Source organism: Haloarcula marina, from assembly GCF_024218775.1.
Classification (GTDB): Archaea; Halobacteriota; Halobacteria; order Halobacteriales; family Haloarculaceae; genus Haloarcula; species Haloarcula marina.
In genome coordinates this window covers 165515-277085 of record NZ_CP100404.1, presented here as the reverse complement: position 1 = coordinate 277085, position 111571 = coordinate 165515, and the positions used below count along the sequence as shown (strand labels likewise).

Sequence of the window (111571 nt, the reverse complement as noted above, 5' to 3'; positions counted from 1 at the left end):
CCGGGCGGGCGGCGCCTACTCGGCGTGGTCCGCGCCCGGCGCGTGGCGTTTGACCCGTTCGATGGCCGCAACCGCGCCGCTCCGCTTGGGGTAGCCCTCGCCGCTGTCGGCGATAATCTCACCGTTGCGATGGCGGAGGCGCCAGCGCCACTCCTCGCCGCGGTCCTCGTATATCTCGAAGGCCGCGCTGCCGATTGCCAGCAGGTCGGCCTCGGCCGCGTAGGACTGGACCCGTTCGACCGCGCGAACCGCCTTGTTGCGTTCGGTGTAACCCTCGCCGCTGTCGGCGATGATGTCGTCGCCGTCGAGCAACCGCCAGCGGAACTCACCGGCGTTGTCCTCGTACACCTCGAACGCCTCGCCCACCTCCGCGTTGGGGGCGACGAACTGGACCTGTTCGGCCGCTTTGCGGGCCGCCGCTCGGGTCGGATAGCCCTCGCCGCCGTCGCCCAGAATCTCGCCGTTCTTGTGGAGGAGTCGCCAGCGGTACTGTCCGGCCCTGTCGGCGTACACCTCGAACGCGACGGGGTCGACTTTGAGGTAGGCCGCACCGGGGACGTACGCCCGGACGCTCTTGAGCGCGCGCCGGACGTTCGACTTCGAGACGTACCCCTCGCCGCTGTCGGCGATAATATTCCCGTTGTCGTGGCGAAGTCGCCAGCGGAACTCGCCGCCCTTGTCCTCGAACAGTTCGAACGTCGCCTGACTCTCGGGGGCCGGGACTTCCGGCACGTCTTCGGCGGTGTCGTCTTCCGTCGCGTCCTCGAAGAACACGACGGCACCGCCAGCCGCGTTCGTCTGGACGCTCCGCAGTCCCTGCATCGCCTTCTGTCTGCTGGAGTACCCCTGCGCGCTGTCGGCGATGACGTTGCCGTTCCGGTGGCGGAGTCGCCAGCGGTACTTTCCCGCCTTGTCGGCGTACATCTCGAACGTCGCCTTGCTGTCCATCGCCGCGGCGATAGTCGCCTGTGCGACGGACAACTCCGCTTCCGTCGCGTCGAGGGCCGTCGAGAATGCTTCGCGGGCCGACTCGCTCGCCAGCAGTTCGTCGGTCACCGAGTCGCGTTCGGCGGCGGTCCGTTCGGTCTCCTCGTTGGCGCGTTCGGTCGCTTCCGCGGCGACCGCCGCCTCCTCGTGAACCCGGTCGTACTCCTCCTGCCGACCGGTCAGCAGCGGTGCGAACACCGCGCCGATGGCCGCCAGCGCGAGGCCGACGGCGTACAACGTGACTGCCGGGTTCCCCTCGGGGCCGTTCCACCCCGCCGGGTAGATGGTCGTGAACCAGATGGTGGCGACGAGACAGACCACCGCCCCGGCGTACGAGACGAACAGCGCCCGGCGGGCCAACGGCAAGCGGAGCGTCGGGCCGACGAACAGCGACGCGACGCCGAGTGCGCCGAGGACGTACCCGACCTCACGGAGTCCGGAGCGAGGCGCTGCGGCGTAGAACAGCGCCAGTCCCACCACCCCGAGAATCAGTCCCGCAACGAACAGCCAATAGCCGTACACTTCGTCGTCCGTCGTCGGCGCGCCGATGCGACCGCGATACCACCGTGTCAGAACACCATCCGATGCCATGGGAATTATTACACATATCCACGATATAAACTTTCACTCCGAGTGAATAGAGGTATCACGGCGCTTCGCTCACGCCGCTTCGAGTCACTTATCCCATTTGCGTGGCAACGTGAGTGGGAATGAGTAATCCGGAACTGGACGTCGTCGAGTTCCTGCTGACGACAGACATCTACACCGACCGGCGGGACCTCGACCCGGACGACCTGCCCCCGGCCTACCGGGCCGTCTTCTGGACCGACGGGGAAATCGAGCGGCCGCTGTCGGCGACGAACACGACCGCCAGCGAGGCGACCGGCGTCGAACGGCCGTGGGCCGCCGTCTCCGGCCTGATGTTCACCGACCGCGACGACTTCTCGGGGTCCATCTCCTTCACCGACCGAGACCTCGCCGAAGAGTGGTTCTTAGACCGCGTCGACGCCGACCGCATCGGGCGGAACCCGGTGTTGGCGGCGGCCTACGGCGAGGACTTCGGCGTCGACTACGAGACGGCCCACGCGACGAACCGCCCCGCCCGGGCCGACCGCGCGTTTATCGACGCGATGCTGGAGGAGGCGTTCGACACCGACGACGAGGACGACGAGGAGATGCTGGACCTCGTCGACGTTCGCGCCCCCGCCGAAGTCGAGACGACGCTCAACGACCTCGTGTTGACGCCCGACCAAGAGGGCGAGATTCAGAAAATCGTCAAGGCCATCGAGCACCGAGACTACCTCGCCCGCATCGGCCTGCGGGAAATCGGGAAACTCCTCTTCGTCGGGCCGCCGGGGACCGGCAAGACCAGCGTCGCGCGAGCGCTGGCCCACGACCTGGACCTCCCGTTCGTCGAGGTGAAACTCTCGATGATTACGAGCCAGTACCTCGGCGAGACGGCCAAGAACGTCGAGAAGGTGTTCGAGGTGGCGAAACGGCTCTCGCCGTGTATCCTCTTCATGGACGAGTTCGACTTCGTCGCCAAGACGCGGTCGTCGGACGAGCACGCGGCCATCAAGCGCGCGGTCAACACCCTGTTGAAGAGCATCGACGAAATCTCGCTGATTCAAGACGAGGTGTTGCTCATCGGCGCGACCAACCACCCCGACCAACTCGACTCGGCGGCGTGGCGGCGCTTCGACGAAATCGTCAACTTCCCCAAACCGGACCACGGCATGCGCGCGGACATCCTCCGCATCGTCACCCGGCAGATGGACATCGTCGACTTCGACCCCGGCACGCTGGCGGACATGACGGAGGGCCTGACCGGCAGCGACCTCCGCCTCGTCCTTCGCGAGGCCGTCCTCGAAGCCCTCACCGAGGAGCGGACGACGCTCACCCAGCAAGACCTGGAGGACGCCATCAAGGACTTCGAGGAGCGGGACAACCTGAAGAACATGGACATGATGGACGGCGACCACGACACCCTCGTCGCCGGTGGCGACTTCTCGGGCGACAGCGAGGGCGAGGCCGCCAGCGACGGCGGTCACGCCCACGACCACGACCACGACGACTGAGTTTCGGCGTCTGTCGTGAACCCATTTTCTGGGCGACACTTATGCGTGCCGACGGCATGTCACCCGTATGGGAGACGACGTGTTCACCGAACCGGACGAACCGACGGACGACTGGGTCGACGTGCGAATGACCGACCCCGACGCGGGCGAGTGGGACATCGACGTGGTGGTCGCGGAGGGACAGGTCGAGTTCGTCGACCTGCGCATCCAACCGGCGCTCCTCTCCGGTTTCATCGATTGTCTCGTCGACGACGTTGCCGAAGAACGGGCGAGAGAAATCGTCGCCGACGCCGCGAGTCGCGCGGGCGTCGAACCGAGCGACCTCGAAGCGGAAACCGGGGAGTGAGCACGGACGAAAGCGCGGGACTTACCCACGTGGCCGCCCGACCGGTACGCGATGGAAGTCACGCTGTTGGGGACGGGAGACACGACGGGCACGCCGACCGTCGGGTGTGATTGCGACACCTGTGAGCGCGCCCGCGACCCCGACGCGGACCTGCGCGGGCGACTGCGTGCCCGCGGCGTCGACCCCGACGACGGCGTCGAGCGCTCCCGGTTCTCGGTGTACGTCCGGAACAACGAGACGGGCGAGTCGCTACTGGTCGACGCCAGCCCCGACTTTCGCCACCAGTTTCTCACGCAGGACGTGCCCCTGCCCGACGCCGCCATCGTCACGCACGTCCACTTCGACCACTTGGACGGCCTCGGCAACGCCTATCGCCTGTTCGACGACCTGCCGGTGTACGCCGCCGACGAGACGGACCCCGTCACCGGCGAGAGCGTCGCCGAGGGGATACGGAGTCGCTACGACTACCTCGACACGGTATCGGTCCACGCGCAGACCCCCTACGAACCGTTCACCGTCGCCGGGTTCGAGGTGACGCTGGTCCCGGTCGAACACCCGCCGCTGCTGTGTTACGGCCTGCGCATCGAGGAACCCGAGAGCGGCGCGGTGCTGGCCATCTCTGGCGACACCTGCTACGAGATTCCCGGCCGCTCGAAGGCCGCGCTCTCGGACGCCGACCTCGCCCTCGTCGAGGGCATCGTCCACCACGAGGCCTGCGAGTACCATCCCGCCGGCGGGACCCACCGCGACGACGACGGGATTCCCCGCACGTTCGGGACGAAACACATGACGCTCGACGGCGCACGGGACTTCGCGGCCGACGTGGACGCCGCCGCCTATCGCATCGTCCACACGGCCCACTTCGTCCCGGCCGACCGAGCGTTCGCCGACGACATCGCCGTCGACGGCGAGCGGTTCTCGCTGTGACGCGACTCGGAACGTGAAACCGACCGCACACTTTTGAGGGAGGGAGTCACACACGGAGGCATGGAACCGCGCGGGATAGCTGAAATCGGCGGGTCTGCGCTCGTGAGCGCTGGCCTCGCCGTCGCCGGGTTGTGGCTGTTCGCGGGCTACGTCGACTGGGTGTTGGTCGTCGGCCTCGCGGCGTGTGTCGCCATCGCCACCGCGGCGAACTACCGCGCTCGGACGGGCCACGCCGAGAACGTCGCGGCGACGGCCCCCGAGACGCGCGTCGGTGACGAGCGGTAATCGCACTCGGTAAGTGGTGGCGGTCGAACGGCCATCCGTGGGCCGCACGTGGACGCTTCCGCTGGGAGGAGGACTGGTCGCCTTCGCCTTCTCGGTGAGCGGCGACTTCGTCGCCACGGGCGAGGTATCGTGGGCGCTGAACGCCGTCGTGGCCTTCGCCATCGCGCTGGCCGTCGACCATCAGTCGCGGGTCTGACTCACCCGAATCGGTCCAGTCCGGACTGTCGACGGCGACGACCCTCGGGGTCGGGGTCCCACGGCGTCCGGTCCGCCCGGAGTCCGTCGCCGTCGACGGCCGGCGCGTCCGCCGGGTCGTACCCCTCGCAGTCCGGGCCGCACTCGTCGCTCGCCCGGACGGGTCGGCCCTTCCACGCGCAGTTCGGGAGGCCGTCCGAATCGGGCCGACACCGCGCGCAGGCCGGGTACTCGAAACTCCGCCACCCCTTCGCGTAGGCGCGTTCCGCCAATCGCGTCCGAGCGGTGGCCTTCTCGGCGGCGCTGACGACGCGCACGTCGGTCCGGCCCGGCCGCTCCTCGATGAGTTCGACGCCGCTCTCGTCGCTCGGCAGGTCGGTCGCTTCCCGCACGATTTCACGCTCGCCGCTGTCGGGATGGAACCGCCAGACGCCCACTTCTTCCGGGATGCGGTTGAGGTGGGCGCGGGTGACGTAATCCGCCGTCGCCAGCACTACGCGGTCGGCGAGCGCCAGCGAAACGTCGGTGCGCAACTGCGTCTCCAAGGCGCCGGGCCGGTCGAGGTCCGGTTTGTTCTCGACGGCGGTGATACCGTCGACCCAGTCGGGATAGCGGGCAGTTTGGCGGACGTAGGTGCGCCCGCCCCGGCGTTCGCGCTCGAAGAACCCGCGTTCGACCGCCAGTTCGACGGCGCGTTCGGCCCGGTCGGGGTGGCAGTCGAAGGCGTCCTTCCAGTAGCGCGCCCGGCCCGGCCCAACGTCTGCTTCGACGGCGCTCGTCGGGATTCGCTGCGGCGTGATTGCCGCCCGGTCGGCGATTCGGTCGGTGGGGTCGACGACCACGGTGTCGAGCACTCGCCGCCCGTGAACGTGCCCGCCGAGTTGCCGACTGACGAGGCGGCCCTCGCGTTCGAGGGTCGCACACAGCGCCAGTTCGAAACCGAACTCTCGCACGGCCACAGACAGGAGCGGCGACGGCAAAAGCGTCGCGCTCGCCTCGAACGTTTATGTCGGCCGACTGTGAATTGGTTGACAGGTGTTCGCGAGTGCCACGCCACGACGGCCGACCGCACGGCCGGGAGGACGCCCCGTGAGCCACGCTGGCGAGCGCGCACCCGCCCCGACGCTGACACTGCTGGACGCGACGATGGTCGGTATCGGGGCGATGATCGGCGCGGGCATCTTCGTCCTGACGGGGTTGGCCGTCGAGACGGCGGGACCGGCCGCCATCCTCGTCTTCGCCTTGAACGGCGGCGTCACGACGTTCACGGCGCTGTCGTACGCGGAACTCGCGTCGTCGATACCGCGCAACGGCGGCGGCTACGCGTACGTCCGCGAGGTGTTCTCCGCACCGGTCGCGTTCGTCATGGGCTGGACGCGGTGGTTCACGTACATGATTGCGGGGGCGCTGTACGCACTTGGCTTCGCCTCGAACTTCATCGAGTTCGGCCACATCTTCGGCGTGGCTCTGCCCGGCGGCGTCCTGTTCTGGGCGGCGTCGGTGGTCCTCGTCTTCGTGACGCTGAACGCCGTCTCGACGGCCGCCAGCGGGAGCGCCGAGACGGTCATCACGCTGGTGAAAATCGTCATCCTGCTCGTGTTCGTCGCCTTCGGCCTGCAGTTCGTCGATTTGGGACGGTTCAGCCCCTTCTTCGAGCGCGGGAACCCGCTGACGATGCTCCCGGCGATGGGGCTGACGTTCATCGCGTTTCAGGGCTACGACCTCATCGCCACCGTCACCGAAGAAGTCGAGGACCCGGAACGCAACATCCCGCGTGCCATCCTGCTGTCGGTGGCGACCACCGTCGTCGTCTACCTGCTGGTGGTGTTCGTCGCGCTGGGAACCCTCGGTCCCGACGGCCTCGCGGGGGCGGGCGAGACGGCCATCGCGCAGGCCGCCGAGGGGTTCATGCCGGTGTTCCCGCTGGTGGGGACCGGCGCGGCGCTCATCGCGTTCGGCGCGGTCTTTTCGACCATCAGTGCGCTCAACGCCGTCATCATCGGGTCCAGTCGCGTCGCCTTCGCGATGGGGCGGGAGGCCCAACTGCCCGCGTCGCTGGGCCGTCTGCACCACCGGTTCGGGACGCCGTTCGTCGCCATCGTCGCCTCGGCCGCCGTGATGCTCGTCGCCGTCGCCGTCGTCCCCATCCGCGTCGTCGGGAACCTCGCCAGTCTCTTCTCGCTGCTCGGGTTCTCCATCGTGAACTTGAGCGTCATCCGTCTGCGCCGCCAGCAACCAGACCTGCGTCGGCCCTTCGAAGTCCCCTTCTACCCGGTGACGCCGATTCTCGGCATCGTGCTCAACCTCTTGCTGGGGGCGTTCATCGACCTGACGACGTGGGCGCTCGCCGTCGGCTGGCTGGTCGTCGGCGGCGCCATCTACGTCTTGCTGTCGCGCCGCCGGGGCGGCCCCGCGGGACCGACCGGCGCGCTGAAACCGGAAATTAGCGAGCCAGAAGTCACCGTACCCACCGAAGATTAGCCATGCCAGAATCACTCCGTGTCATCGTCGCCGGCGGCGGAACCGTCGGCCTCAGAACCGCAGAACTGCTCGACGAACGGGGCCACAACGTGGTCCTCATCGAGTCGGACCCCGACCAGAGCGAACGGGTCGCCGCCGAGTACGTCGCCAGCATCATCGAAGGCGACGCCGCCCGCCCCGCGGTGTTGCGACAGGCCCAACCGGACCGCTGTGACGCCATCGCGGCCCTGACCGACGACGAGGCGACCAACTTCGCCGTCTGCATGGCCGCCCAGCGGATGGCGGACATCCGCACCGTGATGCGCATCGCGGGCGACCCGGACGAACTCTACCCGGAGTACGTCGACGGCGTCGTCTCGGAAGCCACGCTCACCGCGCGCGTCGCGGTCAACGAAGTCGTCGGTGGCGGCGTTCGGAGCATCGAGGAAGTCGGCGGGAAAGTGGAACTGCTGGAGGTCGAAATCGCCGAGGACGCCCCCGCCGCCGGCAAGACGCTCGCAGAGGTCCGTCTCCCCCGTGGAAGCCTCATCGTCGTCGACGCCGCCGGTGAGCGAATCGGCGGCCCGGAGACGGAACTCACGCCCGGCAAGCGGTTCCTCGTAGCCGTCGAAGGGGCCGTCGCCGACGAGGTGATGAACCTCCTCCGCGGATAGAGGGGTCTTTTCAGGCGGTGAAGCCGCTCGGGACGGTTTATGTGAGCCCGACCTGTCGAAGCATGATATGGGAACGGTGACCGGGGAGGGGGATACAGGGACGGAGACGGACGCAGGAGTCGGCGAGACGCGGTACACCGTGCTGGTGGTCGACGACGACCGGATGGTGGCGGCACTGGTCACCGAGTTCCTCGAACACGTCGACGACGGCTTGGAGGTGAGTTACGTGACCACTCCGGCGGCGGCGCTCGACCGACTCGACGCCTCGGTCGACTGCGTCGTGACGGACTACAAGATGCCGGGGATGGACGGCGTCGCCCTCGTCGAACGGGCCGCGGCCGACGTGGGATTCGTCCTCTATACGGCCACCGAGGCGGCGGAAGTCGCGGCGGCGGCCCGCGAGCGCGGCGGCGCGTACATGCAAAAGCGGACCGACGCCGACCAGTACGCCGACCTGGCGGCGCTCGTCCGTGAACAGGCCGCGCGCTGAGGGCGGCGAGGGCGACCGGACCGACGTGCTGGCCGCGTTTCCGACGCTCGCCTCGGCCGTCGACACCTTCGTCCAAGCCGAAGCCGTCAGCGACCCCCACACTGAGTGGGACAATCACCCGTCCGCGACCGCAAACAGTAGGTTTATCAGTCGCACGTGGCGAAACCACACCAAGATTACTTTCGAAATGACATCGAACAAACAACCGGAGGTGAACATCGGACTCGTCGGCCACGTCGACCACGGGAAGACGACGTTGGTGCAGGCCCTGTCCGGCGAGTGGACCGACCAGCACTCCGAGGAGATGAAGCGCGGTATCTCTATCCGGCTCGGTTACGCCGACGCCACGTTCCGCCGCTGTCCCGAGGAGGACGAACCCGAGGCGTTCACCGTCGACGAACACTGCGAGGACCACGACGTGGACACCGACCTCCTCCGGACGGTGTCGTTCGTCGACGCCCCCGGCCACGAGACGCTGATGGCGACGATGCTCTCGGGCGCGGCCATCATGGACGGCGCGGTACTGGTCGTCTCGGCGACCGAACCCGTCCCGCAGGCCCAGACCGAGGAGCACCTCAGCGCGCTCGACATCATCGGCATCGACAACATCGTCATCGCCCAGAACAAGGTCGACCTCGTCGACGAGGAGCGGGCGAAACAGAACTACGAGCAGATTCAGGAGTTCGTCGAGGGGACGGTGGCCGAGGACGCCCCGGTCGTCCCCATCAGCGCCCAGCAGGAGGCCAACATCGACCTCCTCATCGACGCTATCGAACGCGAGATACCGACCCCCGAGCGCGACCCGGACGCCGACGCCCGCATGATGGTCGCGCGGTCGTTCGACATCAACCGCCCCGGCACGACCTGGGAGGACCTGCTCGGCGGCGTCCTCGGCGGGTCGCTCGTCGCCGGGAAACTCGAAGCCGACGACGAAATCGAACTCCGCCCCGGCCGCGAAGTGGACGAGGGCGGCAAGACCGAATGGCGGCCCGTCACCACCACCGTCCGCTCGCTGCAAGCGGGCGGCGAGTTCGTCGACGAGGTCACGCCCGGCGGCCTGCTCGGCGTCGGGACCGGACTCGACCCCGCCATCACCAAGGGCGACGCACTGGCCGGACAGGTCGCCGGCCCGCCCGGCAGTCTGCCGCCGACCCACGAGCAGTTCACGATGGACGTGGACCTGCTGGAGCGCATCGTCGGCGACGAGGGCGAGGAGGTCGAGGAGATTTCGACCGGCGAACCGCTGATGCTGACTATCGGCACGGCGACCACCGTCGGGTCGGTCACCAGCGCGCGCGACGGGGAGTGCGAACTCGCACTCAAGCGCCCCGTCTGTGCCGAGGCTGGCGCCAAAATCGCCATCAACCGCCGCGTCGGCGCGCGATGGCGACTCATCGGCGTCGGCACGCTGCGTGAATGATAGTCCTGGATACGAACGCGCTCATGATGCCGGTCGAATGTAACGTCCGCGTGTTCGAGGAATTAGAGCGGGTCCTCTCCCGGACCGAGGGCGACGTCACCGAGTACGTCACCCCCGTTGCGGTCCGTACGGAACTGGAGAAACTGGCCGACGGCGCTGGCGCGGAGGCGACGGCCGCCGCCGTGGGTCGGGACCTGCTCGACCGGTGTTCGGTCCGCGAGACCGACGCCGACTACGCCGACGACGCCGTCCTCGAACTCGCGACGCGGCCGGACGCGACACACGCCGTCACGAACGACAAGCCCCTGAAACGCCGCTTGCTCGACGCAGGCGTTCCAGTAATTAGTTTAAGGGGCCGGAACAAACTCGGTATCACTCAACCATAATATGTACAAACGGGTACGCCTACGCGATACGGTCGAAGTGCCGCCACGCCATCTGGCGGACGTTGGTCCGCAGATGGTCAAACTGCTCCTGCAGGAGAAACTCGAGGGTCGGATGGACGAGGACGTGGGGAGCGTCGTCTCCGTCATCGAGGTCCACGACATCGGCGACGGGGCCGTCCTGCCGAACAAACCCGGCGTCTACTACGAAGTCGAGTTCGACGCGCTGACCTTCGACCCGCAGATGCAGGAAGTCGTCGACGGGGAAGTCGTCGAAGTCGTCAACTTCGGGGCCTTCATCGGCATCGGCCCGGTCGACGGCCTGCTGCACGTCTCCCAGATTTCCGACGAGTATCTGGCCTACGACGAGGAGAACCAGCAACTCGCCTCCCGCGAGTCCAACCGCACGTTGGGCGTCGGCGACGCCGTCCGCGCCCGCATCGTCACCAAGAGCATCGACGAGCGCAACCCCCGGGACTCGAAAATCGGCCTCACCGCGAAGCAGGTCGGTCTGGGCAAGCACGGCTGGCTTCAAGAGGAACGCGAGAAGCGAGAGAGCACGGCGGAAGCCGGTGATACCTGATGGCCGACCGTCTCGTCTGTCGGGACTGCCACCGCGTGCAGGGGGCCGACATCGAGAGCCAGTGTGAGGCCTGCGGCGGCACCTCCCTCACCGAAGATTGGGCGGGCTACGTCGTCATCGCCCACCCCGAGAAGTCCGAAATCGCCCGGGAGATGGAAGTGACCGAACCCGGCCGCTACGCACTGAAAGTCCGATAACGCGTGTCCGACATCGTTCTCGAACTGCCTCCCGAACTGCGCGAGGAGTTGAAAGAGCCGATGGGCCGCGTCTACACCGACGCCGACGCCCTGCTGGCCGACGCCGAAGCCCCGCTAATCGCCGTCGGCGACATGGTCACCTACCACCTGTTACGGGCGGGTCGGGTCCCTGACCTCGCACTCGTCGACGAGCGAACGAAGCGGTCGGCCGTCGACGACGAGGTGCGGGCGGTCATCGACGACTCCGCGTTCGACCGGCGCGTGACCGTCGAGAACCCCGCCGCGACGCTCACCGGCGAGTTACTCGCCGCGATGGGCGACGGGCTACGCGGGGAAGGGACGACGCTCGTAGACGTGGACGGCGAAGAGGACTTGGCGGCGCTCCCGGCGGTCCTGCTGCTGTCCGACGGGGGAAGCGTCGTCTACGGTCAGCCGAACGAAGGGATGGTCCTCGTCGTCCCCGACGCGACGACTCGCGAGCGAGTGCGGTTGCTGGTAGAGCGGATGGACGGGGACACGGACGCGGCGCTCGACCTGTCGTAACTACTCGGGTCGCGGGACGCTGAGGTTCTGCATCGGTTCGCCACATCGCTCACACGTCACCGACGAGCGGTCGCTACAGAGCCGCGTCCCACAGCCCGGACACTCGAAGAGTCGTTCGTTCTCGTCACACGGGGCGGGGTCGGACCATCGTGGCATTGTTGTGTGTATATGACCAGTCCCCAGTATAAGCGTTGTTACCACGTAACAAAAGGTGGGCATTCGTCCAGCGGAAGTGGACGAACAGTCACTCCAAGACGTGGACGTGTCGGACCAGCGACCGGTGGACGCGGCGCTCGAACCACCCGACGACGGTCCAGCCAGCGTCGCGCGCGGCGTCGCGCCAGTCCCGGTCGGCGACCACGACACACCGGGGCGCAATGCGGCGCGCTTCGCCGAGCGCACCGGAAACGAGGGGGCGAAGTTCCCCCTCGATACGCGACTGACGGCCGTACGGGGCGTCGAAGACGACGGCGTCGGCGGCCCCGTCGCGCAGGGGCAGGCGGGCCGCGTCGGACCGAACGACGTCCCAGCGACCGGCCGCGGGGTACGCCGACCGGTCCGGGTGGCCCTCCGCCGAGAGGGCGTACGCGAGGTTGTCCCGCGTCCCGCGGACCATCTTCGTCTGGGCGTCGCCGCCGACGACGCGCGCGCCGACCAGACCCGCTTCCAACAGGATGCCGCCGGTCCCGCACATTGGGTCGACGACGGTCGCGCCGGGTCGCGCTCCGGCGATGTTGACGAGGGCACGGGCCTCCAGGGGGTCCATGCTTCCGGGCTGGAAGAACGGGCGGTCCGTCGGTTGCCGCTCGCCGAAGTCGCGGACGCTCGTGGTGTGTTCCCATCCGAGCGCACAGCAGGCATTCCCCGCGCCGCCCTCCTCGTCGCCCGCCGGGTCCGCGAAGTAGGCGTACAGCGTGTGGTCGGGGTCGTCGAGGTCGACGCCGAACCCGCGGTCCGTGAGGACGCCACCGAGCGTGCGTTCCGCCCGTTGGGTGTCGATGTGAGTGCTCGCTCGCACGTCGACGGCCCGCACGGCGACGGTTCCGGTCCGGTCGATGGACGCGGCCTCCAAGACGGTGCGAGCGCTCTCGACCGTCGGGTCACCCGTCCCGACCAGTTCGCAAGCCCGGTGGGTGAAGGCGAGATGTCGCGCGCGCGCCGTGACGCCGCGCGCTGTCGCCAGCCCCGGGGCCAGCGCCGACACGTCGCTCGCGGCGCTCTCTGCTTCGCAGGCCGCGAACGCGTCGTCTTGTCCACCCAATTCGAGGACGTACACGCCCAAGCGGTGCGTCCGAGCGGGTATGAGCGTGCCGGTCGGCGGTCGTTTCCGACCCGACTTATACGGAGATACCGTCAGAAAACCGACTGTTTCGGTGGTTGACGAGCCATGAAACGCCATGAACCTTTATAAGCCTTAAATACGTGATTTAAGTCGAGACATGGTTGACCCCAAGGAGACCATCAACATCGAAAACGTCGTCGCCTCGACCGGAATCGGCCAGGAGCTCGACCTTCAGAGCGTGGCGATGGACCTCGAGGGAGCCGACTACGACCCGGAGCAGTTCCCGGGTCTCGTCTACCGCACGCAGGATCCGAAGTCTGCGGCGCTCATCTTCCGTTCGGGCAAAATCGTCTGCACTGGCGCGAAATCGACCGACGACGTGCACCAGAGTCTGCGCATCGTCTTCGATAAGCTCCGCGAACTGAACATTCAGGTCGACGACAACCCCGAAATCGTCGTCCAGAACATCGTCACGAGCGCTGACCTCGGACGGAACCTCAACCTCAACGCCATCGCTATCGGTCTGGGGCTGGAGAACATCGAGTACGAACCCGAGCAGTTCCCGGGCCTCGTCTACCGCCTCGACGAACCCGACGTGGTGGCGCTTCTCTTCGGCTCCGGCAAACTCGTCATCACCGGCGGGAAGAAACCCGAAGACGCCGAGGAAGCCGTCGACAAAATCGTCTCGCGACTCGAAGAACTCGGTCTGCTGGACTGAGCCGCGGGCCGACGCTTTCCCCGAACACAATACACAAACGCCGTCACGTCGAACCGTGGGTATGCTCCAGGCCGGAACGCCGAGTCTGACCGGCGGCGGCGTCCTCGCCGTCGTCGTCACCCTGTTGCTCACGTGGCTGTTCTACGCCGTCACCCTCCATCTGGCGGCGACCTTCTTCATCGGCGACACGCCGAGCCAACTGGCCGCGAAGGCCGCTATCGTCCCCGCCGTCGTCTCGCTGTTGCTCCAGCAGTGGGGCGTCGAGTCGGGCCTCTTCTCTCCGAGTCTCGGCGTCCTCGTCGTCGTCCTCGCGACGCTCGTGGCCGACGGCATCGCCGTCAGTTCCGTGTATCGGCTCTCGACGAAATCGACCGTCCCGCTCGTCGCGTTGCACTTCGGCTTCGCGGCGGTCATGGGCTTCGCACTCAACAACATCTTCGGACTGATTTAGCATGCAAACGAACGACCGCGCCATCGTCACGTTCACCGGCCTCGCACACGGGTTGGTCCACACCTACGAACTCTCGATTCCCATCTTCGTCGTCGTCTGGCTCACCGAGTTCCCGGTGACGACGGCATTGCTGGGAACCGTCGTCGCCGTCGGTTACGCCTTGTTCGGCGCGGGGGCGCTCCCGGGCGGCGTGCTGGCGGACCGCTACGGGTCGAACCGACTCGTCACCGCCTGTCTCGTCGGCATGGGGGGCTCGTTCCTCCTCTTGAGCGTCGCGCCGGGCGTCCTGACCATCGCGCTCGCGTTGGGCCTGTGGGGGCTGGCGGCCAGCGTCTATCACCCCGCGGGACTCGCGCTCATCTCCACCGGCGTCGAGGAGCGCGGCACCGGCTTCGCCTACCACGGGATGGCGGGCAACGCCGGTATCGCCCTCGGACCGCTCCTGACCGCCCTCCTCCTGTTGGCGTTCGACTGGCGGGTCGTCGCGGCCCTGCTGGTCGTGCCCGCCGTCGTCGCCGTCGGCTACGCCCTCACCGCCGAGTTCGACGAGACGGCGGCGGTCAGCGCCGACGGTGGCGAGTCGAGTGACGTGGACGACGACACGGACGACGGCCAAGCGGCCTCGCTCGGGGAGTTCCTCGCGGACAGTCGCGCGCTCTTTACGACCGGATTCACGCTCGCGATGCTCGTCGTGATGATGAACGGCCTGTTCTACCGCGGGACGCTGACGTTCCTGCCGGACGTGCTCGGCGGCTTCCTCCCGCCGATAACGGAGTTCGTCCGACTGTTCGAACCGGGCAGTCCGCTGGCCGAGGAGTTCGACTTGGCCTTCTACCTCTACTCGGGCCTGCTGACCGTCGGCATCGCCGGGCAGTACGTCGGCGGGAAACTCACCGACCGCATCGAGACCACGGCGGGACTCAGCGCGATATTCGCCGGTCTCGCCGTCGTCGCCCTGCTGTTCGTCCCCGCCGCGCAGGCGGGTCTGTGGCCCCTCCTCGCGGTGAGCGTCGCGCTGGGCTTTCTCCTCTTTGCCCTCCAGCCGATGTATCAGGCGACCATCGCCGAGTACAGCCCACCCGGTGACCGGGGCCTGTCGTACGGTTACACCTACCTGAACAACTTCGGCGTCGGCGCGGCCGGGGCGGCCATCTCCGGCTATCTGCTCTCGGTCGTCGGCGTCCGCGGGACGTTCCTCGGCCTCGCCGTCTTCCCCGCGCTGGGCCTCCTGTTCGCGCTGACGCTGTGGCGACGCGGCTGAGGGCCAAACAGTTTTCCCGGCCAGCCACCGGTATCAGGCATGGACAGCCAGCCGAATCTGGACCGCTTTACCTCCCGCCGGTCGACGGCCTACGGCACTCGCGGCGTCGTCGCGACGAGCCAACCGCTGGCCGCGCAAGCGGGCGTCGACGTGCTCCGAGACGGTGGCAACGCCTTCGACGCGGCGGTGGCGACGGCGGCGACGCTGAACGTCGTCGAACCGATGAGCACCGGACTGGGCGGGGACGCCTTCGCGCTGTACCGCACCGCCGACGGCGACGTGGGCGCGATGCGGGCCTGCGGCGGCGCGCCCGAGGCCGCGACCCGCGAGGCCGTTCGTGAGCGCGCGGCCGAACGGGACGACTGTGCACCCGCGGACGCCGAGATGCCCGAGCGCGGCCCGCTTGCCGTGACCGTGCCCGGCGCACCGCGCGGGTGGGAGGCCACCGTCGAGCGGTTCGGTCGCCGCCCCCTCTCGACTGTGCTGGAGGACGCCATCCACTACGCCACCGAGGGCTTCCCGGTCAGCGAGGTCATCGCCTCGGCGTGGGAACTCTGCGAACCGGAACTGCGAAACGACGCCGCTCGCGAGCAGTACCTCCTCGACGGAGAGCGCGCCCCTGACGTGGGCGAGACCATGCGCCTGCCGGAACTGGGCGAGACGCTGGCGACGCTGGCCGACGAGGGTGCGGCCCCCTTCTACGAGGGCGCTATCGCCGAGGAAATCGTCGACACGGTGCAGTCTGCGGGCGGGTTCCTCGACCGGTCGGACCTCGCGGCCTTCGAGGTGGAGTACCCCGACCCCGTCTCGACCACCTACGGCGGCGCGACGGTGTACGAACTCCCGCCGAACAATCAGGGCCTCATCGCGCTGGAGGCGCTGAACGTCGCCGAGGCCGTCGGCGTCCCCGAAACCGAGAGCGAGGCCGAGCGGACCCATCTGCTGGCCGAAGCCACGAAACTCGCCTTTACCGACGGGCACCGCTACATCACCGACCCGGACTACGAGGAGATTCCGCCGCTCCAGTCGAAACAGTGGGCCGAACGGCGTGCGACCGAGGTCGGTCCGGAGGCCATCGACGACCCCGAGGTGGGGATGCTCGACTCGCCCGCCGAGGACGCCGACACCGTGCTCCTGACCGTCGCCGACGGCGAGGGCAACGTCGTCTCGTTCATCAACTCCCTGTTCATGGGCTTCGGTAGCGGACTGGTCGCCGGGTCGACGGGACTGACCCTCCAGAACCGCGGAGCCTCCTTCTCCCTCGATGCCGACCACCCCAACCGCCTCGAACCGGGCAAGCGGCCGTTCCACACGCTCATTCCCGGCCTCGTCCGCTTCGGCGCGGACGACTGGGCGGCCTTCGGCGTGATGGGCGGGTACATGCAACCGCAGGGCCACGTGCAGGTGCTCTCGAACCTGCTGGACCGCGGAATGCCGTTGCAGGCGGCGCTCGACGAACCGCGCTGGCGCTATCAGGAAGACGGCACGCTGGCGACGGAGGCCCGTTTCGACGCCGACGTGGTGTCGAAACTCGTCCGCCGCGGTCACGAGGTGACCGTCGACGTGCCCCTCCAGTTCGGCGGCGCGCAAATCGCCCGCTGGGACGACGGGACGCTGTCGGGCGCGACGGAACCGCGGAAAGACGGGACCGTCGACGTGTACTGACTCCCTGGCCTTGTTGGAACCTCTCGATGGGTGAGAGGACCAAGCAGTTCTGCTGCATACAGAGCGCGTTTTCAGCAGGGGAACTGTTCCGCGTGCGGGTCACCCTGAACCGCGAAGTCCAGGCATTCCTCGAAGCGATTGGAGACGTAGGCTCACGGCGAAGGCAGCAAACGCGACTATCGCGAGCGCGGCGAAATCACAGAGAAACCGGACACCAACCCGCGGTCAGTACCCAGTTCCGAGGTAGGTGTGAACGGCGTTTTCGTTTTCGAGTTCGTCTACGAGGGCCACGGCGAAGTCTTCCATCGAAATGTAGCTGTCTCCCTCGTCGTCGGTCACGAGTTCGCGGTCGGCAGTCCGGTACTTGCCGGTGCGCTCGCCCGGTTCGATCAGCGCGGCGGGCGCGAGATACGACCACGCCAAGTCGTCCGCCTCACTGAGGATATCGTATGCCTCGATGGCGGCCCGCGCGATAGCGTCCCACTCCTCGGGGAAGTCGTCTGTTTCGACGAGCATCGTCTCAGGACCGACTGTAAGCCCGCCAGCGCCACCAGTCCAGATTACTCTCTCGACATCTGCGCGGCGCAGTCCTTCGACCACGGCCCTTATCATGTCCAGGAGGACCTCGGGCGACTCGTCGTCACTTGGGCCGAGTGTCGATACCACGGCGTCGTGACCCGCCGCGAGCTTCGCAACATCGCTGGCTACGGTCGCGTCCCCGGCAACGGCGACGAACCCGTCGGCGTCGGTTCCTTCGACCGTCCCGCTCCGGGAGACGCCCGTGACTGTGTGGCCACGGTCAAGGAGTTCAGTGGCAGTTCGCTGTCCGATTCGTCCGCTCGCACCGAGTAGTAGTACGTTCATTATGATTGGTGAGTTCGATAATAGCAGTCGTACGACACTGACAACTGAGAGTTGCGATTGGCGGTCATATTTCCATACTTGGTCATAGTGCGTGACTCCTATATAGCTCAGCGAACGTTCATCTGACCAAGTCACACCGATGTCATCTGATGAGACGCTCGAAGCGAAATACAGAGGCTGTCCGGTGATCAAAACCCTCGAAGAAATCGGATCCCGTTGGCGGATGACCGTCATTCATGTCCTCCGGGAGGGTGAACTCCGCTTTAACGAACTCAAGCGAGCAACGGATGCGAACTCACAGACGTTGTCCCGCGTGCTCGATGAGTTAGAGGATAAAGAATACGTCGAGCGTCGAGTAGAAGAGGACAGTCCGGTCGCCGTGTATTACTCTCTGACACCAAAGGGGGAAGAACTCCTCGCAGCGTTCGATGAAATCTACGAATGGGGTGAGAAGTGGATTATCGATGGACGGTGATGCGTCAGTTAATCGCAGGGAGGGGCAGTCAATACGGACACTTACTGAGCGGTTGCTTCAGTGACTCCTTGCTGTTGGCATGTTGCTGACGACATCCACTGTATGCAGCACGCTCTTTGTCTCGACTGGTGAGAGAGTCACCAGACCCGACTCTATCACTCCACCAGGCGCTCGATTTCGGTCACCAGCACGTCGCTCGCGCCGACCTGCTTGAGGGCGTTGATGGTCTCGAACACCGCGGACTCCTCGACGACGGCGTGGACGGCCACGTCCTCGGACCCGGCGATGTCCATCACCGTCGGCCCGCCCATCCCCGGCAGGACCTCCTTCACGTCGTCGAGTGCGGCCTCGGGGGCGTTCATCATCAGGTAGCGTTTGTCCTCCGCGGAGAGCACGGACCCCAGCGCCATGTCCACCTGCTGAACCTTCTCGTCGTCGGCGGAGTCGTCGCGGGCGAACAGGCGGACGGAACTCTGGAGCACCTCGTCGACGATTTCGAGGCGGTTCATCCGCAGGGTCGTTCCCGTCGAGGTGATGTCGACGATACCGTCGGCGATGTCGACGTGGGGGGTCAGTTCCGTCGCGCCCGAGACCTCCGCGATGTCCACCTCGACGCCCGCGTCCTCGAAGAAGCGGCGGGTGATGTTCGGGAACTCCGTGGCGACGCGACCGCCCTCGAAGTCTTCGACCGACGTGACGCTGTCGTCGTCCTCCGGGGCGGCGAGGACGAGGCGACACGACCCGAACCCGAGGTCACGGAGTTCGACGAGGTCCGCGCCCGACTCGCGGACTTGGTCGAGGCCGGTGATACCGATGTCGGCGGCCCCGTCGTCGACGTACTCCGGGATGTCGGCGGCGCGGGCGTACAGGACGGTCACGTCGGGGTCGACCGTCTGGGCGTACAGTTGGCGGTCGGCCCCGTCGACCAGATGGAGGCCGGCACGTTCGAGCAGTTCGACGCTTGGGTCGTGCAGGCGGCCCTTGTTGGGGACGGCGATGCGCATATTCCAACTGGTACGCCGTCGGGGAACTGTCTTTCCCTCTCAGCCGTCGCGTTTCGGCAGCAGGAAGTAGACGACGGCGGCCGCCAGCGTCAGCGCCGCCAACAGGTAGAACGCCGTGTCGAACAGGCTCCGGTCCGCGAGCACTCCGACGACGGTCGAACCGAGCGACCCGATGGCGAAGAAGCAGGTCCGGAGCAGTCCCCACCCGGTACCCTCGACGGAATCCGGGAGCGTGTCGACGATGTAGGCGTTCGAGAGCGGCCCGGCGCTCATCCGGATTCCGACGAGCGCCGCACCCGCCGCCAAGGCGACTTCGCCCTCCAGTCGCGGAAGGAGTGCGAGGGGGACGGCGCTCACCAGTGCCACGGCGGTCAGCACCGACGGCGACCCGTAGCGGTCGGCGAGGCGACCGGTCACCGACTGGGAAACCGCGCCGCCGACGAACAGCACGGAGAGGAGGGCCCCGGCGGTGCTCTGGTCCAGCGTCTTCACGGTCACGAGATACGTCGTCAGGAACGCCGTCACCGCCTGAAACGCGAACAGCATCAGCGTCGCACCGACGACGGCGAGGAGCAGACCGCGGTGTCGGATGCCTGCGATGACGCTCCGTAGGTCGGTCAAGAGGTGGCGGCCGTCGGTCGCGGTCGGGCGGTCCGAAATCGAGAGCCACAGCGCGACGGCGACGACGAAAAAGAGGGGCGCGGCACCGGCAAGCGCGACGCGCCACCCGTAGCGGATGGTCACCGCGGCCGCGAGGAAAGGGAGCGCGGCGGCCCCGACGGAGCCAGCGGCCATCACCGCGCCGAAGGCCGTCCCCTCGCGGGCGTCGAAGGTCCGAGAGAGGACCGTCCCGCGGGTCGGGCCGTACAGCCCCGTCCCGAGGCCGAACGCGGCCGTCGCCAACAGGAACAGCGCGAAGGTGGGCGAGACGAAGTACGCCAGCAGGCCCGTGCCGGAGAGGGCGGCCCCCGCGACGAGGAGCGTCCGCTCGCCAACCCGGTCGATGAGCGCCCCCGTCGGGAACTGCATCACCGCGTACGTGAGCCACAGGACTGTCACGGCCAGTCCGGCCGCGGCGTTCGAGACGCCGAACTCGTCGCTGATGGTCGGTAAGATAGCGGGGATGACGAAGCGCATCCCGAGGACGAGGAACCATCCGGCCGCTACCGCGCCGAGCAACCGAGCGGGGTGACCGGTCCGCAGGTCGGCCACGGTTCGCCTGACGGAGTCGGTGACGGCCATCGAGGTATCGGACGAACGCACCGGGCGGCAAAGACGGTGACGAAAGGCGCGACGACGGACCCGGCCGAACTAAGAGCCGTGCCCCCAAACTCCGGGTCATGACCGAACTCCTCGTCAGCGGCGGGCGGGTCCTCCGCCCGGACCTGACGGTCGAACGCGCGGACGTACTGGTGGACGAAGACGGCGGTGAGATACTGGCCGTCGACGCGCCGGGCGAACTCGGCGGCGACGACGAACTCGACGCCAGCGGCGGCCTGGTGATGCCGGGCCTCGTGAACGCCCACACCCACGTCGCGATGACCCTTCTGCGGGGATACGCCGACGACAAACCGCTCGACGCGTGGTTACAGGAGGACATCTGGCCCGTCGAGGCCGAACTCACCGCCGAGGACGTGCGCGTCGGCGCGGAACTGGGCCTCGTCGAGATGTTGAAGTCGGGGACGACGGCGCTCTCGGACATGTACTTCCACGTCGACGAAATCGCGGCGGCCGTCGACGACGCCGGGATGCGCGCGGTGCTGGGTCACACCGCCGTCACCGTCGGGAAAGACGACGATGGCGCGCGAGCGGACGTGCAGGAGAGTCTCGACGTGGCGCTGGAACTGGACGGCGCGGCCGACGGCCGGGTCAGGACGACGTTCCAACCGCACAGCCTCACTACCGTCGGCGAGGCGTACCTCCGAGAGTTCGTCCCCGAAGCCGTCGCGGCGGGCCTGCCGATCCACCTCCACGCCAACGAGACGACCGACGAAGTCGACCCCATCGTCGACGAACACGGGGTCCGCCCCCTCGAATACGCTGACGATGTCGGTCTGCTCGGCGACGAGACGTTCCTCGCCCACTGCGTCCACGTCGACGAGTCCGAAATCGGCCTGCTGGCCGAAACGGGGACCGGCGCGGTCCACTGCCCGGCCTCGAACATGAAACTCGCCAGCGGGATGGCTCCCGTCCAGCGGCTGCTCGACGCGGGCGTCACCGTCGGCCTCGGGACGGACGGCGCGGCGTCGAACAACGACCTCGACATGTTCGACGAGATGCGCGACGCCGCGATGGTCGGGAAACTCGCCGCCGATGACGCCAGCGCCGTCGCCGCCGAAACCGTCGTCGAGATGGCGACGAAACACGGCGCGGACTTACTGGGCTTCGACGGCGGCCGTATCGAACCCGGCGCGAACGCCGACCTCGCGGTGGTCGACTTCGACGCGCCCCACCTCACCCCCGCTCACGACCCCGTCTCGCACCTGGCCTACGCCGTCCGCGGGAGCGACGTGCGCCACACCGTCTGTGACGGGGAGGTACTCATGCGTGACCGCGAGGTCACGGTGTTCGACGAGGCGGCGGTCAGAGAACGGGCCAGCGAGCACGCGACGGCGCTCGTCGAGCGGGCGACCGACTCGGAATAAACGCTCAGAACGGTTTTTAAACGTTTTAACTATCTCTAAGGGCATAATTCCACTCCCGGAGTGAGGGTGAACGAACTGAACGGCGAGCGGGGTTTAATCCCATCTCTGTGCTGGTTGGAAGTGAGATGCGCACCAAACTGTTCGCACTTACTGCCGCAGTCGGGATGGTACTGCTGGCCGTCGGGTCGGGGGCCGCGGCCGCCGCCGACACAGACAGCGGCCTGTCCGTGAGCGTGAGTCAAGCCGGGAATCAGGCCGGGAATCAGCCCGTGACGGTGACCGTGACCGACAACGGGACCGGCGTCGAGAACGCCAGCGTGGCCGTCGAACCGTTCGAAAACGAGAGCTACGACGGGGTCGGGAACTACAGCACCGGCGAGAACGGGACCGTCGAACTCCCCGCTCCCGAGGAGACGGTCAACGTGACCGTGACCGCGAGCGCCGACAACGAGACGGCGACGACCACCGCGGAACTGACCGCCGCTGAGGACGAAGAGGCCGAGAGCTTCGGTGCGGGCGTCTCGGCGTTCATCCAGTACCTGCTGGAGAACGGCGGCGTCAACATCGGTCCCGAGGTGACCGATTACGTCCACGAACACAACCCGGGTAACGCGCCCGACCACGCGGGCCAACCCGACGACGTCGGCCCCGAGAGTGTCGACGGCGACGACGAAGACGACAGCGAGCGCGGCCGTCCCGCCCACGCTGGCCCGCCCGCCGACAAAGGACCTGACGGCGACGACAAAGCCGACGAGACTGCGGACAGCGAAACCGAAGACGACGACAGCGAAGAAGCGGACAGCGAGGCCGAGACTGAAGACGACGAAGAAGAAGACGACGAAGCGGACGACGATGACGAGGAAGCAGACGACGATGACGACGGCGAGAGCGGCCCGCCGGACCACGCCAACGGCAACGCGAACGGCCGGTAACTGAACGGCTTCGGTAGCGTTTTAGGAACTCTGTGCTTTTTCTCGGGCATGACCACGCCCATTTCGGAGCGACTCGACGACGTAGAGTCGGCCCGCGAGTCGGGTCGGCGGAAGATGGACTGGGCAGCACAGCACATGCCCATCTGCGCCGCCCTGCGCGAAGACTTCGAGGCAGACCAGCCCTTCGCTGGGGAGCGCATCGGCATGGCGATGCACGTCGAAGCGAAGACGGCGATTCTCGCGGAACTGCTCGCCGAAGGCGGCGCGGAAGTCGCCATCACCGGCTGTAACCCGCTCAGCACGCACGACGACGTGAGCGCCGCACTCGACGCCGTCGACGGCGTCACCTCCTACGCCGAACGCGGCGTCGACGACGAGGAGTACTACGAGGCCATCGAGGCCGTCATCGCCCACGAACCGACGATTACGGTCGACGACGGGATGGACCTCGTCGCCGCCATCCACGAGGACTACCCCGAACTCATCGACAGCATCGTCGGCGGGGCGGAGGAGACGACGACCGGCGTCCACCGCCTGCGCGCGATGGACGAGGACGGCCAGTTGGAGTACCCCGTCTTCGCCGTCAACGACACGCCGATGAAGCGCCTGTTCGACAACGTCCACGGCACGGGCGAGTCCTCGCTGGCCTCCATCGCCATGACGACGAACCTCTCGTGGGCCGGGAAAACGGTCGTCGTCGCCGGGTACGGCCACTGCGGGAAAGGCGTCGCGAAGAAGGCCAGCGGCCAGAACGCCGACGTGGTCGTCACGGAAGTCGAACCCCGCCGGGCCTTAGAGGCCCACATGGAAGGCTACGACGTGCTTCCGATGGCCGAGGCGGCCGCGGAGGGCGACGTGTTCATCACGACCACCGGCAACCGCGACGTCATCGTCGAGGAGCACTTCGAGGCGATGCAGGACGGCGTCTTACTCGCCAACGCGGGCCACTTCGACGTGGAAGTCGACCTCGACGCGCTCTCGGACCTCGCCGTCGACACCTACGAGGCCCGCGACGGCGTCCAGGCCTACGAGATGGCCGACGGCCGACGGCTGAACGTCCTCGCGGAGGGCCGCCTCGTCAACCTCGCGACCCCCATCGCGCTCGGCCACCCGGTCGAGGTGATGGACCAGAGCTTCGGGATTCAGGCCGTCTGCGTCCGTGAGATGGTCGAGAACGGCGACGCCTACGACGCGGGCGTCCACGACGTGCCCGACCGACTGGACAAGGAAGTCGCGGAAATCAAGTTGGCCGCCGAGGGCGTCGAGTTCGACTCCCTGACCGACGAGCAGGCCGAGTACATGGACTCCTGGCAGCACGGGACGTAGGCCGGTTCGGTGCGAGCGTGGTGCGCGAGAACCGCCAACACTGCGAGCGCGGTGCGAAGTGACCCGCGAGCAGTAGCAAGAATCGAACTTCTCGGCTTTACGCTACGGCCGCGCTCTCGCTGTCGCCCACGTCCTCACCCGCTTCGTCGTCGATGACGTCGTCCAGCCACCGGCCCCGGAAGAAGAAGACCGCGGCGGCGACGGTGGCGGCGACGTTCGAGGCGGCGATGCCGTACCACGCACCGGGCGCGCCCATGCCCACGACGATGACGAGGACGGTGGCCGCGGCGGCCCGGAAGCCCCACATCGTCAATAGACCCAGCACCATCGAGAGGCGGGTCGACCCCGCGCCGTGGAACGCGCCGTTTATCATGTGGAAGACGGCCATCACGGCCCACGTCGGAGCGACGATGCGGAGGTAGTCCGCGCCGTGGTCGACGACGGCGGCGGCCCCCTCGCCGGTGATGAACACGCCGACGATGGCAGGTGCGAAGGAGACCGTGAGCGCGCTCACCACGAGGAACAGACCGACGAGGATGCCGCTGGCGAGGAACACCGTCCGGCGGGCGCGTGCTCGCTCGCCCGCGCCGAGGTTCTGTCCGACCACCGTCTCGACGGCCATGCCCATCCCGACCATCGGCAACCAGACGAGCGAGGCGAAGCGGCCGCCGATGCCGTAGGCGGCGACGGCGTCCGCGCCGACGATGGCGACCAGCGCGGTCATCACCGTCACGGACAGCGCCTGCGTGCTGGTCTCGACGCTGAGCGGCGCACCGATGCGGACGAGTTTCCGAATCGCAGCGAAGTCCGGACGGAGGTCCGACAGCGAGAGTTCGATGCCGACGTGGCCCGAAAAGAGGAGCCAGAGGCCGAGTACGGCCGCGAGGCCGCGCGAGAATATCGTCGCGATGGCCGCGCCCTCTACGCCCAGACCGGTAAAGCCAGTCGCCGCCAGTGCGCTCGCGGCGACGCCCTCCAGACCGACCCACGCGAACAGGGGGTTGTCCGCGAACCCGAGGATGAGTATCGGGTCCAAGACGACGTTGAGCGCGACGCTGCCGACCATCAGGTACATCGGCGTCTTCGTGTCACCCCACCCGCGCAGGAGCGCCTGAAAGACGAAGAAGCCGAGCATGAAGTAGATGCCGAGGAAGACGTACCGGGTGTACGTGACCGACATCTCGTGGATGGCCGTTCCCGGTTCGGTCCCGATTACCTGCAAGAGCGTCGGCGTCAGGACGTAGCCGACGGCGGCGAGCGCCACCGACAGGAACGTCACGAACACGAGCGTCTGCCCGGCGACGTGGCTCACCTCGTCGTCGTTCTCCGCGCCGGTGTTCTGTGAGATGAGTATCGTGCCAGCGCCGGTCATCCCGCCGCCGATGCCCAACAGCAGGAACACGATGGGCCACGAGAAGGAGAGGGCACTCACCGCCTCCTGTCCGAGGCGACCGACCCAGAACGTGTCGGCGATGTTGTACAGCGTCTGAAGCAGTTGCGTGGCGACTAACGGCGCGGCCAGCGTCAGGAGCGGCCACAGCAGACTCCCCTGCGTGAACCGCTCGGACTGCTCGCTCGTCGCGGTCACCGTCGACACCTCCGGAGAACGAAAGAGATGGAGACCGACATGATACTGACTGGTCGGTCAGTCAGTATAACGTTACCGTGAGTACGAGAATCTATCCCACGAACGGCATTAGTCGGCCGTTGCGGGCGTCTCGCTATCAGACTCCTCGGTGTCGTTCGCTCCCTCGTTGCTCCCCTCGTCGACGACGGACTCGTCCCAGTCGCCGACGAGGAACCACACCGCCACCAGTGCCGCGGCGGCGACGTGCGAGAACGCGATGCCCCACCAGACGCCCGCCGCTCCCATGCCGACGGCGGTGATGAGCACGAGCGTCGGCGGGATGCGGAAGAACCACTGCGAGGCGATGGAGAAACCGAGGGCCGTCCGCGTGCTCCCGGCCCCGCGGAACGCGGCGTTCAGCAGGTGAAAGAGGCCCATGAACACGTAGGTAGGGCCGATGATTCGGAAGTAGTCCGCGCCCATCGAGAGGACTTCCGGTGCCGTCCTGCTCACGTCGAAGAAGGCGGCGACGATGGCCGCCGCGAACGCGAAGGCCGCGGCGCTGGCGAGGAGGAAGACGCCGCCGCCCAGTCCCACCGCCATGAGGACCGCACGGCGCGCCCGCCCGGCCTCGTCGGCCCCGAGGTTCTGTCCGACGGCCGTCTCGACGCCCTGTGCGAGGCCCACCGCCGGGAGGTAGACGAGCGTGTTGATGCGGTTGCCGACGCCGTAGGCCGCGACGGCCTCCGTCCCGACCATCGCGACGAGGACGGTCATGCCGGTGTAGGCCAGCGAGTCGGCCGACCGTTCGAGGCCCGCGGGACCGCCCACGTCCAGAATCTTCCGGACCGTCTCCTCGTCCGGTCGGAGGTCCGAAAGGGAGACGGCGAGGCCGAGTCGGCCCGAGAAGAGGAGCCAAAAGCCCGCCAGCGCCGCGCCGCCGCGCGCGATGACGGTGGCGATGGCCGCCCCGGAGACGCCCATCCCCGCAAAGCCGGTGATGGCGTACAGCGTCGATTCCAGGCCGCCCAGGCCGACCAGCGAGAAGACGACGTTGTCCCGGAAGCCGAGGACGAAGAAGGGGTCTAGGACGGCGTTCGCGACGACGCTTCCGAGCATGAGGTACATCGGCGTCTTCGTGTCGCCCCACCCGCGCAGGATGGCCTGAAACGCGAACGCGCCGAACATGAACGTCGTCCCGGCGAAGACGATGCGGGTGTACTCGACGGCCATCGCGTGAATCGCCGTCCCCGGCGTCGTCCCGATGTACGGCAGGAGCGTCGGCGCGAGGCCGAATCCGACCAGCGAGAGCAGGCCCGAGACGACGGCGGTGACGGCGATGGTCTGGCCCGCCACCTCCCGCACCCGGTCGTCGTTGCCCGCGCCGCGGTGCTGGGAGACGAGGACCGTCCCGGCGACGGTGAGTCCGCTCCCCAGCGAGATAGTCAGGAAGATGAACGGCAGCGAGTAGGTCAGCGCCGCCACAGCGCCGTCGCCCAACTGCCCGACGACGAACGTATCGACGAGGTTGTACGCGACCTGTAACAACTGTGTGCCGACGAGCGGCAGTGAGAGGGCCAACAGCGGGCGCAGTAACGGCCCCTCGGTCAGGTCGACGGAGCGGTCGGTCGTACTCACGTACGTCGGGGGTCGAACTACGTGGATATAATTCGTCGTGGTTCGAGCGCGACCGTGACGGCAATTTTATTCGGCCACGCCCGCAACGCCAGTCCATGCAGTCGCTCCACGCACGCTATCCGTTCCTCGCCGCCGCCCGCGAGGCCGTCGAAGCCGCGGCGGTCGACCTCGGTGAAGTGGTCGCCACCGAGGAGGCGGTCACGGGGCGAGCGCTGGAGCGCGTCGAGTCGGCGATTACCGAGGGCACTGTCGGGGAACCGCACCGCCGCACCCGCGTCGAACTCCTGTCGTATCCCGTGGCCCGCGTCCTCGTCTCGCTCGTCGACGAACACGTCTGTACCCGAAAGTACGCCAGCGCGGAGGCCGCGACGGCCCGCGAGCGCTTCACCGCCGAGTTCGAGACGACGACGGAGTTCAAGTCGACCCAGAGCGAGCGTATCGAGTTGCGTGACCTCCTCGTGGAGTTCGACCTCGCGAGCGCGGTCCACGAGGCCGAGACGGGCTACTGGGTCGACGTGGGCGCGTATCTCGAACTGGCGGCCGACCAGCGCGGCGACCGGTGGCGACTCGTCAACCGACCGCTCGCCGACGGTCGGGTCCGCATCGCCACCGACGACCTCCACGTCCTCCTGAAGCAGGCGATTCGCCACCGCGTCGCGGAGGGACTCCCCTTCGACGTGCCCGACGTCATCGCCGACGAACTCGACGCGGAAGTCGAACAGTTACGCGAGGTGCTCGCCGACCTCGATTTGACGCGGGAGATAGACACCGTCGTCCCCGAGATGTTCCCGCCGTGTATGCAGTCCCTGCTCGACCAAGTCCAGAAGGGCGAGCACCTCGAACACCACTCGCGGTTCGCCATCGCGGCGTTCCTCACCAGCATCGGCATGACGACGGACGAAATCGTCGACCTCTTTCAGGTCAATCCCGGGTTCGGCGAGGAGGCGACCCGGTATCAGGTCGACCACATCCGCGGCGACACCAGTCCCACGGAGTACTCGACGCCCGCGTGTTCCACGATGATGTCCTACGGCGACTGCGTCAACAAGGACGACCTCTGTGAGCGCATTTCGCATCCGATGGGATACTACGAGCAGAAACTGGACGACGCCGAGGACGACGAACTGGTGGACTGGCGCGAGGAGAACGGCGGCGACGACGCGGGAGAAGAGGCCGACGCGTAGAACCGGGCCGTCAGAACTCTTGGCGTTCCATCCAGAGACCAGCGACGAGCATCACGACGATGAACAGCCCGATAGCGCCGATAATCGCGATACCGCCTTGTTCGGTGAGTCCGCCGTTGCTCGAATAGTTCGTCGAGACGAAGACGGCGGCGGCGACGAACGTCGCGAGTGCGATGGTCGAGACCACTATCTGCACGATGGCCTCCCGGTCCAATTCCATGTCCCGCGATATCGTTGGCCCGGCCAAAAGAGTGTCGAAGCGCCGTAGCCCCCCGCCGGAGCAGTTGGGTGAGCGAGAGGTTTAGGTTCGTCCGACACCTACGTTTCGACTGGACACATCGAGAAAAACAGCCGTGTCCGCCCGCTATGACACTCATCGACCCGGCCGCCGACTCGGAGCGAACTGCACTCGCACCGGACCCCAGTAGGCTCCCCTCCCGCGCCGCTCGCGCGTGGACCGAGCGCATGGCCGTCCGGCCGCGCGGGAACAGCACCTACGCCGTCACGTCCGAGAGCGGTCACACGTACCTCGTCGACCTCGCCGACCACAGCTGTAGCTGTCCGGACCACCAGATTCGCGGCGAACAGTGCAAACACCTCCGCCGCGTCGCCATCGAAATTACCACTCGCCGCGTGCCGCCGCCGGGCCACCAGCGCGCCCGCTGTGACGCCTGCGGCGAGGTGACGTTCGTCCCGACGGGCGCGGACCCGCCCCACCTCTGCGAGCGCTGTCGCCTCGCCCCCGGCGACGTGGTCCGCGACCGCGAGACCGGCAAGCGCCTCGTCGTCGCCGCCGTCACGAACAACCACGCCGACGAGTACGTCATCGCGGCCACCGGTCGGACCGTCGCCGACCACGAGACGAACGGCGGCTATCCGGCCGCCGACATCGTGGTCGAGGCGACGTACCTGACCGACGCGGCCCGGCGTCCGGACCCCAAGCGATACGCCTTCCCGCACTCGCGGCTGGCGAAGACCGACGAGCAACTGGTCGTCTGACCCCTACTCGAGCATCGCCGCGGCTTCCTCCTTCGAGAGGTCGCCGCGCTCGAACGCCGACAGCACGTCGAGCACCGACTGGTCCGGCCCGTCGTCGGCCACCTCGGCCAATGTCACCTTCTCCGAGTGGCCGACGAACTCCTCGAAGTCCGTCCCCTCGGCCAGCGCCGTCTCCTTTTTCACGCGGTAGTTGCCCCCGTCCGTGGTGTAGAGGTCGCCCGGATGGAAGAAGTACCAGTCTTCCCGGTCGAATCGGACGCCGACGCGGGGCTTCGCGCCAAAGTTCTGCGAGAAGAAGAGCAGCGCCTCGATTTCCTCGCCGTCCAGGTAGATGGGGTCGCCCGCGCTCGACTTCGCCTCGATGGCGTAGAACGTCTCGCCGTCGCCGGTCAACACGTCGGGCAGTTCGCGCTCCGTGGCGCTCCCGCTTGCGGGTGCGCGCATCACCGCAAAGCCCGCCGCGTCCAGAGCGTTGACGAGTTCCCGTTCGCGGCGGTCCCCCTTCGCGTTCGAGTTAGGCATTGCTCACCGTTTCGCCGTCGCGCCTAAAAACGTCTCGCGGTGACCCCGTGGGTTCGAGAGCCGTCACGCCGTTCGGGCGCTCGCTAGTCGCGCCCCTCGTCTGCCCGCGACTCCAACTCCCGGATAATCGCCTGCGTCTCGCCGCCGTCGCTTCGGACCGCCTTCGCGTAGCGGCGGTACTCCTCCGGCGACACCCGCACCGTCTTCGACTCGCCCTTGTGGGTCAGCTCCAGTCGGACCATCCCCTGCGGGTCGTTCCGGGCGCGGAAACTCGCCATCGCGGTGAAGACGAACCAGAAGGCCAGTCCCGCGCCGAGGAAGTACGCCGTCGTCGTCTCGAAGGCCAGCGTCTCCGCACCGGTGGTCCAGCGGGTCGGGTACGCGACCTGAAAGAGGGCGATACCGACGAGACAGAGGCCCGCGCCCGCGAGGACACCGACCTGCTCGCGCTTCGAGGACGGCAGGACGGCGACGACGGCCAAGAACATCGCCGGGATGCCGAGGCCGCCCAGCGTGCCCGCGAGTTTCTCTGCGGCCCGCAGGTCGTCCGCGCCGAGCAGTGTCGACAGCGGCGTGGTCGCGACCAAGATGGCGACGACGACAGCGAGCGCACCCAGTACGCCGAGGGTCACGCCAGCGTACACTCGGCGAGGGTCTTGTCCGTCCCACCGAGTACCCGAGTACGCGTCGCCCAGACTCTCCATGCTGTGGCGTTTGTCGTCCCCCCACAAAACGCTACGTCAGACGCTCGTCCGACCGTGAGGCGGCTACTCGCTCTGGATTCGCGGGGCCAGCATGTAGGTGACGCGACCCTCGCCTTCGGCGAAGTTGAAGTGCATCTTCACCGGGAACTCCTCGCCCAGTTCCATCTCGACCTCGGCGTCTTTCGGGATGGCCTTGTTCATGTTCTTCAGGTAGTCGAGCGAGAAGAGCGAGTGGGCGTTGCCCGCCGTGAGGTCGATGAGGTCGTCGCGGGTGAGTTCGAGGTGCACGTCGTCGGTGTCGCCCTCCGCGTCGACGTAGAACAGTTCGTCGCCCGCGTCGACGCCGAGTGCGATGTGGTCGCTGACCATGTCGGCGGCCTTCACCGCGCGGTCGATGTCTCGGCCCTCGATGACGATGTGGGCGGGCAGGTCGAGGTCCGGGAGGTCGGGTTCCTGCCGGATGGAGTCGGGGTCGATGAGCGCCAGCGTGTATTCGAGGCCGTCGATAGCGATGTGGAGCTTTCGCGTCTCCTCGTCGAGCTCGAGGTGGATCAACTGGCCCGAGTCGGCCATCCCGGCGATGTCTTCGAGGCGAGAGAGGTTGACCCCGATGAGGCCGCCGTCCGTCTCGTAGGACTCGAAGGCCGCCGCTTCGAGTCGCAGGTCGACCATCCCGACGTTGGCCGGGTCCACCGCCCGGATTTCGAGTCCGTCGTCTTCGAGGTGGATCTTACACTCGTCCACCAGCACGCTCACTGAATCGAGAGCCGATTGGAGCGTGTCCGCGCTCACGATGGCGTTGAACATCTTGAACCGGGCTACGACCCCATGCATTAAAAAGTCCCTCATTGATACCGCGTGCGCGTGCGGGAGAGGCCGTCGGGGCGTCCGCGATGGACGGCACGAAGAGTGAACGACACGCGTAAACGGCTCGGCGGGCTACGGTGAACAACGAATGAGTGGGAAAGACGACTACTACAACAGGGCCAAACAGGAGGGCTATCGCGCCCGGTCGGCCTACAAACTCCAGCAACTAGACGAGACAGCCGGACTGCTGGGCGAGGGTCGCACGGTCGTCGACCTCGGGGCGGCCCCCGGTGGCTGGCTCCAGGTGGCCGCCGAACGCGTCGGCGAACGGGGCACCGTCGTCGGCGTCGACCGGCAGCGAATCGACCCCTTAGACGACCCCGAACCCGCCGTCGAGTACGTCCGCGGGGACATGACCGACGAGAGCACGAAAGCCGAGATTCGCGACGTCGTCGGCGGCGCGAGCGACGAGCGCGGCGGTCCGGTCGACGTGGTCCTCTCGGACATGGCCCCGAACATGACCGGCGAGTACGACCTGGACCACGCCCGCTCGGTCCACCTCGTCCGACAGGCCTTCGAGGTGGCGACGGACCTGCTGGACACCGGCGGGGACTTCGCCGCGAAGGTGTTCGACGGGCAGGACCTGGCCGACCTGAAAGCCGACATCGAACCGGAGTTCCGGTACGTACGCGAGGTCCGTCCCGACGCCTCGCGGGATTCGTCCTCCGAACTGTATCTGGTCGCGAAACACCATCTCACCGCGCCCGTCCGCGAGGGCGACGTGGTCGCGGTGACCATCGACGACATCGGCGAGGAGGGCGACGGCATCGCCAAAGTGGAGGGCTTTACCCTGTTCGTCAGCGGCGTCGAAGAGGGCGAGACGCTCGACGTGCGCGTCGACGACGTGAAAGAGCGGTACGCGTTCGCCCAACCCGCGGAATAGGCGGCTTACTGAACGGCTGGCGCGGCCGCGTCGTCGTCCTCGCGGTTACTCGCGAACCGGACGACGGCGTAGACGAACGGTGTGTCGAGCAGGGCGATGAGGAGTTTCAGAACGTACTGACCGACGACGAGTGACAGCGCCGCCGACAGCCCGACGCCCTGAAAGGCGACGAACCCGATTCCGATGAAGATGAGCGTGTCGACGAGCTGACTCGTCGCCGTCGACCCGACGTTCCGAAGCCACAGCGCCTCGCCGTCGGTTCGGTCACGGAGTTCGTGGAAGATGAACACGTCCAGGTTCTGACTGACGACGTAGGCCGCGAGGCTGGCGACGACGATACCGGTACTCGCCGCCAGCACGTTCCGGAAGGCCGCCGGGTCGACTGGCTGTGCCTGGGCGGGCAGACCGGGCGCGAGAATCGTACTCCAGACCAGCGCCAACAGGACGAAGTTCATCGCGAACCCGACGTTGACGACGACGGTGGCCGCGCGTCGCCCGTACAGTTCGGCGTAACAGTCGGAGGCGAAGAACGTCAGGGCGTACGCCAGCGCCGCGCCCGGCAGGACCAGTGCCTCACCGACGACCGGCAGCGAGAACGGCAGGCCGAACGCCAGCAGTTTCGAGGCGGTGACCTGCGAGACGACCAGCGCCGTCACGAACAGCGCCACGAGGCCGACCTGGACGACGTCGTCGCTACTGCTCATCGTCGAGTCGCCCCTGCCGTTCGTCGATGTCGTCCAGTACGTCCAGCGTCTTCCGAATCGAGGCGCGGATGGCCTCGCTCCGGTTGACGAACTTCCCGTCCTCGCCGACGTGGTCGTCGAGGTCGTTGAGCAGTTCCGCCGGAACCTCGACGCTTATCTTGGGCATATCCCAGTAATACCGATAGAAGGCTTTAAATCGGTCGCCTCGCCGCCTCAGTCCGCCGGTTCCGTCCGGTCTTTCGGCGTCCGGCGGCCGCCCAGCGTGTACACCCAGAGGATGCCCAGTCCGAGCAAGTACGCCGCCGCCGTCGGGATGCCGACGATGAACATCGTGAAGATGCCGTTGGGCGAGAGGATGGCCGAGAGCGCGACGATGGCGATGACCACCTCGCGCCAGCGCTCGTACATCAGCGTGAAGGGGACGATACCGCCGCGGTGGAACAGGAACATCGTCACCGGAATCTCCGCCAAGAGGCCGATGCCGATGGTGAGGAAGAACACGAGCCACCCGAACTTGCTGATGCGGTAGGCGATGACCATGTTGGCCTGCAACTGGTCGTAGGCGATGGCCGAGATGGTCATCGGCGCGACGTAGAGGAAGCCCAGCAGGCTCCCGCCGATGAGCGCCGCGAACAGGGTCCCGCCCCACACGAGGAGGACGTTCCGGTCGCCGACGACGACGCCGCGTTCCCGCATCGCGGGCCACGCGAAGTACAGCAGGAGCGGGATGACGGAGATGAACCCGAGGATGGTCGAGAACTTCACGATGAAGACGAGGTGTTCGACCGGGTGCAGCGTGACGATGTTGACGCCCTCGGCCATCCCCTCGGGGAGGCGGCTGACGAAGATGCGCTGGATGCGGCCGATGCCGCCCTGGTAGAGGAACAGAAACGCCGCCGAGAGGACGACGCCGAAGACGCCCAGAATCCAGAACGCCTTGGACATGAGCGAACTGAGGATGAACTGGATGTCGTAGTAGTAGCCGCCGATGTCGTCCTCGGTGGTCTCCTCCTCGGTGAAGGCGCTGACCATGCCCGCCGTCGTCGAGGCGAGCACGTCGCCCTCTTCCTCGTCTTCGGCGACCTCGGTGCCGTCGCCGCCTTCCGCGTCCGTCTCGTCGTCGTCCTCGTGAGCCATGTCCCAGCGGTCCAGAATCATCTGGGCCTTCTCCTGGTCCTCCTCGGAGAGCGCGCGGTCGGCGTGGGCCAGCGCCTCCTCCTCGGTCATCTCCTCGAACACTTCCGGCGGACACACCTCGACGGCCGAGGCGCTTATCTCGTCGATGTCGATGGCCGTCGGGTCGCCGTGGCGGCGGCCCGGCGGCGCGGCGCTCTCGCCCAGCGCTTGCAGGACGTGGTAGTACAGCACCGCGCTCGCGCCGACGGCCCCGACGAAGACGCCGATGCCGACGGCCGTCGTCTCGACGGGGAGGCCGAACAGCGCCGGCGGCGCGATGTCGCCGGTCAGCCTGTCCGAGGGGAACCACGCCGCGAACGCTCGAACGTACTGGAACGCGGGCGTCGCCAGCAGGTAGTAGACGACGCCGCCCGAGAGCACGGCGGCCCCGAGAACGGTGTTCCAGTTCCGGCGCGCGACCAGTCGCGTGCTGACGAGGTCGTTCGAGCGCTTGATCGTGACCGCGAGTTTCGAGAGGGCGAGACTCAGCGCGTAGAGGCCACACAGCGGCGCGGCCCACATGATCTGGGTGAAGGGGTCCGGCGGCGAGAACAGCGCCCCGAACCCGAAGATTGCGACCACGGCGTAGCGCCACTTGTCGCGGAACGTCTCGTACGGGACGATGCCCGTATAGGAGAGCACCGTCATCAGCAGCGGCAACTGGGCGGCGAGGCCGAACGACGCCGCCAGCAAGAACACGAACTGCGCCCACTTGACGATGGAGTACTGGGGGACGAACCCCGCGGCGTCGGCGTTGCCAGCGAGGAAGTTGAACATCAGCGGGAAGAACAGTTCGTAGGCGTAGGCCACCCCGGCAGCGAACAGCGAGAGGCTGATGACGACGAACAGCGCGCCCTTCCAGAACGCTATCTTCTCGGCGGGCCACCAGCCACGCCGTCGCAGGCCGTCGCGGCCGAAGTAGATGAGCAGGGGCAGCGCCATCAGGATGCCGACCACCGCGCCTATCTTCACCTGCAGGAGGATGACGTCGAACGGGGTGACGGCGACGATGCTCGTCGCCTCTTGGGTCGTGAGGTCCATCTGGGAGTACAGCAGGTCCTGCCGGAGGCGGTCCCACGCCCCGTACTGCAGGCCCATGATGGTCCCGAGCATCCCGATGACGAAGACGATGAACACCTTCTGGAGGTGTTGCTGGGCGGTGCCGAGCATCGCACCGAGCGTCTCACGGCCGCTCTGGACCGTCTGGACGGTGTCTTCGTCGATTGCACTCGCCATCTTCCGTGAAGGTAGCCGATTCGGCGTTATCAATTTGTTCATCACGCAGGCGTCTGCGGGGCCGAGGGCGGCCGCTCGAAAAGAAAGTTTACAACTACCAACCGCCAAACCCGTCCCAGATGGTGGACGGCGACGGCGACGACGAGCGCCCACGACCCGAGGACCCGCTTCTCTCCTCGGACGCGCAGAGCGACAGCGCCGCCGACGCCGACGACGCTCGACACGACGGTCCCGACAAGGGACCGAACAGAGACAGTGCGTCCGCGGACGGCGACGAGGGCGACATCGACGCCGATGCCGACGCGGACGGCGCGGACGACGCCGATGCCGACGCGGACGGCGCGGACGACGCCGATGCCGATGCCGACGGCGCAGACGACGCGGACACCGAGACGACCTTCGAGGCCGACCCGATAGGCGACGAACCCGCTGGCGGGCACGAAGACCTGTCGTACAGCCTCCCGGGGTCGACCCGGCGGGGCCTGTTCGACCGCGACCCCGCGGACATCGTCGCGGCCACCCCGGCGGACGTTCCCACCGATTGGGGCGTCCCGGCGTCACCGACGCCGACCTCGCCGCCCAGCGGCGCGCCCGCGGCCGGAGGCGGGTACGACCCCGACGAGGATATGGGCGCGCCCGACGACCAGGAGATGCCGCTGGCCGACCACGTCGAGGAGATGGCCACGCGGTTGTTCATCGTCGTCGGTGTGATGGCCGCCGTCGCCGTCCTCACCCTGCCCGCATCGGACGAACTCATCAACTTCCTGTGGTACTCGTTCCTGGACGGCCCGGCGGAGGCCTGCGGCCAGTTCGCCACCGGTCTTCAAGAGGGCGGGCAGGCCGCCGGGCCCGCCGGTGCGGACTGCCCGCACGTCTACAGCCCGCTCGCGCTGATTCTCGCGCGGCTGAAAGTCGCCTCGTTAGTGGGCTTCATCGCCGCCCTGCCGGTGTTCGTCTACGAGACGTACCTGTTCATGCGACCGGGGCTGTACCCCCGCGAGCGGCGCTACTACCTCGCGGCCGTGCCGACGAGTCTGGTGCTCGCCGCCATCGGCGTCGGCTTCGCGTACTTCGCGGTGCTGCGGGCGATGTTCGACTACTTCATCACGTACTCCGACCGCGCCGCGGACCTCGCCTTCGGCCTCGGTGAGACGTTCAACCTCATCATCCTGATGCTGGGCTTCTTCGCGCTGGTCTTCCAGATTCCGCTGTTCGTCATGCTCGCCATCATGATGGGCGTGACGACCCGGCGGTGGCTGGTCGACCGCCGCCTGTACTTCTGGGGCGCGTTCGCGGCCATCGCGTTCGTCTTCAGTCCCGACCCGACGGGGATGGCCCCGCTGATGGTCGCCGTGACGATGATTGCCCTGTTCGAGGGGACCCTGCTCCTCCTGAAGTGGACCGGGAGCAGTTCGCCCATCCCGACCGCCGAGGACCTCGCGAACCGGCGCCCCTACGCCTACCTGCTCTTCGGCCTCGTGGGCTACGTCCTCAGCCCCGCGCCGGTGCCGACGGGCTACTACGGCCAGTTGCCCGCGAGCATAACCGAGACGCTCGCGCAGGTGGGACTCGCGCCACCGATTCTGGTCGGCGGCGGCCTCATCGTGCTGTTCGAACTGACCGCCTACCTCAACAAGAACTACTACGGGAGCGTCCGCCTGTGGCGCGGCCTCCGAAAGGCCCGACTGCCGGTCTGGACGGTTGCCATCGTCGTCGGCTACCTCTCCAGCCCCGACCCGACGCTGTTCCGCCTCGTCGACCAGTTCGGCCTCGAAGCGACGGCGGCCGTCGCCGTCGCCGCGGGACTGGTCGTCCTCTTCGAGGGGAGCCTGTTGGCCGCCAAACTCCGCGGCCGCGCTGCCGACGACGAACCGGCGGACCCGCCCGAGCAATGACCACCGTCCTCCTCGCCCGACACGGCGAGACGCCGTGGAACCGCGAGGGACGGATACAGGGCTGGGCCGCGACGGGCCTCACCGACCGCGGCCGCGAGCAAGCGCGGGCGCTCGGGGAATGGCTCTCTGCTGCGTACGACGTGGACCGCGTCGTCGCCTCGGACCTCTACCGGACCCGGGAGACGGCGGCCTATCTCCGCGAACGCGCGAGGGACCTCCCGGAACCGACGTTCGACCGCGGGTGGCGCGAGCGCGGGTTCGGCGTCTATCAGGGCTTTCTCGACGAGGAACTGTTCGCGCGTCACCCCGACCACGACCCGGCGACGAGCGTCTCGTCGCTGGACATCGACCCGGAGGGCGGCGAGAGCGTGACCGCGTTCTGTGAACGCGTCGAGTCGGCGTGGGCCGACCTCCGAGCGACCGTCGGGGCCGAGGAGACGGTGCTGGTGGTCACCCACGGCGGCCCCCTCAAGGCCCTTCGCTCGGTGCTGACCGACCGCGACCGCGCCGCGGCGCTGGCGAGCGGGTCGCCCCCGAACTGCGCGGTGACGGCGGTCAGACTGGGCGAAACGACGGAGCTACTCGAAGACGGCCACACGGCGTGGCGAGACGGCTGAGAACTACTTCGTGGGGTAATCGGCGTCGAAGACGTTCGCCACTACGTCCTCCTCGCTCTCCTCGTCACCCTCGGGACTGACGCTCCCGGTCTGGTAGCCGTGGAGGTCCAGCGTCACGTGGTCGAACCCGCAGTCCTCGACGTGGTCGCGGGCCGCGCGCACGAAGTCGGGGTCCAGGGCCGTCTCCAGTTCCGCCTCGCCGACTTCGATGCGTGCGAGGCCGTCGTGGTCCCGGACCCGGAACTGCTCGAAGCCCCACGTCCGCAGGAGGCGTTCGGCCTTCTCGACGCGGGAGAGGCGTTCCTCGGTCACTTCGAGTCCCGTCGGGATGCGCGAGGAGAGACAGGCCATCGAGGGCTTGTCGGCCACCGAGAGGTCGTACTCGCGGGCGATGTCGCGGACCTCCTCCTTCTCGATGTCCTGCTCCAGCAGGGGCGAGTACGCGTCCAGTTCGTCGACGGCGCGGAGGCCGGGCCGGTGGCCCTCGCCCACGTCGGAGGCGTTGGTGCCGTCACACACCACGTCGATGCCCAACTCGCGGGCGCGGTCGTACATCGCGCCGAGGCGCATCGACCGGCAGTGGTAACAGCGCATGTCGTCGTTCTGGACGAACTGCTGGCTGTCGAGTTCGGAGAACTCCACGATTTCGTGCCGGATGCCGATCTCCTCGGCGACGCGTGTCGCGTCTCGCAGTTCATCGGCGGGCAGTGTCTCGGACTTGGCGGTACAGGCGACGGCGTCGTCTCCGAGTGCGTCGTAGGCCAGCGCCGCGACGACGCTCGAATCGACGCCACCGGAGAACGCGACCACCACGCTGTCTCGCGACGCGAGGTCCTCCCGAGCGGCGGCCATCTTCTCCGCGACAGCAGACATGAACGGGACTTCTCGTTGGACGGCAAAAACGGCTTCGCGTCCGGTGCGTCAGTGTGTGAGTCCGTGACAGGGCGTGCGTACGCTTTTCATGCTGGCTCGGTAACCGCCGACGATGCCCTCCACTCGCCCCGCGGTAGCGACTGCTGTACTGGCGCTGGGAACGCTTCCCGGCGTCGCCGCCGCACAGTCCTCTTCGCCGCAGTTATCCCCGGGAGCACAGTTCATCGCCGCCTTCGGATTCAGTTTCGTCCTCGGTGTGCTCGTCCTCGCTATCGCCCCGCGGTGGGTCGAGAGCGTCGCCGACGAGGCGGCGACGGACCTTCCCGTCGCCGTCGCCCTCGGCACGTTCGGCTACGTACTCGTCCTCGTCGGCCTGTTTCTGGTGGGACTGACGCTTATCGGCCTCCTCATCACCATCCCGGGACTGCTCGTCCTAGCAGCCATCGCTATGGTGGGGACGCCAATCGGCGCGTACGTCCTCGGACGGGCGCTGACCGACGCCGGAAACGTCGAGAATCGGTGGCTCTCCCTGCTGGCGGGGACCGTCGTCCTCGGCGGCGTCAGCGCCGTCCCGATAGTCGGCGACCTGCTGAACCTGCTCGTCGCCAGCCCCGGCATCGGCGTCCTCTTAGCGCGGTCGAAGCGGGCTATCGCCGACGCGCTGTAGCGAGCGGTGGGTTCATGGCTCCGAGGGACCGACGTGGCCGTATGGATATGACACGTCGTCCCCGACGGCTTCGGACCGACGGGGTCAGACCGCTGGTTCGGGAGACGGACCTCTCGGCGTCGGACCTCATCGCCCCCGTCTTCGTCGACGCCACGACCGACGAGCGAGTGCCCATCGAGACGATGCCGGGTCACGAACGGGTCCCCGTCGAGGAGAGCGCCGCCCGCGTCGAGGAAATCCGCGAGACGGGCGTCGAGGCCGTGATGGTGTTCGGCATCCCCGAATCCAAGGACGAACGCGGCACCCGGGCGTGGGCCGACGACGGCGTCGTCCAAGAGGGGGTCCGGCGCATCACCGAGGAGACGGACGCCTACGTCATTACGGACGTCTGTCTCTGTGAGTACACCGACCACGGGCACTGTGGTCTCTTGGAGGCGACTGCCGAATCAGACCCCGACCTCACCGTCCGCAACGACGAGACGCTGGACTTGCTGGGGCAAATCGCCGTCAGTCACGCCCGCGCGGGCGCGGACATGGTCGCGCCCTCCGGCATGATGGACGGCATGGTCGGGGCAATCCGTGAGTCGCTGGACGACGACGGCCATACCGAAGTCCCCATCATGAGCTACGCCGCGAAGTTCGAGTCGGCCTTCTACGGCCCGTTCCGGGACGCCGCCGACGGCGCGCCCGCCTTCGGCGACCGACGGCACTACCAGATGGACCCCGCGAACGCGCGCGAAGCGCGCCGGGAAGTCGCCCTCGACGTGGAACAGGGCGCGGACGTGCTGATGGTCAAGCCCGCGCTCCCGTACCTCGACATCGTCCGGCGGGTCCGCGAGGACCACGACCACCCCGTCGCGGCGTACAACGTCTCCGGCGAGTACGCGATGCTCCACGCCGCCGCCGAGAAGGGGTGGCTGTCGCTGGAGGAAGTCGCCTACGAGTCGCTCCTGTCCATCAAGCGGGCCGGAGCGGACCTGATTCTCACCTACTTCGCCGAAGATATCGCGAATCGCCTCTGAGACGCTACCGACCGGGCGGCGAATGACACCGGTCGGAAACGTTAAAATCGCAGGTTTCAGCGCTCGGTAACCGGAGCGTGACGACGGTCCAGCCGTCGGTTCGGTCGTAGCGGAGGTCACCGCCCGCCGCCTCCGCGACCCAGCGGGCGAACCAGAGGCCGAGACCCGTTCCGTGCTGGAGCGTCGTGATGTCGGCGTCCTCGAAGATGGGTGCGCGTTCGATAGCCGGAATCCCGTCGCCGTCGTCGGCCACGCGAATGAGCGTGTCCTCCTCGCCAGCGTCGACCGTGAGTCGGACCGGCGTGCCGTCGGGCGTGTGTTCGACGGCGTTCTCCACGAGGTTCTCCAGCGCGCCCACGAGATTGAACCCGCCCGAGACGGGCGCTGTCTCCGGCACCATCGTCTGAAGCGGCGTCCGGTGGCGATAGTCGTCGGCGACCGAACAGGCGAGCGCCGCCGCGTCGACGGACCGTTCGGTGACCGTATCGAGAGCGGCCTCCACCTCCCGGGCCTGTTCGCTCACGTCGTCGAGGCGTTCGGCGGCGTCGAGTATCCGCACCGCCGCGGTCTGGAGTTCCGGTCTCGTCACGTTCTGCTGGAGGTACTCGGCCATGCCGAAGACGACCGAGAGGTCGTTACCGAGGTTGTGGCGCAGGACCCGGTGGAGGACGCGGAGCCGCCGCTGGCGGCGGCGGTCGTCGGTCACGTCGGTGTAGATGGCAAAGCCGTACCGGCGGCCCGCGTCCGTCTCGTAGGGGAGGCCGCGATACAGGAACTCGCGGCGGCCGTCGACGGTCTTTCGCGCCACGATAGCGTGGTTCACCTTCCCGGCGGCGGTCCGCTGGTCGTAGTCGGTGGCCTCGCTCACGCGCCCGTCAGGAACGATGTAGTCGTTGAGCGACTCGCCGACGATTTCGCCCTCGGCGTAGCCGAACGTCTCGATGAACGCGTCGTTGACCCGGCGCACGACGGGGACTTTGTTGACCATCTCGAAGGCCACGATGGCGTCGTGGCTCTGCGCGAACAGGTGATGGAACTCGTCTGTCGGGGCGGTCCGCTGACAGAGGGTGCCGACGACCCCGCCGTCGGTCGCGGTGAATTCGACGGTAGCCGGTGCGGCCGTCTCGGGGTCGAACGAGACGCGACAGCGCCGTGTCGCCCCGGCGTCGGCGTCGGCCACGGCCGCGAGTGTGGCCTGTACCGCCTCGCCGTCACCGACCACGAGGTCGGTCAGCGACCGGCCAGCGAGCGCCTCGCGCGTCGTCCCGAGGCGCGACGCGAACGCCTCGGTCACGAACGTGACCCGTCCCGACTCGTCGACCCCGAACATCAGCGGCCCCCGACGCGGACGAACGGCGGCCGCGGGGTCGTGGAGACGCGGCGGCGACTGCCGGTCGTCCCGATGGGAGACTGGCGGAGTTCGAGGTACTGTTGGCCGTCGGTCTGCCACGTCTCGATGGTCTGGTCGGCCGCGCCCGCGTAGAACGCCGCCAGCGTCTCGGGCACCGCCGTGTCGGAGATGACGTTGAGGACCGTATCGCGGGCGTCGAAGACGCCGTCGTCGTTCTCGTAGCGGGCCTCGCGGGCCGCCTGTTCGCCGACCGTCTCCATTTCGCCCTCGATGTTCCCGACGACGAGCAGGGGCGCGTCTCGCCGGGCGACGGTCGTCTCGTTGACGGCGCCCAGCGTCGTCCGCCCGAGGTCGAAGACGTTGTACTCGTCGCTCCACGTCCCGAACATGTCGAGGACGAACAGGCGGTCTTCTGCCAGTGCCTCGGTGAGCGACAGGTCGGTGGCTTCGAAGGCGGTCGACAGCGTCGACCGGTCGAGCGTCGGCGTCGCCGTCAGCGAGACGGCCCGACCCGCGGCGACGGTGGTCGCCGTCAACTGGGCGAGCAAGCCGTCGACCGACGCGCCCTCGCCGTACCGGATGACCGCCTGTCCGCCGACGACGAATCCGCCGCCACAGAGGTCGTTCAGCCCCGGCACACCGAGTTCGAGGGTCGGCGCGTCGGCCAGTTTCGCGCGGCGGTCGGCGTCGGCCGTCGAGAGCACGTCGTCGATTTCGCCGAGCATCGCCGTCTGTTCGTCCCGAGCGTGTCGAATCGAGGCGAGGTCGTCCTCGATGGCGTGCGCCCGCTCTGCGACCGTCTCACACCGGTGGGCGACGGCCTCGCTGGTACTGGCCTGTTCGTCGGTGGCCGTCGACACGGAGGCGATGCCGTCGGCCGTCTCTTGGACCGTGTCGGCCACGGCGTCGAGACTCGCCATGGCGTCGGCGACTTGGTCGGCCCCGGCGTCGATTTCCTCCGTCGCGTGTTCGAGTTCCCCGACGGTGTCGTCGGTGGCCTGCCGGACCGCGCCGAGAGCGTCGTCGATGTCGTCGGCCTGTTCTTGGGACTCCTCGGCGAGTTGCTTTATCTCGTCGGCGACGACGGCGAACCCACCGGCGTCGGTGTCGGCCCGCGCGGCCTCGATAGAGGCGTTCAGTGCCAGCATGTTCGTCTGGTCGGCGATGCGGTCGATACCCGCAAGCGCGTCGGCGATGCGGTCGATGCGGTCCCGCAGGGCGTCGACTTCCGCGGCGACTTCCTGGCTGACCGCGCGCACGTCGTCCATCGTCTCCAGCGCGTCCTGTGCGGCCGCGCGCCCGTCGCTCGCCTGTTCGGCCGCGCGGTCGCTCTGTTCACTGACCTCCGTAGCCGTCGCCGCTATCTCCTCGATGGTGGCCGAGAGGGCCGACACCTCGTCGACGACCCACGCGGCGTCGGCGGCCTGTTCGCTGGCCCGGTCGTCGATGGCGGCGAGTTCGCCGTCGACGGTTTCGGCGGCCGTCTGGACCACGTCGAGTGCGCCCTGTGCGTTGGCGACGGTTCGGTCGCCGCCCGCTGGCTCCGACTGTTGTCGTTGTTCTCGGTTCATGATTGTGTATTTTTATCGCTGTTTACTAACACAATGACGTATAAATATCCCAGAATAACCAACAGAATCGTCCGTATACGACTCATTTTCTATTTTATACAAAAATACAGGGTGTGTTAATACTGACGCCGTTGGCAACAACCGCCACCCGGGGCGCGCGCAAGCCGAAACGGCCCGAATCGGCCGTTCGGGCCGAAATTCCGGTTGACGTTCGTCCAAAATCCTAACGCACACATACATGCTTTCTGGACGGAGAACAACCTTATATCCATAATATCATACCCTAATTTGGACGTTCGTCTGCCTTACTCCCCCCAATATGAGATTTCATAAAGCAAATCCTTATGTACTGGTGTTGCCAGAGATTTCTCCGTGAACGGGTTGACGAACTTGGCACTCGCGCCGATAAAGTTGGACGTTCAACCGCGATAGAAACTCAACACAACACAAATCATGGTATTAGCACCACTCCAAGTTAGCGCGGACGCGCTCAACTACACCTGGGTACTGGTCGTATCGTTCCTCATCTTCTTCATGCACGCTGGCTTCGCGATGCTCGAAGCGGGGCAGGTGCGCTCGAAGAACGTCGCGAACCAACTGACGAAGAACCTCCTGACGTGGTCCGTCGGGGTGACCGTGTTCTTCCTCATCGGGGCGGGCGTCTCCTCGCTCGTCGGGGGTGGCGGCTTCTCGGCCGCCTTCATGACGAGCGGTACGGGCTGGATCGACTGGCTCTACGGGGCCGTCTTCGCGATGACCGCCGCGACCATCGTCTCCGGGGCGGTGGCCGGTCGCGCGAAACTCCGTGCGTACGTCATCTACACGTTCCTGCTGGCGGCCGTCATCTACCCGGTCGTCACCGGTATCACGTGGGCTGGCGCGTACATCAGCTTCGGCGGCGCCGGGTTCACTGACTTCGCTGGCGGCATGATCGTCCACGGCATGGGCGGCATCGCCGGTCTCACGGCTGCCTACGTCCTCGGCCCGCGCATGGGTCGGTACAACGAGGACGGCAGCGTCAACGTCATCCCCGGTCACTCGCTGACCTTCGCCGTGCTGGGGACGCTCATCCTCGCATTCGGCTGGTACGGCTTCAACGTCGGTACCTCCGCCATCATCGGCGAGGGCTTCCTCGGTGACCAACTCGGGCGCGTCGCCATGACGACGACCATCGCGATGGCCTGCGGTGCCATGGGCGCCGGTCTCGTCGCGTGGATGCGCACTGGCAAAGTCGACACGCTGTACGTCGCCAACGGCCTGCTCGCTGGCCTCGTCGGCATCACCGCCATCCCGCACACCACCTCGTGGTGGGGCGCGTTCGTGGTCGGCGGCCTCGCTGGCATCCAGCTCCCGCTCGTCTTCGGCTTCGTCGAGAAGACGCTGAAAATCGACGACGTCTGTGCGGTCTTCCCGGTTCACGGGAGCGCGGGCGTGCTGGGTACGCTCCTGTACCCCTTCGTCGCCGCACCCGGCGTCGTCGACTCCGTCGTTAACGCCTTCGTCGCACAGGTCATCGGTGTGGTCGCAATCGGCGCGTGGACCGTCATCGCGACCGCCGCGGTCTGGGGCGTGCTGAAAGCGATGGGACAGGCTCGGGTCACCCCCGAACACGAACAGGAAGGGCTGGACGTCAGCGAACACGGCGTCGAGACCTACCCCGAGTTCGGCGACAGCGTTGTCGCCGACGGTGGTATGACGAGCGAAAACATCCGTACTGACGGAGGTTCCAAAGATGACTGAAGACACTGACATCAAGATGGTCGTGGCAATGGTTCGCCCAGATAAACTCGGAGACGTGAAGCAGGCGCTGGCGGAAGTCGGCGCGCCCTCGCTGACAGTCACCAACGTCTCGGGCCGTGGCTCACAGCCCGCGAAGAAGGGCCAGTGGCGCGGTGAAGAGTACGTCGTCGACCTCCACCAGAAGGTCAAAGTCGAGACAGTCGTCGCGGACATCCCCGCCGACGACGTGGTCGAAGCCATCGCGGAAGGCGCCCACACCGGCGAGAAGGGCGACGGCAAGATATTCGTCCTGCCGGTCGATGACGCCTACCAGGTCCGCACCGGCAAGCGAGGACCAGAGGCCGTCTGAGCGGCCCGCCGATGGTCGACGAGATAGACAAGCAGGTCGTGAACGCGTTGCTCCGGGATGGCCGGGCGAGCGCCCGTGATATCGCCGCCGAAACCGGCGTCGCCGCGACGACGGTGTCCCGGCGGATGGACCAACTGGCCGAGGCCGGAATCATCCAGGAGTACACGCCCCGCATCGACTACGCGGAGTTGGGATACGACGTCACCGCCGTCTTCCAACTCTCGGTCGAGGGAGGCGGCCTCGTGGACGTGACCGAGCGTCTCAGCGACCAGCAGAACATGGTCGCCGTCTACGAGGTGACGGGGAGCCACGACATCATCGCCGTCGGAAAGTTCCGCGATACGAACGAGATGAACGCGCGTATCAAGGACATCCTGACCGACCCCGACGTTCGGACGGCGTCGACCTCCATCGTGTTGAACACCGTCCGGGAACACGAACAGTTCCCGGTCGGCGACGCGGAGGAGTAAGACGCCCCCGGAAGCCGGGGTATCATTTTCGCGCTACAGTTCACCGAGTAGTCGAACTGCCGTTTAGCGACGGCGTCGGCCGTCGCGGGCGTCGTCGGTACCATCGCGTGGGACCAGAGCATCGACACGCCGCTGTCGAACAGCCTCGTCGCGAGCTATCGCGCCCAGTACGGCGCGCTCCCCTCCGACCAAGCCCAACTGGCCTACGGGCAGACCCTCCAGTACGCCGCCGCCGTCGCGCGTGCGGGAACGTTCTACCCCCCGGACGTTCTCAAGCAGTTAGAGGGAGCGACCTACACGATGGGGGTGGGCAGCGAGACCATGCGCGAGAGCGACCATCAGTCCATCCGCCCGGTTCCCGTCGTCGAGGGGCTTCCGGCCGCCGAACAGACCGAGTCCCGGCGCTACGACTTCGTCGACATCACCCGCGACGTGGCCGACGACTGCACGGAGTACCCCGCGAACAACTGCTACGACCTCGGCCCGTACGTCCCCGAAAGCGAGGGCGAGTGAGCCGCGTTCGGGGCGGAGGGGGCCTGAAACGACTGCGGTGTGCGGTGGCGTTAAGCCCCTCGCACCGTTCGAACGGGTATGGGCCTGCAAGTCGACGTGCGGAAACTCGACCTCTTCAACCAGATGGCCAAAGAGGGGTCGGGGACCGTCGCGGACCACCTCGGGCAGTTGACCGGATTAGACGCCCGCGTCCACACCTCGCAAATCAACTTTCTCGACATCGACGACGTGAAGACACACATCGGCACCGACCGACAGGTCGGCATCTACGTCGAACTGACCGAACCGCCGTACGGCTACGTCCTGTTCATGCTCGACCCCGCCGACAGCAAACGGCTGGCGGGGGCGATGCTGGGCGGGATGGGCGACGGCGGTGACGGCGCGGGCTTTTCGGACATGGAGCGGTCGGCCATGCAGGAAATCGGGAACATCATGACCAGCGGGTTCATCGACGGGTGGGCGAACGTCCTCGATACGACCATCGACATGGGCACGCCGAACTTCGTCCTCGGCCCCGCGAGCGGCATCGTCGACAAGATGGGCGGGTGGCCCGACTCGGAACTCGTCTTCGTCATCGACTCGAAAATCGTCGTCGAGGACGACGACCTCGGAATGACCGTCTACACGTTCCCGGAACTGGAATCGCTGGTCGAACTCATCCAGCACATCGACCTCGAGACGGACGTGGCCGCGGACACGGAAGCGGGCGACGTGGTGTGAGCGCCGCCGCTGGGCGCGAAGAATCCGGAGAATGAGCCGACAGCACGGGTTGACACGAGCGTGTGCCGTCGGAGTGCCGACAGTTCGGCGTCGGCGGCCGCGTCAGCGGGCGAGGCCCGCGTTAGTCGATGAGTTCCGGTGCGACGTCGTAGGCCACCTCCTGCGGTCGGTCGGCCACCGATTCGGGCCGCGAGTCGGTCGGCGTCCGGGGTTCGTTCGTTTCGGGCATGGTCAGTCGTCCGCCGAGAGCGGTTCGCCGCTGGCGTCGGTCGGCGCGGGGCTCTCCCCGTCGTCGAAGGGGTACCACGACTGCTTGCCGTCGGTGAGACACGGGTCTTCGTACCCGACGACCTCCTCGGGTTCGGCCAGTTCCACGATGGTCTCGTGACCGGTGGCGTCGACCCACTCGCCGAAGGTCTGTCCCTCCTCGCGGAGGGCGGCGTAGGCCTCGACCATGTTGGCGATCATCCCCGGCACTTCGTCGGCGGGCACGCGCTGCCGGACCCATTCGATGAACGAGGGGTCTTCGCCCATGCCGCCGCCGACGCCCACGTCCATCGCCTCGACCATCTCGCCGTCTTTGCGGGCGCGCATGCCCTGTAAGCCGATGTCGGCGGTCATCGCCTGCCCGCAGTCGGCCGTACAGCCCGAAAAGTGCATCTTGATGCGGTCCACGTCGTCGGGCACGTCGACGTTGTCGCCCAGCCATCGGAGCAGTCGGGCCATCCGCGCTTTCGTCTCGGTGAGCGCGAGCGAACAGAACTCCGTCCCGGTGCAGGCCATCGCGCCCTGTACGAACGGGTTCGGGTCCGGCGAGAGTTTCGTCAGTAGCGGTTCCGCGAGCAGGTCGTCGAGTTTCTCGTCCGGAACGTCCATGATGAGCGGATTCTGTCGGCGCGTGAGTCGCACCTCGCCGGAGCCGTACTCGTCGGCGAGGTCCGCAAGTTCGATCGCTTCCTCGGCGACGATTCGCCCCACCGGAACCGACAGGCCGACGTAGTTCTGCCCGTCGCGTTGGTCGTAGACGCCGACGTGGTCGTGCGCGCCGCGGTCGGCGGGCTTACCCGCGTTGTAGGTGTACTCCCCGCGGAAGTCCGTCCCGGCGGTCTCGAACTCGAAATCCAGCCGTTCGTCCAGTTCCTCGCGGATGGCGTCGGTTCCGAGGTCGTCGACGAAGAAGCGCGCGCGGTTCTTCGAGCGGTTCTGCCGGTTCCCTTCCTCGTGGTAGAACTCGACGAACGCGCGGACCGTCTCGACGGCGTGTTCCGGCCGGACGAACAGGTCCAGCGGACGCGCCTCGCGCGGTTGGCGGCCACCGAGGCCGCCGCCGACGCGGACGTTGAACCCCTCGACATCCGTCCCGTCGATGAACTTGTGAGCGGGTTCGAGACCGATGTCGTTGATGGCGTCCTGCGCGCACCCCTGTCGGCACCCCGAGACCGAGATATTGAACTTCCGGGGCATGTTCGAGAGGTCGTTATCGCCGCGGATGGTCTCCTGAATCTCGTCCAGAATGGGACGGGACTCGACGTACTCCTCGGCCTTGCCCGCGACCGGACAGCCCGAGATGTTCCGCATCGTGTCGCCGCCCGCAGAGCGCGAGGAGACGCCGACGGCCTCCAGTTTCTCCCAGATTTCCGGGATATCTTCCAGTTTCAGCCAGTGGAGTTGGATGGACTGGCGGGTCGTGAAGTCGACCCAGCCGTTGCCGAACTCGGGATTCTCCGCCGGTCCTTTCGCGTAGTCGCGGGCCACCTCGCCGATGGCTCGGAGCTGTTCGGGTTCCAGAATCCCCCCGCAGTTGGTCAGGCGCATCATGAAATACGACTCCTGCCCGCCGCGGTGGTGGAACACGCCCCAGAACTTGAACCGCGAGAACCACGCGTCACGCTCGTCTTCGGGGATAGACTCCCAGCCCTCTTCGGCGAACTCCTCCAGTTTCTCTCGCACCTCGTCGCCGTACAGTTCCGCTTTGACGTCCTCTTTCTTGTGTGCCATAATCAGTTCCCTCGGCGTACGAAAGTTCGTTTAGTTTTCTCTTTCATATGTCGTCGAACGTCCGGTAATTCACGTATTTGCGTTGTATTTGGGACTCTAAAACCCTGACCCTTGACAAAATAGCCATAATGGCTGTTCGGGCGGACAGCTGTCAAGAACGGTCTCGCGGGCGAGGTCTGAACCGGGCGAGTTTGACGAACGTCATATTCACCCCGTTCGGGCGAACGAGCGTCCAGAACCGGCGGCGGCGCTGACCGAGCCACCGATATACGTCGAGAATAGAAAGAAGAGAGGGTGTATCGGCCGTTCAGGTCGAGCGCTCGCTCGCGGCCTGCAGCGCAGCGTGCGTGTCGAGGTCCTCGAACGCGCGCGCCGGAGCGGGGTCCGAGACGGTGACCGGCGAGAGCCGCTCGACGAAATCCGTCACGGCTCGCGAACCGAGGCCGAGCGTCGTGTCGCAGGCCTGAATGGCCGCTTCCGTATCGTAGACGGCCGAGAGCGGGCGTTCGCGGCCGCCGACGAACGGTACCGCGCCGTCGTCCTCGGCGGCCTCGAACAGTCGGTCGGCGAGCGTCGCCGAGACGAACGGCGTGTCACACGGCGTGACGAACGTCCACCGGCCGCGGGCGACCCGACAGCCGGTTCGGATACCGGCCACCGGCCCGCCGTCGGGGACGGGGTCGAACGCGAACCGTGCGTCGAGGCCCGACAGGGCCTCGGCGATGTCCGCCCGCTGGTCGTCGCGGCAGTTGACGACCACCTCGTCGACGGCGTCGGCGATGCCGCCGACGACGTGTCGAATCATCGGTTCGTCGTCGAGGGTCGCCGTCGCCTTATCTGGTTCGCCGAAGCGGGTCGAGTATCCGCCCGCGAGAACGACCGCCGAGCGCATCAGTCGTCCCCGGACGAGGCCGCGGGCGCTTCGCGGCTGTCGCCGATGAAGCCCTCCGTGTTGGCGACGCTCGCGATGCCCGGCTGGAACACCCACGCCGCCAGCAGGACGATGGGGACCATCGACGCGGCGACGATGGAGTACCCGATGTGGAGGCTGGACAGCCACGGCGCGGAGTAGATGAGCGGGTAGACGATGCCGCCGACGGTGCCGATACCGCCGACGACGCCCGCCACGGCCCCGGAGCTGTTGGGGAACATCGCCGGGACCTGCGCGAAGATTGCCCCCTCGGCGAAGGCACACGCCGTGCCGACGAGGAAGCCGACGATGACGGCGTTCATCACGACGCCCGAGAGTCCGGCGAGCGTCATGCACAGCATCATCACGACGATGAAACACAGCGAGACGAACGTCCACTGTTCGCGGTAGCGGCCGTGGAACACGGGCAGGATGTTCTTCTCCTTGCGGGCCAGCACGTCACTCATGTAGCCGCCGATGGGGCGGAGCAGACCGGCCGCGACGGAGAACGTCGCCGCGAACGTGCTCGCGATGACGAGGTTGTCCTGATTGAACGCTTCGCGGTAGTAGGTGGCGAGCCACCCGTTCATGGACAGTTCGAGGCCGAACGACATGATGTAGGCGAGCGCGAGGACGACGGTCCCGTAGCGGGTGGCCGTGTATATCCAGTCCTTGAAGCTCGCGTTGTCTGCGGTGGCCTGTCGCTTCTCCTCGCTCTTTGCGGCCTCACCCAGCGTGTAGTACGCGATGGCGAGGAAGATGGAGACGACGCCGGTGTAGAAGAAGGCCGCGCGCCAGTTCGTCGAGAACAGCGGGCCGTTCCATCCGGTGCCGAACACGCGGGGGAGGATAAGCGCGCCGCCCGCCGCCCCGGCGTTGCCGACACCGGCGTAGATGCCCTCGGCGAGGCCGAGGTTCTCCTCTTCCCACCACTCGGCGACGTGCTGGATGCCGATGACGAACGTGATGCCCGCCGTCGCGACGATGAGGCGGGTCACGAAGAACAGCGAGTAGTCCTGAACGAACGCGCTGGCCATCGAGAACACCCCGACGTACCCGAGGACGATGGCGAAGATGGTCGGCGCGCCGAACTTATCGGAGAGCCACCCGGTCAGCATCCGGCCGAACGGGGCCATCCAGATGGCCGAACTCGCGAGGATACCGATTTCCGCCGTCGACAGGCCGAACTCCTCCGACATGGGTCCGGTGAACGGTGCGAACGAGAACCAGATGAGGAAAGAGAAGTTGAACCCGATAGTCGCGAGCAGCAGGGTCCGGTACTTCGTCATCTTGATCAGTCCCATCGGCACACCTCCGAGGTGGTCAGACGGCCACGGCCGACCACATCTGATTGTACTTCATGAACTTTACTTCGCTTCAACACTACGTTCGAACACATTGATTCGGAATATCGTAACGAACACGAGATAATAACCCTACCCGTTTACAAAATCGTAACTTTCGAAGCCAATACGCACATCCGAACAATAGCCCCGATTCCGCCGCCACCCCAGGAGCGTTTTTTCGCAACATCAACAAAGAAGCCGAACTAGCTGTGCAATCGTCAACCGGTCGGTGCGGCGGGGGGAGCGTGACACCCCCGAATATACTGGGTACAGTGCCTTAAATACCCATTTTCGGGCATATTCCGACCGCATTCGACGTTGTACTCTCTCCTTGCGGTACTGATATTTTCGTCCAACGAAAGCGTTATTCGCTAAGTCGTACGATAATATCGCAAACATATCGGCGAGGATGCTGCGCGTGTCTGAAACAAGACCAGACAGCGTGGGCAGAATTATGTACGAACGTCAAAATAACCGTTACGACAACCCGTTCGGCCGTCACCCGGCCGCGAGGAACCGGCTGAACAGATGACTTACTGGAAACCTACCACGTGTATGCGGTGTGCCGTCGGCTGTGGACAACACCAGCGCGGCGTCGACGAGGGGTACGGCGTCGACAAGGTTCGAGGGAACTACAACCACCCGACGTCGAAGGGCCTCGCCTGCGAACGGGGCATCAGAGAGACGGAGAACCCCCGAGGCGAATGGCTCACCGAACCGCTGGTCCGACGCGGCGACACCCTCAGACCGACCTCGTGGGCGACGGCGCTGGGTCTCGTCGCCACGGAGTTCATCCAGGCCATCGCCGACGACCCGGATTCGGTCGCCGTCCTCGGGAGCGGCCAACAGACGAACGAGGCGGCCTACGCCCTCGGCAAACTTGCCCGCGGCGGCATCGGCACGAAGCACTTCGACGCTAACACGACGCTGTGCATGGCCTCGGCGGTGCGAGCGTACTACGACGCCTTCGGCAGCGACGCGCCGCCGCCGACCTACGATGACATCCCCGAGGCGCAGACCCACGTCGTCTGGGGCGCGAACCCGGCGGCGGCCCATCCCGTGCTGTACCGCTGGATTCTGGACAGTGCCAGCGACGACGACAGTCGTCTCATCGTCGTCGACCCCGTCGAGAGCGAGACGGCCGCCGACGCCGACGAGGTGGTCCGACTCGACCCCGGAACCGACCTCGAACTCGCGCGAGCGGTGCTCGCCCACGTCGTCGCCACCGGCCGCGTCGACCGGGCGTTCGTCGAGGAGTACACCGACGGCTTCGACGAGGTAGTCGACTCGCTCCCCGACCCGAAACGCGCCGCCGACACCGCTGGCGTCGCCTTCGAGACGGTCGAGGCGCTGGCCGACGCGTTCGCGGACCCGACGCTGCTGTACTGGGGGATGGGCGTCAACCAGAGCACCAACGGCACGGACGCCGCGCGAACGCTCGTCAACCTCTGTCTCGCGACGGGTAACCTGCGGCCGGGGAGCGGCCCGTTCTCGCTGACCGGACAGGCCAACTCGATGGGTGCCCGCGTCGTCTCCTCGAAGGACACGTGGCCGGGCCACCGCCCGTTCACGGAGAAGGAACACCGAGAGACCGTCGCCGAGATGTGGGACGTGCCGCTCAGTCGCCTCCCCGACTCCTCGGGACCCGGCCCGGTCGGTATCGTCGACCAGATGAACCGTGGCAACATCGACATCTGCTGGACCGTCGCCACCAACCCCGTCGCCGGGATGCCCGACGCGAGCAACGTCAAGCGCTCGCTCGACGACATCTTCCTCGTCGCCCAGGACGCCTTCCGCTCGGAGACGGTCGAACACGCCGACGTGGTCCTGCCCGCGGCGACGTGGGGCGAAACCGACGGCACGACGATGAACATGGAGCGGACCGTCTCCCGAGTGACCGCCGTGAGCGACACCGTCGACGCCGTCCGACAGGACATCGACATCATCGCCGCCGTCGGCAACCGCATCGACGACTCGCTGTTTCCGGAACCGACGCTCGAACCCGAACCCGTGTTCGAGGAAATCCGCGCGCTCACCGAGGGAACCCCGGCGGACTGCTCGGGCATCACCTACGACCGCCTCGACTCGGAACTGGCCGTCCGGTGGCCCGCCCCCGACGAGTCGACCCAGGGCGGCTACCGGTACTACGATGCCGACGACGAGTCGGAGTCCTGGTCGTTCCCCACCGAGTCGGGCAGGGCACAGTTCACCCCCGCGACGTTCGACGGCGTGCCGGAACCGACCGACGCCGCCTACCCCCTCATGCTGACGACCGGCCGCCGCGCCGAAGCCTACAACACCGGGGTCCGGTCTCGCGAGGAGAACGACGGCGTCCCGACGGCCCGCATCCACCCCGAAACTGCCGGGCAGTACATCGACCTGCTGGACCGCGGTCGCACCCTCGTCGAATCCCGGCGGGCGCGGGTGACTGTCGACCTCGCGCCGGACGACAGCATCCCGAAGGACGCCGTCTGGATGGACGTACACAACCCCGCGGTCAACGAACTGACCCTGCCCGCGGTCGACCCCGAATCGCGGGAACCGAACTACAAGCAGTGCGCCGTCCGGTTGGCGTCCCCCGATACCTCGACGACCGTGACCCACAGCGGCCTGCCGCGAACGGGGACGTACGGCGACGACTGACCACCCACCCTCGTCGGGTCGGCTCGCTTCGCTCGCTGATCAGGCCTCGGAAAACGTCGTCAGAGGTGGCAGATTTCTGATGTGCATGGAGTTCGCAGGGCAGTTTCCACACTGCGGTAGAGCTTTGCGCGACCCACCGTGAACGAAACGCCGGACTCGTGATCGGCGAGTCCGGAGAAACCGCGTTCGCGTTGCTCACCCAGAGGCACAGTGTAGCAGGCGCTTCGTTCACACCAGGTAGCCGGAGCCATTCACCAAGAGGGGTGGTAAATAACCCACACATGGGTGCCAAATGTATAATTATCAACAACACATCCTAATGAGTCATGACATCGTACTATCAGTAGCAATGCCACTGTACATGGACGTTCACAGAGACGTCGACGCGAGTGTAGCGGAAGTCGTCGAAGCTCACAAGAAAGACCTCGAAGCCCAAGAGAAACACGGTGTAAAGTATCTGAACTACTGGGTCGACGATGACGCGGGTGCCGTCTTCTGCCTATTCGAAGGCCCCAGCAAAGAAGCGGGTGAGAAAGTCCACCGTGAAGCCCACGGCCTCACCGCAGACGAAATCTACGAAGTCGAACAGGGCGAATAACCCGGACCGCTGAGAAACACGTCTTTTTTCGATTTATCCGAACTCGTTTGTGAGATACGCGCGCTCAGTTCGCACGCATATCGCTCGGCTACTGCAGTGGTCGCTAGCCGAAAACGACCGCTCGCCGAGATACCGACTCAGTCGGCCGCCGCCGGTGACACTTCGATGTCGGGTGCGACGAGACACACCGCACACTGCTTGAAGTGCGGTTCCTTCGACTGGGGGTCACGCTCGGAGAGCGTGAGGCGGTTGGTCGCCGGGTGGTGAATCGGAAGCCACACCATCCCGCGGGGGACGCCCTCGTCGCGGTCGATACGGACCGTCGCGCTCCCGCGTCGAGAGGTGACGGTGAGGCGGTCCTCCGCGACGTGGTCGGCGTGGGCATCGACCGTCTCGGGGTGGATGCGGGCGACGAGGTCACCCGCCGTGCCGCCCCGGGAGCGGACGCCGGTGTTGTAGCCGTCGGCCTCCCGGGCGGTCGTGAGGGTCAGCGGATACTCCTCGTCGGTCGGTTCCGGGAGCGACCCCTGCTGGCCCGTCGAGAACTGCGCGTTTCCGGAGGCAGTGGGGAAGGACCACGACTCCTCCTCGCCTCCGTCGTAGTACCGATAGCCGCCAGCGCTCTCCTCGTCGGGCGCGGGCCACCGGACCGCGTGGGCGTCCTCCAGTCGGTCGTAGGTGATGCCCGAGCAGTCGGCCACCGTTCCCTCGGTGAGCGCCGCGAACTCCTCGAACACCGTCTCGGGGTCCGGCGACGTGCTCTCGAAGAGGCCCGGGAACAGGCGCGACCCGACGGTGGCGATGATGTCGATGTCCGGTCGGACGCCGCTGGGAACGTCGGTTGCGGCCCGGACCCGCGAGATGGTCCGCTCCATGTTCGTCGTCGTGCCCGAAGACTCCCCCCACGTCGCCGCGGGCAGGACCACGTCGGCCAGTGCCGTCGTCTCGGTGTGGAAGGCGTCCTGGGCGACGAGGAAGGCGTCCTCCAGCGACTCGCGGGCGCTGTCGGCGTCGGGCATCCCCGCGACGGGGTTGGTGGCGACGGTCCAGACGGCGTCGGGTGCCGCTTCGAGCATCCCGACGGGGCCGGGACCGGGGTCGTTTGGGAGGCGGTCGACCGGCACGTCCCACGCGTTGGCGACGGTCCGGCGGTGGTTCGGGTCCTCGAAGGCCCGCTGACCGGGCCACGACCCCTTCGAGGAGCAGATGCGAGTGCCCATCGAGTTGGCCTGCCCGGTCAGCGAGAACGGACCGCCGCCGGGCCGGAGGTTCCCCGAGGCGAGCGTCAGGTCGACCAGCGCGCGGGCCGTCTCGGTCCCCTGCACGTGTTGGTTGATGCCCATGCCCCAGTACAGCAGGGCGTGGCGGTCCATCGCGTCGGCCAGCAGGTCCACGTCGGCCATCTCGACGCCCGCGTCGGCGGCCGCCGCCGCGGCGCTGGGGAGGGTCGTCAGCAACTCGTCGAAGCCGTCGGTGTACTCCTCGACGAACTCGTCGTCGACGCGGTCCGTCTCGACCAGTCGGGCGAGGATAGCCCGCGCCAACGCGAGGTCTTTGCCCGGGTCGGGCGCGACGTGGTGGTCGCTGTTCTCGGCCGTCTCCGAGCGGATGGGGTCGACCGTCAGCAGTTCGACGCCGTCTTCGTCGGCGCCCTGTCGAATCCAGCGGAACATGACCGGGTGGGCCACGGCGGGGTTGGCCCCCCAGACGACGTGTCGCTCGGCGTCGTCGATGTCGGCGTACGTACAGGGCGGCGCGTCGCTCCCGAAGGCCTGATAGTACGCGGTGACGGCCGAGGCCATGCACAGCGTGGTGTTGGCGTCGTACAGTCGCGTCCCGAACCCGCCGCGGGCGACCTTGCCGAGGGCGTAGGCCGCCTCGTTCGTCTGCTGGCCGCTCCCGAGGATTGCGACCGAATCCGGGTCCCTGTCGTGGGCCTCCCGCAGGCCCTCCACGGCGCGGGCGAGCGCCACGTCCCACGTGGTCTGTCGCAACTCGCCCTCGTCCCGGACCATCGGCCGGGTGAGCCACTGGCCGTCGGGGTCGCGGCTCTCTCCGATACCGCGAGCGCAGGCGAGGCCCTGATTGACGGGATGGGCAGCGTCGCCGCGTACCGTGTCGATGCCGTATCCGATGTCCGCGGCCCGATGCATGTGTCCGCACCCGACGGCACACCGCATGCACGTCGTCGGGACCCAGTCGCTCACGCCGAACCACGCGCCCGCGTGGCGCACGTCCGCGGAGTGAATGGGGTCAAACAAGTACGTTCGGCTACCATATCTCTACTTTATCGAATGGATAGCCAATACAAAACCCTATCTCTTGACGAAAGTGTATCTTTCACGAATATCTGGAATCGTTCGTCCAATCGGACCGAACGGCGCGAGCGCCGACCCGTCAGGTTCTTTCAGACAGCGGCCGAACGCCGCGTCATGAACCACGAGCGCTCACGAGCACTGTACGACCGCGCGCTGTCGGTCATGCCCGGCGGCGTCAACTCCTCGGTGCGGGCCGTCCGCCCGTATCCCTTCTTCGTCGAGAAGGGCGACGGCGGCCACGTCGTCGACGCCGACGGCAACCGCTACATCGACTTCGTGATGGGCTATGGCCCCCTGCTTCTGGGCCACGACATGCCCGAACAGGTCCAAGCGGCCGTCCAGCAACGGGCCGCCGAGGGACCGATGTACGGCGCGCCCACCGAAGTCGAAGTCGAACTCGCGGAGTTCGTCACCCGCCACGTCCCCAGCGTCGAGATGGTCCGGTTCGTCAACTCCGGGACGGAGGCCACCGTCTCCGCCGTCCGCCTCGCGCGGGGCTACACCGGGCGGGACAAAATCGTCGTGATGCAGAGCGGCTACCACGGCGCACAGGAGTCCACGCTCGTCGAGGGTGAGGGCGACCACACCCACCCCTCCAGTCCCGGCATCCCCGAGAGTTTCGCCGAGCACACGCTGACCGTGCCGTTCAACGACCCCGAGGCCGCCCGCGAGGTGTTCGCCGAACACGGCGAGGACATCGCCGCCGTCCTCACCGAACCCATCCTCGGGAACTACGGCATCGTCCACCCCATCGAGGGCTACCACGAGACCCTGCGAGAACTGTGTGACGACCACGGGTCCCTCCTGATTTTCGACGAGGTCATCACCGGGTTCCGCGTCGGCGGCCTCCAGTGCGCACAAGGGAAATTCGATATCGACCCCGACATCACCACGTTCGGGAAAATCGTCGGCGGCGGGTTCCCCGTCGGCGCAATCGGCGGCAAGAGCGAGATAATCGAGCAGTTCACCCCCGCCGGTGACGTGTTCCAGTCCGGGACGTTCTCGGGCCATCCCGTGACGATGGCCGCCGGACTCGAAACGTTGCGGTATGCAGGCGAACACGACGTATACGACCACGTGAACGGCCTCGCTGACCGCCTCCGGTCGGGCCTGCAGGACATCCTCGAAGACCGCGCGCCAGAGTACACCGTCGTCGGTACCGATTCGATGTTCAAGGTCGTCTTCACCCGCAACGCGCCCGATACCTTCGAGGGTCACTGCGAAGCGGGCTGTCGGCAGCGCGAGTCCTGTCCGCGCTACGACCACTGCCCGAAAGACGGCGGCGACGTGAAGCGGGCGGAGACCGAACGGTGGGAACGGCTGTTCTGGCCCGCGATGAAAGAACGGGGCGTGTTCCTCACGGTCAACCAGTTCGAGTCGCAGTTCGTCTGCGACGCCCACACGACCGAAGACATCGACGAGGCGCTGGAGGCGTACAAAGAGGCGATATAGGGTGAGCGACGACGACATCTCCCTGTCGGAGAAGCGGATGTACGGCGAGACGCGCCCGGAGACCCACGCCTACGTGTCGTCGGGGCTCGGTGTCACCCGCGTCGAGACGGCGGGCGGGCAGATAGGGCGATTCAGCCTCGCCGAGCGGTGTTCGGCCCGCGACATCGCCGGGTCGAGCGGCGAGATAGCCGTCGCCACCGACGAATCGGTGCTCGTCTCGACGGACGACGGGTTCGCGCCTGCCGGATTCGGGTCAGCGACGGCCGTCGGCTACGACGACAACGGCCTGCTCGCGGCCGGTTCGGGCCGGGTCGCCCGGTACGCCGACGGCGAGTGGGCCGACCTCGGCAGTATCGAGGGCGTACGCGCCATCGACGGCGACCTGTTGGGGGCCGCCGACGGCGTGTACCGCCTGCCAGACTGCGAGCGACTCGGACTGGCCGACGTACGTGACGTTGCGCCGGGCTACGCCGCGACGGCCGACGGCCTCTACCGCCGGGACGGCGACGACTGGGCCGAAGTCCGCTCGGGCGCGCACGGCGCGGTGGCGAGCGATGGCCAGCGAACCCACGCGGCCGACGACGAAGACGCGCTGTACGAACTGGTCGACGGCGAGTGGCGCGAGTGCGACCTGCCGGTCCGAGAGCGCGTCGTCGACGTGACCTACGGCCGCGCGGACGACGCCTACGCCGTCACCGAGAACGGGACCGTTCTCGTCGAGACCACCGACGAAGCCACGGCCGACGGCCGCGGCGGGTGGCGACAGCGCTCGCTTGGCGTCCCGGACGTGACCGGTATCGCGGTGGCCTGAGTCGGGTGGTCACCCCCCGGATTCCGGCCGATGACACGGCCGCCGGGGTTCTGCCGATGAGACGAGTGAGGCGGGTGGGCTGAAAGGGGCGACGCGGTCGGCGACGCCCGACGACGCAAGCACGCGAGCGAAGCGAGCGCGTACCGTGAGTCGCGCGAGTCGAGCGCGGCGGGGCTTTCTGGCGGTTCGCTATCCCGCTGATACGTCCAGAGCCACCGCCAACAGATGCTAGAATCGAAAAGTGGTTTAGCCCGGCCAGCCACCCCTCGCACATGATTATCCCCGGGGCCGACACACAGGCGTTCGCGGCGGCGCTGGCCGAGGAGACGGGCGAGCGACTGGGGCGCGTCGAGTACGAACGGTTCGCCGACGGCGAGCACGTGGTGCGCGTGCCGGAAGCGGTCGAGGGCGAGCGAGCGGTCGTCGTCGCCTCCACCGTCGACAGCGACGCCCACGTTCAACTCCTCCAGTTGCAGGACGCCGTCCGAGAGACCGGTGCCAGCGACGTCGTCACCGTCCTCCCGTACATGGGCTACGCCCGACAGGACGAGGCGTTCCAGCCCGGCGAACCCGTCTCCTCGCGGGCGATGGCGCGGGCCATCTCGACCGGAACCGACCGCGTCATCACGGTCAACCCCCACGAGCCGTCGGTGTGTGACTTCTTCGACGTGCCGACGACCCACGTCGACGCCGCGGGCCTCCTCGCCGACCCCCTGCCCGAGGACCTCGAAGACCCCTTGTTCCTCTCGCCCGACGAGGGCGCTATCGACCTCCCGATTACGGCCCGCGACGCCTACGGCGAGGGCGAGACGGACTTCTTCGAGAAAGAGCGGGACTACGACAGCGGCGACATCGAGATTACGCCGAGCGACGCCGACGTGGCGGGTCGGGACGTGGTCTTGGTCGACGACATCATCGCCACGGGGTCGACGATGAGCGAGTCCGTGGCCGTGCTGGCCGAACGGGACGCTCGGCGTATCTTCGTCACCTGCGTCCACCCGATGCTGGCGAGCAACGCCCTCACGAAACTGTCGGCCGCGGGCGTCGACGCCGTCTACGGCACCGACACGCTCGAACGCGCGGTCAGCGAGGTCAGCGCCGCGCCCGCCGTCGCCGCCGAACTCTGATTCTGCCTACCACTCGGCGAGTCCCGCCCGGCCGTGCTGATACGTGAGCAGGCCCAAAAAGGCGGCGACGCCGGTGAAGGCCGACGCCGCGCCCAGATAGAACACCCACTCCATCCCGACGTTCGTCGTCAGCCACCCGCCCGCCAGCGGCGCGAGCACCGACCCCGGACGCCACACCAAGTCCCGGACGCCGAAACTGGAGGCGACGCCGCTGCCCGAGCCTTCGTCGGCGAACAGCGCCATGCTCGCGGGCTCTCGGATGGAGTCCGCGATGCCGAGCAGGCCGTTCAGGACCACGAGCGGGAGGAACGCCGCCGAGAGGTTGCCGAAGTAGGGGAACGTCGACGGGAGGCCCAGCGCCGTCCCGATGGCGGGCGTGAAGGGGACGACGAGCGCGACCACGCCGTAACAGAGGCCGCCCACGAAGACGAACCGGGCGCGGCCGAAACGGTCCGAGAGGGACCCCGTGTAGGGCTGGACGAGCATGTTGGTGAACTTCTCGGCGGCGAGGACGACGGCGACGGCCGTCGCGCCGTGTATCGCCGCGTTGTAGCCCAACCCACCGCGAGCGGCCGCCACGCCCGCGAAGATGGGGACCCACGTCCGGACGAGCGTCACGGCGACGGCGTACTGGGCGCGGAAACTCGTGATGGTGAGGATACGGCGGTTCAGCGCGAGGTCCGCGAACGCGAACCCATCCGTGGTCGTCTCGTCGGCGTCGACCCACAGCCACACTCCGAGGAAGGCGACCAGAGTGACGGCCATCAGCAGGCCGAACACCGCGCCGAAGCCGAACGCGTCGTACAGAATCCCCGCGGACAGCGACCCCCCGATGGCCGCGGCGAACCGCCACGAGTTCGACATCCCGATGGTGTTGCCCCGTTCGCTCTCGCGGGCGAGTTGGCCCACGAGCGCGAGTCCGAGGAGTCCCGCGACGGTAGCCGCGACGCCCTGCAACCCCCGGACGAAGACGAATCCCCAACTCGAATCGACCAGCGGGAAGAGGCCGTACACCACCGTCGCGAGGCCGAGGCCCGCCAGGAGAATCGTCCGCTTGTCGAAGCGGTCGCCCAGATACGAGACGGGGATGACGGTCCCCGCCTGCGCCAGCGTCAGCCCAGTGGCGAACATCCCGAGCACGAATCCCTGCGGGTCCAGCAGGTCGATGTACGTCGGCAGGAGCGTCAACAGCGTCACGATGCCGAAGGCGTTTGCGAAGCGGGTGAAAAACAGCGCCTGTAGTTGCCGTCGCTCTGTCACTGTCCGGTAGCAGTCTGTTCCCTACCTAACCGCTTTCGGTCTCGGGGGATTGCGCCGACGAAACGCTGAAAGAAAGCGGACCGGTCCCCCGAGGACTCACTTCGGCGGGATGTCCACCGCGCCGACCTGTTGCATCACGCCGAGCATGTCCGGTTGGACCCACCGCTCGGCGATTTTCCCGTCCTCGAAGCGGGTGAACACCATGTTCTCGATTTCGACCTCGCGGTCGGTCCCCGGGACGCCCATGAACTCGCCGACGTGTTTCCCGGTGAGCGTCAGCCGCATGGCGACGGTGTCACCTTCGGCGACGATGTCCTCGACCGTCGCGGTGAAACCCTCGAACGCCTCGCGGACGCCGCGCATCTGTGCTTTCAGGTCTTCGCGACCTCGCACCGTTCCCAGCGGACTGCGGTCGACGACGTCCTCGGTGCAGATGTCGTCGATGCGGTCGATGTCCCCGTTCGTCGCGACTTCCTCCGGGAACGCCCGGGCGAGTCGCTTCTCCTCCTCTATGGGTGCTGTTGCTGCCATTTTCGTTCTCCATGCGCTCTGTGCGACGTGTCTCCCCGTGGCGGCGCGTGCTGGCACGCGAGCGCTACAGGTATCTACGCCTTGCTGAGACGTATCAATTGTTACCGAATAGTCACGTCACGGCCACCACGCACGACGAACGCGTCTGTTCGCGGAGCGAAACGAGACGCGTCAGCGCTTGCATTGACGGTGGCGAGAAACGTGGTAGGCCCCCACCGGTCGCGTGCGGTCCTAGTCGGACGCCTCTGCCGCCGCCACGGGAGAGATAGCTATCTCCATCTCGACCCCTTCCACGTCCCACGTCTTGCGGTGACCGTCCTCGACGGCCCCGAACTCGTCGGCCCGGACCTCCTCGGCGATGAGGGCCTCGTGGTCGCGGACCAGCGACGCCACGCGGTCGTCCGCGATAGCGAGGTCCACGACGATGCGGGCCTCGATGTCCAGTTCGAGGTCCTTGCGCATCTCCTGAATCCGGCGGATGACCTCCCGAGCGTAGCCCTCGCTCTCGATGTCCTCGGTGAGCGTGGTGTCGACGTAGACGACGCCGCCGCCGTCCAGCGCCGAGAACTCCGTCCCGGTGACGCCGTCGGGCGTCTCGCGGCGGAAGGTCACCATCGCCTCCGTCAGGTCGACGCTCTCACCGAGCGACTCCTCGACTTCGCCTTCGAGGGCATCGAGCGACGGGTCGGTGATGCGGGCCTCGTTGAAGGCGTTCATCACGCGTCCGGCGTCGTCACCGAAGGCGGGGCCGAGTTCGCTCATGTCGGCCTCGGCCGAGTAGTTGAGTTCGCCCCACGTCTCGTCGGGGCCGACCACGTCGACGGCGCGGGCGTTCAGGCGGTCGTCGATGATGGCCGATTGGGACCGCACCGCGTCGGCGACGGCCGCGCTGTCGGTGTCGACGACGACGCGAGTGACCGGCCAGCGGAGTTTGCGCTCGGCCTGCTGGCGGGCGTTCGACCCCGCTTCCTCGACTTCGCGGACGACCTCGATTTCCTCCTCTAACTGCGGGTCGTGGAGGTCCGCGGTCGGTTCGGGCCAGTCGCACATGTGGACCGTCGGATGGCCCGCCTCGCCGGTCAGCGACCCGTAAATCTCCTCGGCGACGAACGGGGTGAACGGTGCGAACAGCGCGGCGACCTCTTCGAGGACGCGGTACAGCGTCGCGTAGGCGGCCTGCTTCGAGTCGCTGTCTTCCTCCTCCCACATCCGCTCGCGGACGACCTGGATGTAGAACCGGGAGACGTCCTCGACGACGAACTCCAGCAGTTCGTCGGCGGCCTTGTCGTTCTCGAAGTCGTCCATGTGCTCGGTCATGGCCGCTTCGACGCTCTGGAGGCGCGAGAGGACCCACTCGTCGGCGAGTTCGAGGTCGTCTCGCACGTCCTCGACGGTCGTCTCCTCGGGGTCGAAGTCGTCGGCGCGCATGTACGGCAGCGGGAACCGGGCGACGTTCCAGAGGATGTTGAGACGCCGTTGCATCTCCTGTGTCTCCTCCCACGAGAAGTTCATGTCCTCGCCCTGCGCGGTCACGGAGAGCAGGAACAGGCGCATCGGGTCCCGGCCGTGCTTCTCGATGACCTCGTGCGGGTCGACGAGGATGCCCTTCGATTTGGACATCCCGCGGCCGTCGGGCATGTTCGCGTAGCCGTGCATCAGCACCTCCTCGTAGGGACTCTTCCCCGTGGCGGCGGTGGACATCCCGAGTTGGGACCAGAACCACCCGCGGGTCTGGTCGTGGGCCTCCATGATGAGGTCGGCGGGCCACAGGCGCTCGAAGTCCTCGGTCTGCTCGGGGTAGTCGAGCGTCCCCCACGTCGCCACCGAGGAGTCCAGCCACACGTCGAACACGTCGCCGACGCGGGTGTAGGTCGTGCCGTCCTCCGTAATCGTGAGGTCGTCGACGGTCCCCTTGTGGAGGTCAACCGTCTCGGGGTCGATATCTTGGTCGACGCGTTCGGCGAGTTCCGCCCGGTCGCCGACGACGATGGCGTCGTCCATGTCGCCGCTCCAGCCTTCAGCGGCTTCGCCGCTTCCGTTCGAGGCTGTCGCCTCGCTATCGGGAAGCCATATCGGGATGGGGATGCCCCAGTAGCGCTGGCGGGAGACGTTCCAGTCGGGGGCGTCCTCGACGAAGTCCCGGAAGCGGTTGTCCCGCGCCCACTGGGGATGCCACTCGCTGTCCTCGATGTTGGCGAGCAGTTCGTCCTTGATGTCGGTGACCGTGATGAACCACTGGTCGGTGACGATGCGGACGATGCCCGTGTCACAGCGCCAGCAGTGCCCCTCGTTGACGGTGTAGCCCGACTCGCTGGCGAGCAGGTACCCCTTCGAATCGAGGTCGGCGATGACCTCGTCGTTGGCGTCGCGGACGAACGTGCCCGCGTACTTCCCGCCCTGTTCGGTGTAGACGCCGTCGCCGCCGACGGGACAGAAGATTTCGAGGCCGAGTTCGCGGCCGCGTTCGAAGTCCTCCTCACCGTGGCCGGGCGCGGAGTGGACCAGACCGGTCTGGTCCTCGGCGTCGACGTAGTCGGCGGTGTAGACCTGTCCCGAGCCGTCGGCTTGGGCGTGGTCGGGTACTTCCTCGGCCAGCGGGTGGTCGTACTCCCAGCCGACCATCTCCTCGCCGGTCACTTCCTCGACGACATCGTAGTCGTCGTAGCGGCCCTTCGAGAGCACGTCCTCGACGCGGGGTTCGGCGACGTAGAGGACTTCCTCCTCGCCGTCTTTCTCGGCGCGGACGCCCTGGTAGGTCACGTCGCCGTCGACGGCGACGAACGTGTTGGCGGGGATGGTCCACGGGGTGGTCGTCCAGATGACGAGCGACCCCTCCCGGTCCGCGAGGGGGAACTTGACGTAGATAGACGGTTTGCCGACCTCCTCGCGTTCGACTTCGTTGTTGGCGATAGCGGTCTCACAGCGGGGACACTGGTTGATGGAGCGCTGACCCTGTTCGACCAGTCCGCGCTCGTGAGCCTTCTCGAAGCCCCACCACGCGGCCTCCATGTACTCGGGGTTGACCGTCTTGTAGGGGTTGTCCCAGTCCATCCAGACGCCGAAGTCCTGAAAGTCCGTCTGCAACCCGTCGAGTTGCTCCTCGGCGAAGGCCTTGCACTCCTCGATGAAGTTCTCCTCGCCGAAGCGTTCGATGTCCTTCTTGTTCTCGAAGTCCAGACGCTCCTCGACTTTCGTCTCGATGGGCAGGCCGTGCATGTCGTAGCCCGGCCGGTCGGTCACGGCGTAGCCCTGCATCCGGTGGTAGCGGATGTAGAGGTCTTTCAGCGTCTTGTTCCACGTCGTTCCCATGTGGGCCGCCCCGGAGGTGTAGGGCGGGCCGTCGACGAAGAAAAAGTCCTCCCCGTCGGCGCGGTGCTCGACCGTCTGTTCGTAGGCGTCGACGTCGTCCCAGTAGTCGAAGACCCCCTCCTCGACGTTCTCGGGGTCGTACTGGTCGTCGACCGCAGCGAACCGTTCCATATCCAAGCAAACCGCCGCGGGCATTAAAGGACAATCGGTTAGCTACGCCGCCCGAGAGTGGGTTCCAGCCCCACAAGTGTCAGGCAAAAATAGTTACAAGAACGCTTATTTGTGAGACTAGCTTCTGTGGCAACACCAGCGACGGCTGCTTCGGACGACCCCAAGGCGGCGCTGTCGCGAGCAGACATGGATTCGGATAGCGAGCCATACACGGCCGACGACGGGGCCGACTGTGTGCTGGTGAGTGCGGACGACGGGACCGTCGTCTGGGCGTCCCCGGGCGTCGACGCCGTCTTCGGTCGGTCGGCGGACGACATCGTCGGGCAATCTGTTCGCTCGGACGCGCTCGGTGCGGCCCTCCCCGACCCGTCCGGTGCGAGCGACTCGCCCGCGACTCACGACCTGACGGTGACGACCCCCGACGGCGAGCGGAGCCTTTCGGTGACCGTCGAGACGCTTGCCGACCCCGGCGCGCTCGCTGTGTACCACTGCCGGACGGACGCGCCCGAGCAGTTGGCCCTCCGGAGCGTCCTCTCGCGGGTTACCGACGGTATCGTCGCGTTCGACACCGAATGGCGTTACACCTACGTCAACGACCACGCCGAAGCGATACTGGGCCAGCCCCGTGAGTCGCTCCTCGGGACGACCATCTGGGAGCAGTTCCCCGCAGTGGCGGACGCGACGCCCCAGCGAGCGTTCGAGCGAGCGATGGAGACACAGGAGCCGGTAGGCTTCGAGTGGCACGGACCCGCGACCGAGACGTGGTTCGAGTTGCGCGCGTTCCCCTCTGCGACGGGGCTCTCGGTGTACTTCCGGGACGTGACCGAACGAAAGCGCCACGAGGCAGCGCTCGAACGCGAACGCGACCTCGTCGAGCAGTTGCTGCTGGCGAGTCCGGTCGGCATCTGCGTCCTCGCGCCGGACGGGCAGTTCACTCGGGTCAACGAGCGCGCCGCGGACATCCTCGGCGTCGACCGGGAGACGCTACTGGACGAGTCATTCCGCGAACCGACGTGGGAGGTCCGCCATCCCGACGGCCGACCGCTCGACGAGGAGGAGTTCCCGTTCTCCATCGCACTGCGGACCCGCGAACCGACCGTCGGGCACGAGCAGACGCTCAGGCGAGCGGACGGCACTCGAATCAGTGTGTCGGTCGGCGCGGCGCCCGTCCTCTCGGAGGCCGGGGAAGTAGCGCGCGTCGTCGTCACCTTCAGGGACATCACCGAACAGAAAGTGCAGGCCAAGGCGACCAGAGAGCGCGAGCAACAGTTACAGAGCATCTTCGACAGTACGCTGGACGCGCTGGTGTTGGCCGACGACGACGGTACCTACGTCTCGGTCAACCCGGCCGCCTGCGACCTCTACGGCCTCCCCGAAGACGAACTCGTGGGCCGCAACGTCGCGGACTTCGCGCCGGAAGGCTACGATGTCGCGGCCGCGTGGGAGGCGTTCATCGCGGAGGGGACCGGCCGCGGCGAGTTCCCCCTCGTCCGCCCGGACGGCGAGGTGCGAATCGTCGACTTCGCCGCGACGGCCGACGTGGCACCGGGCCTACACCTCTCGGCGCTCAGGGACATCACCGAGCGGAAGGAAGACGAGCGGCGACTGGCCGACCAGCGCGACGAACTCGAGCGTCTCGCCAACACCAACGACGCGATTCGGCGGACGATTCAGAGCATCGTCGGCGAGACGACCCGAGACACGATCGAAGCGTCGGTGTGTGAGGGACTCGTCGAAGTCGAGCACTACCCCGTCGCCGTGACGAGTCAGACGGACCACGACGACGGGACGGCGGTCGGACACGTGGCCGGTCTCACCTCGGCGCAGTTCGACGCGCTCCGGACGACCGAGGCGAGTCCGCTGGAAGCCGCGATGCGGACGACGGCGACAACCGGCGAGTCGACCGTCCTGCGGAACCTCCAAGCGAATCCGTCGGTGCCGTCCGTCGTCCGCGAGACGGCACGCACCCTCGGCGTCCAGACGGTCTGTAACGTCGCTATCGAACACGAGGGCGTCGTCTACGGTGTCCTCTCCGTCGGCGGCGATACCACCGACGCGTTCGGACCGCGTGAGCAGGCCGTGTTCGTCGAACTCGGACAGTTGGTCGGGACGGCGCTGGACGCGATTCAGGCGAAGAAACTCCTCCACGCCACGGCGTTCCTCGAACTCGAACTGACGGTAACCGGCGCGGACGCGCCGCTGTTGGCCCTGAACGAACGGGTCGGCGGCCGGTGGACTCTCGAGGGCATCGTCCCCATCGAACGCAGTCGGTACCTGCTGTACGTCGACGTGGACGACGCCGACCCGGCGGCGATAGAGCGCGCCGCGTCGACCCTCCCGGCCGTCGAGAGCGTCCGCGTGGTCGGCGACGGTCCGCACCGCGTCTTGGAAGCGCGCGTCGACGGGACCTCGCCGATTGCGGCGCTCATCGACGGCGGCGGTCAGATACGCGGCGGCGCGTTCGAGGACGGCGAGGGCCAGTTCGTCGTCGATGTCACCCTCGATACGGACGTTCGGGAGTACGTCGACCGTATCGAGCAGAGCGGCGTCGACGTGTGGCTACGGTCGAAGCGAGAGGGCGAACGGGACGCCGAAATCCCGTGGGACAGCGACGGTGACGACCACCTCACCGACCGACAACGGGCGGCCCTCGAAGCGGCGTATCACGCGGGCTACTTCGACTGGCCGCGGCGGCAGACGACCGGCGAGAAGTTGGCGGCCTCGCTCGACATCTCCTCGTCGACGTTCAACCAACATCTCCGCGTGGCGACGGCGAAGGTGCTCGACCGCTACTTCTCCTCGACGACCCCGTCGGTCGACCACGACTGATACCGGACCAATCCGGTACATCACTAATGGTGGTGATTGGTGTTGAGACGAGTATGGACGCGTATCTACACGCGCCGACGATACCGGTCGAGACTGCGCTCGATATCCTCCGGAACGACCGCCGCCGTGCAGTGCTCGCCGCCGTAACAGGAACGCAGGGACCACATCCGCTCGCCGAGTTGGCGACCGAGGTCGCGGCGGTAGCGCACGGAAAGTCCGTCGCCGATGTCACCCCGGCGGAACACAGAGAGACGAAGATACTGCTCCATCACGTCGACCTCCCGAAACTCGACGCGGCCGGGATGGTCAGCTACGACCCCGAGGAAAACGTGGCCGAAAGCGACGACCCGCCGCTGGTCGGCGATGACTGGCTAGAGGTACCCCCGACCGACACGCTCAGCGACGACCCGGTCGGGGGGCCGAATCGCTGAGTCGTCCGGCCCCGTTCAGCGTTCGCGTTTGAGCAACAGGCCCGCCGTCTGCCCGCTGTTCTCCGTAATCGGCGCGACGACTTCCCAGCCGTCGGCACCCAGTTCGTTCAGTTCGTCGACGGGGACGCTGCTGCCGCCGAACATACCCGTATCCACTTCGAACAGTCGATACTCGTAGGAGGTCACACTCGGTGTCGCGGCGACCACCGGCAAACGTCTTGTGGTGACCGCCACGGCTTTGCACGGTCCGCCCCTGCAATCGAGCGTGCCCGAGTATCCCGCGGCCGACGAACGGCACGTCCTCGCGACGGACTGCACACGCTGCCCCGCCCTCGTGGACGCCCGCGAATGTATCTCGTGGGGGAACGGCCCCGGTACCGCCGCGGTAGTCGTCGTCGGCGAAGCCCCGGCCGAGGGTCGCGACCCCGCGGATGCGACGGATGGGGCGGACGACGACACCGACCCGTGGCGCGGCGGCAACCGGACCGGGATGGCCTACACCTCCCGCCGGTCGGGCCGGAAGGTGCGGACACTGCTGGCCGACGCCGGGTTCGGCCACGGCGACTGCTACTACACGAACGCGGTGAAGTGCCACCCGCCGGGCAACCGCGACCCGAGCGCCGCGGAACTGGCGAACTGCCGCCCGTACCTGGTCGAAGAAGTCGAAACCGTCGCGCCCCGCGCCGTCCTCACGACCGGGAAACACGCCACCGAGACAGTTCGTGCCCTCGACGGCAACGTCGTCGGCGGATTCCTCGACAGCGTCCTCACGGTCGAGACGAGTGAGACGCTCGGTGTTCCCGTGGTCCCGCTCCTCCACCCGAGTTATCAGGAAGTGTGGCTGTCGCGGCTGGACTACACCTACGCGGAGTACGTCGACGAAATCCGCACGACGGTGGCCGGGGCGTAACGCCCCCGAACCTTCATACGGCCGCCGCCCGCACCGCCGATTATGGACGACTGCATCTTCTGTCAGATAGTCGCTGGCGACATCCCGAGTCGCACCGTCTACGAGGACGACGCCGTGCTCGCGTTCCTGGACGCCAACCCCCTCGCGCCGGGCCACACGCTCGTCATCCCGAAGGCCCACCACGAGACGATGGCCGACCTGCCCGAAGACGCCGCGAGCGACGTGTTCGCGGCGCTACACCGGCTTACACCGGCCGTCGAGGCGGCCGTCGACGCCCCCGCCAGCACCGTCGCGTTCAACAACGGCGAGGAAGCGGGCCAAGAGGTCCCGCACGTCCACGGCCACATCGTCCCGCGGTTTTCCGACGACGGCGGCCGCCCGATTCACGCGCTCTTCGGCGACCGTCCGGACCTCGCGGACGACGAACTCGACGACATCGCGACGGCCATCGAGGACGCGGCCTGACCGGTTCTTTTCCTCGAATCTGTTCCGGAACTTTTTGTGTGATGAGGCGAGACAGTCCCGTCCATGAACGGTGGGACGCTTGCACTCGTGGGGGCGACGGGCGGCGCGGGGACGACCAGGACGGCCGTCGAGATGGGGGCGACGCTGGCCCGCGCGGGCCGGTCGGTGGCAATCCTCGACGCCGCCGTCGCCACGCAGGGGCTGGCGACGCACGTCGAGGGGCGCATCGGTGACGACGTGACCGCGGTGATGACCGGCGACGCGGCGCTGGGCGACGCGCTGTACGACGCCGACTTGGACGCGCCGGGCCGAATCGCCTTCTGCCCGGCCCACGCGCCGTTCGAGCGACTCGCCCGCGCGAAGACGCCCGAGAGCGCCCGGGCCTTCGAGACGGCCGTGGCCGACGCCGCGACGCGCTTCGACCACGTCTTGCTGGACGTGCCGCCCGTCGCGGCCAACCAGTCCGTGGCGGCGCTGGCGACCGCCGAGAGACGGGCACTCGTCGCGCCCGCGACTCGCCGCGGACGGGACCTCCTCCCGAGACAACAGGGCCGCCTCCGCGACCTCGGCGCGCCCGAAACGGCCGTCGTCGCGACGCGCGCGGACGCCGAGGGCGCTATCACGCTTCCCGACGCGGACTACGGCATTCCGGAGGCGTCCACGGACGCGCAGGTTCCGACGGCACTGGACCCGTCGTCGGCGCTCGCACCGGCAGTCGCGCAGGCCACCGAAGGACTCCTCGACATCGACTTGGACCTCACCTTCCCCGACCCGGGAATGCTCGACCGATTCAACTGAGGTCCGGCAACGGAACGACCACCACGGGCCGGTCGATGCGTTCGAGCAACGCCGTCGCCGTCGACCCGACCCCGGTCGCGCCCGCAGTCCCGCGGTTCGCCCCGACGAGCACCTCGTCCGGGTCGTACTCGTCGATAGCCGCCAGCAGTTCCTCGGTGGGGTCGCCGTCTCTCGTTTCCGTCGCGGGCATCGCGACGGCGAGGCGCGACCGCGCGACGTTCGCGGCGTCCTCGGCGTCGCGAGTGGGGGCGTCCGGTTCTCGAACGCCGACCACGACGACGCTGTCTGCGCTCGGGTCCAGACGTGGCTGGAGGTAGTCGGCGGCGGCCGCGGTGACGTGGACGGACGAGGCGGCGACGAGATACTCGGTCATACCTCGGGATGGGCGTGCGGGTGGCTTCGGCGTTTCGGCAGTGCTTCGCTTCGAGGGGCGCGCTTCGCGCGCTCCTCGCCACCCAACGAACTTACATACACCCGCCACTCTATCCGACAGCGTGCGCGTCGAGAACAGTTTCATCGGGGTCGACGGCGTCGGCGAGAAGACAGAACGCTCCATCTGGGAGCAGGGCATCACACACTGGGACGAGTTCGAACCGAGCGTCGTCGGCGGGAAGCGCGGCGACCGCATCGCGGCGTTCATCGAGGAAGGACGACCCTACCTCGACGAAGGCGACGTCGCCTACTTCGACCGGCGGTTCCCCAACAGCGAGCAGTGGCGACTGTACGAGACGTTCCGCGACCGGGCGTGTTTCTTCGACATCGAGACCACCGGACTGGACGAACGGCGGAACCAGGTGACGACCGTCAGCCTGCATCAGGGCGACGAGACGGAGACGCTGGTCGCCGGGGACGACCTGACGACGGGGAACCTCCGGGCGGCCTTTGGCGACGCCGACCTGCTGGTGACGTTCAACGGCAAGCGCTTCGACGTACCCTTCCTCGAAGCGAACTTCGACGTGAACCTGGACCGCCCGCACCTCGACCTGATGTACACCTGCAAAAAGCTCGGCCTCTCGGGCGGCCTGAAACAGATAGAACAGGACGTCGGCATCGAACGCGACCGGCCGGACATCTCCGGGCGCGACGCGGTGCGCCTCTGGCGAGAACACGAGAGCGGGCGGGACGGCGCACTCGAAACGCTGGTGTCGTACAACCGCGAGGACACCGTCAACCTCCGGACGCTCGCCGACGAGGTGACGGGGTCGCTCGACGAGCAGGTTTTCGTCCGGTAGTTCAGAACTGCGCCGGGTCGGCCGGTCCCGCACCGCGGGGCCGGAGTAGGTGTGTGCGTCCGGCGAAGAACCCGAGCAACAGGCCCGTGAAGTGGGCGACGAGTGCGACCCCGGGATTGGCCGTCAACAGCGTGATGAGCGCCGCGAGCAGGCCGCCGACGGCGAGTTGGACCCGCGGCGAGAGCGAAAACCCGCCGACCACGGTTTCGGTGAGGCGGTTCGACGCGAGCAGGTAGCCGAACAGGCCGAAGATGGCCCCGCTCGCGCCGAGGACGCTGACGCTCGCCGGGACGCCCGGAAGCAGCGACCCGACCAGGCCCGCGAAGGCGACCTGTGCGACCCCCGAGAGCGCGCCGACGCCGACGAAGAAGCCGTGAAACCGTGCGCTCGTCGTGGTCCGTTCGAGGGCGAGTCCGGCGAACGCCAGCGCGACGGCGTTGGCGAGCAAGTGGGTGAGACTGGCGTGGGCGTAGACGCTGGTGACGAGCGTCCACGGTTGGGCGAACAGCGGGTTCGACAGCGCGAACAGCGTCCGCTGGCGAGCCACCAGCCCCACGACCTGCTGGAGGGCGAAGACGGCGACGAGGGCCGCCAGCGTGACGAGCGTCGGACTGCCGACGAGGCGGCGACGCATACCCACGTGTTATCGTGGAGTCCACAAGAAACGCCCGGTGGTCGCGAGTCCAGAACGCATACCTTTCCGGCCCATCTGTGACCAGACATGTCCGACCTCACCGACGCGTTGACCGAGGCGTTCGCCGACGAGACGGACCACGAGACGGCGGCGACGGCCGCCGAGAACGTCGCCGCCTTCGCCGAGCAGTACGCCGAGGAACTGACCGCGGACGACGTGGTGTCGGCGTTCGCGACCGCACCGTACGACGACTTCGGCCACCGCTTCGACTGGCTTATCGGCGAACTCGCCGCCGCCACCGAGGACTGCACCGACTCCCGAGCGTTCCGACTGGCGGGCTACGGCGACCTGGCGGCCGACCCCGAGATGGGGTCCTGAGCCGGGATGGACGGCGGCACGTACACCCTCGTTCTCGAACGGACGAGCGACGGCACCGTCGAAATCGGCGCGCTCGGCGTGCGGTCGCTCCCCGCCGGGTGGTACGCCTACACCGGGAGTGCGCTCGGACCGGGCGGGTTCAGCCGCGTCGACCGCCACCGCGCCGTCGCCACGGGCGAGAACACGGCCCGGCACTGGCACATTGACTACCTGCTGGGGGACCCATCGACCAGTGTCGACGCCGTGGTCACCACCGAGGCCGACGTGGAGTGTGGCGTCGCCGAGCGGCTACTGGACGCGGGCGACGCTGTACCCGGGTTCGGCTGTTCTGACTGTCGCTGTCGCTCGCACCTGGTACGGCGTGAGGACCGAGACGCGTTGGTCGCCACGGTCGAACGCGCCCACGAGCGCGCAGTCGAGGCCTAACTGACGAGTTCGTACCCCGCGTCCGCGACGGCCGCGGCAAGTTCGTCCGCGTCGACGTCGCCGCTCGTCTCGACGGCGACGGTGTTCTCCTCGTGGTCGGCCGACACCGACTCGACGCCCTCGATGCCGCGGAGCGCCTCCTCGACTGTCGCTTCACATCCGGTACAGGACATCCCCGAAACGGACAGCGTTCGCGTATTCACGAATCGAAGTAGCGACCACTGAGGCAAAAACCGCTTCGGCCGAGGGCGTCGTGGGGACGCCATCGACCCGTCAGCAGTCCTGTGGCTCGACGTGTGTCGTCGGCGACTCGCCGTCGGGAACGCCGAAGAACAGTGCGTAGGCGACCGTTTGCTGACTGTCGCTCGGGTTCGTCGCGATTTCGGCGTGGCCGCCGGGGTCGACGAACGCGTTGCCAGCCTCGTAGGTGTGGGTGATGCAGGTGTGGGCGAACACGATTTCCAGTTGTCCTTCGATGACGTTCACGACGACCGGCCCCGGATGCGTGTGCCACCCGGTGGTCCCGCCGGGTTCGAGCGTGACCCGAGCGAGGACCACGGTCGACGCGTCGCGGACGAACGCGGCCTCCTCGCCACCCTGTTCGAACGTGACGCCGAGGGACAGGCCCACCTCGTCGGTGAACGTCGCGTGCGGGGCCAGCACTTCCACGCTCGCTCCCTCGGGTTGGTCGACCTGCCCGTCGTCAGTCTGTCCGTCCTCGGCTTGGGCGGCGGCGACACCACTGCCGCCGGTCGAGGAAAGTGCGAGCGCTCCGACGCCGAGTTTCGCGGAATCCGAGAGGAAGTCCCGTCGCAGGAACGGTAGGGAAGCGAAACGGTTCGTGTCGATACCCTCCTCGTGTGGTCCCTCGGACGAGGAATCGTCGCTGTCGGCGTGTCTCTGTGGCTCGTCGGTTCGTGTCATAATCTCTCCGGGGCGTAACCCCCGAATGGAGTACGTTCACGGTCCACCGTAGTTATGTGCCGACAGCGGTATCGGCACTCGCGGTTGTGTTGTGATACCATACATCAAGGTGAGGTAACCGTGGCTAGGGCGACGTTACCGACACCACCCGACATTGACCGCGAATCCCGACGACGGCGGCCGGTTTCGGCTCAGGAAATGTGGATAGCTGGCTTGTTCGGCCGGGCTTTCTTCGAGAGGTCACCCTCGCCGTCCGCCCGCCGCACCGTCACGTCGGCCCCGAACTCCTCTTCGAACAGCCACGTCGCCTGCGAGAGCACGTCCAGTTCCCGGTCGCCGTCGACTATCGGTTCCAGTCCCGCCCCGCGGTCCGCGAGGTCGGCGGCGTAGTCGGCCGCGGCGTCGCCGTGGGCCTGTATCGACTCGTCGCTCATGATTTCGCCGACGATTGCGTCGCCGGGGTCGGCGGCGCGAGCGACCTCGTAGGCGCGGTACTTCCAGTCCGCGGCGACGACGATGTCTATCTCGTCGGGGTCCTCGATGTCCACCACCTCGGTGATGTCGCGCACGTCGTCGAGCGTCGTCCGCACGAGTTGGCGCTCGATGCGGAACTCGGCCACGTCGCGCAGCGACTCGGGCCACGCCGCCGTCACCACGAGGCCGTCCTCCTCCAGCAAGAGCCACAGTTCCTCGGCGAGGTAGGGCGCGATTGGCGCGACCAGTTTCGCCAGCACACGCAGGGCGCGACTGTAGGCGAACTTGTAGGGGCGGTCGTAGCTCGCGTACCGCCGGAGCAGGCGCGCGAACCGCTGGAGTTCGCCGACGACGCGATGGAATCGGAACCGGTCGTACTCCTCGGTGACGGCGGCGATGGTCCGGTCGATTTCGCGCTCGAGGTAGGCGTCGTGGGGCGCGCTCTCGGTGCGGTAGCCCCTGTCGTCCCCGTCCGCTCGGGCCGCCGAACGGCGCATCTCCGCGAACTCGCTGACCATCTCGTAGAGGGTCTGCTGGAAGTCGTAGGCCGCCGAGACGTCCTTGACCGTCCACTCGAAGTCCTGTGCGGGATGGGCCGCCGAGAGGACGAACAACCGGGTCGTCTCCGCGCCGTACTCGTGGGGGGCGACGGCGTTGCCCTTCGACTTGGACATCTTCTCGCCGCTGTGGAGCACCGTCCCCTGATTGATGAGGCGGTCGACCGGTTCCCGGCGGTCCAGCAGGCCGAGGTCGGCGAGTGCCCGCGTGAAAAACCGGATGTACAGGAGGTGGAGCACGGCGTGCTCCTCGCCGCCGACGTACACGTCGACGGGAAGCCACTCGTCGGCCGTCTGTTGGTCGAAGGGGGCGCCCTCGAAGTGCGGTGAGAGGTAGCGAAGGAAGTACCACGACGAGTCGACGAACGTGTCCATCGTGTCCGTCTCGCGCGTCGCCGGTTCGCCGCAGTCGGGACACGTAGTCTGTTTCCACTCATCGGCCGCATCGAGGGGATTCCCGGTCGTCTGGACGTACTCGGGGAGTTCGACCGGCAGGTCCTCGTCGGGGACCCTGACCCGCCCGCAGTCCTCGCAGTGGACGATGGGAATCGGCGTCCCCCAGTAGCGCTGGCGGGAGATGAGCCAGTCCCGCAGGCGGTAGGTGGTCGCCGCCTCGGCGGCGTCGTTCTCCAGCAGTCGGTCGCGGGCAGCCGTGCTGGCGAGGCCGTCGTACGCGCCGCTGTCGGTGAGCATGCCGTCGTCGGTGTAGGGGTCCTCGGGAAGGTTCGTCCCGCTCCCGTCGACGGGTTCGACCACCTGTTTCAGGGGTAGGTCGTGTTCGGCAGCGAAGGCGTGGTCCCGTTCGTTGTGCGCGGGGACGCCCATGACCGCGCCCGTCCCCACGTCGTCTAAGACGTACGCGGCGACGTACACCGGAATCTCCGCGCCGGTGTAGGGATGGGTCGCGGTCAGGTCCGTCTCGACGCCAGTCAGGCCTGCGTCGTCGGCGTTGGCGACCGACTCGACGTACTCGGCGACGGCGTCGTCGTTCGCCGCGAGTTCCCGAACGACTTCGTGGCCGGGTGCGAGCGCAAGATACGTCGCGCCGTAGGCCGTATCGAGACGGGTCGTGAACGCCTCGACGGTGTGGCCGTTCACCCCGAAAGCCACGGTTGCGCCTTCCTGTCTCCCGATCCAGTTGCGCTGGCTGTCACGGACCCCTTCGGGCCACCCGTCCAAATCGTCGAGGCCGTCGTACAGTTCGTCGGCGTAGTCGGTGATGGTGAAGAACCACTGGTCCAAATCCCGCTGTTCGACGGGCGTCCCACACCGCCAGCAGACCCCGCCCTGCCCGTGGTCGTGGCCGCCGTCGGCCGTCGCCTCCACCTGCGCGTCGGCGAGCACCGTCTCGCAGTCGGGACACCAGTTGACCGTCGCCGCGTCGTACTCGACCAGTCCCGAATCGAAGAACCGGCCGAACAGCCACTGATTCCAGCGGTAGTACTCGGGGTCGCAGGTGGTTATCTCGCGGGACCAGTCGTAGCCAAAGCCCATCTCCTCCAGGTCGCCGCGCATCCGCTCGATACACGACCGCGTCCACGACTCGGGGTCGGTGTCGCGCTCGTAGGCGGCGTTCTCGGCGGGCAGACCGAACGCGTCCCACCCCATCGGATGCAGCACGTCGTCGCCCGCCATCCGGCGATACCGGGCGTACGCGTCGGTGATGGCGTAGTTGCGGATGTGGCCCATGTGCAACGACCCGGAGGTGTAGGGGAACATCCCCAAGACGTAGGTCGGGTCCGCCGCGTCGTCGGGACAGGCGTAGACGCCCTCGCGGTCCCAGACGCGCTGCCAGTACTCCTTGACCCGTGCGTGGTCGTATCGGCGCGACATTCGATACCTCGGTGTGGGTCGCCGTGACACATGAGTGTTCGGCTCCCGTCGGGGATTCACGCCCCTTCGACGGACCACGAGAGGACCGTAGCGCGAGTCGACGACCGGCCGAGGTGGTCACTCCTCGCCGGATTCGTAGTGTTCGCCAGCGGCCTCGGGCAGTCGGGTCTTCCCGACGAACGCGAGGACGACGATGACGGCGACGAACGGAATCGTCTGCACCAGCGAGTCCGGCAGGGCGTAGAGGTCGGTCGTCTGGAGGCGCAACTGGACGGCGTCTAGCCCGGCGAACAGCGCCGTCGACAGCAGCGCGCCGACCGGGTTGTAGTTCCCGAACAGGTACGCGACGATGGCGATGAACCCCTTGCCGTTGACCATCGTCGGCCCGTTGCCGGTGAACTGGCCGATGCTGAACGCCAGCGACGCGCCGCCCATCCCGGAGAACGTCCCCGACAGCAGGACGGCGGCGTAGCGCACCCGAGATACGTCGACGCCAGCGGTGTCCAACGCCTTCGGGTTCTCCCCGGCGGCGCGGACCCACCGGCCGAAGGTCGTCCGGTTGAGCGTGTACCACCCGACGGCGACGGCGAGGAACATCAGGTAGACGGCGGGCGAGGCGTCGAACAGCGCCCCGAAGAAGGGGATGTCGGACAGTAGCGGCACCGTGATGGTGCTGAGCGTGCCGACGCTGTCGGTGTTCGGGCCGCCGTAGAGCACCTGTGACCCGAACGGGGCCAGTCCGAGCGCGATGAGCCACACCGCCAGCCCGGCGATTATCTGGTCGGCCCGGAACTCGATGCAGACGACGGCGAACAGGCCAGCGAGCGCCGTCGACGCGACCACGGCGACCAGATAGCCGAGCCACAGCGACCCCGTCAGGTCCGCGCCGAACACCGCGGTGAACGCCGAGATGATGAGCAGGCCTTCGAGTCCGATGTTGATGACACCGGACTTCTCGGCGAAGATGCCGCCGATGGCGGCGAAGACGATAGGGACCGACAGGCGGAGTGTGGCGGCGAGCGTCGACGCGGAGACGACGATGCCGAACAGTCGCCCGACCTGTGACTCGGGCGCGACGAGGGCCGCGACACCGAGTCCGACGAACACCAGCGCCGCGACGATAGCGACGAGGACGCGCCCCGAGGGTCGCCCGTCGAAGGCGTCAGTCATCCGCGCCACCTCCGACGGGGGCCGGTCCCGCATCGTCTTCCCTGGCGGCGAGACGGCGGCCGACCAGCCTGAAGAACTCCGGCATGGCGACGAAGAGGATGATGAGGCCGCGCAGGACGCCGACCAGTTGCGGCGGGACGTTCGTCGCGAACGCGACGACGGTCGACCCCGACTTGAGGACGCCGAACAGCGCCCCCGCGAAGACGACGCCGAGCGGGTTGTTCCCCGCCAGAATCGAGACGGTGATGCCGTCGAACCCGTAGCTCGGAACGCCGGTCTGGAACTTCCCGAGTATCATCATGACGTACACCGCCCCGCCGACGCCGCCGATGGCCCCGGACAGCGTCAGCGACGCGACGATGGTTCGGGCGGCGTCGACCCCGCCGTACTCCGCCGCGGCGGGTTGGATGCCCGCCGTCCGGAGGTCGTAGCCGAAGGCGGTCTGGGTCAGCAGGTAGTACAGGCCGCCCACGAACGCCAGCGCGAGCAGGAGTGCGAATATCGAGAAGTCCGTTCGGGGGTCGAACACCACCGAGGGGAACTGCCCGATTTCGGGGAGCGGCGGCGTCTGGTTGGCCTGACTGTTGGGGTCGTTGAACGGCCCCGTCACCAGATAGCGCGCGACCAGCACCGCGACGAAGTTGAGCATGATGGTCGTGATGACCTCGTTCGCCTCGGCGTAGGCCTTCAGCGCGCCCGGTATCGCTCCGTACGCACCGCCGCCGACCGCCCCGGCCGCGATACCCAACGGGACGAGGAGAAGCGCGCCGAGGCCGCCGCTTACGAGGGGGGCGGCCCACAGCACCGTCAGCGCCGACAGCAGGCCGCCGACGATGAGTTGCCCCTGCGTCCCGATGTTGAAGATGCCCGCTCTGAACGCCAGCGCCACCGACAGCCCGGTGAATATCAGCACCGTCGTCTCCCGGAGCGTGAGCGCGAACTGCGGGTTCAGCGGCGACCAGCCGCCGGCGAACGGGTCGCCCAGCGCACCGAGGAACAGGCGGTCGAAGACGTAGAAGGGGTCGTAACACAGCGTCGTCCCGCCGAGCGTCAGGACGGGGTCGCGACACGTGGCGACCAGTCCGGCGACGAAGACGATGACCGTCCCGACCAGCACCGACAGCGCCAGCGCCGAGAGGGCGATGAGCACCCGCTCGCCCGCCGATGTCTGGCCGAGCGCGATGAGTCGCTGGCGGACCGTCGCGACCCACTCGCGGTCGGAGTCGGCACCGCTCATCGCCCGTCCCCTCCGTCGGCCCGGCCGACCCGCGGAACGTCGTCGGGTTCCTCCCCGGCCATCAGGAGACCCAGTTCCTCCTCGGTGACGGCGTCGGGGTCCACCACGTCGACGATTTCACCCTCGTACATGACGCCGAGTCGGTCCGAGAGCGACGTCACCTCGTCGAGTTTCGACGAGACCAACACGACGCCCACCCCGGCCGCTCGGAGCGCGTCGATGCGGTCGTGGATGAACTCCATCGACCCCACGTCGACCCCTCGGGTCGGATGCGAGGCGACGAGGACTGTCGGTTCGCGGGCCAGTTCCCGACCGACGACGAACTTCTGTTGGTTCCCGCCCGAGAGCGCCTCGGCGGTCGCGTCCGCGTCGGGCGGCCGCACGTCGTACTCCCCGACGATGGATTCGGCGTGGGCGCGGGTCTGTTCCCAGTCGATACGCCCCGCGCTGGCGTAGGGCTGGCTGTGTTGACTCCCCAGTAAGCCGTTGCTCACGAGGTCGAACTCCATGACGAGGCCGCGTTCCTGTCGGTCTTCGGGGACGTAGGCCATCCCGGCCTCGATACGGGCGCGACGGCCAGCGTCGGTCACGTCGGTCCGGTCGAGCGCGACGCCGCCCGACTGCACCCGCCGGAGGCCGGTGATGGCCTCGACCAGTTCCGACTGGCCGTTGCCGTCGACGCCAGCGATGCCGAACACCTCGCCCGCGCGGACAGAGAACGAAACGTCGTCGACGGCCCGGATACCGCGACTGTCCTCGACGGTCAGGTCGGCGACCCTGAGCCGTTCCGCGCCGAGGTCGGCCGCACGACGGTCCACGTCCAAGAGGACTTCGCGCCCGACCATCAACTCGGCCAGTTCCTCGCGCGTGACCGCGTCGGCCGCGACCACGCCGACGTTCTCGCCGCCCCGCAGGACGGTTATCTCGTCGGCGGCGGTCATCGCCTCGCCGAGTTTGTGCGTGATGAAGATTATCGTCTTGCCCTGTGTGGTGAGTTCCTCGAACACCGCGAAGAGGTCCTCGACCTCCTGGGGTGTGAGAACCGCCGTCGGCTCGTCGAGGATGAGCACGTCGGCGCCGCGGTACAGCGCCTTCAGAATCTCGACCCGCTGTTGGACGCCGACGCCGATGTCCTCGACCATCGCGTCGGGGTCGACGTCGAACCCGTAGCGGTCGGCCAGGTCACGGACCTCGCGGTCGGCGGCCTCGCGGTCGACGGTCAGGCCCAGCCACTTCCGCGGTTCGTTGCCGAGCGTGATGTTCTCGGCGACGGTCATCGGGTCGACCAGCATGAAGTGCTGGTGAATCATGCCGACGCCCGCGTCGATGGCGTCCCGCGGCGAGTCGAACTGCCGCTCTTCGCCGTCGACGACGACGCGGCCCTCGTTGGGCTGATAGAGCCCGTAGAGGACGTTCATCAACGTGGTCTTCCCGGCCCCGTTCTCGCCCAGCAGCGCGTGGACCGTCCCGCGTTCGACGGCCAAGTCGACCGCGTCGTTGGCGACGACGCCGGGGAACCGCTTCGTGATGCCATCGAGGTGAACGGCCTTACTCATTGTCCGGTGTCGTCGGGACCGCGGGGCTTGAAGCTAGCGACGGCGTTCACGACACCTGATTGGGGTCGGTCGGGACCGAGATGTCCCCGGCAATGATGTCCTCCCGGGCCGTGCTCATCTCGTCTTTGACGTCCTGCGGGATGTCCTCGCCCAGTTCCTGTCCGAAGACCGCCTCGACGCCGTTCTGTTCGAGTCCCAGTGCGGTCGTCGCGCCGCCCTCGAACTCGTCGTCGACGACCGACTCGACGGCGGAGTAGACGGCGTTGTCCACCCGCTTGACCATGCTCGCGAGGATGACGTCGCTGTAAGAGGACTTCGTGACCGACTGGTCCCGGTCGACGCCGATAGCGAACTTCCCGGCCTCCTGCGCGGCTTGGAAGACCCCGGTGCCGGTGTTCCCCGCCGCGTGGTAGACGATGTCCGACCCGGAGTCGTACATCGAGATGGCCGCTTCCTGCCCGCCCGAGGGGTTGTTGAAGTCGCCGACGTACGCCGTCTGGACGTCCACGTCGTCGCTCGCGTACTTCACGCCCGCGGTGAACCCGGCCTCGAACTTCTTGATGAGGTCGGACTCGACGCCGCCGACGAAGCCGACGTTCGTGGAGTCGCCCGCGGTCGACCCCGCACCCGCCGAGAACGACGTGGTCGTCAGCCGACCGGCCATGAGGCCGACGAGGAACGACCCCTCGTGTTCGGCGAACACGTACGACCCGACGTTGGAGGCGTCGACGACGGAGTCGACGATCATGAACTGCTGGTCGCCGTACTGGTTGGCGTTCTCGGTCAGCGCGTCGGCCTGCAGGAATCCGATGCAGCAGACCAAGTCGTAGTTTGGGTCACTCGACTGGGCGTACTGCTGCTGGAGAGTCCCGAACTCCGAGGCAGTTTCCGGTTGGGACTCGTCGTAGGCGATGCCCAGTTCCTCCTCGGCCCGTACGACGCCGGTCTGTGCCTGGTCGTTGAACGACCCGTCACCGAGGCCGCCCGTCGCGTACACCATGCCGATTCGGGCGGCGGCGTCGCCGCCGCCACCGCCACCGATACACCCGGCGAGGCTGGTCGCAGTAACGGTCCCGAGACTCCCGAGCAACGTTCGACGTGATACTGGCATGTCCTACGTGGTGTCGCCGCCACCGTTAAACACTTCGGTGGGTGCAGTTTCGGCGACACGTCCGCGAGGCAGCCCCAGCGAGTCGGTGCGCGTGTCGTCTGCGGCACGATAACACCCGACGATAACACCGGTGTCACCCGGTAACGGCGGCGTCCGCGAGCGCTTTTCACGCCGAGTCGCGACTGGTCGAGTATGTCCCAACACAAAGACGGGTACGCCGACAGCGTCGCCTACGACGAGACACTCGACGAACAACCGAGCGACGACGAACTCGACGCAGCCGTCGAGAACCTCGAAGCCAGCGGGTTCGACGTGGTCGTCGTCGGTGACGGCGAGGCCGCACTCGCGGAGATTCAGGAGCAGATTCCCGCGGGCGCGTCGGTGATGGACGGTCACTCGACGACGCTCGAAGAAATCGGCTTCGTGGAGTACCTCACGGAAGGCGACCACGACTGGGAGAACGTCCACAGCGAAGTGTACGGTATCGACGACGACGCCGAACGCCAGCGCGCCCGACGCGAGGCGCAGGCCAGCGACTACTTCCTCGGGAGCGTCAACGCCATCGCGGCGACCGGCGAACTCGTCGCCGCCGACGCCTCCGGTAGCCGAATCGGCGCGTACCCCTTCGCCGCCGAGAACCTCCTGCTGGTCGCCGGGACGAACAAAGTCGTCGACGACTTAGATGCCGCGCTGGACCGACTGGAAGACGTGGCCTTCCCGCTGGAAGACGCCCGTGCGCAGGACGCCTACGGCGCCGGGAGTGCCATCGCGAAACAGCTCATCTACCGGCAGGAGGCCGAGGAGGGGCGGACGACGCTCGTCCTCGTCCGCGAATCGCTGGGTTACTGAGCGGTGCGGCCACCGCGGCGTCAGCCGTCTGTCGCGCGAACGTTTATCGGTCGCGCGTGTTAATGCCCGATTATGATTCGGACGGGACGCCGGGAGGCGTGAACCGGCAGTGGTAGACGTGGTCTTCTGGGCGCTGGTCGTTCTCGCGACGATTACCGGGTTAGTGACGGCGTGGGCGCTCGGGGCCAACAGCAACTCCCCGCCCTTCGCCCCCGCTATCGGCGCGAACGCCATCTCGACGATGCGGGCTGCCTTTCTCATCGGCATCCTCGCCGCCCTCGGGGCGCTCACCCAAGGTGGCAGCATCTCCGAGACGGTGGGCGCTGGTCTCATCGACGGCGTCCAGATAACCTCGCTGGCGGCGACGGCGGGCCTGCTGACCGCGACGGCGTTCATGGCCTTCGGCGTCTACACCGGCTATCCCGTCCCCGCGGCGTTCGCCACCACCGGGGCGATGATAGGCGTGGGCCTCTCGCTCGGCGGCGCACCCGTCTTCGACACCTACCGCCGAATCGCGACGTTCTGGGTGCTCGTGCCGCCGGTATCGGGCGGCCTCGCGTACCTCACCGCCACCCTCCTCCGCCGGGACGACATCCCCGAGACGGTCGGCGTCCCGCTCTTGGCCGCCGTCGTCGGCGGCATCGTCGCCAACGTGGAGTTGAGCGTCATCCCAGCACCGCCGGGTGCGACGCAGAACTCGCTGGCGGGCTTTCTCGCGATGCTCGTCCCCCTACCGGGCGTCACCGTCGTCGGGACCCTGCTGGCCGCGGCCGGGAGTTTCCTGTTCATCCGCCGCCGCACGCAGGCGTCCGTGGACAAAGGCATCAAGACGTTCCTCGTCGTCCTCGGGAGCGTCGTCGCCTTCTCCAGCGGCGGCAGTCAGGTGGGACTCGCGACCGGCCCCTTAGAGAACCTCTATCGCGCGGAGTTAGGCTTGCCCGCGCTCGTCTTGCTCGCGGTGGGCGCGCTGGGCATCCTCGGCGGCGCGTGGATGGGCGCGCCGCGACTGCTACAGGCCACCTCGCGGGAGTACGCCCAACTCGGCGTCCGCCGCTCCATCGCGGCCCTCGTTCCGGGGTTCATCATCGCCCAACTCGCCATCGCGCTGGGCATCCCCATCTCGTTCAACAACATCATCATCTCGGGGGTCATCGGCGGCGGCCTCGCGGGCGGGTCGGCGGGCGTCTCCCGGCGGAAGATAGGGGTCACTGTCGGCTTCTGGATAATCACGCTCGTCAGTTCCATCGGCCTCGGGTTCGCGCTCTACCGCGCGTTCGCCGTGGTACTCGCTTAGCGGACGACGGTCACCGTCACCGGCGCTTCGCTCACGACGGCCGTCGCCACCGTCCCCAGCAGTCGCCGCGCGAGTTCGTTGCGCGTCCCGCCGTGCCCGCCCATCACGACGTGGTCCACGTCGTTCGCGTCGACGAAGGAGAGAATCGTCTCGGCGGGGTCGCCCGACTCCACCGCCGTCTCGATGGCCCGGTCGGCCTCGGCGGCCGTCTCACGTGCCCGGTCGACGAGGCGTTCGGCCCGTGCCGTCGCTTCCTCGCGCCGGTCCGCCCCGGGTTCGAGAATCCCGCCCTCGCTCATGCCGCTGTCCAGCGGGGCGACGACGTTCAGCACCGTCAGTCGACAGTCGAACGTCTCCACGGCGTGGGCCAGCGCCTCGTCTGCCAGCGGTGAGCCATCCAGCGGGACGAGGACGTGTTCGGGGGCCATACTCTAGCTCTGGCGGTCGAGTCACAAGTAGCCGGGTGGTGGCATCGCTCGGGAGTCGAGTGGAAGAGAAGTAGTCCATCCTGGATTCGAACCAGGGTCGAAGCCCCCAGAAGGCTTCAGGATTGGCCACTACCCCAATGGACTGAGCGCATCTGTCTGTACCCCGCGGTCCCTTGTAAGCGTTGCGCGATTGGTTTCAGCATGCGACGCGACAGCACGCGCCACGACAGTCGACTGGCGAACATCGACACCGCTTTGCCGCGTTGGCCGCCCATGTCGGATATGTACGTCGGACGTTTCGTCGTCGTCGGCCCGGAGGTGGGCGCGTACCGCGTCTCCTCGCGGTCGTTCCCGAACCGAGAAGCAACCAAGCGCGGCGACACCGTCACCGTCGGGCCGACGCCGGACGCCCCGGAGACGGACAACCCCTACATCTCCTACAACGGGGTCCGAATCACCGAGAACGGTGCCGTCGTGGGCAACGGCTCGCACGTCGACCCCATCGCCGAGAAACTGGCGCTGGGCTACCCCGCGCGGGACGCGCTGGCCGAACCCCTGCTCGCGCTGGACTTCGAGAAGGACGACTACGACACGCCGCGTATCGCGGGCATCGTCGGCGTCGACGCCGCGGACCCGACGACGAACGCCGACGGCCCCGGCGCGGTCATCGGGACGGTCCGGCGGGACGCCCTCGTCGTCGAGGAGGTCACCGAACCGACGCTGGTCGCCACCTACGAGGAGGACGACCCCACGGCGTTCGACCTCGCGGCGACGGACGCCGAGACGGCCGCCCGCGAAGTGTACGACCACGAGTTCGAACACGCCGTCTGCGCGGCCGGTGTTTCGGGCGAGGCGGGCGCGTTCGACGTGGCCGTCTACAACGGCGAGTAACGCCGCCAGCGGTTTCGAAAACTGACGCGGTAGCGACACTAAAGAGTCCCCACCACATACGCACGAATCATGAAGGTCGGCGTCCTCTCAGACATCCACGGCAATCGGGTCGCGCTGGCGGCGGTACTGGCGGATATGCCGCCCGTCGACGGCCTCGTCTGTGCCGGTGACGTGGTCGGCTACAACCCGTGGCACGCCGACTGCGTCGACGCGATGCGCGGCGAGTCGGACGGCCTACCCGAGGACGTGCCGTGGCCCGAGGAACCGGTCCCGACGGTGATGGGCAACCACGACCGGGCCGTCGCCGCCACGACGCCGTTCGCGTTCAACGGCATGGCTCAGGCCGGGGTCGAACACGCCCGCGAGCAACTGCACGAGGCGCAACTCGACTGGCTTCGGGACCTGCCGGACGAACGATTCGCCTACGACGACCGAGTGAAACTCGTCCACGGTCACCCCGACGACCCTGACCACTACACCTACCCCGACGAGTTCGGGCCGGACCTCCTGGGCGAAGAAGACGTGCTCGTGATGGGCCACACCCACCACCAGCATCACGAGGTGTACGCCGACGGCATCGTCATGAACCCCGGGAGCGTCGGCCAACCACGCGACGGCGACCACCGCGCCGCCTACGCCGTCCTCGACCTCGACGCGATGACCGTCGAGGACCGCCGCGTCGAGTACGACACCCGAGCGGTCATCAACGCCGTCGAGGACGCCGGACTCCCGCGGAAAATCGGGTTCCGGTTGACGCAGGGACGGTAGCGGTCAGCCGTCGGCGAGGAACGGACGGTCGCACTCGACGCAAGGGGGTCGCGCGGCGGTTACCGTTCTGTGGGCGGGAGTACGCTCCGGCGCACGACACACCGTCAGCGCAGGCTCTGACGAGACTTCCTTCGCTGCGCTCACGAAGACGGGGACGGGCAAACGCGCGACTGGTAGTTCGGAGGCAGTATACCGCGCGAGCGAAGTGAGCGCGACTTCACGAGACGCGGCATCGCCGCGTCCCGCGTTTTTCCCCACGTTCGGTAGAGCGAAGCGCTAACGCAGTGTGGAAGACGCACTGCGTCTTCCATGCACGTCGGAAGTGCTGTGCACTTCCGAGGACAGCCCAGCAGCAATCTCCGGTTTCTGAGGCCGTTTTTGCAACGGGAGGGTCCCGCAGCGCCGGAGGCGCGAGGAAACCCCCCGCAGTAAAAGTGGGTTCTTAGAAAACGCCCTGCACCAGCTTTAACGCCTGCTCGCGGTCGTCCCACGGGACGAACACGGACACCGAAGTGGCGGAGGTGATGACGTCGTAGATGTCGATGTGGGCGTCGACCAGCGGTGCGGCCACCCGGTAGGGGAGGGCCGCCTGATTGGGGTCGCCGCCGGTGACGCGGATGACGGCGATGTCGTCCTCCACGGTCACGGACGAAAGCGTCTCGTCGTTGACGATGCGGTCGTGGAGAAGCGCCTCCACCTCGTCGGCGTCGTCGGCGTTGACGTAGAAGGTCAGCGAGTCCATCCCCGAGGAGTTGGCGTCGATATTGATGCCAGCGCCGCCGATGGCAGAGGCGAGTTCGCCGAGGATGCCGGGGCTGTTGCGGATGGCGCGGCCAGCGACGGTGACACAGGCCAGTTCCTGCTCTTGGAGGTCGATGAGGTTCTCGAACTCGCCCTCGATAGAGGTCCCGCCGGTGAGCAGGTCGCCGTGTTGGTAGTGTGTGACCCGAACGGCGAGGTCGCCGTCTTTGTAGGACAGCGCCGACGGGGCGACGACTTCCGCGCCGCGGAACGACAGCGAACGGAGTTCGTCGACGGAAATCTCGCCGACGTTGCGCGCGCCCTCGACGACGCGGGGGTCGCCGGTCATGACGCCTTCCACGTCGGTGACGATGACGACTTCGTCGGCGTCCATGTAGTTGCCGAGCATGACGGCCGTGGTGTCCGAGCCACCGCGGCCGAGGGTCGTGACGTTGCCCTCGTGGTCCTCGGCGAGGAAGCCGGTGATGACCGGGACCACGTCTTTCATCTGTCCGGCCAGCGCGTGGGCGCGTTTCTTCGTCTCCTCGACGTCGACTTCGCCGAACGCGTCGGTGATGATGGGCCAGTCCTCGCTGCCGGGTTCGAGGAAGACGGCGTTGATGCCGCGGGCGGCGAGTGCGCCCTTCAGCATCCGGACGGAGGTGCGTTCGCCCATCGAGACGATTTCGGCGCGGTCCGCGTCGGCCGCGTCGTACTCGATGCCTTCGAGCAGTTCGTCGGTCGTGTTGCCCATCGCCGAGGCGACGACCCCGACCTCGTGGCCCTGTTCGACCGCCGCGGCGATGGAGTCGGCGGCGCGGTTGATTCGGTCGCCGCTCCCGAGACTCGTCCCGCCGAACTTCGCGACTACCCGCATCGTTTCACCCGCAGTGTGTGTCTCTGAGTCATGCCGTCGCGTTGGCCGCCGCTCGGGATAACTGTGTTCATCTGCCGCGGTTTTGCGGGGTGAGTGCCCGACACACGGTTTATTTGCGTGGAACACACACGCACACCTATGGAGATACGTGACGCCGTCGAGGCCGACGCCGAACGGTTGGCCAGCCTCGCCGACAGTCCGCCGGACGTGATGCGGAACCTCGTCCACGACCGGACGGTTCGAGTCGCGACGGTCGACGGCGACGAGGATGAGGACGAGGCTGGAGACGCCGCGAACGACCGCGATATCACCGGGTTCGTGAGCTACGACGCCGAGCGCGGGACCGTCCACGTCACCCAACTGGCCGGGTCGGCGGACGCCTGCGAGCGCCTGCTCTCGGAGCCAATCGGGTTCGCGGAGCGGGAACGCATGGCCGTGGAACTGCTGGTCCCCGAAGGCAACGAAGCGGTCGAGACCGCCGTCGAGGCGACCGGCTTTACCCGAACCGGGACGGGTCCCCAGTTCGACGGCCAGCAGACGGTGCGCTACCGGCTGGAGCCGGAGCGGGCCGAGCAGTGACGGCGGCGCGGAAACACGCCGGATGAACCGCGCAGAGACCACCGCGGTCACCGCCATCGGCGTCCTCGCCACCGTCGCCGTCGTCGGCCTCTTGTTTCTCGGCCCGGTCGGCTGGATACTGGTGATGGCGCTCGTTCTCGGGACGTTCGTCCTCCCGGAGTACAGCGGTTCCTTCGACAGTGTGACGGCGGCCGAACGGCCCGACTGTCCCCACGGCGGCGCGCCGAACTCACTCGACCGCGAGACGTGCGGGCACTGCGAGCGGGCGCTGACTGGCGACTAATCGCGTCTCCGCGGAACTGCCACGCGCCACCCGACCACCCCCAACAACGCGAAGCCGAAGGCGTTGAGCGACCCGTGGAGCGCCACCATCGTTCCGATGTCGAGGCCGAGCGAGAGGCCGGTGAACGTCGCGACGCCGTAACCCAGCGCGAGCGCCATCGAACCCGGGAGCGCCACCGCCGACCCGGCGAGCAGAAATCCCTGCGCACGCGAGCGAGTGGGGGCGAGACGCCTCGCGACGTAGCCACCGAACAGCGCGACGGCGACGGTGAACCCCCCGACTGCGAGGACTTCGACGACCGGAGAGACGGAGATGCCGACGGCGATGATGGCCGGTCCGACCAGAATCACGCCGACGAGAGCGCGGAACGAGCGGGCGTCCGTTCCCGGCCCGCAGCGTGCAGTCAGCCCCGTCACGACGGGGAGAACGAACCCGGCGTAGTGGAAGTGAACTGCCGTCAGGAGGACGATGGTGCGTCCGAACCAGAACGTCAGGTCCAGATGGAACAACAGCAGCGCCACCGCCCCGACAGAGGCGTAGGCCAGTCCGGTGTCGACGGCCGTCTCCGCCGTTTCGAACCCACCGCGCTCCCGCGTTCGAACGACGGCGGCGAGGCCCAGCAGACCGGTGACGAGGAGCCACGGAGCGGCGAGCGCCGCTGCCGTCGGTCCGTCGACGGCGCGGACGAGCGAGAGCGTCAGGCTGACCGCACCCAGTGGCTGTAGCCACGTCGCCAGGGCCACGAGTCGCCCAGCAGCCCCGTCGAACGACGGCGTCCCGGCCATCCCGACGCCGAGGGGGACGAGGACCAAGGGTGCGAGCGTCAGGGCGCGCTCGATCGGCCCGAGGTCGCCGAGGACGGCCGTGGCGACCCAGAGCAGGGACCCCGCAGCGGCGCTGGCGTCGGTGACGGCGACCCCGGCGACGGTCGGTCGGGCCCCGAGACGGTCTCCGGGCCACCGGACCGCGTCGCTCATCGCGGCGGGAGCGTTCGCAGGCGGGTGAGCGGGCGGAGGTCCGCGATTTCCTCGCGTTCGGTCAGTTCCTGCGTGAAGGACCCCCGGTAGCTGAGGATGTGTCCCGCCAGCGCGTTCTCGACGGTGGCGAGGACGTAGTAGCACTCCCCCGTCTCGTCGTAGCGGTCGCGCACCTCCACGTCGGCGACGAGGGGGCCGGGCAGGCGGTAGTACCGGCCGTCGCGGTGGACCCACTGACGGCCCGCCTCGACGACGAGCGCACCGTTTTCGACCCGGGGATGCAGTTCCGTGGCGACGAGGCCGCCACGGCCGAGGAAGTCGAGCAGTCGCTCGCCGTCGTCGTCCCACACGGTCACGGAGTCGAAGCGTCGCCGCTTGCGGCCGAAGTCGAACTCCCGACGGGTCGTCATCGCCTCGTGACCGTCGAGTTCGTACCCGACCGTCGTCACCGAGAACGGGATGTCGTGACCCGCTTCGGGAAACAGCATCTCTCGGCCCGTCATCGCGTACAGCGCCGGGAGGACGTGCGTGCCCCGCGAGATGTCCATCTCCCCCCGGCCGACGGTGACGCCGTCCTCGGGGCCGATGCTGTACCGTTCGCGGACCTTCGGGTGGAGGTCGGCGGCGGCGTCGCCGAGGGCGCGTTCGTAGACACCGGTCATGGGTGGCTCCGTGAGTCGGCGAGGGCGGTCGGGACGAGAGGGTGTGCGGGGCGCTCCATGCCGTTGTTTCCGTCTCCGAGGGTGATAAGAATTGGTCGCAGAGCGGGCGCGGTCAGTTCTCGGACAGATGCGTCACCACGGCCGCGACACTGTTGTCGACCGGGTCGGGGTCGGTACCGGCCTCGGCGGCCGCATCGAGGCCTGTCGGCCGATGACCCACCGTCAAGCGACCGACTCGCTGTCGCCGCCCTCCGAGGTCACTCCTTCGAACGAAGTTTCCGGTAGAGGTACGCGATGCCGAGGCCGCCGGCGACGAGCGCCGGGACCAGCGGCGCGTCGGCGGCCTTCGACGCCTGTTTCCGGACCGTCTCGGTGACCGAGCGCCCCTCGTCGATGTGCGCTAAGATAGCGTCGGTATCGTTGGGCACCGGTTCGGGTTCGGCACCCGCTTCGGCGGCCGCATCGGGGTCTTTCAGTAGGTGGCCCGTCGTCAGGCAGACGACGGATTCGTCGTCGTCGACGACGCCGCGTTCGCGGAGTTTCCGCAGGCCAGCGACGGAGGCGGCGGAGGCCGGTTCGACACCGACGCCCTCGCCCGCGAGGTCGCGCTGGGCCTCGGTAATCTCCGCGTCGGAGACGGCGACGGCGGTGCCGCCCGTCTCGCGGATACCGGGGAGAGCCTTCGGTGCGTTGACCGGGTTGCCGATGCGGATGGCCGTCGCCCGGGTCTCGACTTCCTCCCAGCGGCGGGTCTCGTCGAGACCCTCCTCGATGGCTTCGACCATCGGCGCGGCCCCCTCGGCCTGTGCGCCGGTGATTTTGGGCACCTGGTCTTCCGTGATTGCCCCCGTTTTCACGAGTTCGCGGAAGCACTTGTACAGCGCCGCGGTGTTGCCCGCGTTGCCGACCGGCAGAACGATGCGGTCGGGGTACTCGCCGTAGTCGGCGTAGTGCTCCTCCATGATTTCGAGGCCGATGGTCTTCTGGCCCTCCAGACGGAAGGGGTTCAGCGAGTTCAGGAGGTACGCCTCGCCGCGGGCCGCGAGGTCCTGCACGCGGTCGAGACACTGGTCGAAGTTGCCGTCGACTTCGAGGATGCGGGCCTGATGCAGGGCCGCCTGTGCGATTTTCCCGGCGGCGACCTTCCCGGCGGGCAGGAGGACGAGCGTCTCCATCCCGCCGCGAGCGCCGTAGGCCGCCAGCGCCGCGGAGGTGTTCCCGGTCGACGCGCAGGCGAGTCGGTCGACGCCGACCTCTTGGGCGACGCGGACGCCGACGGTCATGCCGCGGTCCTTGAACGACCCGGTGGGATTCATCCCCTCGTGTTTGACCCGGAGGCTGTCGACGCCGACCTCCTCCTCGATACGCGGGACCCGATGGAGCGGCGTGTTCCCCTCGGGGAGCGTGACGCCCACGTCGAAGGGAAGCGCGGCGTGGTAGCGCCAGACGCCCGACCCCTCGCCCTCGAAGTCCTCGAAGGTGGGCAGGTCGGCGTAGCGAACCTCCAGCAGTCCGTCGCAGTGGTCGCACGTGTATCGAACCTCGTCGAAGGGAGCGAACGACTCGCCGCACTCGATGCACACGAGCCAAACGCCGTCGTCGGCCACCGACGGAACCTCGTCGGTGAGTTGCAGGTCGGCCATTGTTCGTGCCCATGGCCCCACCGGGCAAAAGTCGGACGGTTGCGGTCCGGGAGCGTCGGCGACTGAGCAGCGGGTTCGCCGGTCAGACGGCGTCGGTGTCGAACTCGTCGATGCGGTCGTGGACCGCCGCCGTCCACTGGTCCAGCGTCTCGTGCAGCAACTCGCGGGCCTCCGAGAGCGGCGTCGCCGTGTACTGATACACGTGGCCGCCCCCGTCGAGCAAACGCCGTCGGCGCTCGGCCAGTCCTTTCTCCCGGAGCGTCGACAGCGAGCGGTTGACGTTCGAGCGGTCGCGGTCGAGGTGGCTCGCGAGTTCCTCGACGGTGCTTCCGGGCGCGTCGAGCAGGGCGAGATACGTCCGCACTTCGTGTCGCTGGACGCCGAAGACGCAGGCCATCACCTCGTCGAGTTCGGGTTCCTCGTCGACCATGAGTTCGCGGAACGCGTCGGGTGACGGGTCGATAGCCATGTACGGACGCGTAGGGGTGCCGAACGCATAAACGGGGTCGTTACCTCCGCCTCACCCACTATCGTCGGCGATACCTCGTCGGCGATGGACCGACGCCCGCCGGCCGCGAGCGAAAGTGAGCGACGTTGCCGAACGTATCGAGAAGGGTACCGTTTCGGGTGGAACTCCGCGGTTCCTCGGTGAGAGGTGCTGTGCCAACAGTTCTCAAACGCACCGGAAAGACCATCGTTTCGGGTGGAACCGACAGCAATCGACGGCCCCACCAGGTGCGGGCGACACCGCCGACGGAGACAGTCCGACCGCAAGTCACACCTCCGTCGGGCGCGCGAGTGCCACCATGGCGACGGTTCACGACCTGCGCAACGAGATTCGACAGGCAGTCGGGCGGTACGAACGCGTCGAGTCGACGGCGTTCACGAAAGAGGCGCTCGCGGCCATCTGCGAGGCGGTCGGCCACGAGGTGGGCGAGGGACGACTCCCGCCGAAGTCCGAGATGCGCGCGGCCATCCGCGCGAACGTCGACGGACTGGCCGACGACGCCGAGGCCGCCGAGAAACCGTTCCGGAAGGCCGACCTCGAAACGCTCGCGGCGGCGCTCAGCGACTGAGTGGCCGCAAAGCCGCGCTAACCGTCGGTCAGCGCGGACTCAGTTCTGCTTGGCCGCGACGCGACTCACTCCGCTCGCCGCGTCACTTCGAGGAACGTCACGCCGTTTGGTTCTCCGCTAACCACGCTAACAGGCCCTTCTGCGCGTGCAAGCGGTTCTCCGCCTGGTCCCAGACGACGGCGTTGTCCGACTCGATGACGTCGTCGGTGACCTCCTCGCCGCGGTGGGCGGGCAGGCAGTGCATCAGCGTGCGGTCACCGAGGAAGTCGGTAGTTATCTGGAAGCCGTCGAAGTCGTCCAGTTTCTCGTGGCGGCGGTCCTCTTGGCCCATGCTGACGAACACGTCCGTATAGACCACGTCGGCGTCGGCGACGGCCGCCTCGGGGTCGTGGGTCGTCTCGGGTGCCTCGCCGACGGCGGCGGCGCGGTACAGAACGTCCTCGGAGACGCCGTACCCCTCGGGCGTGGCGACGGTGAGGTCGATGTCGGTCATCGCCGCGCCGAGGACGAACGACTGGCAGACGTTGTTGCCGTCGCCGACCCACGCCACGTCCACGTCGAATCCGTCGAACTTCTCGCGGATGGTCAGGAGGTCGGCGAGGGTCTGACAGGGGTGGGCGTCGTCGGTCAGGGCGTTGATGACCGGTACCTCACTGTACTCGGCGAGTTCCTCCACGTCGGCGTGGTCGAAGACGCGGGCCATCACGAAGTCGACGTAGCGGGCCAGCGCTCGGGCCGTGTCCTTGACGGGTTCGCCGTGACCCAGGTGGATGTCGTCGGGACCCAGGAAGAGGGCGTGCCCGCCCAGTTGCGTCATCCCCGTCTCGAAGGAGACGCGGGTTCGTGTCGACGGCTTCTCGAAAATCATACCCAGCGTCTGCTGGTCGAGCGTGTCCTGGTACGCCTCGGGGTCGGCCTTGATTTCGGCCGCGCGGTCGAGGACGGCGGTCAGTTCGTCGGTCGTGAGGTCGTCGACGTCGAGTAGGTGCATGGTCACAGCAGGCGTTCGGTGACGTCCGTCAGGACGCCGACCGCGCGGTCGTACTCCGCGAGGTGGATGTGTTCGTTGGGCGCGTGGTCCAGGTCCGAGTCGCCGGGGCCGTAGGTCGCCATCGGGCAGTCCCACGCCTTCGCGAAGACGTTCATGTCGCTGGTGCCCGTCTTGCGAAGGAGCGTGGGGTCGCCGCCGTGTTGGCGGATAGCCGCCCGGAACGCCCGGGCGACGCTCGTCCGGGGACTCTGCATCACGGGTTCGACTTTGTCGTCCCAGTGGACGGTGCCGTTGGTCAGATAGCCGTCGGCGATTTCGCGAATCTCGTCGGTGGTGTACTCCGGCGGTACCCGTAACTGGACGTTCATCGTCGCCTCCACGGAGAGGCCGTCTTCGGAGATGCCGCCGTCGATGTCGACGGGTTTGCAGGTGACGCGCTCGAAGACGGGGACCCACTCGTCGGGGTCGAACTCGGCTTCGACCGACGACCACCAGTCGATGGCGTCCTGAATCGCGTTGTTCTCGGGCCGCGAGGAGTGGCCGGACTCGCTGGTGGCCACGAAGGTTCCGGCGAGCAGGCCGCGGTAGCCGAGCGTGATGCCCTCCCACCCGGATGGTTCGCCGTTGATGACGGCGTCCGGGGCCTCTTCGCGGTCCTCGACGAGGTAGCGCGACCCGCGGGAGTCGACTTCCTCGCCGACGACGCCGACGAACGACGCGCCGGTGCGGGCGGCGGCGGCGGCCATCGAGCACAGCGGCCCCTTCGCGTCGACGCTCCCCCGTCCCCACAGCACGTCGCCCTCGTCGGTTTCCTCGACGCGGACCGGGATGTCGCCTGGTACGGTGTCGATGTGCGAGGTGAGGAGGACGCCGTCGTCGGCGGGCGCGCGGACGTTGCCCACCTCGTCTATCCACACCTCGCGGTCGTGGGCCTCGAAGAACTCGACGAGGCGGTCGGCGGCCTCGCGTTCGTTCGGGGTGACCGAGGGGATGCGGACGACGTCTTCGAGCAGTTGCCGTGCCTCGGCGTCCGCGTCCTCGCTGACCGCTTCGCTCATCCCACCACCTCGGTCATCGCGTCGACCACGTCGTCGGCGTGGTCCTCGTCGATGGTCAGCGGCGGGAGCAGGCGGACGACGGTCCGGCCAGCGGGCAGGGCGAGGATGCCGTGGTTCAGCGCGAGTTGCTTCAGCGCCGTGTTCGCGCCGCGGCCGACTTCGACGCCTATCATCAGGCCCTCGCCGCGGATGTCGCGCACTTCGTCGCCGATGGCCGCGTCCAGTTCGGTCTGGAGGTAGTCGCCCATCCGCGCGGCGTTCTCAGGCACGGACTCTTCGACGATGGTCGAGACGGTCGCACCCGCGGCGGCGGAGATGACCGGCCCGCCGGAGAACGTCGAGGCGTGCGACCCGTAGTTCTCGGCGATCCAGTCGCGACACAGCGTCGCGCCGACGGGGAAGCCGTTTCCGAGGCCCTTCGCCGACGTAATCATGTCGGGCGTGACGGTCGCGCGCTGGGAGTTCCACAGCGCGCCCGTTCGCCCCATTCCGGTCTGGACCTCGTCGAAGATGAGCGCCGCGCCAGCGTCTTCGGTTATCTCGCGGGCCGCTTCGAGGTAGCCCGCCGACGCGGGGTTGATGCCGCCCTCGCCCTGGACGGGTTCGACGATGAACGCCGCGGTGTCCTCGTCGACGGCCTCGTCCAGCGCCTCGGCGTCGTCGTAGGGGACGAACTCCACGTCGCCGATGAGCGGTTCGTAGGGCTTCTTGTACTTCGACTTCCACGTGGTCGCGAGCGACCCCATGGTGCGGCCGTGGAACCCCTGCATGGTGGCGACGATTTTGGAGTCGCCCGTGGCCGACCGGGCGAACTTCAGCGCGGCCTCGTTGGCCTCCGTGCCGGAGTTACACAGCCACGTCTTGTCTATCGGGTCCGGCGCGGTGTCGGCGAGCAGTTCGTACAGCGCCGTCCGCTCGGCGTTGGGGTAGGACGCCTGCACGTAGGTCAGTTTCTCGAACTGCTCGGTGACGGCCTCCTGCACCGCGTCGTGGCCGTGGCCGAGCGGGACACAGGCGTAGGACGCGCCCATGTCCAAGTACTCTGTGCCGTCGTCGCCGTACAGATAGGCGCCGTCGCCGCGTTCTATCTGGATGGGTTTCTCGTTGAAGACGAATCCGCTCATGTATCTTCCTCCGAAATCGCGCTCGCTTGTACGTGTGTGCCGCTCCCGGACAGCGCCGAGAGAATCGGCTCGTCGGCGTTGGCGTCCGCGACGACCACTTCGGGCGAACCGCCCGCTAGGGCCTCCTCGGCGGCCATAATCTTTCGGCCCATGAAGCCCTCGGCGGCCGCTTCGAGGGCCGCCCAGTCGTCGCTCGTCTCGACCGATTCGATGAGCGTCGACGGGTCGTCGGGGTCCGCGTAGACGCCTTCCACGTCGGTCAGCAGGACGAGCGTCGCGTCGAGTTCGCCCGCGATAGCCGCCGCCGAACGGTCGGCGTCGGTGTTGACGGGGATGATTTCGCCGTCGTCGTCACCGGCCATCGGCGGGGCCGCCACTGGCGTGTAGCCGTCACCCAACAGCGACCGCAACAGGTCGCCGTTGACCTGCTTGATGGTCCCCGAGTGGTCGCCGCGGCGAATCTTCTTCTTGCCGTCCTCGACGACGCGGACCGCGGATTTCCGGGGGCCGTACAGCAGTTTGCCGTCCACGCCGTTCAGGCCGACGGCGTCGACGCCCTCGCTCTGGAGGCCCGCGACGAGTTGGGTGTTGAGGTGACCGAACGCCATCTCGAACACTTCCATCGTCGTCTCGTCGGTGAACCGGCCGACGACGCCGCTCGGCGTCTCGACGTACTCCGGGTCGACGCCGAGTCGTTCGAGCGTCTCGTCGACTTTGGTCGAGCCGCCGTGAACCACGACGACCTGTTCGCCCTGTTCGGCGAGTGATGCCACATCCGCGAGCGCCCCCGCTGGGTCAACAGCACGAGCGCCACCGACTTTGATAACGACTGTCATAAAAAGTTTCTTCAGGTGTTACGGTGCGCCGACGGGGTGGAGTCCCTGGAACTCCAGGCCCGCCGTCTCTTCGATGCCGAGGGCGACGTTGGCGGCGTGGACCGCCTGTCCCGCCGACCCCTTCATCATGTTGTCGATGGCCGAAAACACGACCAGACGCTTGTTCGCGGGGTCGAGTTCGAAGCCGACTTCGGCCTTGTTGGTCCCCGCGACGGCCTTCGGTTCGGGGTAGCGGTAGACGCCGCCGCCGCCCGCGACGAGTTCGACGAACGGTTCGTCCTCGTACTGGCCCCTGTACGCTCCCCACAGGTCACCCTTGGAGACGGGGCCGTTCGGGAAGACGTGACAGGTCGCGCTCGCGCCCCGGACCATGTCCACCGCGTGGACGGTGAAGGAGACGTCGACGCCGAGGAACTGCTGAATCTCGGCCTCGTGACGGTGCCCCGTCGGGGCGTACGGGCGGACGACGCCCGAACGCTCGGGGTGGCTGGAGGCTTCGCCGCCGCCAGCGCCGCCCTCGCTGGACCCGACCTTCACGTCGACGACGATTTGCTCGTCGCCCGAGAGCACGCCGTGTTCGAACAGCGGAAGCAGTCCCAGAATGGTCGCCGTGGCGTTACAGCCACCGGAGGCGATGAGGTCCGCGCCCGCGAGGTTCTCGCGGTTCAGTTCCGGCAGCGCGTACTCGCTGTCGGCGAGCAGTTCGGGGCGGATGTGCCCGTCGTACCACTCGTCGTACTGTGCCTCGGTGTCCAGACGGAAGTCCGCCGAGAGGTCGACGATGGTGTCCGCGGCGTCCTGGAACTCGTCGATTTGCTCCATCGAGACGCCGTGGGGCGTCGCCGCGAACAGCACGTCCACCGACTCCAACTCCTCGGGCGAGGAAAAGCGCAGGTCGGAGTGGCGGAGGTTCGGGTGCTGGTGGCCGACGGTCTTGTTCTCCTTGGACCGACTCGTGGCCTGTGCGAGTTCGAACTCGGGGTGGCCGTCGAGCAGGCGAAGGAGTTCGCCGCCCGTGAAGCCGGAGCCACCGACGACGCTCGCGGTGTAGGTCATGCGGTTACCTCCGCGTCCGCCTCGCTTGCGGCCTTCGATTCCAGCCAGTCGACGACTTCCGCGGGCACGTCGACGTCGCTGACCTCGTTCAGCGCCTTGAACTCGACGGTGTGGTTGACCTCGTGGACCGTGTAATCGGTCGGGTCGCCGTTCTCGTCGACGCCGACTTCCATGAGGTCGATACCCAGCAGACCGCCGCCGACGGCGGCCGAGGCCTTCTCGACCAGTTCGAGCGCGCGGTCGTCCAGTTCGAAGGTGTTCGTCTCGGCACCCTTCGCCGCGTTGGTGAGCCAGTGGTCCGACGAGCGGACCATCGCCGCGATGGGTTCGCCGTCGACGGCCAGCACGCGGATGTCGCGGCCGGGCTTGTCGACGAACTCCTGAACGTAGAAGATTTTGTGCTCGTAGTGGCCCAGCGTCTCCTTGTGTTCGAGGATGGCCTCGGCGGCCGAGCGGGAGTCGATCTTCGCCATCAGACGACCCCACGACCCGACGACGGGCTTCAACACGCAAGGGTAGCCGAAGTCCTCGATGGATTCGAGGGCGGCGTCCTTCGTGAACGCCACGTCGGTGTCGGGCGTCGGGACGCCCGCCTCGACCAGCGCGAGACTGTTTTTCACCTTGTCCGCACAGGTCTCTGCCACCTCGGGGCCGTTGACGACGGGCACGTCGTAGGCCTTCGCGAACTTCGTCGCGTAGACGCTGCGAGAGGTCGCCAGACAGCGGTCGACGACGATGTCCACGTCCTCGAACGCCTCGGGGGCCTCGCTGATGTTGAACTGCTGTTTGCGGACGTCTATCTTCTCGATTTCGTGGTCACGGTCGCGCAGTTCCGAGAGCAAGAGCTTCTCGTCCCGGCGGATGCGCGAGTAGAGGAGTCCGACTTTCATAGTGTCACCTCGGCGTGTCCGCGTGTCGCGGCGCTAGACGAAGGCGTCACGGACGGCGCAGTGCGCCGCGCCACCGCGGACACCTCACTCACCCCAGTCCTCTTCGAGCTCGGGGGCGCTGTCGAGCTCGACGGGGTCCGTGGCGACGACTTCCAGTTCAGCGCCGCAGGTCGCACAGTCGACAATCTCTCCGACTTCCAGGTCGTCGTGCAGGGACACTTCGGCCCCGCACTCGATGCAGTCTGCCATTGTACCTCTCTCTCGCCGACGTATCCACTTAAAGCCTTCGAACTTATCAGAATAGAATAGTAACGTACACTACCGTCTAACGGCGTCTATATCCCGATTACCGCACGTGCCTGAAATCGATATCAGTAATCTGGTATAATTACCCCTCGCGGGGCTGGTCGTCGCTCACACATATCGGTCGACCTCCGCTCTACGGCGTCCGTGCGCGCTCTCGACGGCGTCCGCGGTCGATTCGAGCGCGGCGCGGTGGGCCGCGAGAACATCTTCGGCCGTCGACAACTGCTCGGCGACGGCGCTCGGCGCGGGGCCGCCGCGGGAGTCGCGCATGGCGACGCTCTCGGCGGGGTCCAGCGCGCGCTCGACGGCCTCGCGCTCGACGAACTCCGACAGTGGCGCGCCCAAGACATCCTCCGCGACGGCCGAGATAGCCTCGTAGTCCGGGGCGTCGTCGTCGGCGTCGAGTCCGGCCGCGGCCTCCGCGACCACTTCGTGCGCCGTGCGGAACGGCACACCCGCCATCGCCAGCAAGTCTGCCACGCCCGTCGCCGTGGCGAAGCCCTCGCTCGCGGCGGCTTCCAGCGTCTCGGCGGGCCAGTCGGCCGTCGCCACTGCCCCGGCGGCGACTTCGACGCTCTCGGTGACGCTGTCGACGGCGTCCCACGCGTGGCGGCCCGCCCGTTGCAGGTCGCGGTTGTACGCGCGGGGTTGCCCCTTCAGGTTCGTCAACAGTCCGTTCAGCCCCGCTGTCGCGTCCCCAGTGCGACCGCGCACCAGTTCCAGCGTGTCGGGGTTCTTCTTCTGGGGCATTATCGAGGACGTCGACGCGTAGTCGTCGTCGAGTTCGACGTGACCCTTACTGGCCATCACGACCACGTCCTCTGCGAGACCGGAGAGCGTCGTCGCCAGCGTCGCGACGGCGCTCGTGACCTCCACGAGGAAGTCCCGGGTCGCCGACGCGTCCATCGAGTTCTCGGCGACGCCGCCGAACCCGAGCAGTTCGGCCGTGCGCTCGCGGTCCACGTCGAACGGCGTCCCCGCGAACGCGGCCGCCCCCAGCGGGTTCTGGTTGACGCGCTCGTAGGCGTCCAACAGGCGAGCGGTGTCGCGCTGGAGCGCCTGCTCGTAGGACAGCACCCAGTGAGCCACGGTGGTCGGCTGTGCGGGCTGGAGGTGCGTGTAGCCGGGCATCACCGTCTCGCGCTCCTCACGGGCGACGGCGAGCAGTTGCTCGCGCGCGCCGACCACCGTCTCGACGAGTTCGAGGACGTCCTCGCGCAGGCGGTAGCGGATACAGGCCGCCACCTCGTCGTTGCGCGAGCGGGCGGTGTGCATCTTCCCGCCTGACTGCCCGACGCGGTCGATGACCGCGCTCTCGATGGCCTCGTGGACGTCCTCGCCGTCGGGCAGGTCGGCGTGTCCGGCCGCCTCGACCGAATCGAGCGCCGACAGAATCTCGCCCGCGATGTCGTCCTCGACGATGCCCTGTTCGGCGAGCATCACGACGTGCGCGCGGTCGACCGCCAGGTCGGCGGCGAAGATGCGCTCGTCGTCGGCCAGCGAGGAGAGGAACGACCGCGCGGGGCCGCCCGCGAAGCGGTCGCGGCGGACCACCGTCTCGTCGGCGTCTGCGTCACCGTCGCGGTCGGCCTCGCTCTCCTCGCGCATCCGTTTACTCCTCCGAGGCCTCGTCGGTCACGGCGTCGCCGCTCCCGTCGGGAACGGCCGTGCCCTTCTTCGCGTTCTCCAAGATGCCGTTGGCGAGACGCGACTGGAAGCCGTGGTACTTCGCGACGCCGGTGGCGTCCTGCTGGGTGATGCCGCCGGTCACGTCCTCCTCGTCGAAGGACGCCGCCGACTCGCTGTAGACGGCGTACTCGGATTCGCGGGAGACCGGGCGGGCGTGCCCGCCTTCGAGTTTCACCGTGACAGAGCCAGTGACGCGCTCGTTCGTGTCGTCGATGAACGCCTCCAGCGCGGAGACCAGCGGCGCGTCCACGAGGCCCTCGTAGGCCTTCTGGGACCACTGCTGGTCGACGTGGTTCTTGAACGCGCGTTCCTCTTGGGTGAGCACGAGGCCTTCGAGCGCCTCGTGGGCCGTCAGCAGGACGGTGGCCGCGGGGTGCTCGTAGTTCTCGCGCACTTTGAGGCCGAGCATGCGGTCTTCCATCATGTCCGTACGGCCGATGCCGTGGGCCCCGGCCTGTTCGTTCAGTTGCTCGATGAGTTCGACCTTGCCCAGTTCCTCGCCGTCGACGGCGACGGCTTCGCCGTCCTCGAACTCGATGTCGACGAGTTCGGCGTCCTTGCCGGAGGGGTTCTCGGTCCACTTGTAGATGTCGTCCTCGGGGATTGTCGAGGGGTCTTCGAGTTCCGAGCCCTCGATGGAACGGCTCCAGAGGTTCGTGTCGATGGAGTAGCGGCCGCCGTCGCCGCCCTCGACGGGCAGGCCCTTCTCGGCGGCGTACTCGTTCTCCCACTCGCGGGTGAGGCCGAGTTCGCGGACCGGGGCGATGACTTCGAGGTCCGAATCGCGCCAGATGGCCTCGAAGCGGAGTTGGTCGTTGCCCTTGCCGGTACAGCCGTGGGCGATGCCGTTACAGCCCTCCTTCTCGGCCACCGAGAGGATGGCCTTCGCGATGACCGGGCGCGCGAGGGCGGTGCCGAGGGGGTAGCCCTGATAGTCGGCGTTGGCCTTCACGGCCTTCAGACAGAGGTCCGCGAACTCTTCCTTGGCGTCGACGACGTACTGCTCGACACCGAGGGCTTCGGCCGTCTCCGCGGCCTCCTCGAACTCGTAGTCGGGCTGGCCGACGTCGACAGTGACGCCGATGACCTCGTCGTAGCCGTACTCCTCTTTCAGCAGCGATACGCAGACTGTCGTGTCGAGCCCACCGGAGAAGGCGAGCGCGACGGTTCCGTTTCCTTCTGGCATGGATGTGTTCTCGTCGGGTTCCGTGGTGTGACTGTCGATTTACGATGACACGCCGGACAGCCGACCGGCGGTAATGTGAGACGAACGAACCGTGAAACGAAGTGTGGAGTAGTAGTGGGCCTAGCGGAGGCCCGGTCGTCGGCGTCGTCGGGGAGAAAAGCGAACGGACCCCTCACTGGCCGGTGCGAGCACGCCAGTCGGCTGGGTCCGCGTCATGTATCTGTGGCTACCGTCGGTTTCGTACTAATAGCTTCCGTGTTCGAAAGGCCGTGGGGCCCGTTCACACGAGAAGGCGTCTCACGAATTGCCGTCGGCGCTGTCGCTGTCAGCGCCACCCTCGGCCCTGCTGGTCTCGTTTGCCGTCGTCCCGTTGCCAATCCGTCGGTCCTCGCTCGTCCCGAAGGAGACGGACGCCTCGTCGGCACCGTCGTCGGTTTCGTTCGCGGTTCGGTTCGCGGCGTCCTCGCTGGCGTCAGCGCCGCGCTCCGCCGGACCGGCGCCCATCCCGCGGTCCTCGCGTTCCGCCGGGCCGCCCGCCCGCTCGCGGCCGGGACGCTCACCGGCGTTCGGGCCAGCGATGCCGCGGGCGATTTCGGCCACCTCCGGCCCGGTCAGTTCCGCGGAGCGCTGAGCGAGCGACCGGATTGCCGTCACGTTCACGCCGTTAGCTTCGAGGGTCTCCGCGGGCAGTCGGTCGGCCCTCTCGCCGGTCTGGGCGGCCAGTCGCTCGGTCGCCCGACTCGACGCGTGGAGTTGGGCGACCCGAGCGCGGTACTCGCTCTGACTCATCGACCCGTTCTCGCGGGCCGCTTCCAGCGCCTCGCGGCGCTGTTCGAGTTCGGCGAGGCGTTCCTCCAGACGCCCGCTCTGTGCGGCGACGACGGCCGCGCGGGCGTCGTCGTCTCTCGCCCGGTCGACGCTGGCGTTGAACGCGCGGGACTGGACCTCACCCTCCAGTTCCGCGCCCTGCACGCCGACTGCTCCGGCGAGTTGCGCGCCGGGAGCGACCGTCTCGTTCGCGCTGGACTGGTCGGTCTGGGTCTGCGTCTGGGTCGCCGTCTCCTGTGCCATCGCGGCGGCCGGGAGGCCCGCCAAGACGCTGGCGACGAGGACGGCGACGACGACCAGAGTGGCTCGTCTCATCGTACACCCTCCTTGTGCCCCGACCCACGTATAAACGGTCGACGCTCAGCCCGATTCAACGACGATTAACGCGGATTAAACCGCCCGACAGCGGCGGTATCGGACTCAGGCCGCGTCGTCCTCGCCGTCCGGGTCGTCCGTCTCCGTCAGGTCTGTATCCGGGAACGTGACGACGTTCTCCCGGCCGATGCGGAACGTCTCCAGTTCGCCCTCGTCTCGCAGGCCGCCGATGACCTGGCTGGTCTTGGCGGCGGTCCAGTCGAGTTCGCTCGCGACTCGTTGCTGTTTGATGCGGCCGCCGTTCTCCCGGAGGAGCTTCAGCACCTGCTCCTCGTTGCTCAGCAGGTCCGCGGGCGGGTCCGCTGGCGGCTGGTCGGCCTCGGTCGTCGAATCGGCCGCCGACTCGCTCCCGGTCGCTTGCTCTGCGGTTGGCGACGGGTCCGGGGCGGCCGCAGTCGTCGCCGCATCCGCCGTGTCACCCTCGCTATCGCCGTCGCCGCCGAACAGGCCGTCACGACGGGCCGTGAACGCGGCTACCGCGAGCGCGAGGACGGCGACCACCACCCCACCGACCAGCACCGGACTGAGGCCGCCGCCACCACCCTGTGCCGCGACCACTCGCGGTTCGTCGGTCCCGAACTGCTGTTGACCCCGCCACGTCGCGGAAGTGTTGGTCCGGTCGTCGGGTTGCGGCGTCACCTGCTCGGCGGCGTAGCCGTCGGGCCACGCGATGGTCAGCGACGTTTCGCCGTCGAGGAACAGGCCAGCGAGCGCGTCACCCGCCTCGATGCGACCGTTCTCGGCGACGGCGAAGTTCGTCCACCGGAACCGGTAGGTAATCACGCCGTACGTCTGCCCGAACGTCTCCTCGCGGGCGGTGACGGTGACGTTCTCGACGGTCATCGACCGCCCCGTGGCGTTCTCGGCGGCGCGGGCGGTCCGAGCCATCCGGTCACCGAAACGGTCGGTGTACGCAGAGCGGTTCGCCTGCACGTCCGCCTGCAACTCCTCGAAGGCCTGCGTCGCGTTCTCGTCGTCGAGTCTGATTCGGTAGGCGACGCGCCACTGGGCGTCCCCGTCGGCCTCCACGTCGGCGGTCATCAGGACCACGTCCGGGTCGACCGACTGCTGTGCCAGTCCGCCGAACGCCGCACCCGCCGCCGTCGCGGGCAGGACGAGGGCGACGGCCAGTAGAACCGCCAGTAGGCGACCAGTTCCTCGCATTGCCCGCCGGTTTGTCGTCGTCGGCAATAGGGCTTGTTGCCCGCGGACGGCCACAAGCGGTTTGTCCCGCAAGCGGGAACCCGCGTCCATGGACCGAGGAGATATCGAAGTCGAGACGCTGCTGAAAGTACTGCTCGTCCTCGTCGTCGTCTGGATAGCGCTGGAAGTCGTCGGGGAGATACTGGGCATCTTCGCGTGGTTGCTCGGTCCGCTCCAGCCCCTCCTCGGGTTGGCGCTGGTCGTCCTCATCGTGCTGTACCTGACCGGCCGCCTGTAGGCCGACCGCGCCGCTTTTGCCGTCCGCCCCACTCGACAGCACCGTGTACAGCCTGAACGTCTCGCTCCCGTCGGCAGTCACTTCGCTTGCGGGCGAGTTGGCCCGCGACCTCCCGCTGGCAGCGGCCCGCCCTCGCGGGGAACACACCCTCGTCGCGAAGCGACTGGGGAGCGGCGACCACGCCGCCTACGCCCGCATCGAGGCGCGTGCCCGCGACGCATTCCGTGGGACCGACCCGTTCGCCGTCCGCGTCACCGGCGTCGAGCAGTTCGAGACGGCGGTGACCGGCCCCTCGCCGGTGGTGTACCTCGCGGTGGAGAGTCCGGGCCTGCGGGCGCTCCACGACCGTCTCTGCGAGGGGTTCGACCCGGTCGACGGGATGGAAGGCGAGGCGTACGTCCCCCACGTCACCGTCGCGCGCGGGGGCGACCCGGCGGCGGCCGACCGCCTCTGCGCCCGAGAAATCGAGCCTATCGAGTGGAACGTCGAAGAATTACGCTTTCACGACGCCGAACGCGGACAGTCGGTCACGCGAGTCTCGCTTCCCGCGTAGGTATCCCGCAACTCAACGGTACGTTTTTGCCGTCCCCCGCCGTCCCGTTCCAGTATGGATTATCGGGAGGTCGACACCGCCTCGGAGTTCGTCTGCCGACTGGACCACGGCGCGGACTGGCGCGGCGAAATCGAGGCGTTCGCCGACGACGAGGACATCGACGCGGCCTTCTTCTACGGCCTCGGCGCGGTGCAGGACGCCGAGATATGGTTCTACGACCAAGACAGGCAGGAGTACGACCCCGTCGCGTTCGACGAACCGCTGGAAGTCGCCGCGTGCATGGGCAACGTCTCGTGGCTGGACGGGGAGCGCTTCGCCCACACCCACGCCGTGCTCTCGCGGCCCGACGGCGAGGCCGTCGCGGGCCACCTGAACGCCGGCACCGTCTGGGCCGGGGAACTGTACGTCCGGGCGTTCGATACCCGCCTCGAACGCGAACACGACGAACCAACCGACCTCGACCTCTGGGAGCTATAGGATGCGCGAGGCCGACGAACGGTACTTCGAAACGCTGGAGACGGAACTCGAGACGGCGATGTCCGTCGCCGAACGCGCCCGCGAACGCGGCGGCGACCCCAAACCGGAAGTCGAGATTCCGACCGCGCGGGACATGGCCGACCGCGTCGAGAACATCCTCGGCATCGACGGCGTCGCCGAACGGGTCCGCGAGTTGGAGGGGCAGATGTCCCGCGAGGAGGCCGCCCTCGAACTCGTCGACGACTTCGTCGACGGCAACGTCGGGGACTACGACACCCGCGAGGGAAAAGTCGAGGGCGCGGTGCGGACGGCCGTCGCCCTCCTGACCGAGGGCGTCGTCGCCGCCCCCATCGAGGGCATCGACCGCGTCGAGTTGCTCGAAAACGACGACGGGACGGAGTTCATCAACGTCTACTACGCCGGACCGATTCGCTCCGCGGGCGGGACCGCACAGGCCCTCTCTGTCCTCGTGGCCGACTACGCCCGCGCCCTGCTGGGCATCGACGAGTACAAGGCCCGAGACGAGGAAATCGGGCGCTACGCCGAGGAAATCGCGCTGTACGACAAGGACACCGGCCTCCAGTACTCCCCGAAGGAGAAGGAGACGAAGTTCATCGCCGAGCACATGCCCATCATGCTCGACGGGGAGGCGACCGGCGACGAGGAGGTGTCGGGGTATCGGGACCTCGAACGCGTCGACTCCAACTCCGCCCGCGGCGGGATGTGTCTCGTCCTCGCGGAGGGTATCGCCCTGAAAGCGCCGAAGATTCAGCGCTACACCCGGAATCTGGACGAGGTCGACTGGCCGTGGCTACAGGACCTCATCGACGGCACTATCGGCAAAGACGACGGGGGCGAGACAGACGACGGCGGGGACGGCGACGACGCGGACGACGCGGGTGACACTGACGACGGAGACGAGACGGAGAGCGACGACGACCACGCGGGACCGCCCCGCGTCGACCCCGCGAAGAAGTACCTGCGGGACCTCATCGCCGGACGACCGGTCTTCTCACATCCCTCGAAATCCGGCGGGTTCCGCCTGCGCTACGGCCGGGCGCGCAACCACGGGTTCGCGACGGCGGGGGTCCACCCCGCGACGATGCATCTCGTCGACGACTTCCTCGCGACCGGGACGCAGATAAAGACCGAGCGACCGGGGAAGGCCGCCGGTGTGGTCCCCGTCGACACCATCGAGGGGCCGACGGTCCGACTGGCCAACGGCGACGTACGCCGCATCGACGACGCCGAGGAGGCGCTGGAAGTCCGCAACGGCGTCGAGAAGATTCTGGACCTCGGCGAGTACCTCGTGAACTACGGCGAGTTCGTCGAGAACAACCATCCGCTCGCCCCCGCCTCTTACACCGTCGAGTGGTGGGAACAGGACCTCGACGCCGCCGGGGCCGACGTGCAGGCGATGGCCGACGACCCGAGCGTGGACCTCGCGGACCCCAGCGCCGAGCAAGCCCTGCAGTGGGCCAGCGAGCACGACGCCCCCTTGCACCCGAAGTACACCTACCTCTGGCACGACGTGAGCGTCGAGGGGATGTGCGCACTGGCCGACGCCATCGACGCGGGACAGGTCGCCCAGACCGACGGGGCCGTCGTCGAGGGACCGGGAAGCGCCGCCGACGGCGACCTCGTCCTGCCGCGCTCCGAGGCCGTGCAGACGGCGCTGGAACACGCGCTGGTCGAGCACTCACAGGACGAGGACCGCCTCGTCGTCCCCGACTGGGTCCCGCTGGTGCGGACCCTCGGTTTCTCCCGGTCGCTGGAGCGCGAGTGGACCGACGACGACCTCTCGGAACGGGCCTGCACCTACGGCGAGGGCGAGTCCACCGACGCCATCGGCTACGTGGAAGCCGACAACGAGGGCGACGGCCTGAACGCCATCCTCGCGGTCAACGAAATCTCGCCGTTCGAAGTCCGGGAGCGCGCCCCGACCCGCATCGGCAACCGGATGGGCCGCCCGGAGAAGTCGGAACGGCGGGACCTCTCACCCGCGGTCCACACCCTCTACCCCATCGGCGAGGCGGGCGGGTCACAGCGCAGCGTCGCCGACGCGACCAAACACGCCGACACGATGAGCGACACGCCAGGCCACGTCGAGGTGGAAGTCGCCCGGCGGCGGTGTCCCGACTGCGGGACCGAGACCCACGAGGCCCGCTGTCCGGAGTGTCAGGCCCTCGCGGAGACGGTGTACGTCTGCCGGGACTGCGAGAACGAGGTCGAACCCGACGAGTCCGGCCGCGCGGAGTGTCCCCGGTGTGAGACGCTGGCCTCGCCGACCCAGTACAAGGTGCTGGACCTCCGGCAGACCTACCGGGACGCCCTCGAGAACGCCGAGGAACGGGAGACGGCCTTCGACACGCTGAAAGCGGTCAAGGGGCTCACCTCCGAGGAGAAACTGCCCGAACCGATGGAGAAGGGCATCCTCCGGGCGAAACACGACGTGTCGGCGTTCAAAGACGGCACGGTCCGCTACGACATGACCGACCTGCCGGTGACCGCCGTCCGCCCCGCCGAACTCGACGTTGAACCCGAGCGCCTGCGCCATCTGGGCTACGAGACGGACATCCACGGCGACCCGCTGACCCACGCCGACCAACTGGTCGAACTGAAAGTGCAGGACATCGTCCTCTCGGACGGCGCGGCCGAACACATGCTACAGACCGCGGCGTTCGTCGACGACCTGCTCTCGCAGTACTACGGCTTGGAGCCGTACTACGAGTTCGACGACCGCGACGACCTCGTGGGCGAACTCGTCTTCGGGATGGCCCCCCACACCTCCGCGGCGACCGTGGGTCGGGTCGTCGGCTTTACCTCTGCGGCGGTGGGCTACGCGCATCCGTACTTCCACGCCGCGAAACGGCGCAACTGCTTCCACCCGGAGACGAAAGTCTGGTACGAGGACGAGGAGGGTCGCCACCACTACGAGCGGATAGCGACACTAGTCGAGGAGCGACTCGACGCAGACACAGGTACGGAGGACGACTTCGGGACCCTCGTACAGGAATTGGATGGAAACGTATCCGTTCCGTCACTTACTGCGGATGGTACGCCAACAGTGCAGTCAGTTGAAGCAGTATCGAAGCATCCGGCACCCGAGCATCTCGTGCGAATCGAAACACAGAGCGGACGGGAACTGACGGTCACGCCGGACCACGAGATGCGGCGCTGGCGTGACGGCATCGAGTCGGCTCGGGCGCACGAAATCAAGGTCGGCGATACGCTCCCAGCCCCGGATTCCGTATCAATCGAGGGGGAGCAAACGGAGTATGACCTCCTCGAAGAATTCCTCGCCGTCGAATCCGTCTCGAACGATGACCTCGTTATCCGGGATATCGGTTCCGAACAGTTGAAACACATCCTCGCTGCTGCGACGCCGGGAGACGGCTACTGCAAGGCCACGGCGGACGAACTCGGTATCAGCCAGTCAACGGTGTATAATTGGGTTTCACGCGACAGCATCCCCGTTTCGGTACTCACGACGTTGCTCGGAAGGGAACGAGTCGTCGAGCAGGTTCCCACGGATGTAAGCCTAGGGATACGGCGAGAGACGGCTACCGTCGAACGGCAGTTCACCGTGAACACGCCGATGGCAACGGTCCTCGGATACTACGCCGCAGAAGGATTCACCCGTCGAGAGCCGGGAGAATGCTACCAGACGACGATTTGTACGCCTGACGAGACGGCACGAAACCACATCATCGAAACCGTCGACGAGGGACTCGGTATCGACGCCTACGAGGAAAACGAGTGGAAAGTGACGATGTCGAGCCGCCTCGTGGCCGCGTTATTCGCGGATATATTGGATGCTGGCTGTCGGGCAGAGACGAAACGAATCCCGAACTGTATCGTCTCTGGGACGGATGACGCGGCAGCCGCGTTCCTCGCCGCATACTTCAGTGGGGACGGCAGTGCTTCCACGGACCGTATCGAGATACGTGCACACACGGTGAGTGACGAACTGGCTTCGGACACTGTCGCACTGCTAAAGCGGTTCGGAATCGCGGCAAAGACCTACACTGAACGGCGTACCGTCGAGAGCGGGCCGGTCGCGGAGTTCTACGACGAATCACCGAGCTTCGAGACGACGGTGCTCAAGCTCACGTCAGAGTTTGCCGCCCGCTTTGCCGACCGAGTTGGGTTTCACCTCGACCGGAAGCAGGAAACGCTGACTAGTGCACTCGACGATGTCGAATTACGGTCACAGCGACTGTTCGGCGACGGGGGCGATTTGCTCCTCGACGAAGTAGTCTCGGTGGACTACGTCGAGAGCGACATAACACACACGTACTGCGTAACTGTCGAAGACACGCACACGCTCGTTGCGAACGATGTATTTATCGGCCAGTGTGACGGCGACGAGGACTGCGTGATGCTCCTGATGGACGGCCTGCTCAACTTCTCGAAGTCCTACCTCCCCAACAAGCGCGGCGGGCAGATGGACGCCCCCCTCGTCATGTCCTCGCGCATCGACCCCAGCGAAATCGACGACGAGGCCCACAACATGGATATCATGGACCGCTACCCGCGGGAGTTCTACGAGGCGACCCGCGAACTCGCCGACCCCGCCGAAGTGGAGGACATCATGAAAATCGCCGAGGAGACGCTGGGCACCGACCGCGAGTACACCGACTTCCGGCACACCCACGACACGACGGACCTCGCGGCCGGGCCGGACCTCTCGGCGTACAAGACCCTCGGGTCGATGGAGGACAAGATGGACGCCCAACTGTCCATCTCCCGGAAACTGCGGGCCGTCGTCGAGTCCGACGTGGCCGAGCGCATC

At 67.5% G+C, this 111571-nt stretch carries 109 protein-coding genes, 1 tRNA gene and 1 pseudogene (1 of these 111 only partly in view); 57 read left to right on the top strand and 54 right to left on the bottom strand.

The features are described from left to right. Positions 1–15: 15 nt before the first annotated feature. Positions 16–1578 carry an HVO_2922 family protein gene (locus NJQ44_RS01415; RefSeq protein ID WP_254272899.1) on the bottom strand — a complete coding sequence of 521 codons (1563 nt, stop codon included), beginning with the start codon at positions 1576–1578 and terminating at the stop codon, positions 16–18. A 119-nt stretch (positions 1579–1697) separates the two neighbouring features. On the opposite strand from NJQ44_RS01415, the gene NJQ44_RS01410 reads away from it, so the two are divergent. From NJQ44_RS01410 to NJQ44_RS01390, 5 genes are all read left to right on the top strand, one after another. Continuing rightward, positions 1698–3065, top strand: coding sequence for an ATP-binding protein (locus NJQ44_RS01410; RefSeq protein WP_254272898.1), 1368 nt, complete (start codon positions 1698–1700; stop codon positions 3063–3065). 67 nt (positions 3066–3132) lie between these two features. After that, the gene (locus tag NJQ44_RS01405; protein ID WP_254272897.1) at positions 3133–3411 is read left to right on the top strand and encodes a hypothetical protein; all 279 of its coding nucleotides are present in this window, start codon (positions 3133–3135) and stop codon (positions 3409–3411) included. 51 nt (positions 3412–3462) lie between these two features. After that, complete coding sequence (locus NJQ44_RS01400) at positions 3463–4338, top strand: MBL fold metallo-hydrolase (RefSeq protein WP_254272896.1); 876 nt, start codon at positions 3463–3465, stop codon at positions 4336–4338. Between the two features lie 60 nt (positions 4339–4398). Beyond that, positions 4399–4623, top strand: a complete 225-nt coding sequence (locus tag NJQ44_RS01395) for a hypothetical protein (RefSeq protein ID WP_254272895.1) — start codon at positions 4399–4401, stop codon at positions 4621–4623. Positions 4624–4660: 37 nt separating this feature from the next. Further along, positions 4661–4819: a hypothetical protein gene (locus NJQ44_RS01390; protein ID WP_254272894.1), complete on the top strand. Its 159-nt coding sequence runs from the start codon at positions 4661–4663 to the stop codon at positions 4817–4819. 1 nt (position 4820) lies between these two features. Here NJQ44_RS01390 and NJQ44_RS01385 read toward each other — a convergent pair whose 3' ends face one another. Next, positions 4821–5771: a DUF5787 family protein gene (locus NJQ44_RS01385; RefSeq protein WP_254272893.1), complete on the bottom strand. Its 951-nt coding sequence runs from the start codon at positions 5769–5771 to the stop codon at positions 4821–4823. Between the two features lie 136 nt (positions 5772–5907). Here NJQ44_RS01385 and NJQ44_RS01380 point away from each other — a divergent pair, with 136 nt between their 5' ends. The 8 genes from NJQ44_RS01380 (at position 5908) to NJQ44_RS01345 (ending at position 11568) form a co-directional block, all read left to right on the top strand. After that, entirely contained in the window at positions 5908–7299 is a 1392-nt protein-coding gene (locus NJQ44_RS01380) for an APC family permease (protein WP_254272892.1), read from the top strand. Positions 7300–7301: 2 nt separating this feature from the next. Next, positions 7302–7952: a potassium channel family protein gene (locus NJQ44_RS01375; protein WP_254272891.1), complete on the top strand. Its 651-nt coding sequence runs from the start codon at positions 7302–7304 to the stop codon at positions 7950–7952. A 67-nt stretch (positions 7953–8019) separates the two neighbouring features. Then, a complete protein-coding gene (locus NJQ44_RS01370; protein WP_254272890.1) occupies positions 8020–8442 on the top strand; it encodes a response regulator in 423 nt (140 codons plus the stop codon). A gap of 187 nt (positions 8443–8629) precedes the next feature. Continuing rightward, positions 8630–9862 carry a translation initiation factor IF-2 subunit gamma gene (locus NJQ44_RS01365; RefSeq protein ID WP_254274363.1) on the top strand — a complete coding sequence of 411 codons (1233 nt, stop codon included), beginning with the start codon at positions 8630–8632 and terminating at the stop codon, positions 9860–9862. Continuing rightward, positions 9859–10248: a PIN domain-containing protein gene (locus NJQ44_RS01360; RefSeq protein WP_254272889.1), complete on the top strand. Its 390-nt coding sequence runs from the start codon at positions 9859–9861 to the stop codon at positions 10246–10248. Before NJQ44_RS01365 ends, NJQ44_RS01360 begins: the two co-directional genes overlap by 4 nt. A gap of 1 nt (position 10249) precedes the next feature. Continuing rightward, entirely contained in the window at positions 10250–10828 is a 579-nt protein-coding gene (locus NJQ44_RS01355) for a DNA-directed RNA polymerase (protein ID WP_254272888.1), read from the top strand. Continuing rightward, entirely contained in the window at positions 10828–11025 is a 198-nt protein-coding gene (gene spt4, locus NJQ44_RS01350) for a transcription elongation factor subunit Spt4 (protein ID WP_254272887.1), read from the top strand. Before NJQ44_RS01355 ends, spt4 begins: the two co-directional genes overlap by 1 nt. Positions 11026–11028: 3 nt before the next feature. Next, on the top strand, positions 11029–11568 hold the full coding sequence (locus NJQ44_RS01345; RefSeq protein ID WP_254272886.1) for a GTP-dependent dephospho-CoA kinase family protein: 540 nt from the start codon (positions 11029–11031) through the stop codon (positions 11566–11568). Here NJQ44_RS01345 and NJQ44_RS01340 read toward each other — a convergent pair whose 3' ends face one another. Further along, the gene (locus NJQ44_RS01340) at positions 11569–11724 is read right to left on the bottom strand and encodes a rubrerythrin-like domain-containing protein (RefSeq protein ID WP_254272885.1); all 156 of its coding nucleotides are present in this window, start codon (positions 11722–11724) and stop codon (positions 11569–11571) included. Between the two features lie 88 nt (positions 11725–11812). Beyond that, positions 11813–12844 carry a TIGR01177 family methyltransferase gene (locus NJQ44_RS01335; protein ID WP_254272884.1) on the bottom strand — a complete coding sequence of 344 codons (1032 nt, stop codon included), beginning with the start codon at positions 12842–12844 and terminating at the stop codon, positions 11813–11815. A 163-nt stretch (positions 12845–13007) separates the two neighbouring features. Here NJQ44_RS01335 and NJQ44_RS01330 point away from each other — a divergent pair, with 163 nt between their 5' ends. From NJQ44_RS01330 to ggt, 4 genes are all read left to right on the top strand, one after another. Beyond that, positions 13008–13568 (top strand): TATA-box-binding protein, encoded by a 561-nt coding sequence (locus tag NJQ44_RS01330; protein ID WP_254272883.1) that lies wholly within the window; start codon positions 13008–13010, stop codon positions 13566–13568. A 61-nt stretch (positions 13569–13629) separates the two neighbouring features. After that, positions 13630–14019, top strand: a complete 390-nt coding sequence (locus NJQ44_RS01325; protein WP_254272882.1) for a DUF7473 family protein — start codon at positions 13630–13632, stop codon at positions 14017–14019. 1 nt (position 14020) lies between these two features. Then, complete coding sequence (locus tag NJQ44_RS01320; RefSeq protein WP_254272881.1) at positions 14021–15280, top strand: MFS transporter; 1260 nt, start codon at positions 14021–14023, stop codon at positions 15278–15280. A 39-nt stretch (positions 15281–15319) separates the two neighbouring features. After that, on the top strand, positions 15320–16945 hold the full coding sequence (gene ggt / locus NJQ44_RS01315; protein ID WP_254272880.1) for a gamma-glutamyltransferase: 1626 nt from the start codon (positions 15320–15322) through the stop codon (positions 16943–16945). Between the two features lie 225 nt (positions 16946–17170). On the opposite strand, the gene NJQ44_RS01310 is transcribed toward ggt, so the two are convergent. Continuing rightward, on the bottom strand, positions 17171–17809 hold the full coding sequence (locus NJQ44_RS01310; protein WP_254272879.1) for an NAD(P)-dependent oxidoreductase: 639 nt from the start codon (positions 17807–17809) through the stop codon (positions 17171–17173). A gap of 139 nt (positions 17810–17948) precedes the next feature. Between NJQ44_RS01310 and NJQ44_RS01305 the strand changes: the two genes are divergently transcribed. Next, complete coding sequence (locus NJQ44_RS01305; RefSeq protein WP_254272878.1) at positions 17949–18284, top strand: winged helix-turn-helix transcriptional regulator; 336 nt, start codon at positions 17949–17951, stop codon at positions 18282–18284. Positions 18285–18439: 155 nt separating this feature from the next. On the opposite strand, the gene hisG is transcribed toward NJQ44_RS01305, so the two are convergent. Both hisG and NJQ44_RS01295 read right to left on the bottom strand, forming a co-directional pair. Next, positions 18440–19288: an ATP phosphoribosyltransferase gene (hisG, locus tag NJQ44_RS01300; RefSeq protein WP_254272877.1), complete on the bottom strand. Its 849-nt coding sequence runs from the start codon at positions 19286–19288 to the stop codon at positions 18440–18442. 39 nt (positions 19289–19327) lie between these two features. After that, positions 19328–20530: an MFS transporter gene (locus NJQ44_RS01295; RefSeq protein WP_254272876.1), complete on the bottom strand. Its 1203-nt coding sequence runs from the start codon at positions 20528–20530 to the stop codon at positions 19328–19330. Between the two features lie 98 nt (positions 20531–20628). Here NJQ44_RS01295 and NJQ44_RS01290 point away from each other — a divergent pair, with 98 nt between their 5' ends. From NJQ44_RS01290 to NJQ44_RS01280, 3 genes are all read left to right on the top strand, one after another. Then, positions 20629–21933: an amidohydrolase gene (locus NJQ44_RS01290; RefSeq protein WP_254272875.1), complete on the top strand. Its 1305-nt coding sequence runs from the start codon at positions 20629–20631 to the stop codon at positions 21931–21933. Positions 21934–22058: 125 nt separating this feature from the next. Continuing rightward, positions 22059–22865, top strand: a complete 807-nt coding sequence (locus NJQ44_RS01285) for a hypothetical protein (protein WP_254272874.1) — start codon at positions 22059–22061, stop codon at positions 22863–22865. Between the two features lie 48 nt (positions 22866–22913). Beyond that, positions 22914–24191, top strand: a complete 1278-nt coding sequence (locus tag NJQ44_RS01280; protein ID WP_254272873.1) for an adenosylhomocysteinase — start codon at positions 22914–22916, stop codon at positions 24189–24191. A gap of 97 nt (positions 24192–24288) precedes the next feature. On the opposite strand, the gene NJQ44_RS01275 is transcribed toward NJQ44_RS01280, so the two are convergent. Beyond that, positions 24289–25779: an MATE family efflux transporter gene (locus NJQ44_RS01275; RefSeq protein WP_254272872.1), complete on the bottom strand. Its 1491-nt coding sequence runs from the start codon at positions 25777–25779 to the stop codon at positions 24289–24291. Between the two features lie 108 nt (positions 25780–25887). Beyond that, positions 25888–27396, bottom strand: coding sequence for an MATE family efflux transporter (locus NJQ44_RS01270; RefSeq protein ID WP_254272871.1), 1509 nt, complete (start codon positions 27394–27396; stop codon positions 25888–25890). 95 nt (positions 27397–27491) lie between these two features. Between NJQ44_RS01270 and priL the strand changes: the two genes are divergently transcribed. After that, positions 27492–28580, top strand: coding sequence for a DNA primase regulatory subunit PriL (priL, locus tag NJQ44_RS01265; RefSeq protein ID WP_254272870.1), 1089 nt, complete (start codon positions 27492–27494; stop codon positions 28578–28580). 10 nt (positions 28581–28590) lie between these two features. On the opposite strand, the gene NJQ44_RS01260 is transcribed toward priL, so the two are convergent. After that, positions 28591–28800 carry a DUF7472 family protein gene (locus tag NJQ44_RS01260; RefSeq protein ID WP_254272869.1) on the bottom strand — a complete coding sequence of 70 codons (210 nt, stop codon included), beginning with the start codon at positions 28798–28800 and terminating at the stop codon, positions 28591–28593. A gap of 146 nt (positions 28801–28946) precedes the next feature. Here NJQ44_RS01260 and NJQ44_RS01255 point away from each other — a divergent pair, with 146 nt between their 5' ends. Next, the gene (locus NJQ44_RS01255; protein ID WP_254272868.1) at positions 28947–29579 is read left to right on the top strand and encodes an SWIM zinc finger family protein; all 633 of its coding nucleotides are present in this window, start codon (positions 28947–28949) and stop codon (positions 29577–29579) included. Positions 29580–29582: 3 nt separating this feature from the next. Here NJQ44_RS01255 and hjc read toward each other — a convergent pair whose 3' ends face one another. The 3 genes from hjc to NJQ44_RS01240 all read right to left on the bottom strand — a co-directional run bounded on the left by hjc (position 29583) and on the right by NJQ44_RS01240 (position 31612). Beyond that, positions 29583–30101 (bottom strand): Holliday junction resolvase Hjc, encoded by a 519-nt coding sequence (gene hjc / locus NJQ44_RS01250; protein WP_254272867.1) that lies wholly within the window; start codon positions 30099–30101, stop codon positions 29583–29585. An 83-nt stretch (positions 30102–30184) separates the two neighbouring features. Continuing rightward, entirely contained in the window at positions 30185–30805 is a 621-nt protein-coding gene (locus tag NJQ44_RS01245; RefSeq protein WP_254272866.1) for a cell division protein CdpA domain-containing protein, read from the bottom strand. 63 nt (positions 30806–30868) lie between these two features. Beyond that, complete coding sequence (locus NJQ44_RS01240) at positions 30869–31612, bottom strand: DNA polymerase sliding clamp (protein WP_254274362.1); 744 nt, start codon at positions 31610–31612, stop codon at positions 30869–30871. Between the two features lie 148 nt (positions 31613–31760). Here NJQ44_RS01240 and NJQ44_RS01235 point away from each other — a divergent pair, with 148 nt between their 5' ends. Beyond that, entirely contained in the window at positions 31761–32555 is a 795-nt protein-coding gene (locus tag NJQ44_RS01235) for a 23S rRNA (uridine(2552)-2'-O)-methyltransferase (protein ID WP_254272865.1), read from the top strand. Positions 32556–32560: 5 nt separating this feature from the next. Here the strand turns inward: NJQ44_RS01235 and NJQ44_RS01230 are convergent, their stop codons facing one another. The 3 genes from NJQ44_RS01230 to NJQ44_RS01220 are packed head-to-tail and all read right to left on the bottom strand — an operon-like array spanning position 32561 to position 35671. Continuing rightward, the gene (locus tag NJQ44_RS01230; RefSeq protein ID WP_254272864.1) at positions 32561–33259 is read right to left on the bottom strand and encodes a queuosine precursor transporter; all 699 of its coding nucleotides are present in this window, start codon (positions 33257–33259) and stop codon (positions 32561–32563) included. Next, on the bottom strand, positions 33249–33425 hold the full coding sequence (locus NJQ44_RS01225; protein WP_254272863.1) for a ribbon-helix-helix domain-containing protein: 177 nt from the start codon (positions 33423–33425) through the stop codon (positions 33249–33251). Before NJQ44_RS01225 ends, NJQ44_RS01230 begins: the two co-directional genes overlap by 11 nt. Before the next feature lie 47 nt (positions 33426–33472). Then, positions 33473–35671, bottom strand: a complete 2199-nt coding sequence (locus NJQ44_RS01220) for a twin-arginine translocase subunit TatC (RefSeq protein ID WP_254272862.1) — start codon at positions 35669–35671, stop codon at positions 33473–33475. Between the two features lie 119 nt (positions 35672–35790). Between NJQ44_RS01220 and tatC the strand changes: the two genes are divergently transcribed. Then, positions 35791–37566: a twin-arginine translocase subunit TatC gene (tatC, locus tag NJQ44_RS01215; protein WP_254272861.1), complete on the top strand. Its 1776-nt coding sequence runs from the start codon at positions 35791–35793 to the stop codon at positions 37564–37566. Continuing rightward, positions 37563–38183 carry a histidine phosphatase family protein gene (locus tag NJQ44_RS01210; protein WP_254272860.1) on the top strand — a complete coding sequence of 207 codons (621 nt, stop codon included), beginning with the start codon at positions 37563–37565 and terminating at the stop codon, positions 38181–38183. Before tatC ends, NJQ44_RS01210 begins: the two co-directional genes overlap by 4 nt. A gap of 3 nt (positions 38184–38186) precedes the next feature. Here the strand turns inward: NJQ44_RS01210 and larE are convergent, their stop codons facing one another. Then, the gene (gene larE / locus NJQ44_RS01205) at positions 38187–39056 is read right to left on the bottom strand and encodes an ATP-dependent sacrificial sulfur transferase LarE (protein WP_254272859.1); all 870 of its coding nucleotides are present in this window, start codon (positions 39054–39056) and stop codon (positions 38187–38189) included. Between the two features lie 112 nt (positions 39057–39168). Here larE and NJQ44_RS01200 point away from each other — a divergent pair, with 112 nt between their 5' ends. Both NJQ44_RS01200 and hemB read left to right on the top strand, forming a co-directional pair. Further along, the gene (locus NJQ44_RS01200; RefSeq protein ID WP_254272858.1) at positions 39169–39723 is read left to right on the top strand and encodes a DUF8173 domain-containing protein; all 555 of its coding nucleotides are present in this window, start codon (positions 39169–39171) and stop codon (positions 39721–39723) included. A gap of 41 nt (positions 39724–39764) precedes the next feature. After that, the gene (gene hemB, locus NJQ44_RS01195) at positions 39765–40745 is read left to right on the top strand and encodes a porphobilinogen synthase (protein ID WP_254272857.1); all 981 of its coding nucleotides are present in this window, start codon (positions 39765–39767) and stop codon (positions 40743–40745) included. Between the two features lie 4 nt (positions 40746–40749). Here the strand turns inward: hemB and NJQ44_RS01190 are convergent, their stop codons facing one another. Both NJQ44_RS01190 and NJQ44_RS01185 read right to left on the bottom strand, forming a co-directional pair. Beyond that, the gene (locus NJQ44_RS01190) at positions 40750–42075 is read right to left on the bottom strand and encodes a PAS domain-containing sensor histidine kinase (protein ID WP_254272856.1); all 1326 of its coding nucleotides are present in this window, start codon (positions 42073–42075) and stop codon (positions 40750–40752) included. Beyond that, positions 42075–43667 (bottom strand): methyl-accepting chemotaxis protein, encoded by a 1593-nt coding sequence (locus NJQ44_RS01185; RefSeq protein ID WP_254272855.1) that lies wholly within the window; start codon positions 43665–43667, stop codon positions 42075–42077. The genes NJQ44_RS01190 and NJQ44_RS01185 overlap by 1 nt, the downstream gene beginning before the upstream one ends. 453 nt (positions 43668–44120) lie before the next feature. Here NJQ44_RS01185 and NJQ44_RS01180 point away from each other — a divergent pair, with 453 nt between their 5' ends. From NJQ44_RS01180 to NJQ44_RS01160, 5 genes and pseudogenes are all read left to right on the top strand, one after another. Further along, positions 44121–45407 (top strand): ammonium transporter, encoded by a 1287-nt coding sequence (locus NJQ44_RS01180; protein WP_254272854.1) that lies wholly within the window; start codon positions 44121–44123, stop codon positions 45405–45407. Next, positions 45400–45756, top strand: a complete 357-nt coding sequence (gene glnK1, locus NJQ44_RS01175; protein WP_254272853.1) for a nitrogen regulatory protein GlnK1 — start codon at positions 45400–45402, stop codon at positions 45754–45756. The genes NJQ44_RS01180 and glnK1 overlap by 8 nt, the downstream gene beginning before the upstream one ends. Before the next feature lie 11 nt (positions 45757–45767). Next, positions 45768–46226, top strand: coding sequence for an HTH-type transcriptional regulator Lrp (lrp, locus tag NJQ44_RS01170; protein WP_254272852.1), 459 nt, complete (start codon positions 45768–45770; stop codon positions 46224–46226). Positions 46227–46310: 84 nt separating this feature from the next. Continuing rightward, a pseudogene (locus tag NJQ44_RS01165) lies at positions 46311–46739 on the top strand (ABC transporter substrate-binding protein); the annotation flags it as partial. Between the two features lie 78 nt (positions 46740–46817). Beyond that, on the top strand, positions 46818–47459 hold the full coding sequence (locus tag NJQ44_RS01160; protein ID WP_254272851.1) for a chemotaxis protein CheC: 642 nt from the start codon (positions 46818–46820) through the stop codon (positions 47457–47459). A gap of 231 nt (positions 47460–47690) precedes the next feature. Here NJQ44_RS01160 and NJQ44_RS01155 read toward each other — a convergent pair whose 3' ends face one another. The 3 genes from NJQ44_RS01155 to NJQ44_RS01145 all read right to left on the bottom strand — a co-directional run bounded on the left by NJQ44_RS01155 (position 47691) and on the right by NJQ44_RS01145 (position 51671). Further along, on the bottom strand, positions 47691–49457 hold the full coding sequence (locus NJQ44_RS01155; RefSeq protein ID WP_254272850.1) for a nitrite/sulfite reductase: 1767 nt from the start codon (positions 49455–49457) through the stop codon (positions 47691–47693). A 307-nt stretch (positions 49458–49764) separates the two neighbouring features. After that, the gene (gene mobA, locus NJQ44_RS01150) at positions 49765–50349 is read right to left on the bottom strand and encodes a molybdenum cofactor guanylyltransferase (RefSeq protein ID WP_254272849.1); all 585 of its coding nucleotides are present in this window, start codon (positions 50347–50349) and stop codon (positions 49765–49767) included. Further along, positions 50349–51671, bottom strand: coding sequence for an MFS transporter (locus NJQ44_RS01145; protein ID WP_254272848.1), 1323 nt, complete (start codon positions 51669–51671; stop codon positions 50349–50351). Before NJQ44_RS01145 ends, mobA begins: the two co-directional genes overlap by 1 nt. 570 nt (positions 51672–52241) lie before the next feature. Here NJQ44_RS01145 and nasA (NJQ44_RS01140) point away from each other — a divergent pair. Continuing rightward, positions 52242–54356: an assimilatory nitrate reductase NasA gene (nasA, locus tag NJQ44_RS01140; RefSeq protein ID WP_254272847.1), complete on the top strand. Its 2115-nt coding sequence runs from the start codon at positions 52242–52244 to the stop codon at positions 54354–54356. A 349-nt stretch (positions 54357–54705) separates the two neighbouring features. Then, a complete protein-coding gene (locus NJQ44_RS01135) occupies positions 54706–54954 on the top strand; it encodes a DUF4242 domain-containing protein (protein WP_254272846.1) in 249 nt (82 codons plus the stop codon). A 137-nt stretch (positions 54955–55091) separates the two neighbouring features. On the opposite strand, the gene nasA (NJQ44_RS01130) is transcribed toward NJQ44_RS01135, so the two are convergent. Continuing rightward, positions 55092–57161 (bottom strand): assimilatory nitrate reductase NasA, encoded by a 2070-nt coding sequence (nasA, locus tag NJQ44_RS01130; RefSeq protein ID WP_256557220.1) that lies wholly within the window; start codon positions 57159–57161, stop codon positions 55092–55094. A gap of 225 nt (positions 57162–57386) precedes the next feature. On the opposite strand from nasA (NJQ44_RS01130), the gene hemL reads away from it, so the two are divergent. The 3 genes from hemL to prs all read left to right on the top strand — a co-directional run bounded on the left by hemL (position 57387) and on the right by prs (position 60662). After that, positions 57387–58724 (top strand): glutamate-1-semialdehyde 2,1-aminomutase, encoded by a 1338-nt coding sequence (gene hemL, locus NJQ44_RS01125; RefSeq protein WP_254272845.1) that lies wholly within the window; start codon positions 57387–57389, stop codon positions 58722–58724. A gap of 1 nt (position 58725) precedes the next feature. After that, positions 58726–59535 carry an HVO_0234 family beta-propeller protein gene (locus NJQ44_RS01120; protein ID WP_254272844.1) on the top strand — a complete coding sequence of 270 codons (810 nt, stop codon included), beginning with the start codon at positions 58726–58728 and terminating at the stop codon, positions 59533–59535. A 272-nt stretch (positions 59536–59807) separates the two neighbouring features. Continuing rightward, positions 59808–60662: a ribose-phosphate diphosphokinase gene (gene prs / locus NJQ44_RS01115; protein ID WP_254272843.1), complete on the top strand. Its 855-nt coding sequence runs from the start codon at positions 59808–59810 to the stop codon at positions 60660–60662. Between the two features lie 6 nt (positions 60663–60668). Here the strand turns inward: prs and NJQ44_RS01110 are convergent, their stop codons facing one another. The 3 genes from NJQ44_RS01110 to ileS form a co-directional block, all read right to left on the bottom strand. Continuing rightward, complete coding sequence (locus NJQ44_RS01110) at positions 60669–61922, bottom strand: MFS transporter (protein WP_254272842.1); 1254 nt, start codon at positions 61920–61922, stop codon at positions 60669–60671. 96 nt (positions 61923–62018) lie between these two features. Beyond that, entirely contained in the window at positions 62019–62453 is a 435-nt protein-coding gene (locus NJQ44_RS01105; protein WP_254272841.1) for an ester cyclase, read from the bottom strand. 231 nt (positions 62454–62684) lie between these two features. Beyond that, the gene (gene ileS, locus NJQ44_RS01100) at positions 62685–65933 is read right to left on the bottom strand and encodes an isoleucine--tRNA ligase (RefSeq protein WP_254272840.1); all 3249 of its coding nucleotides are present in this window, start codon (positions 65931–65933) and stop codon (positions 62685–62687) included. Between the two features lie 186 nt (positions 65934–66119). On the opposite strand from ileS, the gene NJQ44_RS01095 reads away from it, so the two are divergent. Together NJQ44_RS01095 and NJQ44_RS01090 are read left to right on the top strand one after the other, a co-directional pair. Next, the gene (locus tag NJQ44_RS01095) at positions 66120–68762 is read left to right on the top strand and encodes a PAS domain S-box protein (RefSeq protein WP_254272839.1); all 2643 of its coding nucleotides are present in this window, start codon (positions 66120–66122) and stop codon (positions 68760–68762) included. A gap of 53 nt (positions 68763–68815) precedes the next feature. Beyond that, complete coding sequence (locus NJQ44_RS01090; RefSeq protein WP_254272838.1) at positions 68816–69193, top strand: DUF7344 domain-containing protein; 378 nt, start codon at positions 68816–68818, stop codon at positions 69191–69193. A gap of 15 nt (positions 69194–69208) precedes the next feature. Here NJQ44_RS01090 and NJQ44_RS01085 read toward each other — a convergent pair whose 3' ends face one another. After that, complete coding sequence (locus NJQ44_RS01085) at positions 69209–69379, bottom strand: DUF4177 domain-containing protein (RefSeq protein WP_254272837.1); 171 nt, start codon at positions 69377–69379, stop codon at positions 69209–69211. 79 nt (positions 69380–69458) lie between these two features. Here NJQ44_RS01085 and NJQ44_RS01080 point away from each other — a divergent pair, with 79 nt between their 5' ends. The 3 genes from NJQ44_RS01080 (at position 69459) to NJQ44_RS01070 (ending at position 71366) form a co-directional block, all read left to right on the top strand. Next, entirely contained in the window at positions 69459–70103 is a 645-nt protein-coding gene (locus tag NJQ44_RS01080) for a uracil-DNA glycosylase (RefSeq protein ID WP_254272836.1), read from the top strand. Positions 70104–70142: 39 nt separating this feature from the next. Continuing rightward, the gene (locus tag NJQ44_RS01075; protein ID WP_254274359.1) at positions 70143–70568 is read left to right on the top strand and encodes an HIT family protein; all 426 of its coding nucleotides are present in this window, start codon (positions 70143–70145) and stop codon (positions 70566–70568) included. 63 nt (positions 70569–70631) lie between these two features. Further along, complete coding sequence (locus NJQ44_RS01070; protein WP_254272835.1) at positions 70632–71366, top strand: AAA family ATPase; 735 nt, start codon at positions 70632–70634, stop codon at positions 71364–71366. Here NJQ44_RS01070 and NJQ44_RS01065 read toward each other — a convergent pair. Further along, the gene (locus tag NJQ44_RS01065; RefSeq protein ID WP_254272834.1) at positions 71359–71739 is read right to left on the bottom strand and encodes a universal stress protein; all 381 of its coding nucleotides are present in this window, start codon (positions 71737–71739) and stop codon (positions 71359–71361) included. The genes NJQ44_RS01070 and NJQ44_RS01065 overlap by 8 nt on opposite strands. A 121-nt stretch (positions 71740–71860) precedes the next feature. On the opposite strand from NJQ44_RS01065, the gene NJQ44_RS01060 reads away from it, so the two are divergent. Then, positions 71861–72598 (top strand): ribonuclease H-like domain-containing protein, encoded by a 738-nt coding sequence (locus tag NJQ44_RS01060; RefSeq protein WP_254272833.1) that lies wholly within the window; start codon positions 71861–71863, stop codon positions 72596–72598. Between the two features lies 1 nt (position 72599). Here the strand turns inward: NJQ44_RS01060 and NJQ44_RS01055 are convergent, their stop codons facing one another. Beyond that, positions 72600–73232: a rhomboid family intramembrane serine protease gene (locus NJQ44_RS01055; RefSeq protein ID WP_254272832.1), complete on the bottom strand. Its 633-nt coding sequence runs from the start codon at positions 73230–73232 to the stop codon at positions 72600–72602. A gap of 87 nt (positions 73233–73319) precedes the next feature. Here NJQ44_RS01055 and NJQ44_RS01050 point away from each other — a divergent pair, with 87 nt between their 5' ends. Together NJQ44_RS01050 and NJQ44_RS01045 are read left to right on the top strand one after the other, a co-directional pair. Then, positions 73320–73610 carry a hypothetical protein gene (locus NJQ44_RS01050; RefSeq protein WP_254272831.1) on the top strand — a complete coding sequence of 97 codons (291 nt, stop codon included), beginning with the start codon at positions 73320–73322 and terminating at the stop codon, positions 73608–73610. A gap of 6 nt (positions 73611–73616) precedes the next feature. Then, positions 73617–74036 (top strand): GIY-YIG nuclease family protein, encoded by a 420-nt coding sequence (locus tag NJQ44_RS01045; RefSeq protein WP_254272830.1) that lies wholly within the window; start codon positions 73617–73619, stop codon positions 74034–74036. On the opposite strand, the gene NJQ44_RS01040 is transcribed toward NJQ44_RS01045, so the two are convergent. The 7 genes from NJQ44_RS01040 to NJQ44_RS01010 all read right to left on the bottom strand — a co-directional run bounded on the left by NJQ44_RS01040 (position 74033) and on the right by NJQ44_RS01010 (position 82898). Beyond that, positions 74033–74239 (bottom strand): heavy-metal-associated domain-containing protein, encoded by a 207-nt coding sequence (locus NJQ44_RS01040; protein WP_254272829.1) that lies wholly within the window; start codon positions 74237–74239, stop codon positions 74033–74035. The two genes, NJQ44_RS01045 and NJQ44_RS01040, sit on opposite strands and share 4 nt — an antisense overlap. Before the next feature lie 70 nt (positions 74240–74309). Beyond that, the gene (locus NJQ44_RS01035) at positions 74310–74960 is read right to left on the bottom strand and encodes a cupin domain-containing protein (RefSeq protein ID WP_254272828.1); all 651 of its coding nucleotides are present in this window, start codon (positions 74958–74960) and stop codon (positions 74310–74312) included. 191 nt (positions 74961–75151) lie between these two features. Further along, complete coding sequence (gene leuS / locus NJQ44_RS01030) at positions 75152–77824, bottom strand: leucine--tRNA ligase (protein ID WP_254272827.1); 2673 nt, start codon at positions 77822–77824, stop codon at positions 75152–75154. A 117-nt stretch (positions 77825–77941) separates the two neighbouring features. Then, complete coding sequence (locus NJQ44_RS01025) at positions 77942–78994, bottom strand: ABC transporter permease (RefSeq protein WP_254272826.1); 1053 nt, start codon at positions 78992–78994, stop codon at positions 77942–77944. Further along, entirely contained in the window at positions 78987–80231 is a 1245-nt protein-coding gene (locus tag NJQ44_RS01020; protein ID WP_254272825.1) for an ABC transporter permease, read from the bottom strand. Before NJQ44_RS01020 ends, NJQ44_RS01025 begins: the two co-directional genes overlap by 8 nt. Further along, positions 80228–81787 (bottom strand): ABC transporter ATP-binding protein, encoded by a 1560-nt coding sequence (locus NJQ44_RS01015; RefSeq protein ID WP_254272824.1) that lies wholly within the window; start codon positions 81785–81787, stop codon positions 80228–80230. The genes NJQ44_RS01020 and NJQ44_RS01015 overlap by 4 nt, the downstream gene beginning before the upstream one ends. A 46-nt stretch (positions 81788–81833) precedes the next feature. Next, positions 81834–82898: a BMP family lipoprotein gene (locus NJQ44_RS01010; RefSeq protein ID WP_254272823.1), complete on the bottom strand. Its 1065-nt coding sequence runs from the start codon at positions 82896–82898 to the stop codon at positions 81834–81836. Between the two features lie 192 nt (positions 82899–83090). Between NJQ44_RS01010 and NJQ44_RS01005 the strand changes: the two genes are divergently transcribed. Together NJQ44_RS01005 and NJQ44_RS01000 are read left to right on the top strand one after the other, a co-directional pair. Continuing rightward, positions 83091–83747: a lactate utilization protein gene (locus NJQ44_RS01005; RefSeq protein ID WP_254272822.1), complete on the top strand. Its 657-nt coding sequence runs from the start codon at positions 83091–83093 to the stop codon at positions 83745–83747. Positions 83748–83856: 109 nt separating this feature from the next. Continuing rightward, a complete protein-coding gene (locus tag NJQ44_RS01000; RefSeq protein WP_254272821.1) occupies positions 83857–85041 on the top strand; it encodes an inorganic phosphate transporter in 1185 nt (394 codons plus the stop codon). Here NJQ44_RS01000 and NJQ44_RS00995 read toward each other — a convergent pair. Together NJQ44_RS00995 and NJQ44_RS00990 are read right to left on the bottom strand one after the other, a co-directional pair. Further along, positions 85038–85469 carry a universal stress protein gene (locus tag NJQ44_RS00995; protein WP_254272820.1) on the bottom strand — a complete coding sequence of 144 codons (432 nt, stop codon included), beginning with the start codon at positions 85467–85469 and terminating at the stop codon, positions 85038–85040. The genes NJQ44_RS01000 and NJQ44_RS00995 overlap by 4 nt on opposite strands. Positions 85470–85540: 71 nt before the next feature. After that, a tRNA-Gln gene (locus NJQ44_RS00990) sits at positions 85541–85613 on the bottom strand. A 138-nt stretch (positions 85614–85751) separates the two neighbouring features. Here NJQ44_RS00990 and NJQ44_RS00985 point away from each other — a divergent pair. Both NJQ44_RS00985 and NJQ44_RS00980 read left to right on the top strand, forming a co-directional pair. Continuing rightward, a complete protein-coding gene (locus tag NJQ44_RS00985) occupies positions 85752–86360 on the top strand; it encodes an IMP cyclohydrolase (RefSeq protein WP_254272819.1) in 609 nt (202 codons plus the stop codon). Between the two features lie 69 nt (positions 86361–86429). Continuing rightward, the gene (locus NJQ44_RS00980) at positions 86430–87128 is read left to right on the top strand and encodes a metallophosphoesterase family protein (RefSeq protein WP_254272818.1); all 699 of its coding nucleotides are present in this window, start codon (positions 86430–86432) and stop codon (positions 87126–87128) included. Positions 87129–87570: 442 nt separating this feature from the next. On the opposite strand, the gene NJQ44_RS00975 is transcribed toward NJQ44_RS00980, so the two are convergent. Then, the gene (locus tag NJQ44_RS00975) at positions 87571–88746 is read right to left on the bottom strand and encodes an aspartate kinase (protein ID WP_254272817.1); all 1176 of its coding nucleotides are present in this window, start codon (positions 88744–88746) and stop codon (positions 87571–87573) included. Between the two features lie 138 nt (positions 88747–88884). On the opposite strand from NJQ44_RS00975, the gene NJQ44_RS00970 reads away from it, so the two are divergent. Together NJQ44_RS00970 and NJQ44_RS00965 are read left to right on the top strand one after the other, a co-directional pair. Beyond that, positions 88885–89325 (top strand): hypothetical protein, encoded by a 441-nt coding sequence (locus NJQ44_RS00970; protein ID WP_254272816.1) that lies wholly within the window; start codon positions 88885–88887, stop codon positions 89323–89325. Between the two features lie 22 nt (positions 89326–89347). Beyond that, on the top strand, positions 89348–89608 hold the full coding sequence (locus tag NJQ44_RS00965) for a hypothetical protein (RefSeq protein WP_254272815.1): 261 nt from the start codon (positions 89348–89350) through the stop codon (positions 89606–89608). On the opposite strand, the gene NJQ44_RS00960 is transcribed toward NJQ44_RS00965, so the two are convergent. The 4 genes from NJQ44_RS00960 to NJQ44_RS00945 all read right to left on the bottom strand — a co-directional run bounded on the left by NJQ44_RS00960 (position 89605) and on the right by NJQ44_RS00945 (position 93359). Beyond that, entirely contained in the window at positions 89605–90585 is a 981-nt protein-coding gene (locus tag NJQ44_RS00960; protein WP_254272814.1) for a YndJ family protein, read from the bottom strand. The two genes, NJQ44_RS00965 and NJQ44_RS00960, sit on opposite strands and share 4 nt — an antisense overlap. Next, complete coding sequence (locus NJQ44_RS00955; RefSeq protein ID WP_254272813.1) at positions 90582–91247, bottom strand: DUF4166 domain-containing protein; 666 nt, start codon at positions 91245–91247, stop codon at positions 90582–90584. Before NJQ44_RS00955 ends, NJQ44_RS00960 begins: the two co-directional genes overlap by 4 nt. A 257-nt stretch (positions 91248–91504) precedes the next feature. Then, a complete protein-coding gene (gene thrC, locus NJQ44_RS00950; RefSeq protein ID WP_254272812.1) occupies positions 91505–92890 on the bottom strand; it encodes a threonine synthase in 1386 nt (461 codons plus the stop codon). An 82-nt stretch (positions 92891–92972) separates the two neighbouring features. Continuing rightward, positions 92973–93359, bottom strand: coding sequence for a helix-turn-helix domain-containing protein (locus NJQ44_RS00945; RefSeq protein WP_254272811.1), 387 nt, complete (start codon positions 93357–93359; stop codon positions 92973–92975). 337 nt (positions 93360–93696) lie between these two features. Between NJQ44_RS00945 and NJQ44_RS00940 the strand changes: the two genes are divergently transcribed. After that, the gene (locus NJQ44_RS00940; protein ID WP_254272810.1) at positions 93697–93966 is read left to right on the top strand and encodes a hypothetical protein; all 270 of its coding nucleotides are present in this window, start codon (positions 93697–93699) and stop codon (positions 93964–93966) included. A 97-nt stretch (positions 93967–94063) separates the two neighbouring features. On the opposite strand, the gene argF is transcribed toward NJQ44_RS00940, so the two are convergent. From argF to NJQ44_RS00885, 11 genes are all read right to left on the bottom strand, one after another. Then, positions 94064–94957 (bottom strand): ornithine carbamoyltransferase, encoded by an 894-nt coding sequence (gene argF / locus NJQ44_RS00935; RefSeq protein ID WP_254272809.1) that lies wholly within the window; start codon positions 94955–94957, stop codon positions 94064–94066. A 2-nt stretch (positions 94958–94959) separates the two neighbouring features. After that, on the bottom strand, positions 94960–96015 hold the full coding sequence (locus NJQ44_RS00930; RefSeq protein ID WP_254272808.1) for a [LysW]-lysine hydrolase: 1056 nt from the start codon (positions 96013–96015) through the stop codon (positions 94960–94962). Further along, on the bottom strand, positions 96012–97139 hold the full coding sequence (locus NJQ44_RS00925; RefSeq protein ID WP_254272807.1) for an aspartate aminotransferase family protein: 1128 nt from the start codon (positions 97137–97139) through the stop codon (positions 96012–96014). The genes NJQ44_RS00930 and NJQ44_RS00925 overlap by 4 nt, the downstream gene beginning before the upstream one ends. Beyond that, on the bottom strand, positions 97136–97975 hold the full coding sequence (locus NJQ44_RS00920; protein WP_254272806.1) for an acetylglutamate/acetylaminoadipate kinase: 840 nt from the start codon (positions 97973–97975) through the stop codon (positions 97136–97138). The genes NJQ44_RS00925 and NJQ44_RS00920 overlap by 4 nt, the downstream gene beginning before the upstream one ends. An 18-nt stretch (positions 97976–97993) precedes the next feature. Then, the gene (gene argC, locus NJQ44_RS00915; protein WP_254272805.1) at positions 97994–99031 is read right to left on the bottom strand and encodes an N-acetyl-gamma-glutamyl-phosphate reductase; all 1038 of its coding nucleotides are present in this window, start codon (positions 99029–99031) and stop codon (positions 97994–97996) included. Further along, on the bottom strand, positions 99028–99921 hold the full coding sequence (lysX, locus tag NJQ44_RS00910) for a lysine biosynthesis protein LysX (protein WP_254272804.1): 894 nt from the start codon (positions 99919–99921) through the stop codon (positions 99028–99030). Before lysX ends, argC begins: the two co-directional genes overlap by 4 nt. 84 nt (positions 99922–100005) lie before the next feature. Further along, a complete protein-coding gene (gene lysW, locus NJQ44_RS00905; RefSeq protein WP_254272803.1) occupies positions 100006–100170 on the bottom strand; it encodes a lysine biosynthesis protein LysW in 165 nt (54 codons plus the stop codon). 165 nt (positions 100171–100335) lie between these two features. Next, the gene (gene argH / locus NJQ44_RS00900; protein WP_254272802.1) at positions 100336–101835 is read right to left on the bottom strand and encodes an argininosuccinate lyase; all 1500 of its coding nucleotides are present in this window, start codon (positions 101833–101835) and stop codon (positions 100336–100338) included. 4 nt (positions 101836–101839) lie between these two features. Further along, a complete protein-coding gene (locus tag NJQ44_RS00895; RefSeq protein WP_254272801.1) occupies positions 101840–103102 on the bottom strand; it encodes an argininosuccinate synthase in 1263 nt (420 codons plus the stop codon). Positions 103103–103399: 297 nt separating this feature from the next. Continuing rightward, a complete protein-coding gene (locus tag NJQ44_RS00890) occupies positions 103400–104245 on the bottom strand; it encodes a DUF7096 domain-containing protein (RefSeq protein WP_254272800.1) in 846 nt (281 codons plus the stop codon). Positions 104246–104350: 105 nt separating this feature from the next. Next, complete coding sequence (locus tag NJQ44_RS00885) at positions 104351–105469, bottom strand: DUF7345 domain-containing protein (RefSeq protein WP_254272799.1); 1119 nt, start codon at positions 105467–105469, stop codon at positions 104351–104353. 88 nt (positions 105470–105557) lie between these two features. Here NJQ44_RS00885 and NJQ44_RS00880 point away from each other — a divergent pair, with 88 nt between their 5' ends. The 4 genes in view from NJQ44_RS00880 to polC are tightly spaced (at most 54 nt apart) and all read left to right on the top strand, a layout consistent with a single transcriptional unit that may run on beyond the window. Next, positions 105558–105746 carry a DUF7554 family protein gene (locus NJQ44_RS00880; protein WP_254272798.1) on the top strand — a complete coding sequence of 63 codons (189 nt, stop codon included), beginning with the start codon at positions 105558–105560 and terminating at the stop codon, positions 105744–105746. 43 nt (positions 105747–105789) lie between these two features. Beyond that, entirely contained in the window at positions 105790–106299 is a 510-nt protein-coding gene (locus NJQ44_RS00875; RefSeq protein WP_254272797.1) for a 2'-5' RNA ligase family protein, read from the top strand. Positions 106300–106353: 54 nt separating this feature from the next. Continuing rightward, positions 106354–106776 (top strand): PPC domain-containing DNA-binding protein, encoded by a 423-nt coding sequence (locus NJQ44_RS00870; protein ID WP_254272796.1) that lies wholly within the window; start codon positions 106354–106356, stop codon positions 106774–106776. 1 nt (position 106777) lies between these two features. Continuing rightward, positions 106778–111571, top strand: partial view of a DNA polymerase II large subunit gene (gene polC / locus NJQ44_RS00865; protein WP_254272795.1) — the 5' portion only. Its footprint extends 315 nt past the window's final position; the window shows 4794 of its 5109 coding nt (coding positions 1–4794); it begins with the start codon at positions 106778–106780; its stop codon lies off the right edge, out of view.

Excerpts from the sequence above, each read along its gene's own strand:
- NJQ44_RS01415 (WP_254272899.1), bottom strand. The coding sequence starts at position 1,578 with ATGGCATCGGATGGTGTTCTGACACGGTGGTATCGCGGTCGCATCGGC.
- NJQ44_RS01410 (WP_254272898.1), top strand. The coding sequence starts at position 1,698 with ATGAGTAATCCGGAACTGGACGTCGTCGAGTTCCTGCTGACGACAGAC.
- NJQ44_RS01405 (WP_254272897.1), top strand. The coding sequence starts at position 3,133 with ATGGGAGACGACGTGTTCACCGAACCGGACGAACCGACGGACGACTGG.
- NJQ44_RS01400 (WP_254272896.1), top strand. The coding sequence starts at position 3,463 with ATGGAAGTCACGCTGTTGGGGACGGGAGACACGACGGGCACGCCGACC.
- NJQ44_RS01395 (WP_254272895.1), top strand. The coding sequence starts at position 4,399 with ATGGAACCGCGCGGGATAGCTGAAATCGGCGGGTCTGCGCTCGTGAGC.
- NJQ44_RS01375 (WP_254272891.1), top strand. The coding sequence starts at position 7,302 with ATGCCAGAATCACTCCGTGTCATCGTCGCCGGCGGCGGAACCGTCGGC.
- NJQ44_RS01370 (WP_254272890.1), top strand. The coding sequence starts at position 8,020 with ATGGGAACGGTGACCGGGGAGGGGGATACAGGGACGGAGACGGACGCA.
- NJQ44_RS01365 (WP_254274363.1), top strand. The coding sequence starts at position 8,630 with ATGACATCGAACAAACAACCGGAGGTGAACATCGGACTCGTCGGCCAC.
- NJQ44_RS01360 (WP_254272889.1), top strand. The coding sequence starts at position 9,859 with ATGATAGTCCTGGATACGAACGCGCTCATGATGCCGGTCGAATGTAAC.
- NJQ44_RS01355 (WP_254272888.1), top strand. The coding sequence starts at position 10,250 with ATGTACAAACGGGTACGCCTACGCGATACGGTCGAAGTGCCGCCACGC.
- spt4 (WP_254272887.1), top strand. The coding sequence starts at position 10,828 with ATGGCCGACCGTCTCGTCTGTCGGGACTGCCACCGCGTGCAGGGGGCC.
- NJQ44_RS01340 (WP_254272885.1), bottom strand. The coding sequence starts at position 11,724 with ATGCCACGATGGTCCGACCCCGCCCCGTGTGACGAGAACGAACGACTC.
- NJQ44_RS01330 (WP_254272883.1), top strand. The coding sequence starts at position 13,008 with ATGGTTGACCCCAAGGAGACCATCAACATCGAAAACGTCGTCGCCTCG.
- NJQ44_RS01325 (WP_254272882.1), top strand. The coding sequence starts at position 13,630 with ATGCTCCAGGCCGGAACGCCGAGTCTGACCGGCGGCGGCGTCCTCGCC.
- NJQ44_RS01320 (WP_254272881.1), top strand. The coding sequence starts at position 14,021 with ATGCAAACGAACGACCGCGCCATCGTCACGTTCACCGGCCTCGCACAC.
- ggt (WP_254272880.1), top strand. The coding sequence starts at position 15,320 with ATGGACAGCCAGCCGAATCTGGACCGCTTTACCTCCCGCCGGTCGACG.
- NJQ44_RS01310 (WP_254272879.1), bottom strand. The coding sequence starts at position 17,809 with ATGAACGTACTACTACTCGGTGCGAGCGGACGAATCGGACAGCGAACT.
- NJQ44_RS01305 (WP_254272878.1), top strand. The coding sequence starts at position 17,949 with ATGTCATCTGATGAGACGCTCGAAGCGAAATACAGAGGCTGTCCGGTG.
- hisG (WP_254272877.1), bottom strand. The coding sequence starts at position 19,288 with ATGCGCATCGCCGTCCCCAACAAGGGCCGCCTGCACGACCCAAGCGTC.
- NJQ44_RS01295 (WP_254272876.1), bottom strand. The coding sequence starts at position 20,530 with ATGGCCGTCACCGACTCCGTCAGGCGAACCGTGGCCGACCTGCGGACC.
- NJQ44_RS01290 (WP_254272875.1), top strand. The coding sequence starts at position 20,629 with ATGACCGAACTCCTCGTCAGCGGCGGGCGGGTCCTCCGCCCGGACCTG.
- NJQ44_RS01285 (WP_254272874.1), top strand. The coding sequence starts at position 22,059 with ATGCGCACCAAACTGTTCGCACTTACTGCCGCAGTCGGGATGGTACTG.
- NJQ44_RS01280 (WP_254272873.1), top strand. The coding sequence starts at position 22,914 with ATGACCACGCCCATTTCGGAGCGACTCGACGACGTAGAGTCGGCCCGC.
- priL (WP_254272870.1), top strand. The coding sequence starts at position 27,492 with ATGCAGTCGCTCCACGCACGCTATCCGTTCCTCGCCGCCGCCCGCGAG.
- NJQ44_RS01260 (WP_254272869.1), bottom strand. The coding sequence starts at position 28,800 with ATGGAATTGGACCGGGAGGCCATCGTGCAGATAGTGGTCTCGACCATC.
- NJQ44_RS01255 (WP_254272868.1), top strand. The coding sequence starts at position 28,947 with ATGACACTCATCGACCCGGCCGCCGACTCGGAGCGAACTGCACTCGCA.
- hjc (WP_254272867.1), bottom strand. The coding sequence starts at position 30,101 with ATGCCTAACTCGAACGCGAAGGGGGACCGCCGCGAACGGGAACTCGTC.
- NJQ44_RS01245 (WP_254272866.1), bottom strand. The coding sequence starts at position 30,805 with ATGGAGAGTCTGGGCGACGCGTACTCGGGTACTCGGTGGGACGGACAA.
- NJQ44_RS01240 (WP_254274362.1), bottom strand. The coding sequence starts at position 31,612 with ATGTTCAACGCCATCGTGAGCGCGGACACGCTCCAATCGGCTCTCGAT.
- NJQ44_RS01235 (WP_254272865.1), top strand. The coding sequence starts at position 31,761 with ATGAGTGGGAAAGACGACTACTACAACAGGGCCAAACAGGAGGGCTAT.
- NJQ44_RS01230 (WP_254272864.1), bottom strand. The coding sequence starts at position 33,259 with ATGAGCAGTAGCGACGACGTCGTCCAGGTCGGCCTCGTGGCGCTGTTC.
- NJQ44_RS01225 (WP_254272863.1), bottom strand. The coding sequence starts at position 33,425 with ATGCCCAAGATAAGCGTCGAGGTTCCGGCGGAACTGCTCAACGACCTC.
- NJQ44_RS01220 (WP_254272862.1), bottom strand. The coding sequence starts at position 35,671 with ATGGCGAGTGCAATCGACGAAGACACCGTCCAGACGGTCCAGAGCGGC.
- tatC (WP_254272861.1), top strand. The coding sequence starts at position 35,791 with ATGGTGGACGGCGACGGCGACGACGAGCGCCCACGACCCGAGGACCCG.
- NJQ44_RS01210 (WP_254272860.1), top strand. The coding sequence starts at position 37,563 with ATGACCACCGTCCTCCTCGCCCGACACGGCGAGACGCCGTGGAACCGC.
- larE (WP_254272859.1), bottom strand. The coding sequence starts at position 39,056 with ATGTCTGCTGTCGCGGAGAAGATGGCCGCCGCTCGGGAGGACCTCGCG.
- NJQ44_RS01200 (WP_254272858.1), top strand. The coding sequence starts at position 39,169 with ATGCCCTCCACTCGCCCCGCGGTAGCGACTGCTGTACTGGCGCTGGGA.
- hemB (WP_254272857.1), top strand. The coding sequence starts at position 39,765 with ATGGATATGACACGTCGTCCCCGACGGCTTCGGACCGACGGGGTCAGA.
- NJQ44_RS01190 (WP_254272856.1), bottom strand. The coding sequence starts at position 42,075 with ATGTTCGGGGTCGACGAGTCGGGACGGGTCACGTTCGTGACCGAGGCG.
- NJQ44_RS01185 (WP_254272855.1), bottom strand. The coding sequence starts at position 43,667 with ATGAACCGAGAACAACGACAACAGTCGGAGCCAGCGGGCGGCGACCGA.
- NJQ44_RS01180 (WP_254272854.1), top strand. The coding sequence starts at position 44,121 with ATGGTATTAGCACCACTCCAAGTTAGCGCGGACGCGCTCAACTACACC.
- glnK1 (WP_254272853.1), top strand. The coding sequence starts at position 45,400 with ATGACTGAAGACACTGACATCAAGATGGTCGTGGCAATGGTTCGCCCA.
- lrp (WP_254272852.1), top strand. The coding sequence starts at position 45,768 with ATGGTCGACGAGATAGACAAGCAGGTCGTGAACGCGTTGCTCCGGGAT.
- NJQ44_RS01160 (WP_254272851.1), top strand. The coding sequence starts at position 46,818 with ATGGGCCTGCAAGTCGACGTGCGGAAACTCGACCTCTTCAACCAGATG.
- NJQ44_RS01155 (WP_254272850.1), bottom strand. The coding sequence starts at position 49,457 with ATGGCACACAAGAAAGAGGACGTCAAAGCGGAACTGTACGGCGACGAG.
- mobA (WP_254272849.1), bottom strand. The coding sequence starts at position 50,349 with ATGCGCTCGGCGGTCGTTCTCGCGGGCGGATACTCGACCCGCTTCGGC.
- NJQ44_RS01145 (WP_254272848.1), bottom strand. The coding sequence starts at position 51,671 with ATGGGACTGATCAAGATGACGAAGTACCGGACCCTGCTGCTCGCGACT.
- nasA (WP_254272847.1), top strand. The coding sequence starts at position 52,242 with ATGACTTACTGGAAACCTACCACGTGTATGCGGTGTGCCGTCGGCTGT.
- NJQ44_RS01135 (WP_254272846.1), top strand. The coding sequence starts at position 54,706 with ATGCCACTGTACATGGACGTTCACAGAGACGTCGACGCGAGTGTAGCG.
- hemL (WP_254272845.1), top strand. The coding sequence starts at position 57,387 with ATGAACCACGAGCGCTCACGAGCACTGTACGACCGCGCGCTGTCGGTC.
- prs (WP_254272843.1), top strand. The coding sequence starts at position 59,808 with ATGATTATCCCCGGGGCCGACACACAGGCGTTCGCGGCGGCGCTGGCC.
- NJQ44_RS01105 (WP_254272841.1), bottom strand. The coding sequence starts at position 62,453 with ATGGCAGCAACAGCACCCATAGAGGAGGAGAAGCGACTCGCCCGGGCG.
- ileS (WP_254272840.1), bottom strand. The coding sequence starts at position 65,933 with ATGGAACGGTTCGCTGCGGTCGACGACCAGTACGACCCCGAGAACGTC.
- NJQ44_RS01095 (WP_254272839.1), top strand. The coding sequence starts at position 66,120 with ATGGATTCGGATAGCGAGCCATACACGGCCGACGACGGGGCCGACTGT.
- NJQ44_RS01090 (WP_254272838.1), top strand. The coding sequence starts at position 68,816 with ATGGACGCGTATCTACACGCGCCGACGATACCGGTCGAGACTGCGCTC.
- NJQ44_RS01070 (WP_254272835.1), top strand. The coding sequence starts at position 70,632 with ATGAACGGTGGGACGCTTGCACTCGTGGGGGCGACGGGCGGCGCGGGG.
- NJQ44_RS01065 (WP_254272834.1), bottom strand. The coding sequence starts at position 71,739 with ATGACCGAGTATCTCGTCGCCGCCTCGTCCGTCCACGTCACCGCGGCC.
- NJQ44_RS01055 (WP_254272832.1), bottom strand. The coding sequence starts at position 73,232 with ATGCGTCGCCGCCTCGTCGGCAGTCCGACGCTCGTCACGCTGGCGGCC.
- NJQ44_RS01050 (WP_254272831.1), top strand. The coding sequence starts at position 73,320 with ATGTCCGACCTCACCGACGCGTTGACCGAGGCGTTCGCCGACGAGACG.
- NJQ44_RS01045 (WP_254272830.1), top strand. The coding sequence starts at position 73,617 with ATGGACGGCGGCACGTACACCCTCGTTCTCGAACGGACGAGCGACGGC.
- NJQ44_RS01035 (WP_254272828.1), bottom strand. The coding sequence starts at position 74,960 with ATGACACGAACCGACGAGCCACAGAGACACGCCGACAGCGACGATTCC.
- leuS (WP_254272827.1), bottom strand. The coding sequence starts at position 77,824 with ATGTCGCGCCGATACGACCACGCACGGGTCAAGGAGTACTGGCAGCGC.
- NJQ44_RS01025 (WP_254272826.1), bottom strand. The coding sequence starts at position 78,994 with ATGACTGACGCCTTCGACGGGCGACCCTCGGGGCGCGTCCTCGTCGCT.
- NJQ44_RS01020 (WP_254272825.1), bottom strand. The coding sequence starts at position 80,231 with ATGAGCGGTGCCGACTCCGACCGCGAGTGGGTCGCGACGGTCCGCCAG.
- NJQ44_RS01015 (WP_254272824.1), bottom strand. The coding sequence starts at position 81,787 with ATGAGTAAGGCCGTTCACCTCGATGGCATCACGAAGCGGTTCCCCGGC.
- NJQ44_RS01010 (WP_254272823.1), bottom strand. The coding sequence starts at position 82,898 with ATGCCAGTATCACGTCGAACGTTGCTCGGGAGTCTCGGGACCGTTACT.
- NJQ44_RS01005 (WP_254272822.1), top strand. The coding sequence starts at position 83,091 with ATGTCCCAACACAAAGACGGGTACGCCGACAGCGTCGCCTACGACGAG.
- NJQ44_RS00995 (WP_254272820.1), bottom strand. The coding sequence starts at position 85,469 with ATGGCCCCCGAACACGTCCTCGTCCCGCTGGATGGCTCACCGCTGGCA.
- NJQ44_RS00985 (WP_254272819.1), top strand. The coding sequence starts at position 85,752 with ATGTACGTCGGACGTTTCGTCGTCGTCGGCCCGGAGGTGGGCGCGTAC.
- NJQ44_RS00980 (WP_254272818.1), top strand. The coding sequence starts at position 86,430 with ATGAAGGTCGGCGTCCTCTCAGACATCCACGGCAATCGGGTCGCGCTG.
- NJQ44_RS00975 (WP_254272817.1), bottom strand. The coding sequence starts at position 88,746 with ATGCGGGTAGTCGCGAAGTTCGGCGGGACGAGTCTCGGGAGCGGCGAC.
- NJQ44_RS00970 (WP_254272816.1), top strand. The coding sequence starts at position 88,885 with ATGGAGATACGTGACGCCGTCGAGGCCGACGCCGAACGGTTGGCCAGC.
- NJQ44_RS00965 (WP_254272815.1), top strand. The coding sequence starts at position 89,348 with ATGAACCGCGCAGAGACCACCGCGGTCACCGCCATCGGCGTCCTCGCC.
- NJQ44_RS00960 (WP_254272814.1), bottom strand. The coding sequence starts at position 90,585 with ATGAGCGACGCGGTCCGGTGGCCCGGAGACCGTCTCGGGGCCCGACCG.
- NJQ44_RS00955 (WP_254272813.1), bottom strand. The coding sequence starts at position 91,247 with ATGACCGGTGTCTACGAACGCGCCCTCGGCGACGCCGCCGCCGACCTC.
- thrC (WP_254272812.1), bottom strand. The coding sequence starts at position 92,890 with ATGGCCGACCTGCAACTCACCGACGAGGTTCCGTCGGTGGCCGACGAC.
- NJQ44_RS00945 (WP_254272811.1), bottom strand. The coding sequence starts at position 93,359 with ATGGCTATCGACCCGTCACCCGACGCGTTCCGCGAACTCATGGTCGAC.
- NJQ44_RS00940 (WP_254272810.1), top strand. The coding sequence starts at position 93,697 with ATGGCGACGGTTCACGACCTGCGCAACGAGATTCGACAGGCAGTCGGG.
- argF (WP_254272809.1), bottom strand. The coding sequence starts at position 94,957 with ATGCACCTACTCGACGTCGACGACCTCACGACCGACGAACTGACCGCC.
- NJQ44_RS00930 (WP_254272808.1), bottom strand. The coding sequence starts at position 96,015 with ATGAGCGAAGCGGTCAGCGAGGACGCGGACGCCGAGGCACGGCAACTG.
- NJQ44_RS00925 (WP_254272807.1), bottom strand. The coding sequence starts at position 97,139 with ATGAGCGGATTCGTCTTCAACGAGAAACCCATCCAGATAGAACGCGGC.
- NJQ44_RS00920 (WP_254272806.1), bottom strand. The coding sequence starts at position 97,975 with ATGACAGTCGTTATCAAAGTCGGTGGCGCTCGTGCTGTTGACCCAGCG.
- argC (WP_254272805.1), bottom strand. The coding sequence starts at position 99,031 with ATGACCTACACCGCGAGCGTCGTCGGTGGCTCCGGCTTCACGGGCGGC.
- lysX (WP_254272804.1), bottom strand. The coding sequence starts at position 99,921 with ATGAAAGTCGGACTCCTCTACTCGCGCATCCGCCGGGACGAGAAGCTC.
- lysW (WP_254272803.1), bottom strand. The coding sequence starts at position 100,170 with ATGGCAGACTGCATCGAGTGCGGGGCCGAAGTGTCCCTGCACGACGAC.
- argH (WP_254272802.1), bottom strand. The coding sequence starts at position 101,835 with ATGCGCGAGGAGAGCGAGGCCGACCGCGACGGTGACGCAGACGCCGAC.
- NJQ44_RS00895 (WP_254272801.1), bottom strand. The coding sequence starts at position 103,102 with ATGCCAGAAGGAAACGGAACCGTCGCGCTCGCCTTCTCCGGTGGGCTC.
- NJQ44_RS00890 (WP_254272800.1), bottom strand. The coding sequence starts at position 104,245 with ATGAGACGAGCCACTCTGGTCGTCGTCGCCGTCCTCGTCGCCAGCGTC.
- NJQ44_RS00885 (WP_254272799.1), bottom strand. The coding sequence starts at position 105,469 with ATGCGAGGAACTGGTCGCCTACTGGCGGTTCTACTGGCCGTCGCCCTC.
- NJQ44_RS00880 (WP_254272798.1), top strand. The coding sequence starts at position 105,558 with ATGGACCGAGGAGATATCGAAGTCGAGACGCTGCTGAAAGTACTGCTC.
- NJQ44_RS00870 (WP_254272796.1), top strand. The coding sequence starts at position 106,354 with ATGGATTATCGGGAGGTCGACACCGCCTCGGAGTTCGTCTGCCGACTG.